This window comes from Williamsia sp. 1138 (assembly GCF_002095435.2).
Classification (GTDB): Bacteria; Actinomycetota; Actinomycetes; order Mycobacteriales; family Mycobacteriaceae; genus Williamsia.
Genome location: NZ_MJEJ02000054.1, coordinates 287,819 through 401,741, shown reverse-complemented (window position 1 = coordinate 401,741; position 113,923 = coordinate 287,819). Strand labels below are relative to the sequence as shown.

The following is a 113,923-nucleotide window of genomic DNA, read 5'->3' as shown; positions in this document are numbered from 1 at the left end:
TTCCGAGGACTGGGCTCGAATGAGTCGCAAGCACGTGAGCGACCTGCGGGCGATAGCGGCAAAACGCGGCGACGACATCGTGGTGGCAGAACTTGTCGGCGCTCTCCAGTCGACGAGCGACGAGTTCGTCGAACTGTGGTCGGAACACCATGTGGCCGCCAGGACCAGTGCACTCAAGCGGTTCATCCACCCTGAGGTCGGCGAGATCGAATTGCTCTGCGAAACCCTGGTCACCCAGAAAGAGGACCAGCATCTGCTCGTCTACTTCCCGCAGCCCGGTACCGAGGCGAGAGAGCGACTCGATCTGCTCGGAGTCATCGGGACCCAGGTCTTGAGCGACCGCACCTGACGCAGATCGTGGCGGAACAATCGGCTGCGGACGGGGCAGCTCGTCGCATTTCTTCAAGCCGCGGCGTCGATGTCTTGCCACACTCAGTCCATGACAACCACAACTGTTGACCTGCTCCGACCGGTACTGGCCGATCTCGCGGTCGTGGTCCGGAACTCCGACGGGCACGAGAGCGCCCCGACCCCGTGCACCGAACTCGATGTCGCCCAGCTGCGTAACCACATCGCCGGCTGGTTGACCACGTTCGCCTCCGGATTCGCTGATCCCGAAGGACGTGCCGAGGCCGCAGGCGCCCAGGTGCCACCCGCGGCGGCAGACGCCGCCGCAGCGATCCGTTCTGCGGCGGATCGCCTAGACACCGCGGTGCGATCCGGCGCCGACCAGCGACTGCTGTACCTCGGTGAGAGTCCGATGCCCGGTCAGATGGCGATGTCGATGATCCTGTGGGAGTACATCGTTCACGGCTGGGATCTGGCGGTGGCAACCGGTCAGCCGTGGGACCCGGCCCCTGAGGCGGCCGCGGTGTCCGTGGAGTTCGCGCCGAACATGCTGACCGACGACTACCAAGGTCCGGGCAAGACCTTTGGCCCGCGGGTGGAGACGTCGGCCGACGCCACCGAACTCGAGAAGCTGCTCGGATTGTCCGGCCGCGATCCGCACTGGAGCGCCCCCGCCTGACGAACCTTCGGCGGTAGAGTCGGCGTGTGACCGAATCCTTCACCGCCCCCGTTGTCGCCGCCGGACTGATCGGCGGATTCGCCGCCGCCAGATACAGCGGCCGACGCGAACTCGGTGGGGTCGTACTCGCCGCCGCGGGCGCCTGGTGCACAACCGAATGGTTCAAGGCCAAGGGACCGGTCGTCGCAGGTTCGCTCCTCGGCGGCTACCTCGTCGCATTCGGCGCTTCGCATCCGCTGGCCAAGAAGATCGGCGCCTGGCCCGCAGTGTTCGCGGTGACCACCGCGGCCGCCGGTGCGGCATACGCGGTCGCCGACCACTGATCCACCACCGCCTGACGTTGACGTGAGCGGCCACTGATGTCCGGGCTCGCGCTCACCGTTGCTCTGCTCGCGGTCCTGCTCGTGGTGGTGGCAGTTCTGGCCCTGCGGGTTCGCACTCGGCCGACCCTGACGACGCCCGCTGAACGGGCGGTCCACGCGACGCTGCACACCGCCTCGATGGCCGCCCGGCCGCTACGGCGTGGACTGGACGCGGACTCCGCGGCCGAGGCCGCCCCCCACCTGCGAGGGCTCACCGCCGCCGATGCACTCGGCCTTGCCGACGCGAACGGCGTCGTCCTCGCATGGACGGGTCCCCACGAGCGCCTGAGTAGGCACTTCGCCGACGCAGCGGTCCGCGCGTCCGAGGAGGGCAGGCGGATACTGATCAAGGCCGACGAACTCGACGAACCCGGCGTGCGGGCGCTGGTCGTGCAACCGCTCCTGCCGGGTGAGTCCGGATCTGTGGGGGTGATGGGGGTCGTCACCCGCACCCAACCGGGGCCAGGGATGCTGTCGGCGATCGCCGAGGTCGCGCGGTATGCGAGCAATCAGATCGAGCTCGCCGAACTGGACGCATCCCGAGCCCGACTCGATCGCGCCGAGGTCCGTGCCCTCCGTGCGCAGATCAGTCCGCATTTCATCTACAACGCACTCGGAACCGTCGCGTCGTTCGTGCGAACCGACCCCGAACAAGCCCGTGAACTGATCCTCGAGTTCGCCGACTTCACCCGGTACTCGTTCCGCGCGGCAGGCGAGTACACGGTGCTCGCCGACGAATTGCGCAACATCGATCGCTACCTGACGCTCGAACGCGCCCGGTTCGGCGGCTCGCTCGAGGTCCGGCTCCAGGTGGCGCCCGAGGTGCTCAACGTGGTGTTGCCGTTCCTGGCCTTGCAGCCTCTGGTCGAAAACGCGGTGAGACACGGTATTTCAAGCAAGCCCGATGGTGGAACCGTGACCATCGTGGCCGCGGACGAGGGTACCGATTGCGTGATCAGCGTCGAAGACGACGGTATCGGGATGGACCCCGACCTGCTGCGGTCCGGCGATCTCGACGCCATCATCTCCGGCGCCACCGGGCACAGCGCCAGCGAGAGCGCTCACGTGGGACTGGCCAACGTCGACGACCGGCTGCGCGCGGCGTTCGGGAACGACTACGGGTTGGTGGTGGAGACGGCGCCCGGGTCCGGCACCAAGGTCAGCATGCGGGTGCCGAAGTTCCGGCCCGGTGTCGCGGTGTGAGCCGCCCCCGGCATGGCACTATGGATGCGTTGTGACGCAGAACTCATCGCCGCCGAACCGGCACGGACCGCTGACGGTGCTGGCTGTCGACGATGAGGCACCCGCTCTCGACGAGTTGGCCTATCTCCTCGGGAGAGAAGAGGCTGTCGGTGAGGTGGTGACTGCTGCGGACGCGACGACGGCACTGCGTGTGATCAAGGATCGGCCCGACACGATCGACGCGGTGTTCCTCGACATCAACATGCCCGGCCTCGACGGTCTTGAACTGGCCGGGGTTCTGGCTGCGTTCGCGAACCCACCCGCGGTGGTGTTCGTGACCGCGCGCGACGATCGCGCGGTGCGGGCGTTCGACCTCGGAGCCGTCGACTATCTTCTCAAACCACTTCGAGCACAACGGCTCTCTGAATCAGTACGAAGGGTGGTCGAACTCCGTGAGCAGCGTGACGTGTCGGCCACCCCGCCAGGTCCGACGGCGGAGGCCGATTCCGATGAAGTGATCGCCGTCGAGATGGGTGGTGCCACCACTCTCGTCCAGCGCTCGGCGGTGTTGTGGGTCGAAGCGGACGGCGACTACTCCAGACTGCACACCGAGGCCGGATCCCACCTTGTCCGCATACCCATCTCGACTCTCGAAAACCGTTGGGAAAAAGCGGGATTCCTCCGCGTCCACCGCTCCTACCTGGTGTTGTTGCGACTGGTCACCGGGATCCGCACCGTCGGATCCGGGACCGTTGTCTGCCTCGGTCCCGGCCAGGACGGGGCACCCGTCGAACTCCCGGTCAGTCGGCGGCATACGCGCGAACTCAAAGACCGTCTGGTCCGAAGCTCGAAGCAGGGTCGTTGACCTCCCCGGCCGGCGGCGCCCCGCGACCCCGCGAGCGTGTGGTGCTGGCCAAGCGGCGCGGGGCTCGGAAAGTCCGCTCGCGGGTTGAGGTGCAAGAGCACACGGAGGTCGGGGATGCCCTGATCCGCGGTCTGATGCGAGCTCAGCTCGGACTGGCCTTGCGGCTGGGTGGCCTGACGCTACTGGTGCTGGGAGCGATTCCCTTGCTGGCGGCCATCTTCCCCGAGCTCTCGGACGTGACTGTGTTCGGTGTCAGACTTCCGTGGCTGGTGCTCGGTGTGGGGGTCTACCCGATGTTGCTGGCCGTGTGCTGGCTCTACAACCGGCTGGCGGACCGCAATGAACACGAGTTCGCCGACCTGGTCGACGACTGACGCCGCCCTGAAGATGCAGACGATATCCGGCCAGTCGGTGCCGTTGCCGACATTGATCGCGCTGATCGCCGCGGCGGTCGCCACGGTCGCGATCGGAACCTACGGGGTTCGGCTGGCGCGCACCACCTCTGATTTCCTGGTCGCGTCACGCAGCGTGGGGTCGAACTGGAATGCCGCAGCGATTTCGGGCGAGTATCTCTCGGCGGCATCATTTCTCGGAGTCGCCGGACTCATCGCGAAGTACGGCGCCGATGCCCTCTGGTATCCGATCGGCTTCACCGCCGGCTACGTCGGACTGTTGTTGTTCGTCGCCGCACCGCTCCGGCGATCCGGCGCCTACACCGTTCCCGACTTCGCGGAGTTCAGGTTGGGCTCCAAGCGACTTCGGAAACTGGCCACCGGGGTGGTGGTGCTGATCTGCATCCTCTATCTCGTCCCCCAGCTACAAGGCGCGGGCCTGACGCTCAACATCTTGTTGGGTGTGCCTGCGTGGGTTGGTGCCGTGGTGGTCGGGGTGATCGTGATCGCGAATGTCATCGGCGGCGGCATGCGATCGATCACCTTCGTCCAGGCTTTCCAATACTGGCTCAAATTGACCGCGATCGCGGTACCCGCGCTGGTGCTTGCGGTCCACTTCTACGGTGGCGATGAGAAATTGGGGTCAGATGCACCCCCGACGGTGACCGAGCAGACCACGGTCGACGTCACCACGGACGTGGTCGTGCGGGTCTCGGCTGACCTGGTGGTGACCGCGATCGGAGAGATCGATGGTGTGGCGGTCGGGGGGACGGTGCGCCTGGACCCCGGCGACCACGAGATCAGCGGGGGGACGTCGCTGGAGCTGGCCGCGGGCTCCACGGTGCCCGTGGTCGCGGGCGCACCCGCCACGCACGACGAATGGGCCGCGCCCGGATGGGGTTTCGGCGGCGACCATCCGATGTACCAGGTGTATTCGCTGATCATCGGGATCTTCCTCGGCACCATGGGGCTGCCCCACGTGCTGGTGCGGTTCTATACGAACCCCGACGGCCGGGCCGCGCGGGCGACATCGCTGGCCGTGGTCGGTCTGCTGGCTGTCTTCTATCTCTTTCCCACCTTGCTGGGGGCCTTTGCCCGGCTGTGGGTTCCACAGCTATTGATCACCGGTGCGTCCGACGCCGCGGTATTGCTCCTGCCGGGGACCGTGGTGTCCGGTATCGGTGGACAGTTGCTGGCAGCACTGGTGGCTGCCGGTGCGATCGCCGCCTTCCTCGCCACGTCGTCGGGTCTGCTCGTCAGTGTCGCCGGGGTCCTGAGCACCGACGTCCTGCGTGGACGTGTCCGCGACTTCAGGATCGCGTCGCTGCTCGCGGGCATCGTGCCGCTGCTGCTGGCGATCGCGGTCACCTCCATCGATCTGTCCCGCACTGTAGGCCTGGTGTTCGCCGTTGCTGCATCCACCCTGTGCCCTCTGCTGGTCCTCGGGATCTGGTGGCGGGGACTGACGGCCGCGGGCGCCGCGGCGGGGCTGATCGTTGGCGGCGTTGTCGCCGGCGGGGCGGCGCTGGCGACGTTGGCGGGCGGCTTCTCCGAAGGGCTCCTTGGCGGGTGGCCGGCGGCCGTCGCGGGCTATCCGGCGGCGGTGAGTGTGCCGCTGGCATTCGCGACAATGCTGGTGGTCAGCAAGTTCACGAGGGCACAGATCCCGTCCGACGTCGGCCGGTTGCTGACCCGTCTTCACGCCCCGGAAGGCCTCGGCCTGGGCAAGGACCGCGAGGCGAACCTGAATCCGGGAGAGCGACCGCACTCGGAGTGAATGCCGCTCGTCGCAGAATTTCGACCGTTCACCGCATAGATCGACAGCTCACCGTGTGAGCGCCACCACACCATTCTGATGTGACCCAGACCTCACTAATGTTCGAACGAGTTCTACATCCCTTCACACCAGGAGTCTCCCGTGACCACATCAGACCTGAGCCCGGAGGCGTCGCCCGAGCGACCAGCTCCGGACGCGCAGGCGTTCATCGACATGCAGGCCAGTCCGGAGTTCCAGGATCTGCGCCGTCGGCTCCGCGTCTTCGTCTTCCCCCTGACGGCCTTCTTTCTTGCTTGGTACATGCTGTATGTCCTCGTCGCGACGTATGCGCACGAGTTCATGGCCACCAAGGTGTGGGGCAACATCAACATCGGCATCATCTTCGGACTCGGCCAATTCGTGTCGACATTCATCATCACCGCCGTCTATGTGCGATTCGCCAACCGTGATCTCGATCCCCGCGCGGCCGCCATTCGTGACGAGCTGGAAGGCCCGCTCAAATGACCACTCTCGCTGCGGACGCCGCCTCGGTAGGCAACCCCGCCCTCAACATCGCGATCTTCGTCGCCTTCGTCGTCATCACGATGACGATCGTGATCCGCGCCAGCAAGACCACCAAGAAGGCCTCGGACTTCTACACCGGAGGCGGACAGTTCTCCGGCCCGCAGAACGGCTTTGCCATCGCGGGTGACTACCTCTCGGCAGCGTCGTTCCTCGGTATCGCCGGCGCCATCGCCGTGTACGGCTACGACGGCTTCCTCTACTCGGTCGGCTTCCTCGTCGCCTGGCTGGTGGCACTGCTGCTGGTCGCCGAATTGCTGCGCAACACAGGTCGATTCACGATGGCCGACGTGCTGAGCTTCCGGCTCAAAGAACGTCCGGTGCGCATGGCCGCCGCGCTGTCGACGCTGACTGTGTCGCTGTTCTACCTGCTGGCCCAGATGGCCGGTGCCGGAGGCCTTGTCGCGCTGCTGCTCAACATCGACGGCAAGTTCGGCCAGGGTGTCGTGGTCGCCGTCGTCGGCGTCCTGATGATCGCCTACGTGCTCATCGGCGGGATGAAGGGTACGACCTACGTCCAGATGGTCAAGGCCGTCCTGCTCATCGCCGGTGCCGGCATCATGTTCGTCCTGGTGCTGTTCGCGGTGAAGGGCAACTTCTCGCAGCTGATCGCCGATGCCCAGGCCACGGTCAGTGGTTCGGCGAGCGAGGCGGTCGCGGGTCGTGACATCGCCGCGCCGGGTGCGAAATATGGCATCAGCGACATGTCGAAGCTCGACTTCATCTCGCTCGGCATCGCTCTCGTCCTGGGGACCGCGGGTCTGCCCCACGTCCTGATGCGCTTCTACACGGTGCCCACCGCCAAGGAAGCCCGTCGCTCGGTCACCTGGGCCATCGCCCTCATCGGCGCGTTCTACCTGTTCACCCTGGTTCTCGGCTACGGCGCCGCGAAGTCGGTCGGCCCGGACAAGATCCTCGCCGCACCCGGCAAGGAGAACTCGGCAGCACCGTTGCTGGCCTTCGAACTCGGCGGGACGATCTTCCTGGCAGTGATATCGGCGGTCGCCTTCGCGACCATCCTCGCCGTCGTCGCAGGCCTGGCGATCACCGCGTCGGCATCGTTCGCCCACGACATCTACGCCAGCGTCATCAAGCGCGGTAACGCCACCGAAGAGCAGCAGGTGCGGGTCTCCCGGATCACCGTCGTGGTCATCGGCGTGGTGTCGATCGTGCTGGGTATCGCGGCCATGGGGCAGAACATCGCCTTCCTGGTGGCACTGGCCTTCGCCGTCGCCGCCTCCGCCAACCTGCCGACGCTGCTGTTCTCGCTGTTCTGGAAGCGGTTCAACACCACCGGCGCGCTGTTCAGCATCTACGGCGGTCTGATCACCTGCATCGGTCTGATCGTGATCTCGCCTGCGGTGTCGGGCAAGCCGACGTCGATGTTCCCGGACGCCAACTTCGACTTCTTCCCGATGTCGAACCCGGGCATCGTCTCGATCCCGGCAGGCTTCATCCTTGCGATCATCGGCACCTACGTCGGTGGCCGCCGCAAGGAGAACGCCGCCAAGCAGGCCGAGATGGAGGTCCGCAGCCTGACGGGAGTGGGCGTGGAGAAGGCGGTAAATCACTGAGCCATTTGCTCGCTCCGCTCGCTTTGTCGGATGTGGCCATCAGGCGGTTGTTCTTCCCTTCTCCTCGCATCGCTGCGCTCGCTCGTCGGCAGTCCAGAACAACCGCGGCCACGTCCTCCGACAAAATCCGGCCTCACCATTCAAAGATGGTGGGGCCGGATTCGGTTGTTCTCAAGCCAGTAGGCGCCACAAGCCGATGATGCCGACGATCACGATCACCGCGCGTAGCGCGGTGGGGGAGAGCTTGCGGCAGTACTTGGCGCCGATCACGCCGCCGAGCAGGGAACCGAGCGCGATGAGACCTGCGGCCGCCCAATTGATCCGGTCGAATGCGACGATCGTGTAGGCCAGAGCGGCGACGACATTCACGAGCAGGGACAGCAGGTTCTTCGCGGCGTTCAGGCGCTGGATCTTGTCGTTGACGATCACCCCCATGGCCCCCATCAGGAGGATCCCCTGGGCGGCGGTGAAGTAGCCGCCGTAGATACCGACCAGGAACGTCGAGCCTGTCAACAGCCCGGTCCGCTTCGGCCCGAGGAAGGTGTCGTTGGGGTCGTCAGGTGACGCGACCATCCGCTTCGCCGTCCATCTCTGAATCCGCGTCTGCAATACGACGAGCAACAGCGCCAGGACGAGCAGCACCGGAACGATCGTCTCGAACGCCTTTTCCGGAAGGTGCAGCAGAAGCCAGCTACCGACGATCGCACCCACCAACGACGCCGGGATCTGCCACTTGAGCCGCGGCCACTGCCCGGCCAGCTCGCGCCGATAACCCCAGGTCCCGGAGACGCCGCCCGCCACCAGCCCGACCGCATTGGTCATGGTGGCGGTCACCGGGGGAAATCCGAAAGCAACGAGAGTGGGGAAGGTGATCAGAGTGCCGCTACCGACGACGGCGTTGATGGCCCCGGCTCCGACCCCGGCGAACAGGATCGCGACCACTTCCCAGATCGACATCGGTATACCGTGCCACGCGCGGTTTGCGGCGCACCAATCGCCCGACTCGGCTTCACTGGTGAACGATGAGTTATGACGTCTTGGCCACCGATGACGACCTGTCGGCTCGGCCGCAGGAATATCCGGGTCGGCCGGTGCCGGGCATCGGAACGCTGCACCACGGCAGGTTCTGGACCGCTGTCGACCACGCCGATCTGAGCGCCGGTCTGCGCCGACACGGGCTTGCCGATCTCGCCGGGCGCACAGCGGTGCTCGCGATCGGGTCCAACGCCTGCGCCGCGGTCGTCTTACGGAAACTCGAGTCGGTGGGCGTGGACTCGGCAGTACCGTTCCTCGCCGGGGTCGCTACCGGGATATCCGTCGGGCACAGTGCGCACCGCAGCGTCTCTGGGTTCATCCCTGCTGCGCCGTTCGCCTCTGCCGGCACCCGCAACAGCTTCATCGTCACCATGTTCTCGGGCGATCAACTCGCGGCCATCGATGTGACAGAGCCCAACTACCGGCGCATCACCGTCGAGTGTGACCTGCCTGGCCGAGAATCGGCCGAGCTCTATGTGTCCCGGTGGGGTGTGATCGCGCCGCCGGGAGAGCAGGTGCTGCCCCTGATGTCGCAAGAAACGCTGTTCGGCCGGCTGAGCGAACAATGCCAGGGATTCCGTCAGGCTCATGCAGACGTCAACACCGGCATGGTCGCTGAGCTCTTCATCGAGCGGGGCTGGGCGCGGGACCCGGGTCTGGGGTGAACTAACCTCGCGGGTGTCGGTATGTGTGGCCCCGATGTACGGGACGAGGAGGTGATCGGTGTGGCCTGGTTGATCGTCGTTGCCGCGGTGGCATTCGCGGTGCTCACCTTGCTCGGCTTCCTCTGGTTCGCCTACGACTCGAACAAACGGGTCCGCAAGTTCGCCAACTCGACCGATCTCGTGCCGGGTAAACCGGGTCGTGCGCCGGCGGAGTGGAAGAAGTCGCCGGAACCGGAGGCCCTGCTCCACCGCCGGATCCGTTATGCGATGGGTCTGGTCTACGAGAATCCGTCCCTGCGCAACGACGACGAATTGCGCGCCGCACGTGAACGCCTGGACGATGCGGTGTTCGTGCTGGACGACGAGTTGATCGCGGCCGCGGCCGCACCCGATCGGGACGATGATGAGTTCCGAAGGATCGGCTGGGCCGTGCGCTGGCTGGAACTCCTGCCGGGTGAGCTGTACTACGCGCAGAAAGCGGAAGCGCTGGTCAAGATCGACGCCGCCATCGCGAATCTGCGCGACCCCGCAGAGCCTCCACCTGTCGAACCCGAGAACCCGGACGATCCGGACGAAGAGGTCTGATCCGCGTCAGTGGGTCAGTTCCGCGTGGCGAGGGCGGCGACGATGTCGGCGATCGCGAGACACGAAGTGAGTCCGGGAGACTCGAACCCGAACAGATTGATCAGGCCGCCGATGCCGTGCTCGGATGGGCCCTGGATCAGGAAGTCGGCATTCGGTTCACCCCGGCCGACCAGTTTGGGTCGGATGCCCGAGTAGGCCGGGCTCAGCGCATCATCGGGCAGCTGTGGCCAGTATTTCCTGATCTCGGCATAGAACCCGTTCGCTCTGTCTGCGTCGACGGTGTAATCGACATCGTCGACCCACTCGACATCTGGCCCGAACCTGGCCTGTCCCGCCAGGTCGAGGGTGAGGTGTACGCCGAGTCCACCGTCGGCGGGTACCGGGTAGACGAGATGCGAAAACGGTGCGCGCCCGTGCGCGAGTGAATAGTAATTGCCCTTGGCGAGAGCGCGTTTCGGTACCTGTTCCATAGGAAAGCCGTCGATCGCCTGCGCAACCCCCCACGCGCCGAGGCCCGCGCAGTTGATCATGGTGCCGCACCGGACCGGCGTTCCGTCGAGGTCGATCTCAGGTCGCCCGTCGACGACTCGGCCGGATGTCACCCGCGTACGAAAGGCAGTGGTGGCCCCGGCATCGCCGGCGTCGCGGTGCAGAGCCGACATCAGCCCGTGGCTGTCGACGATTCCCGTCGAAGGTGACAGAAGTGCCTCCAGCGCAGCAAGTTCCGGCTCGAGGTCAGCGAGTTCGTCTGCGCCGACCCGGCGCAGATCGAGCACACCGTTCGCGGCGGCCAGTGCCTTGATCGCGATGAGCTTCGGCACCTGCTCCGGATCGGTGGCAACGATGAGCTTTCCGGGTCTGCGGTGCTCGATGCCGCGGTCGGCACAGTACTCGTAGAGCATCTCGCGCCCGCGCACGCACAGGCGGGCTTTCATACTCCCGGTGGGATAGTAGATTCCGGCATGGATCACCTCCGAGTTCCGTGAACTCGTCTGCGTTCCGATTGAGTCCTCGGCGTCGACGATGACCACCTCTCGGCCGGAGAGGGCGAGCGCTCTGGCAACGGCCAAGCCGATCACACCGGCACCGATCACCAGACAGTCAACGGTCTCGGTCACTCACCCACCCCATGGTCTCGACGTAGACGATGCCCGCCTCGATTCTCGAGACTAGTCGGGTGGTTCGCCGGCGCCGGCTTCGTCGTCTCTCATGGGTTTGCTATCCCTGTTCGTTCGGAGATTCGATGAGCGGTGAATCGCTCTCTTGGGACGCGTGCGGGTAGTCGTCGTCATCCTCGGTGTCGGTGACGGGCAGAGCCTGTTCGAGCTCGTCCGCGACGTCAGCATGCGGGATCGGCTCTTGCGGAGTGCTCATCTGTTCGGGCTCCTTTCTGCGCCGCGGCGCACGGGTGTGAGACGGCCTGCCGAAGGCCTCGTGCGTCGGCTACCCGCTCGGCCGCCTACTCAATCTGCGTGACCGGCGTCCACTACGCGCTGCCGAGATCGATCGTCCGGAAAACGCTCGCCGGCCGATGTCTCAAACCCTTGCCTTCTGGGTATGCCGAATCCGGTGCCGCGCGTCAGCCGGTGCCAGGCCCCCAAGACCAGGAGGATGTCGCGTATGACCAAGTTGGCAGTCATCTACTACTCGGCCACCGGACACGGCACCGCCATGGCGGAGAAGGTCGCGAAAGCCGGTGAGGCGGCCGGCGCCGAGGTGAGGGTGCGACACATCGCAGAGACCCGTTCGCCCGAGCAATTCGCCGAGAATCCTGCTTGGACTGCCAACTACGAGGCCACCAAAGATCTGCCCGCCGCCACCGGCGATGACATCGTCTGGGCTGATGCGGTCATCTTCGGATCACCGACCAGGTTCGCCGCGACCACAGCGCAGTTCCAGACCTTCATCGATTCGCTCGGTGGGCTGTGGGCGCAGGGCAAATTGGCCGACAAGGTCTACGCGGCATTCACCTCCAGCAATACTGCTCATGGTGGCCAGGAGACGACATTGGTCAATCTCTACACCTCGCTGATGCACTGGGGTGGAATCATCGTGGCGCCCGGTTACACCGACGGCCTGAAGTTCGTCGATGGCAACCCCTACGGAGTCGGCCACGTCTCGGGCGCAGAGAACAAGAACCCGCTGGAAGACAGCACCATCGCTGCACTGGAGCACCTGGCCACGCGAGTTGTCGGTATCGCGGGCAGGTTGGCCGGCTGAGCTGAGACCTCCCCGCGTCGCGGCGACATCGATGTTGTCGCGCCACGCAGTGGCCGAAGGTGTGTGAGACATGGGTAACGAGAAGATGCTGTCGGTCAGCGGTTTTGATCTGTGTGCAGAGTCCTTCGGCGATCGCGGAGACCCGGCGCTGCTGCTCATCGGCGGAGCCGGATGCTCCATGGACTACTGGGACGTCGAGTTCTGCGGCGAACTGGCGGCAGCCGGACGCCGGGTCATCCGGTATGACCTTCGCGACACCGGCCGGTCTGTCGCCTACCCGCCTGGCGCGCCGACCTATACGTCCCGCGACCTGGTCGACGACGTCATCGGCTTGCTCGATGTCCTCGGCGTTGCAGAGGGGCATCTGGTGGGTATGTCGATGGGCGGCGGCCTTGCGCAGCTCGTGGCATCGACCCAACCCGCCCGGGTCAGGTCGCTGACCTTGTTCTCGACCACTGCAATCCGTCCGGTCGACGACGAACTACCCCCACCGAGCGCCGCCCTCATCAGGCACTTGTCGAATCCACCGGCGGAGCCGGACTGGCGGGATGCGGACGCGGTGACCAACTACCTGGTGGCAGATCTCCGTGCATACGCCGGGACGCTTCCTGTCGACGACGCTGCCGTGCGCGCACTCGTGCACAGGATCGTGCTGCGTACCAGGGACATCGAGTCCAGTGTCAAGAACCATTCAGTGCTTCCGGATCACCAGGCTCCGGCCGATCTGCAGATGTCGGCGATCACGGCCCCGACGTTGGTCATGCATGGCACCGCCGATCCGCTGTTCCCCCTCGAACACGGCAGGGCGCTGGCCAGAGCGATACCCGGCGCGAGATTCGTTGCGCTGGAAGGGGTCGGGCACGAACTACCACCGCGGCCGGTGTGGCCCGTGGTGATCGGCGAACTCATTCGGCACACAGAGCCGGCCGAAGTGTGACGTTGCTGTTCAGTGCTGTCAGACCGCCGCTCGCGGAGTCGTCGACGCACGGGCGCGCACATCCCAACGATCGCGGGCGATCGACTTCGCGATCTCACCCGCCCGAACAGCGCTGTTGGACAGCAGCGATGAGGAAATTCCGTGCGTGTGTTCGGTTCCTCCCTGCAGGAACACGCCGCCGGGCAGCGGCGTCTTCGCGACCAGTCGGTAGTCGCGGGCGACCTGGGCGCCCTGGGCGTCGAACGCAATGCTGTCGGTGAGGTCACCGAGTATGACGCGCAGGTTCATCGGGTTGAAGCCGGTCGCGCACACCACGGCATCGCAGGCGATGTCCTCGGTCAGGCCGGACGGTTCGTGGCGCACGGTCACAATCACCTCGTCCACGCTCTCGACGACTGCGACGACCTGCGACGCGCCGTGCACGAACAGACGGCGCTGCCCGCGGACCCGTTCGTCGTACTCGCGCGCGTACAGCTCCTCGATGAGCGGAAGGTCGACCGCCGAGTAATTGGTACCCCGGTGGTACCTCATGAGCTGTTGCCGAAATTCCGGTGTGGCCGAATGGAAGTCATCGACGGCTCCGGGATCGAAAATTCGGTTGGCGTAGGGGCTGTCGTCGGCCGGACTGTATCCGTACTTGGCGAAGACCGCGTGGATCTGTGAGTCCTGATGGTGGGTGTGCAGGTGCTCCACGACCTCGGCGGCGCTCTGACCGGCGCCGATCACGAGAAAACTCTTCGGAGTCGGGTCTGGCAGCTCAGCCAGATGTGACAGCAGTTGGTGATTGTGGAAGACCCGTTTCGATGCCGCCACGCCGTGCGGCATCTTCGCCGCCAGCCCTGCAGCGACCACGATGTTGCGGGCGTGCACCACACCCGCATGTCGTCCCTCCACTGTGACCGCAAAGGTGTCGCCCATGCTGTCGATCGAGACCACCCGACTGCCGTACGAGACAGCGGCATTCACGCCACGGGCCGCCCACTCGAGGTAGTCGTGGAACTCATGGCGCGTCGGGAAGAACGTCTGGAAGTTGACGAATTCCGTGAGCCGGTTCACCTCGGACAGATAGTTCAGGAACGTGTAGCGGCTGCGTACATTGCGTTGGGTCGCGAGGTCTTTGAGAAACGACACCTGCATGGTGGTGCGAGGGAGCAGCATCCCCGGATGCCAACCGAACTGCTCTTTGGTCTCGACGAATCGCGACGTGAGTTGTTGCTCCGGCGGCAATTCGGCGTTGAGCTCTTCCAGCGCTATCGCGAGGGCAAGATTCGACGGGCCGAACCCGACGCCGAGGATGTCGACGACCTCCGTGTTGTGGTCATTCATCATCCGCATCCTTTCCTTGTCCTTGGATGTTCCAAGCGGTCCACAACTGGGCGAAGGGGCCCGGCGTGGCGAGTAGTTCCGATGGTGTTCCCTGCTGGACCAGTACTCCTCGGTCCATGACGACCACGCGGTCGCAGGTGACCGCCTGGCTCAGTCGGTGGGCGACGATCAGCGTCGTGCGTCCCGCGGTGGCGGCGATGGCCGAACGATCAAGATCGCGGGCTCCCAGACTCCCCGCCTCCGCGGTGGCCTCGTCCAGCACCGCAACAGGTGGGTCGATCAACACGAGTCGGGCGAGCGCGAGTTGTTGTGCCTGGGCGTCGGTGAGTTGGTGGCCACCCTCACCGACGATGGTGTCGAGTCCGTGCGGGAGATCTCGGGCCCACTCGAGCGCGCCGACGCCGGCGAGGGCCGCCCGGATGTCGTCGGCGCCGGCCGCCGGTTTCGCCAACTGCAAGTCCTCGGTGATCGTGCCGGCGAACACATGCACGTCTTGGCTGAGCACCACGACGTGTTGGCGCACGGTGCGATAGGGCAGGGCGTGAAGGTCGACTCCGCCGATCGTCGCGGAGCCCGAGGTCGGGGGATAGGTGCCGGCCGCGATGGCCGCGAGCGTGGACTTGCCTGCGCCGCTCGGCCCGACGAGTGCCACCGAGGTCCCCGGTTCGATCCGCAGGCTGACACCACGCAGCACCGGATGTCCCGCGTCGTAACCGAAGTGCACATCGCGCAACTCGAGCGCACTGTCGGCGGGCACGGCGGGAGCCGACGCGTAATCGGTCTCATTCGTGGTGTCGGCGTCGGCCACGCCGACGAGTCTGGTCAGGCCGGCCGCGGCCAACTGGAGATCGGCAAAGCTGTAGAGGATCATCCCTATCGGGTTGAACAGGCGGTGGAAGAGCAGCGCTGCGGCGGTGGTCGCACCCACGGTCACAGCACCGTCCTCGACGAGGATGAAACCGACCACCAGAATTGCTGCGAGACCGATGAACTCCGCCCGATTGACCCGCCCCACCAATCGAGTGAACAGGGTGAAGGCCGAGATGGAGATGTCGCGTGCGGCTGCCGACGCGGCTTCGACCCGGGCGATCTCCCGTTCTTCGATTCCGTAGGCGTGCACGGTACGTGCACCGACGATCCTCTCGACGAGTACCTGGGATCGTTCGGCGACCGCTCGTCGTTCGGCTCTGTAGCGGGGTGTCGAACGTGGCAGGTACCAGTGCAGCGCGAGGCCGTACAGGGGGATCGCGATGGCCCCTGCGAGACCGAGCCGCCAGTCCAGACCGGCCATGGTGATGATGCTGACGGCAGCGAGCACCGCGGAGACCACGACCGTCGGCAGAACGGTCGAGACCGCTTTGCTCACCGCGGCAACATCATTGCTGACCCGGGACAGCAGGTCGCCCCGGCCGGCGTCCTCCATGGTCTCCGCGGGCAGCCGTAAGGCGGTCCGGATGACCGACTCCCGCAGGTCCGCCAACAGGTCGGACCCGAGTGCCGCGATGACGTACATCGAGAACCCGGTGGCCAGTCCGCCCACCAGGGCGGCGGTGGCAGCGATCGCGGCGATCGGAAGCAGGACCGAGAGCCGGCCCTCGTCTGCCACCTCGTCGACCAGGATCCCGAGTACGAGGGCCGGCGCGACCGCAGCGATCCCGGCGAGCAAGGAGGCCAGGGCAATTCGGACGAGAGCGGGTCTGCGTTGCGCCAGTGCGACGGTGAGCCGGCGACGAGTCGCGGCACCCGTTGCGACCGGAAGTGCCGTGTGCCTGGTCGGGTCATGTGCGAGGGTCAACGGAGCACCGCCTCGCGGTAGCGCAGGTCGGCCGAGGCGAGCTCGGCATGGGTACCTTCGCCGCGCACCCTGCCACCGTCGACGAAGATCACGCGATCTGCTGACGCCAGTAGCGCGGGACTGCTCGTGATGACGATCGTGGTGTGGTCGCTTCGGCCCTCGTGACGTCGTCGATAGAGTTCGGCGGCCACGGTCCGTTCGGTGACGGAGTCGATGGAGGTCGTCGGATCATGCAGCACGAGAACCGAACTGTCGGAGGCCAGCGCACGGGCCAGTGCCACCCGTTGGCGTTGACCACCGGACAAGGACTGCCCGCGGTCGGAGATCATCCGGTCGATCCCCTCCGGGTGGGAGTCGATGAGGTCGGCTGCCGCAACGGCCCTGAGTGCGGCAGCGGCGTCCGACGCCGCCGCGGCAGGCGCGCCCGTGGTGACGTTGTGCAGCAGGGAACCGCTGAACAGGTCCGTCAGGTGTGGCTGCACCAGCAGTGCGCGGGGAAGCTCGGTCAGATCGGCCGCGGCCGCCGGGATGTCAGAGACCCACACGTCGCCGCGGTGCGGCGTGGCGCTTCCGGCGAGCAGGTCGATGATGCTCGTGCCGTCGATTTGGTCTGTCACCACCACCCCAAGGCAGTCACCGGGTTTGGCGATCATGCTGAGTCCGTGCAGCGATGCGTACTCGACATTCCGGAATTCCACGCCGTGCGGACCTGGTCCGAGCCGTGAGACCCCGGCAGGTTTGGCGAACTCGGCGTCGGTGATCAGGGCAAGACGCTGCGCCGAGGCCCTCGCGGTTGCGGCCTTGCCCGGTAAGAGGGAGAGCATGGCGAGCGGTTCCAGGAAGAACTGGGCCAACCCCAACACGGTGATCAGCTCACCGATGCTGATGCGGCCCTCGAGCGCGAACCACCCGGCTCCGGTCGCGACCGCCACCGCCAGGATCGCACTGACCCCGATCGCAGCGCCCATGAACGCGCCCTGCCCGGCGGACGTGCGGCGCATGGCCGTCAATGCGTGCCGGCTCGCGGCGGAGTACCGCTGCGCTGCCGCGTCTTCGGCACCGATACCGCGAAGTGGCCGCAGTCCGGCGATCAAATCTGTTGCAGCGCCGGTCGCTCTGGCGATGCGCGTCTGCTGGTCCAGGGTCTGCCGGGTCAGCAGGGGAGCGCTCAGCTGCAGAAGACCGAGCACCAGCGGCACCCCGAACAGCACCGTGAGACCCAGTGGCACGTCGATGATCAGCAGGGCCACCGCGCAGACGGCGAGAGCGGCCAGGGCGCCCAGGGCCTGTGGCAGATAACGCAACAGCGCGGCGGTCTCATCGGCGTCGGTTCCGGTCACGGCCAGCAGTTCGCCGCTGCGAAGGTCGGTCCGCAACCGCCGGGGGCCGAGTATCCGGCGTACCGCGTCCATGCGCAGTCGATGAGCCTGACGCAGTGCTGCGTTCATTCCGAGGCGGGCACCGAGCCGATAGCAGGTCGTCAGTGCCACGAAGACACCGGCGAGCACACCGATCCACAAGGCCAGGGCTCCGAGGTCGCCGCCGTCGACGGCCTGATCGACGATGACGCCGATCAGGATGGGAACCGCGACCTCGCACATCTGATGCAGACACAGCAGTACCGAACCGGCGGTGAGTGGTCCACGCCGGTCGAGCAGGCTCTGCCGGATGATCGACCAGCCGGTGGTCGTGTCTCGTGGTGTCATCCGCCGGCCTCGACGACCTGGGCCGAGCGGGGGCCGCGTTCGAGATGCCCCGCGATGATCGGTCCGGCCGTACGCAGCGCCGCAGGGCTGCACATCTGCCAATGGGTGACCGGTAGCGGATGTATCTGGGCAAGGCCTGTCACATGGGGAGCCCAGGAGTCGAACGCTGCCGTCGAGCCGGGATCATCCGCGTCTGCCGAGAAGAACAGCAGGTCTCCGTCGAACTTTCCCGGAACATGCTTGTGGAGCAACGCTGCATGGTGCTCGGCGGCCGCGATCAGGCGTTGTACCTGGGGTTGGCGCAGGCCGGGCGGCATGTCCTCGATCTCGGCGAGGACATCGGCGACGGACTCCGTGGTCAGGTGACTGAGGTGGTCTGAGCCGACATCGTCGAGACCCAGAGCCCCGAGGACGTCCGCGGCGCGCAGACCGGTGTCATCGGTGGAGACAACGGGAATTGCGCTGCTGTCGAGGATGATCAGCGATCCCACCTCGGCACCCGCTTGCGCGAGTTGCGCTGCCATGGCGTGCGCGATCACGCCGCCCAGCGACCAGCCGAGGAGGTGGTACGGCCCGTCGGGGGCAATCCGCCGGACCTCACGAAGGTAGCGCGCAGCGATCGCATCGATCGAGTCGGCGAGAGGTTCTTCGGAGTGCAACCCGGGCACCTGGAGACCGTAGACCGGTCGGTTGTCGTCGAGGTGGCGGGCGAGACCGGCGTAGCTCCACGACAGGCCGAGAATCGGGTGGATGCAGAACAGCGGTGTCGCTGTGCCGGTCTCGCGGATCGGGAGTACCACGTCGAGCGCAGCATCGGCAGCCATCGGGTCGAAGGTGTCGATGCGTCGGGCCAGCGCGAGCACCGTCGGGTCGGCGAGGAACCACTGCAGGGGAATCGGGCGCTGCAGCTGGTCGCGGATCTGTCCGAGCACCCCGATCGCCGTGAGCGAGTTGCCGCCGATGGAGAAGAAGTCGTCGTGAACGCTGACGGCCGGGATTCCCAGTGAGTCGGCGAACGCGGCTGCCACAACGACCTCCGTGGCGGTGGCGGGTGCGCGATGCGGTACCCCGGACTCGAAATCGGGCTGCGGGAGCGCCCTCTCGTCGAGCTTTCCGGTCGGGGTGAACGGAATGGAGTCGGTTGCCATGATGACGCCGGGCAGCATGTGCCGTGGCAGGAACTCGGCCGCGAAGTCCGAGATCTCATCGGTCCGTGACCCGTCGTGCGCCGGCGCGACGACATAGGAGACGAGTACCACCTGTCCGCCCGGTCCGGGTCGGGCGATCGTCACGGAGCGATCGACGTGGGGGTGTCGCGTGAGAACTGCGTCGATCTCACCCAGTTCGATCCGGTGCCCGCGGATCTTGACCTGGTTGTCGGATCGGCCGTGGTAGCGCAGTTCGCCGGAGGGCATCGTCGTGACGAGGTCGCCGGTTCGGTACATCCGGTCTCCGCCGTCGCCAAAGGGATTGGCGGTGAATCGATCTGCGGTGAGCGCCGGTCTGCCGTGGTAGCCGCGAGCGAGCGCCGGGCCCGCCAGGTACAGCTCGCCGGTCACACCGGCGGGCACCGGGCGAAGGCGTGAGTCGAGAACCAGCAGTTCGAATCCGTGGACCGGTCGTCCGATGGCCACCGGGCGCCCGGCGTGCAGCTCGGAGACCGTGGCGATGTCGGTCGCCTCGGTGGGGCCGTAGCCGTTGCGCATCTGCCGTCCCGGGGCCCAACGATCGACCAGTTCGGCGGAGACCGATTCGCCGCCCACGCCCAGGACCAGCAAGCCGGGCAGGTCGACCGGATCGAGCATGCCGAGCATGGTCGGCGTGATCAGCGCGTGGGTGACCCCGTGTCCGCCGATGAGATCGGAGAGTTCGGCGGGCGTGAGGTCGGGCGGGGAGATGACCAGGGTCGCCGCAGCCGACAGGGCGGAGATCTGTTCTCCCACAGCCATGTCGAAGCTCGGTGACGTGTTGTGCAAGAAGCGTGACGTGCTGGTCATGTGGTACCGCAGGAGTCGCTCTGCGGCGAGGTTGGCCAACCCCTGGTGCGTGACGACGACGCCCTTCGGCGTACCGGTGGAGCCGGACGTGTAGATCATGTAGGCGGGGTGCCGCGGTTCCGACGGGTGGTGCTGCGGAGGCTGCGCGGGATCGGTGAACAGCTCCTGCGGAAGGTTTTCGAGGACAACCCACGTCACCGAGTCCGGCAAGCCGGGCCGTTGGTCGCGAGTGGTGATGCCCAGGGCCGCTCCACAGTCGGAGAGCATGTGCGCGATGCGATCAGCAGGATAGTGCGGATCGATGGGGACAAACGCTGCACCGGTCTTCGCGACCGCCCACACCGCGCGGACCGAATCCAGCGACCGGGGCACGGCGACGGCGACGAAGGTCTCGGGGCGGGCCCCGCGGTCGGCGAGTAGACGGGCGAGAACATCGGTCCACTCATCGACGTCGCGATAGCTGTACCCGCGGTTCCGCCAGAGGACCGCGATCCCTGCTGGATTGGCGTCCACGGCTGATGCGATGAGCTGGGCCAGGGTGGCCTGGGGGACTGCTGCCGGACCCCGCATCGGGACGAGTTCGGCACGTTCGGCGTCGGACAACAAGTGCAGCTGTCCGGTTGGTGAATCCGGTTCCTCGGCGACAGCCCGCAGGACTCGCCGCAGTCTCCCGGACAGTGCCTCGACGGCTCCACGCGTGAACGCGTTCTCGTGAAAGGTCAGGCGCAGCGCCAGCTCCGTTCCGGGATCAGCGGTCAGAGACAACGGATAATGGGTGGCCTCGGAGCCGTCGACACCGGTGATCTGCATGCCGTCGATCGATCCGGCGGCCGCGATCGCGTCTGCGTCGAGCGGATATGACTCGAAGACGGTCAGGGTGTCGAAGAGGGAACCGGGTCCGGCGGCAGCCTGGACATCGACCAAACCGAGGTAGTGATGCTCGAGGAGCCGGGTCTGCTCGGCCTGTTGTCGTTGCAGCAGAGCGGATATCGGTTCGTCGGCGTCGATCACGACCCGGACCGGAACGGTGTTGATACACAGTCCGACCATGGACTCGACGCCGTCCAGATCGGCAGGCCGTCCCGAGACGGTGGCGCCGAAGACGACATCCTGCGAATCGACCTGCTGCGCGATGACGATGGCCCAGGCGATTTGGACGATGGTGTTGAGGGTGACGCCGAACCGGGCTGCCACCGCACTCAGCGCAGCGGTCGCGGCCTCGTCGACGACATCGGTCACTGAGTTGATCTCGCCGGTCGCAGTGTGGTTCTCGACCAGCAGCGTGGGCTGGTCACACCCGGCAAACGCCTCGGCCCATGCTGCCCGCGAGGCGTCGTGGTCCTGCCGGTGTACCCAGAGGAGGAAATCGCGGTACGACGGAGCGGGTGGGAGAACGGTGGAGTCGGCATGTGTCGCGTACAGCACCAACAGGTCTCGGAGCAGTAGCGGCATGGACCAGCCATCGACATTGATGTGATGGAGGGTCACCACGAGCTGCCAGTGGTCGTGCCCGGTTTTGATCAATGCGAACCGCAGCAGGGGCGGCCGTTCGAGTCGGAACCGGGTGCCGAGTTCGCGGCGGCGCACGCCGCCGACGGCACGGCTCGATTCGTCGATGTCCAGATCGCTCACGTCCAGTTGTTGCCAGCCGGGTTCGACGTGGTCGACCACGAGCTGCACTGCCGCGCCGCCGCTGCCGGTCACGAACGCGGTTCGAAGATTCTGGTATCGCCCGACCAGGGCCACTGCCGCAGACCGAAGGCGGGCGCCGTCGACCACACCTTCGAGGTCGAGCACGGTCTGGGAGACATAGACATCGCGCACGGGTGCCAACTGAGCGTGGAAGGCAAGACCCTGTTGCAGCGGAGACAACGGCCAGACGTCGGACATGTCTGGGTAACGGTGCCGCCAGCGGTCGAGGTCGGCCTGGGCGACCTGGAACGGATGGAGATCCGAGGGCGTGAGCTGTCCGCCGTTGGCCCTCACGTCATCGGTGAGCACTTCCAGCGAGCGAGTCCAGTACTCGGTCAATGCGCTCACGTCCGAGTGGGAGAGCACCCCGCTCGCATACCCGAAGACCGCGGAGAGGACGGCGGAGCCGTTCGACTCCGTGACGATCGCGTTGACGTCGAGCGCAGCGGCCGCCGGCATGTCCCGGTCCGCATCGGGTTCGAGGATGCCGTCGGTCGCGGGCATCCAGCCGAGCTGGGCGAGTTCCTCGGGAACCGCCTGTGCCCCGGTGCGTCCGAGGTAGTTGAAGCTGATCGCGGGCGGGTGGGTCGTGGTGAGGGCAGCACTCGACGCCGGGTTCAGGTGCCGCAAGATCCCGAATCCGATCCCCCGCCGCGGGACCGCACGGAGGTGTTCTTTCACCCGCTTGAGCACGGCGACCGCGGTCGGCCCGGCCAGGGTCGCAGGCAGTTCGAGTCCGCTCAGGTCGAATCGGACGGGATAGACGCTGGTGAACCAGCCGACGGTGCGGGACAGATCGGCGCCCGGTACCACGGACTCTTCACGGCCGTGCCCTTCGAGCTGTGCGAGCACGGACACCTGCCTGTCGCCGTGCTCGGCCCGCCAGACGTAGAGGGCGTGCATCAACGCGGCGAGGAGCACGTCTTCGACATTGCTGCGGAAGGCTCTCGGTACCTCGTCGATCACGGCCCGGGTCAGATCCCGATCGAGTTCGACCGTGATCCGCTCGACGCTTGCGACGGTATCGATCCGAGGGTCGAGATGCCGTGGCCCCAGCGGATGGTCCGGTGCTGCGAGCACCGACTGCCACCATGGCAGTTCGGCGGTCGCTTCCGGCGCGAGCGCATGCTCGAGCAGGGCATGCGACCATCGGCGCAACGATGTCCCCACTGGTGCGAGTACCGGAGGCAGGCCTGCGGACAGGGCGGCCCAGGCCGAGATCATGTCGGGTACCAGGATTCGCCAGGAGACGCCGTCGACGATCAGGTGGTGCAGCGCGACGACGAGTCGACCGGAATGGCCGGTATCGATCCAGACGAACTGCATCATGTCGCCGGTGCGAGGATCCAAGCGGCCCAGGGCCTGCCGATATTCGGCTTCCGTCGCGGCGCTGGGATCTGTGCCGGCGGGCACCTCGACATGTCGCAGGAGACGATCGACCGCCACCGAGGCGGCAGGCCGGATCTCGAGTCCGGTATCGGTGAGGACGGCCCGCAGGGCGTCGTGGTGATCGATGACGGCGGACAGGGTCGCCACGATGCCCGCCCGGTCGATGCCCTCCGGGAGCTCGAGCACCAGAGCCTGGGAGAAGCGCCCGAACCCTCCGGGGCGTTCGACCATGTCCCGCATCACCGGGAGCAGGGGTAGCGAGCCGGTGCCACCGCCAGGGAGTTCCGCGAGCCGTACGTCGTCTGCCGGGTCTGTGCCGGCGACCTTGGCCAGCGCGGCGACGGTCTTGTGTTCGAAGACATCACGTGGGGTGAAGTGCACGCCGCGGGCGCGGGCGCGGGATACGAGTTGAATCGATCCGATGCTGTCGCCACCGAGTGAGAAGAACGAGTCGTCGACCCCGATCCGTTCTCGTCCGAGCAGCTCTGCCATCAGCTCGGCGATGGTGGTCTGCACCGCGTCAGCGGGAGCCCGGTAGGGGGTCGTCGCGGTGGTGAAGTCGGGCACCGGAAGGCGATCGTGATCGAGTTTTCCGTTGACGGTCAACGGAAGTCGATCGACCACCACATACGCCTCGGGCACCATGTGCGCGGGTAGCGCAACGGTCAGGGCAGTACGGATCGCGGCGGTGTCGATTGCGACGTCGTGGCGCGGCACCAGGTAGACCACCAGACGGTCGCCGTGGTCGGTGACCCGTTTGAGGACCACCGCCTGCCGGACGCCGGGCAGGCGGTGTGCCGCGGATTCGATCTCGCCGAGTTCGATGCGGTAGCCGCGGATCTTGACCTGGTTGTCGGAGCGACCGTGATAGCGCAGTTCACCCTCGACCCAGGAGACGACGTCGCCGGTCCGGTACATGCGGGCACCCGGGACCGAGAAGGGATTGGCCACGAACCGCTCTGCGGTCATCGCGTGTCTGCGGTGATAGCCGCGGGCCAGTCCCGGTCCCGCGAGATACAGCTCTCCGGTGACACCGACCGGGACAGGCCGCAGCCGGGTGTCGAGGACAAGTAGTTCGAAGCCGTGCACCCCCGTGCCGATCGTGACCGGTTGCCCGGCCTCGAGGCGGGCCACGGTGGCGATGTCGGTTGTCTCGGTGGGACCGTAACCGTTGCGCATCTGCCGCCCGGGTGCCCATCGATCGATGAGGTCGGTGGTGACCGCTTCTCCTCCCACACCGAGGACGATCAGCTCGTCGAGCCCGGTGGGATCGAGCGCGGTGAGCATCGTCGGTGTGATCAACGCATGCGTGATGTGTTCGGAGGCAAGCAGATGCGTCAGTTCCTCCGGCGACAGATCCGGCGGCGAGATGACCAGCGTTGCGGCGGCCGACAGGGCGGCGATCTGCTCGCCGATGGCCATGTCGAAGCTCGGCGAGGTGTTGTGCAGGAATCGTGCGGACGGATGCATCGCGTAGTTCAGGCGGCGTTCCGCCGCGAGGTTGGCCAGCCCGCGATGGGTCACCACAACCCCTTTCGGGGTCCCGGTCGATCCGGAGGTGTAGATCATGTAAGCGGCGTGATCGATGTCGACGGAGACGCCGGCGGCGGCGGAGTCTGCATCCCCCTCTGCATCTGCACACGCGTCCGCGGGCACGAGATCGTCGACGATGATCCAGCGCACGGTGTCGGGGAGGTGGGCACGGTTCGCCGCAGTGGTCAGTCCGAGGCGAGCACCGGAGTCGTTGAGCATGTGTGCGATTCGCTCTGACGGATACGCAGGATCCACCGGGAGGAACGCGGCACCGGTCTTGATCACCGCCCAGGTGGCGCGCACCGAGTCCAGCGATCGGCGAACAGCGATGGCGACGGGGGATTCCGGCGCGGCGCCCTGCGATATCAGTCGCTGCGCGAGCTCGGTGGACCAGTCATCGACCTCTCGGTAGGTGTGTCCGACGCCCTGCCACTGCAGCGCGACGCCGTCTGGGTTCGCCTCGACTGCTGCTGCGATCAAGGAACCGAATGTCTGGGGTGCCACCGATGTGCGGCCGAGGGCGGGGGCCAGGCGCTCGTACTCGTCGGAATCGAGGATGGCCACATCACCGACCGGCGTCTCCGGTCGATCGGTGAGGGCGGTGAGCAGCATCAGGAAGCGCGACACCATCGCCGCCGCGGTGTCCGCATCGAAGATGTCGGTGGCATAACGCAGTTCGCACCGGAGCGTGCCGTCGACCTGTTCATCGATGTTCAGTGCCAGATCGAAGTGCGTGGTCCCGTGTTCGAAGTTCAGGGCCCGGACGGCGAGTTCGGGGAGTTGAAGCGCGGCCGCCCCGTCGCCGGTGGTCACCGTGTTGGTCTGCACGCTGAGGGTCACCTGGAACACCGGCGAGAAGGACTGCGTCCGCGGCACGTCGAGCTCGTCCACCAGGCGTTCGAACGGTACGTCTGCGTTCGCGTAGGCGGCGAGGTCGGTGGCGCGCACCTGATCGACGAGATCGTTGAAGCTGGTCGCGGGATCGACGATCGTCCGGAGCGGCACGGTGTTGACGAACATACCGATCAGGTCGTCGAGCAACGGGTCCGAACGGCCGGAGATCGGCGTCCCGATGACGATGTCGGTGGTGCTGCACAGGCGTGACAGCAGGGTGGCGTACGCGGCATGCAGAGTCATGAACATGGTGGCGTCATGCAGCCCGGCGATGTCGCGCAGGCGACTCGCGAGGTCCCGATCCACCGCGAAATCGATTGCGGCGCCGCGGTGACTGACGACCGGCGGCCGTGGACGGTCGGTCGGTAGTGACAGGACCGCAGGTGCGTCGCGCAAGACCTGCTTCCAGTGGTCGATCTGCTTGGTTCCGGCTGCGTCGGGATCGCCTGGGGCCCCCAGCCACGTGTTCTGCCACACCGCGTAATCCGCGTATTGGGCCGGCAGCGGTTGCCATCCCGGGGCGGCTCCTCGCTTGCGTGCCTCGTAGGCGATGGCGATGTCGCTGGCAAGTGGGGCCAGCGACCCACCGTCGGCGACGATGTGGTGCATGATCACCACGAGCACGTGGCTGTGTGCGTCGAGTCGGAACAGCCGGGTGCGCAGGCTCATCGCCTGGGTGATGTCGAAGGGGACACCCGCGAAAGCGCCTATTGCCGGCACCAGTGCGGCGGGGGTGAGCGGGTGCGGGGTGAGATCGATGCATGCCTGCTCGATCGGCAGCACCCGCTGTACGGGACCTGCAGCGTCTTCGGGGAACACGGTTCGCAGAGACTCGTGCCGTCCGGCGACGTCGAGCATGGCCGCTTCCAACGCCGGGGTGTCCAGATCTCCGTCGAGGCCCACCACCAACGGGAGATGGTAGGCGGTTCCGAGGGGATCGAACCGGTGGAGGAACCACATCCGCGTCTGCGCCGGAGAGAGCGGGATCCGGGCGGGACGCGCACCGGGAACCAGAGTCGCGCGCGGGGGTCCCGATGACGCCGGGCGCCGGGCGATCCCGCTGACCGTCGGATTGTCGAAGATCTCGCGGACGGTGAGGCGGGTGTGCAGGTCTGCGTTCACCCGTGAGATGAGCCGGGTTGCCGCAAGGGAATCGCCACCCAGATCGAAGAAGCTGTCGTCGGCGCCGACCCGGTCGAGGTCGAGCAATTCCGCGAAAATCGTCGCGACGCGGACTTCTGCGGGGGTTGCGGGGAGCCGGAAAGGGGCCGATGCCAGTTCTGGTTCCGGGAGGGCAGTCCGGTCGACCTTGCCTGCGCGGGTGGTCGGCATCTGATCGAGCACCGTGATCACCGCCGGCACCATGTAGCCGGGAAGCGATTGGGCCGCAGCAGCCCGAAGGACAGCCGGTTGCGCCACCGCGCCCGGCGCGGCACAGATGTAGGCGACCAGGATCGTCTGGTCGCGCCGGTCTTTCCGGGCGACGACCACTGCCGTGCCCACGTCGGCACGGCGGTTCAGCAGTGCCTCGATCTCGCCGAGTTCAACCCGTTGGCCGCGGACCTTCACCTGTGAATCGGTACGTCCCAGGTACTCGAGCCGGTGGTCGGCCGTCCAGCGAACCATGTCGCCGGTCCGGTACATGCGCTGGCCTCCGCCGATCGGATCGGCGACGAACCGTCCTGCGGTCAACGCGGGGCGGTCGAGGTATCCGCGGGCCAAACCCGGACCCGCGAGGTAGAGCTCACCGGCGACGCCTTCGGGCATCGGGCGCAACCAGCGATCGAGCACCAGTGCCCGGACCCCTTGCAGGGGCGCGCCGATGGTGATCGCGGCAGGGGTGTCGAGGGCCTCGGACATGCTGACGACGATGGTGGCCTCTGTCGGACCGTAGCTGTTGTAGAACCGCAGCCGGGTGCCGAACCTCGCAACGAGATCGGGTGGGCACACATCGCCGCCGACCACGATTGCCTCGAGCGACTCGAGTCCGGTGGCGTCGAGGGTGCCCAGAACGGCAGGCGCGCTGACGATGTGGGTGACGTTGCCGCGCCGTATCACCTCGCCCAGTTCGTCACCCCCGACCACATCTGCCGGCGCGATCACCAGTGTCGCCCCCGCGCTGAAGGCCAGGACCATCTCGAAGATCGATGCGTCGAAACTCGGTGAACTCACCCGCAGAACCCGGGACGTCGAGGTCACGGCCAATTCGGGACGCGCTTCCGCCGTGAAGGTCGCCAGGCCCCTGTGTGAAACGGCAACGCCCTTGGGCACACCGGTCGAGCCGGAGGTGTAGATGATGTACGCGACGTGGTCGAGACGCAGGCGCAGCCCACGGTCGGCGTCGGTGATGGGCGCATCGGATTCGGCGGCAACGGCGCCGCTGAAAGCGGCATCGTTGATCTCGAACCACGGGATCATCTGCGGCAGAACGGCGGTGGCGTCCGTCAGGCCGATCGTCGCCGCCGAGTCGGCGATCATGTGCTCCAGTCGCTCCGCCGGGAGCAGCGGATCAAGGGGGAGATACGTGGCACCGGTCTTCGCGATCGCCCACAGTGCGACGATACCGTCGACGCCGCGTGGGAAGGCCGACGCGATCACGGACCCGGCAGTGGCGCCCAGTCCGATGAGCCGCCGGGCGAGCCTGTTCGTGGATCGGTCCAGTTCGACGTAGTCGATGGTGAGATCGCCGAGCGCGAGCGCCGACCCGCCCGCGCTCACGCCGCGAGCCAGGATGTCTGCCAGCAGGATCGGGGGGAGCGCGGGTGCGCCGAGCGCCGGTACGAGCGAGCGTCTCTCCGACGCGGTGAGCACATCGAGATCGAACACCCTGGAATCAGATGACGCTGCTGCGAAGGTTCCCAAGAGAGCGACAAACCGGCGGTGATGGTTGCTGAGGTCGGCGTCGGTGTAGGAACGGCGGTTTGCTTCGAAATCGATACGGGTGGTGCCATCGACGCTGGGATACAGATTGACCGAGAGGTCCTGAACCGGACCGGTCGACAGGATCTGGAACCGACCGGACACGGGGCCGAGTTTGACGTCGGAGGGGAAGTTCATGATGTTGATCGCCGGCCCGTAGAAGCCGCGAGGATCCTCGCTGCCGCCCACGTCGCGCCGTAGATCTTCGCTGCGGTACCGCTGATGGCGAAGGGCACCGGTGAGCTCGAGCTGAACCTGCCCGACGAGCTCGGAGACGGTTGTCGTCGGCGATATCGTCACGCGGATCGGGACGACATTGGAGACCATGCCCCCGGAGCGGCGTAGTACCGCGCTGGTGCGGCCGGAGACCGGGAGGCTGAGCACCACGTCGTCGGTGCCGGTCACGTGCGACACGTACGCTGCGAGCGCCGCGATGAGCATCGGGGTCTGGAACGAGTTCGTCTGTTGGGCGGCGACGTCGAGCGCGGCGGTGAGCTGCGGCGAGAGCAGGCCGCCGATGCGTCGCGGACATACGTCCGGCGCTGCGCTCGTCGGTGACAGGCTCACCGGGTCCGGCAGTCCCGCAGCCTTTCCCATCCAGTAGGCACGGTCTTTCGCGAAACGCGTAGACGAGCGGTATGCATCCTCGGCCGTGTTGAGCTCGGTCAGCGGCGGCACCGACGGCGGATTCGGATCGTGGTTGTCGAGCGCCGCGGTGTACAGGTCGCTGGCGCGGTTGATCAGCAGGATTGCGCCGTAGCCGTCGATGACGATGTGGTGGATGCAGGAGTACCAGTAGTAGTGCTCGTCGCCGAGTCGTAATACTGCGCCTTTGATGAGTCGGTCCCGCAACAGGTCGATCGGTGCCGAGTAGTTCGCGACCATCCAGGCCTGCGCGGCAGCTGCGGGGTCGGGCTCGCGGCGCAGGTCGATCCTCTCGAACCTGTCGGTGAGGGTGTTGTCCACGACTTGAAAAGGCGTACCGTCGATTTCGATCAATCGAAGCATTCCGCAGTCGATCTCGTGCATGCTGTCGCGCACCACGTCGTCGAGGAGGTCGACGTCCAGTGGGCCGTTGATCTCCGCGTAGTTGGCGATGACGATCGGGGTGTCGGGCATCAGGTGCTGGGCGAACCAGATCCCCCGCTGAGCCGCGGTCAGCGGGAAAGCCGAGCCGTCGGCTGTGCTGGCCGCTCGGCCGGCGGGGCTGATCTGCGACGGATCTACCGATTCCACGTGACGCTCTTTCGTATCTTCTCTGAGCGCGTAAATCACCTGCCGAGGACACAGTCGTGGGCTCGGATATTAGGGAATGCTTCGCTAAGAATAGTTCGGTAAGGCTAAGTTTGCATGAGGCCGGTTATTCGGTCAAGCTGAACCCGATAAATCGCTGTGGTGCCGTGAGGCACCGGCCCGAACGAATGAAAAGGTCAGTTCATGCGAGTAGCGACCTTCGGCTACCAGACCTGGGGTCACAAGACCCTGGACGCGTTGATCAACTCACACCACGATGTGGTCCTGGCGGTGACACATCCGCCGAGCGAGCACTCCTATGAGAGCATCTGGTCCGATTCGGTCGAGGATCTCGCACGCGCCCACGACATTCCGGTTCACCTCGCGCAACGCCCCGACAACGAGCTGATCGAACGCGTCAAACACGCCGAACCCGACATCATCGTCGCCAACAACTGGCGCACGTGGCTGCCACGGGAGTTGTTCGACCTGCCCCCGCACGGCACCCTGAATCTCCACGACTCGATGCTGCCCAAATTCACCGGGTTTTCGCCGGTCATCTGGGCGCTCATCAGCGGGGCACCGGAAGTCGGTCTGACCGCCCACCGGATGGACGACGAACTCGACACCGGGGATGTTCTGGTGCAGCGGGCCGTGCCCATCGGCCCGACGGATACGGCAACGGATCTGGTCCGGGCGACAATCGACATCATCCCAGCGGTGCTGCTGGAATCCCTCGATCTCATCGAGACCGGGACCGCGGTGTGGAAGCCGCAGAACCTCGCCGACCGCACGTTCTTCCACAAACGCGCCGACCTCGACAGCCAGATCGACTGGTCGTGGCCCGCCGAGGACATCGAGCGCCTGATTCGTGCTCAGTCGGATCCATATCCGAACGCGTACACATACTTTCGTGATCGACGCCTCCGCATCACCAAGGCCACCGTGTCGGAGGGTGTGTACGGCGGTACCCCCGGCCGGGTCTTCATCCACGAAGGTGACGGCATGGTCATCGTCGCCGGTTCCGACGCCTACCGGGGCAGGAACCGGGGTCTGGTCATCGAGCGGTTGCGCACCGATGACGGTGTCGAGCACTCGGGCAAGGATTTCTTTCCACGCGGAGGCGGTTATCTGACCTCGGTCTGAGTTGGCCCCACTGGCTGACGGTCTTACTGAGCTGACGGTCTTGCCTCGGCTGACGGTCTTGCCCGAAGTGTTTGCAGTTCTGCTGCAGCCGGGAAAGGATACGTAGACCGACGAAAGGGGCCGACGGGCGATGACAGCACCAGGACGACCGCATGTGGTGATCGTGGGAGGCGGGTTCGGTGGCCTGCACGCGGCTCGCCGACTCAAGAACGCCGACGTCGAGGTGACGCTGCTTTCTCGGGGAACCAGTCACGTCTTCCAGCCGCTGCTGTACCAGTGCGCGACCGGCTTGCTCTCGGAGGGATCCATTGCGAGCCCTCTGCGACACCTGCTGCGTCGACAGCAGAACGCTCACGTCGCGCTCGGGGAGGCCACGTCGATCGACCCCGCGGCGAAGATTCTCACCGCCAGCAGGGTCAACGGTTCGACATTCGATTTGAAATACGACTATCTCGTCGTCGCCGCGGGTATGCAGCAGGCCTACCACGGACATGACGAATACATCGACTGGGCGCCGGGTATGAAAACTCTCGACGACGCGCTGACGATTCGCCGGAAGTTGGTCAGCGCCTTCGAGATGGCCGAGTCCCTGCCCACCGCCGAAGAGCGCAAGCCGTGGCTCACCTTCGCGGTCGCGGGCGGTGGACCGACCGGGGTCGAGTTGGCCGGGCAGATCCGCGAACTCGCCGTGCACGCCCTCACCCACGAGTTCCGATCGATTGATCCGCGAGAGGCCCGCGTTCTGCTCTTCCACGGCGGTGATCGGGTGCTCGAGAGCTTCGACAAGAACCTCTCGAAGAGAGCCTTGCGCACGCTCGAAAAGGTGGGTGTGGAAACCCATCTCGGGGTCCACGTCACCGACGTGACCCCCCGGGACATCGAGACGACCACCAAGGCCGAGCCGAAGACGAAGACCCGCTACGACACGAGAACAGTCGTCTGGACCGCGGGTGTCGAGGCGGTGCCGTTCGCCAAGGCGCTCGCCACCGCACTCGGGGTCCCGCAGGACCGCAGCGGTCGGATCGCGGTCGAAGCGGACCTGTCGGTGCCGGGCCATCCGAACGTGTGGGTCGTCGGCGACATGTCCTCGCGCGACAACCTGCCAGGTGTGGCAGAGGTGGCGATGCAGGGTGGGCGGCACGTCGGCAAGCTGATCGCCGCAGAGGTGGAATCAGGTTCGGCGCCGCGTCCACCCTTCAAGTATCGAGATCTGGGTAACGCCGCGTATGTCGCTCGTGGCCACGCGCTCATCCAGGCCGGGCCCTTGCACCTGTCGGGAAGCCTCGGCTGGATATCTTGGGGCGTCATCCACATTGCGTTTTTGTCCGGCGCACGCAATCGTGCCGGCACCCTGCTGAACTGGGGTGCGACCATGCTGACCAACTCGCGCCGTGAGCGTGCCGTCACGTTCGGGGACTCGAGGATCGCCCGAAACCAGTACTTCAAGAACGCCGAGAAAAAAGCTAACCGGTAGAAACGCCGTTCTGCGAGGTGAGGAGGGCGGGCGGAAGCGCGCGGCTACGACCCGGATCAGGTGGCAAATCCCAGCGAAGCGAGCATCAGCGCGAACAGAAACCATCCGGCGCCCTGCCAGATCGGCCAGCTGTCCCCGTGTTTGTACGCCTTGTAGGCCCGGATCAGAGCGCCGACGCCGCCGCACAGCAGTATTGCGGTGACGCCGAATGTCCAAGCCAGACCGCCGGATCCGACGGTGAGTGCAACGACGAGCCAGATGCCGGCGACCACCACGACTCCCGCGATGTACAGGCCTGCGCTGCGGAGTGCGGCGGGATCGTTCCACCGTTTCTCCACGTCGTTCGTGGTCATGGCGTCTCTAGAAGGATCAGTGGATGACATGCTCGCCTCGGGTCGGATAGTGCGTGCGGTAGATGGCATGGTCCCGTCGGCTCTTGAGGTACTCGAGGTGATCATCGCTGAGCGCATCGGTTGCGCGGTAGGCGAAGAACGCCCACGCGTTGAGACCGATGGCCGCCAAGCCGCAGAACAACGCGGCCTGCATGTGGCCACCGGCAAGGGTGATCAGCGTCAGAGCCAGGGCAGCGGTACCGGCCATCACCGCGAGCAATCCGGACCAGCCGACCGGCAGCACCAGCCTCGAGCGAAGGCTTCGTCTGACGGTCCTGGGTTTTCCGGTTCGGGTCATCTTCGCTCCTCTCGACTCGGTAGATGAGTTCGGTGTCGGGGTACCCAAGGTGAGTGCTCGAAAACAAACCAGCACCGGTCGGGACCGGAAAAGATATCGCTGATCTGCGCAAAGGGGGCCACCGCGTGGCCCCGGTGATGACCCCGCCCACGTTCGGCGTGGAAGAAGAGCTGCTGCTCGTCGACGCCGCCTCCGGCCTGCCGTTCATGGAGGGCGACGCTGTGCGTCATGTCGCGAACTCCCTCGGCTTGGACCTCGACCTCGAACTCACCCCATGTCAGATCGAGACCGCGACGCCCATCCTGGACACTGCGGCCGAGCTCAGGGAGCATGTGGCGCGCAGTCGGCAGACAGCCGACCTCGCTGCCAGAGAGACCGGTGGCCGCGTGCTGGCCACCGGCGTACCGCCCTCGGTCGGTGATGCCCGGCCGGTGTCTCCGAACGAGCGGTACGGACGCATCGCAGACAACTTCGGGCTGCTTGCGCGCGAACAGGGGGTCTGCGGATGCCACGTGCACGTCGCGGTCCCGGACCGTGCTCGAGCCATCGCCGTCGGCAACGCACTTCGTCCCTGGATTCCGGTGCTGCTGGCACTGACCACGAACTCGGCGATCCACGACGGAGTCGACTCTGGTTACAGCAGTTGGCGAACGGTTCTCTGGTCGCGATGGCCCAGCGCCGGACTTCCGCCACACTTCGATTCGGAGTCCGACTACGACGCTGCGGTGAACCGTATGCTCACGGTTGGTGCAGCACTCGACAAGGGAATGATCTACTGGGACGTACGACCTTCTCGGGACTATCCGACGGTCGAGGTCAGGGTCGCCGACGTGCCGGCCACCGTGTCCGAAACCGTCTTGTACGCAACCATTGTGCGGGCATTGGTGATGACCGAGTTGGCGGCGATCGACCGGGACCGGCCTGCCCGACCGACCATTGATCAGGAGCTCCTGCGTCTCGGTAAGTGGCGCGCCGCCCGTGACGGTATCGCAGGGTCGCTGGTCGATCCCCTCAGTGGAAGCATGGTTGCCGCCAGGACTGCTGTAGATGCTCTGATCGAGCATGTCTCGGACGCCCTCGATGTGCTGGATGAGGGAACGGCTGTTCGGAGCGGCGTGGCGAGTGTGTTCGCGAAGGGTAACGGAGCGGCCCAGCAACGCCGGGTCTTCGCCGAGTCGGGGGTGGGTGCCGTCGTCGAACATGTTGCGCGGCAGACGATCGCCGATACCGGGACTCCGTAGGGCGCCAGCCGGGGCACGTAGTCAGGCAGCGGTGAAGGTGTTCCGATACTCACTGGGTGAGGTGTTCATGATGCGGGTGAAGTGATGGCGGAAGGTCACGACTGAACCGAATCCGACCATTCCTGCGATGCGTTCGACCGGGAGGTCCGAGGTCTCGAGCAGCTCCAGACTGGTGTCGATGCGCCGCGCGATCAGCCATTTGATCGGGGTGGTGCCGGTCGCCTTGGTGAACTGGCGCAGATAACTGCGCCTGGACAACATTGCCCGGTCGGCCAGCTCATCGAGGCTGATCGGCGAATCCAGATGCGCCAGAGCCCAATGCATGCTGTCGGTGATGGCGGTATCACCGTCGAGGGCAGGTATCGGACTCTCGACGTACTGCGCCTGGCCCCCGGACCGATGAGGCGCGGCCACCAGGCTCCGGGCGACATCGTTCGCTATCTGAGGACCGTAGTCGCAGCGGACGAGGTGTAGCGAGAGGTCGAGACCGGCTGAGCAGCCGGCGCTCGTCAACACCGAACCCTCGTCGACGTAGAGCGGTCGCGGGTCGACATCGACTGCAGGGTAGCGCTCTTGGAGCATCGTGGTGTAACGCCAGTGGGTGGTTGCCCGTTTGCCGTCGAGGAGGCCGGCGGCCGCGAGGACGAACGCGCCGGAGCAGAAGGAGACGACTCGGGCGCCGCGGTCAGCAGCCTCCCGGACGGCGTCGACGAGTCGCGCTGAGACGGGAGCGCGCACATCCGCGACACTGGGGATGATGACGGTGTGCGCGGAAGCAAGCTCGCTGAGGCCGTGCGGTGTACGCAGCGTGGCGCCCCCCACGACGCGCACTCTTTCCCGCGTCTCGGTGCACAACCGCAGGTCGTACCAGGGCCGGCCGACACCCGGCCAGAAGAGATCAGACAATTCCGAGAGGCCGAAGATCTCCGCGGCAATCCCCATCTCGAAAGCGGTCATCCCGTCGTACGCGAGGACGGCCACTCGTCGCGGCCCGGCATCGTCGGTTTCACTCATGTCACTATCTTATCGATCAGCGGCGTTGGTGCCACTGTTGGAGGCGCCAGTCGTGCTCGATGATCGAAGCATGGGTACAGAGAACCGCCAAGCGGTACAGAAGTTTTGGAGTGCGATACGAGCGATCGCGGCAGGTGTCAGCGCGGGCAATGCAGTGCGGCACAACGTGGCGCCGGCGGCCAATTCGTCGGCAAGAACCGACCCGGTACCGGATTGTGCAGCAACGCGCCGCGGATGACCGGGTGGGTCAGGACTGCTGCGGTCGCGCGGGGTAGCGCGACATGAGCTCCCGCGCAGAGGCCTTGTCGCCGTTCATCGCCACGATCAGTTCGTCGATCGAGTTGAACTGTTCTTGCTTGCGTACGAGGTGGGTGAGCTCGGTGATCGCGTTCGCGCCGTACAGATCCGCGTCGAAGTCGATGACGTAGGCCTCCACCGTGCGCTTGCGACCGTCGAAGGTCGGATTCTCACCGACCGACACGAGGGTCGGCAGCCAGGTGCCCGGGTGCAGGGAGCCGCGGGGCGGGTCGCCGTCTGCCAGGGTGAACCAGCCGAAGTAGACGCCGTCTTCAGGAATCCGGCTTTCGTCTTCGGCGGCGATGTTCGCGGTGGGAAATCCCATCGGGGCACCGCGGCCCTCGCCACGAACGATCTCACCCGCTGCGTATCCGAGAAGGTTCACTCCTTGAGCGTAGCGGGACCGCGGCCTTCCGGTTCGAGACCATCGTCGTCCACGAATACGAGGTCCCCGTCATCGAGGGCCACTGCCCAACGTCGGGGCTTGGTCTCGTGGCCTCCTCCCAGGTCTACGGCCGAACCTTCGACGGGAGGCCCGAAATCGTCGACGATCTTCCCGGACCTGTTCTGCTCGATCACCACCCTCGAGCCGACAGCAAGCGCGTTTTCGTGATCGCCCGCGCCGGAATGGTCGTTCGGCGCCGGGTTCGGCTCGGAGGTCATGGCACACCCTTTCAAACGTAAGTAGACCTACCTTAAGCACAAGGCATCACCGATTTGCTTCATCGAACCCCCGAATGGGTCACATGGCGTGAGACGGAAGACCAAAACTCTCAGCGACTCAAACCCGTGGCAACCCCGGCCTCGGGGTCGTAATCTCACCCACGGCCGACAGGACCGTCGAATGCCATCGAGCCCTGGGAGTTGTGATGCCGCTGGTTCTGACCAGTTCTGCGACGGAACCCCCGAAGTGGGCGCACCGCGGCCCGCGCTTCGCGGCACACGCGCAGGTCGCCGAGGATATCGTCGAGTTCGTGCTGGGAATACAGAAATGACGTTGGAGCTCTCGGAGCAGCATCGTAAGGCGCTGGCCGAACTGGGGCGGTTTCCACTGATCGACGCGATCATGGGTCGCCGTTCGCGGAGATTCCCGGTCGGTGGCAGTATCCCGGACGGGCCGCTGGCCTACGAATCGACCGAGCCTGCACGCCCGATCACGGAGGTCGAGCGGGCATTGATCGTCAGTGTTCTGGCCGGCGTGACGGGCTGGAATTACGGGATAACGCGCCACCCCGGGTATGCGCCGAACGTGCCCAACTACCCGGGTTCGGCGGGCGGTAGGACGTTCCCGTCGGCGGCGGCCTTCCACACGAGCCAGTTGTTCTTCACCGACGACTCGGGAACCTACTTTTTCGGCTCGCGCGATGCGGCGCCGCACCAGGACCGGGCCGCAGGGCCGGCCGATCTCGAATCCTGGATCTCCTCGACCGCCGACAGCTACCGGCAACTGTCGTCAGAGCGCTTGGTGCTGCCGCGAGAAGAACCGTACATGGAGGGCCACAACACCTGGATCGCGAATTGGCCCGGCAGTCTGTTGGCGTTCCCGGTCGCCGATCTCTCCGAGCATCTGGTGGCCAACCTCAACTTCTTCGCCGCCAACGGATATGTCATCTACGACGACGTGCACGACAACCCCGTACCCGGCATCGAGAAGTTCTCCTCGATGGCGCATTTCGACGATCCGGTGCCGCTGTCTTTTGTCGAGCAGTACACGCTGGCCGAGGCGAGCGCCGAGCTGGCGACCGCCACCAACACCGGGGTACTGCTCCTGCAGGGGCTCGGCCTGGGCGGCTGGACGTTCGACGGCCTCGACCGGCTCAGTGTCCTCGGTGCCGGTGGCGACCCGAAGGCGCCGGGTCTGGGATTCTCCTACGACACCGACGATCGCTGGCCGTTCCCGAATGCGACCGGGCTCGAGGGAGTGTTCGAGACCCTCGTGCCACCCTTTGTCGACTCGGTCACCGCCGGCGTCGAGAAGTACTACCGTCGCAAGTTCGGCCCCGGTGGCCCGGGACATCCGGATACCCCGGGACCGTGGTCGGATTCGCCGAAGGTGCGGTCGGAATATCTTCCGGCACAAGATCTTCAAGAGCTCGTCACCCTGCAGGCCGAGTACATCTACCAGCGGTTCGGGAAGCTGCCCGGGACCGTTCCGACCGTGCATGTACTGATGTACCTGCAAGCGCAGAACCTCGACCGAGGTTTCTACGATCAGAAGTTCGGGCCCGGTGCCTATCTGCCGACCCATATCCACCACGATGAAGTCTGGAGCTGACAACCTGATGTCCGACCCTGTGAAGGTCTCTGTAGTCGTAGGAAATCCGAAGCCGCAGTCGCGGACCCGTACCGTGGCCGAGGCGCTGGTCCCGGCCCTACTCGGTGAAGGGACCTACGAACTCGAGGTCATCGAACTCGCCGATCTTGCCGACGAGTTGTTCCAGTGGGGATCGGAAAAGGTCACAGCTGCGAAGACGTCGGTGGCGGCCAGTCATCTGGTCATCTTCGCCACCCCTACCTACAAGGCGTCATACACCGGCCTGCTGAAGGCGTTTCTCGATCAGTACGGCACCGACGGCCTCAAAGGTGTGGTGGCGATCCCGGTGTTCACCGGCGGCGATCTGACGCACTCTCTGGCTCCGCAGACGACTCTCGCGCCGCTGTTGCTCGAGCTGGGGGCAGCGATACCCGGCCGGGGCCTGTACTTCGTGATCGACGATCTACCGCAGCTCGATGACTTCATCAAGAAGGCAGCTGCGGAGTACGCGGCGGTCTTCGCCTCGCTCGCGAACGTGGCGCGCACAGTCGGCTGATTCGGTTGTCGCGCCCGAACGGTGCGAAAGTGGGACGATCAACGGTGTGACCGATGTGATCGAGCCCCGCGGGGCAAAAGAGAAGCGGGAACTCTCCCCGCACGTCGTCGTGTTGTTCGGGGCGACAGGCGATCTGGCGCGCCGCAAACTCCTGCCTGGGCTGTTCCACCTGTTCATGTCGAAACTCGCCCCGCCGATGCGCATCGTCGGAACGTCGCTCGACGACATGGACAGCGAGGGATTCCGGGAAATCGGGGTCAAGGCGTGCAGTGAGTTCTCCAGTCGGGTTTTCACACCGGAGGCCGCCGCCGAGTTCGGTGCGACCCTGACCTACGTACCGCAGGGTGAGGGCGCCGAGGCGCTGGCCGCAGCGGTGCGGGAGCAACTCGACGTGCTCGGCAGCGAGGCCCGGATGCTGCACTATCTGAGTGTCCCGCCCAAGGCCGCGATGGCGGTTCTGGAGATGCTGCACGAGGCCAACCTCGTGAAGCGATCACGCGTGATCATGGAGAAGCCGTTCGGCACCGATCATGACAGCGCAGTGGCCCTCAACGCCTCCATCCACCAATGGTTCAAAGAAGAACAGATATTCCGCATCGACCACTTCCTCGGGAAGGAGTCGGCGCAGAACATTCTCGCCTTCCGGTTCGCGAACGGCCTGTTCGAGCCGATCTGGAACCGGAACTTCATCGACTACATCCAGATCGATGTGCCGGAAAAGCTGTCGCTGGAGGGTCGGTCACACTTCTACGAGTCGACCGGCGCTTTCCGGGACATGGTGGTGACCCACCTGTTCCAGATTCTCGCGTTCGTCGCCATGGAACCGCCGACCGCGTTGGCCCCTGGACCCATCGGTGAAGAGAAGAACAAGGTCTTCCGCTCGATGCGGCCGCTCGATCCGCACAACGTGGTACGCGGTCAGTACGCCGGTTACCGCGACGAGCCCGGCGTTGCCCCGGAGTCGGAGACAGAGACATTCGTCGCGCTCAAAGCCGAGATCGACAACTGGCGTTGGGCAGGTGTGCCGTTCTATCTGCGTACCGGCAAGAGCCTCGGCGAGGGCCAGCGCATCATCTCCATTGCCTTTCACGAGCCACCGAAGAGCATGTTCCCGGAGGGATCCGGTGTCGGGCAACATGGCCCGGATCACCTGACCTTCGACCTTGCCGACGCGTTCAAGGTGTCGCTGTCGTTCTACGGCAAGAAGCCCGGCCCAGGAATGAAACTCGACAAGCTGAGTCTGCAGTTCGCGATGCAGGACACCGACCAGGTCGGACTCGTCCTCGAGGCCTACGAGCGATTGATCCTCGACGCGATGAAGAACGACCACACCCTCTTCACCACCGCAGAGGGCATCGAAAGGCTATGGGAGGTCTCGGCTCCGCTGCTCGAGAGTCCTCCGCCGGTGCGAAGCTACGACCAGGGCTCGTGGGGCCCGAACGCGATTCACCAACTCATCGCTCCGCACGCGTGGAGGCTTCCCTTCGAACGGATCTGGCGGGGTCGCAAGGAGACCTGAGCGCCGTTGGCTCAGGCCCGTTCCCGGACACCCTCGGCTGCATACTCTTTCATCAGCTCGCGCTCTTTGGCGGCGTTCGGGTAGCAGAACAGAACCACGAGGCCACCGGCCAGGACAACCGCGATCGCGGCGCCGTAGGCCAGGAAGTCGCCGTGTACGAAGGCTTCTCGGGCTGCGGAGAGGATCTCGTCGGCGTGGTCGGGATAGCGTGCGGCCAGATCCTCGGCGCTGGAGAACGACTTGGTCAGCGCTGCCTGCGTCTGATCTGTGATGGTGCTCGCGTCGGGCGACCCCGCGATCTGTTTCGAGAGGTTGTGTGCGTAGCCGGCGGTGAGGATGGCACCCAGGATCGACTGCATGATCGCCCCGCCGAGGTCGCGCTGGAGGTCGGACATGCCCGAGGCCATACCGGCCCGCGACAGAGGTACAGATCCGGTGAGTGAGCGCGACGCCGGAGTGCCTGCGATGCCGACCCCGAGCCCGATGCAGATGTAGACGAAGGCGACCCGCCAGTAGTGCGCCGTCTCGGTCCACAGGACCATGGCCGCAACCATACCGACGGCGATGATCGAGATCCCGACGAGCAGTGTCAGCCGCGATCCGCGGGTCTCCACCAGCCGGGCCGAGAACGGCGCCACTGCCACCATGCTGATCGCTGCCGGCAGGACCGACGAGCCGGCGGCCAGCGTCGAGTAATGCAGCACGTTCTGCAGGTACTGCTGGCCGATGTACATGGCGCCCATCAGGGTTCCGAAGACCACGACACCACCCATGGCCGCGACCCAGAAGGTCGGACGAGCCGCGATCTTGAGGTCGAACAGGGGCGTGCTCGCGTGGCGCTGGCGGATGACGAAGGCGATGCCCGCGCTCACCGACACCGCGCCGAGCACCGCGGCTACCAGACCTGCGCCGGCCATGGGGAGGAAATTGAGGCACAGCACCATTGCGCCGATGAACAAGATCGAGAAGACGCCCCCGAGATTGTCGACCTTCTCGCTGGCGTCCCCGCCGTCCGCCGGCACCAACCTCCACGCGGCAAAAAGGGCGATCACCGCGAGCGGCATGGTCACCAGGAAGACCGAATGCCAGCTGAAGACCTCGAGCAGCCCGCCGGAGAGCACCGGCCCGAGCGCCGAGATCGCGCCACCGAGTGCTGACCATGCGGCAATTGCCTTGGTGCGGCTGGCCCCTTGCCACAGTGCGGTGATGATCGCGAGGGTGGTCGGATAGGCGAGGCCCGCAGCGATACCGCCGAGGAGTCGACCTGCGAAGAGCACCTCGATGCTGGGCGCGAAGCCAGCGATCAGCGATGCCGGGATCGACAGGCTCATGCCGATGACGAGCATCCGCTTGCGTCCGTGCCGGTCGCCGAGCGCGCCGAAGTACAGGACCGAGGCAGCCAGCCCGAGCGAGTAGCCGACGGCGACAAGATTGAGGCCCACGGCACTGGCGTCGAACGCCTCTCCGATGTCGGGCAACGCGACGTTGGCCACCGCGAGGTTGATGTTGGCGACACCGGCCACCAAGATCAGGGTTCCGAGTACCAACTTCGCCTTGGGCGGCGCCTTGTCGACGATCTCGGCCGCCATCGATGACTCCCCTCATCGGCGCTTGACGCGCCAGCTGAAGACCGCACTGGTCTGCACAGGTCGGAACGAGAGTATCGCGAAAGAGTTTGTGGCGAGCGTTGTTCTACCCGGTGTAGCGATTGACCGGCTCGGGCGTTCCGCGGTGCTCGCAGCCAGTGCGGCGACGGCGACGGGACCCGGGTCGGGCGCTGTCAGGCCTTGTCGAGCGCGGCGCGGATGATGTGTGCCAACTCGACTGGGGCATCGCTCTGCACGGAGTGCCCGGATCCCGGAACGGTGACGACGTCGATGTCGGGTCGTCGGCGCCGGTACTCGTCGACGTCGGCATCGGCCACGAACGGGGAAGCTCCGCCGCGTACCAGCGTGTACGGGATCGTGCTCGCAGAGAACGCTTCCCAGAGCGGATCCGCCTCGATGGACACGCGGATCTTGTCGTAGCGCCACTGCCGGCGGCCGTCGGGCAGCTGCCGGGTGTTGTGGACGACCCCGCGGCGGATCGAGGACTTGCTGCGGTTCGGTGCGGCCGCGGAGGTCAGGTCGACCAACTCGTCCAGGTCGTCGAATGTGTCGGGGCCGCTGACCAGTGCGACCGTTCCGCGGGCCTCGTCGGTCAGCTTCTTGACGTTTGCGGGTGATTCAGGGCTGACGTCGACGAGCACAGCCCGCTTGATCAGTCCCGGCGACTGCGCGGCGATGGCTATCGTGGTCAGTCCGCCCAGCGACATGCCGACCACGAGTTCTGCGGCTGGTGCATGCTCTGCAATGAACGGCGCGACCGCCTCGGCGTTCAGTTTCGGGTGATAGTCGTGGTCGTCTCGCCATCCCGAATGGCCGTGGCCGGGAAGGTCGACCGCGAGGGCCGGCACGTCGAGTGCGAGCAGGACGCTGTCCCAGGTGTGTGCGTTCTGGCCGCCGCCATGGAGAAATACGACGCGCGGCGGCTCCGTGGTCCACCGCAGTGCGCTCACAACGCGACCGGCGACCTCGGTGTCGATTCGGGTCACCGCCGGCAGAGGATTCGACGGGAGGCCGACTTCTTCGGCGTTCTCGGACAGTAGATCGAACTCGGTGGCCATCGCGGGTCCTCTCGGCGGTGAGATGTCCTCCGTAGCGTACGGATTCGGGCGCCGTCGTGGATGTCAGCTCCCAAATACCGGACGAAGGGTTGAAAAGGCCCACGCTGCAAGAGTTGTTGGGGTGTTGAGACCCGCTGGCCCTGACAGTCTCTCGTCAGGCGTGCAGTGAACGGATGATCGTGCAGAGGGTGTTCCAGGCGTCCTCCGTGCTCTGGACTTGCGTGTCCGTGGTCGCGATCCACAGTGCAGCTTCGTTCATCGCGCCGGTCAGAAGCGCGTTGGCCGCTGGGACCGACGCAACGTCGAGGAGGCCGGCGGCATCGAGTTCGGTGAGAACCGCCAGCAACAACCGCCCCGAGTTGTCGGCGTCCTGGGCTCGCCAGACATCCCAGCCCAAGACCGAGGGTGCGTCGATCAGCATGATCTGTCGCCGGTCCGCCCGCGCACTTGCCTCGAGGAACGTCTTGCATCCGGTCTCCAGGGCCTCCCAGGGGTCACTGATGCCGGTCGTCGCGTCGTCGACCGCCTGGCCGACGCGGCGCTGCGTCTCGGCGTGCACCGCCTGGAACAGGCCTGACTTGCTGCGGAAGTGGTGGTAGACAGCACCTCTGGTGACCTCCGCGGCCGCGGCCACGTCTTCCAGGCCGACCGCGGCAAACCCACGGGAACCAAAGGCGTCGATCGCGACCTCGAGGATGCGGGCTGCTGTCAGTTCGCTTTGTTCTCTGCTCGCTCTGCCCATCGACTGCACCCTCCGTAGCAATCCACCTGTTGCCAACTATACATACTCCGTGTATGTATAGAAACCACAGATATACATACACAAAGTTTCTAAGGAGATCAGTCGTGACGTTGACCAGCTTCTATCCCGTCTTGATGACCAACGATGTAGGCGCGACGGCGCGCTTCTTCCGCGAACAGTTGGGGTTTGACGTCACCTTCGAGGCGGACTGGTACGTGAGCATGCGACGCGATCAGTTCGAACTCGCGGTGCTCGACGCAACGCATGAGACGATTCCCGACGGCCGCCGCGGCGCAACCTCGGCGGGCGTGCTGCTCAATCTCGAGGTCGATGATGTGGACGCGGAGTATCGGCGGCTGGTGACCGATGGGCCACTCGAGGCGTTGCTGCCGATCCGCTCGGAGGACTTCGGTCAGCGCCATTTCATCGTGGCAGGACCGGAGGGAATCCTCATCGATGTCATCACGCCGATCGAGCCGAGCGAGGACTTCGTGGCGTCGTTCGCCGCGAATGTAGCCGAGGTGCACTGACCGCCGGCTGTACTTGATCCCGACTGTGTGCGATCAGTCGGATCGGTTCTGCAACAGACTCACCCAGTTCTCGGGGACGTGCCCTTTGGGGCCCGGTGCGGTTTCGTCCGCCGGTCGCGACTGCGGGGGCGCCAACGCGGGTCCGTTGTAGTAGTCGTTGGTCTCGTAGTTCCAGAACCAGTCCTCACCGGGTTCGAAGGAACGGATGATCGGGTGACCGCTCTCCGTTGCATGCTTCGACGCATGCCGGGACAGTGAGTCATCGCAGCAACCGATGTGCCCGCAACTGGTGCATCGGCGCAGATGGAACCACCATCCACCGGTGTCTTCGCAGTCGAGGCAGCCAGTGCCGCTCGGCGGGACGGTGGGGTCGATGTCAGGTGCAGTCATGTCGGGCAGACCTCTCGTTCTCGTCTGTCCGAACGCGACATGGGATGCGGCCCGGACAATTCCTTCATACAAGACCGCTGGAGTTCTCGCGCACCAGACGGTTCAGCCGGCCGGCGACCGCATGGTCGATCAGGTCGGCGAGATCGGCCAGATTGGTTCCGAAGGCAGCGACCTGCTGGTCGCCGAATCGCAGTCCGAGCCCGGCGGTGGCCGTCTCGACGATGTCGCGGGCCACGTCATCGCTGTACCCGGTGAGGCCTCGGAGAGGGACGAATGGTCCGATGCCGCGAGTGCCCGGAAACCGCCAATCCAGTGAATTGCGCAGGGCTGCGTATGGTTTGAACGAGCTGAGCAGTTCGATCTCTGAGGTCAGGGCTGTTGCCTGCCCATGCGTGAGCTCATCCCCCATGGCTGATCAACTCACGCCGGGTCACCAATTCCAGTTCCAGTTGGGCGCGGCCGGAATCCGGCTCGAACCCGACGCCGTGGGGCGCCCCGAGCGACGACCGATTCTGGTATGTCGCAATCAATCCGACGACGAAGGCCGGTCCGAAGATCACCAAAAGTTCCATGGCAGTAACTATCCGTTCAAAAACTTCTTGCCAACAGTGGCTGAATTGACAGTATTGGCAAACTTTCTGCCAATACCCACCGAACCGGGATGGTTGTGCAGGTCAGGACAGTGTTGAGCACCCGGCCAGGCGCGGGCAACCGATTTATTCGGTACGTGCCGCGTCAGATGCGGAGTCCGGTGACTCGAAGAGTTCGAGTTCGCCGAGATAGGCCGTGGTGGCGATGAGCGGACGGGCCTGGGCGACGCTGATGCCGTTCTCCTCGGTATCGGCACGCAGAGCGGCAACGGCTTGAGCCGCTATCCTCTCTGCCCCGTCAACCCCCACCGCGCCGATATGGGAGGCATGGGCATCGATCACCGCACACAGTCGGGGGCCGGTGACTCCAGGGTTCGCGGTGGGGACGAGGTCGGCGATCGAATCGGCGACAACGCGCAATCGGTTGGCCCGGCTCACGGCCCGCACGACCGGCGTCCGCTTCTCGACAGCAGTTCCGGTCTCGGAAAGGTATTGGCGCGCAGCGTCGTCGGCTGCCCGGTAAGCCAGCAGGCCTTGTTCCCGCAGGTCTTCGACAGCGGCCTCGCCGGCGGGCGTGGAGCCGGCGGTGATCCTGGCGGTGACCGCAATCAGGTAACGCAGGAACACGTCTTGGGCTGTGTCGATCGCTGCCCGCGCCGTGGTCGCCACACCGCGCGGCCACATCACCGCCGACACGACGACCGCGACCGCGCATCCGATCGCGATGTCCTCGACCCTGACCAATCCGATCCGCCACCCGGTCGGGTCGAGCACGTTGAACAGGGTGATGACCAGAACGGTGAACGCCGCCTGCCCGGCGGCGAACGAGATGACCTTGGGGATGTATGCGGCGCCGAATGCGGCTACCGGCAACGCGATCCACAAGGCGACCTCGTTTGTGCCCAGCGCGGTGACGATGAGAGCGCCCAACACGAACCCGGCGGCGGTGCCGAGCACGGCTCGCGCGACATTCGATCCGGTGGTCAGCGCGCTGGTCCGCAGGACCGACATCGCACCGAGAACAACCCAGAACCCGTGTTGCACCGGCACGACGTGGATGAGGGCGACCGCGGCGGCCAGGCCGAACCCGGTGCGCAGCGCATTGCGGGCGATGACAGAGTTCTTGATCACGGTGGATGACACCGACATCCGTGTTGCGGCGTATTCGGAGAGGACGAGATCGGCCACACCTGTCGGCGGCAATTGGCCACCCAGGATCTTGCTGACCATGGGCCGTGCATCTGCGGCGGAGGCCCACGCGACCGTACGTCCGACGAGTGCGATCGTGCTGCAGACCGTGTGGGCGCTCAGCAATCGCATGCCGGTCGACTCGGCGTCTACCTCACTCTCATCGGCGACGATCAACTCGATGTGGGCCCCGAAGCGGTTCTGCAGCAGCGACGTCAGTGCGGCCACGGCGTCGTTGAGCGCGGCCCTCGACGCCGCTGTGTCGGTGGTGAGCACGTCCACCGAGCGTCGAAGAACGTCGACTGCGTGCTCGCGCATGGCGTCTGGCAGTGGCGGCTGGGGATTGCTCACCTGCGAGGTCAGCCACTCGAGATCGTCGACCACTCGGATCAGTGCCCGACTGCCTGCGGTCAGTCCGGATGGTCGGGTATCGGTGCCGAGATAGATCTGCCGCAGCCGGTCCATCGCGGCGGCGATGTCGTCCGGATGAGCCTCGGCAGATCGCGAGTCGAGGTAGCCGGCGAGGCCGGCGCATACGTCGCGTGCCCGCTCGCGGAGTTCGTCGTGGTGCCGCGGCGGCAGCAAGAACAGCGCTGCGGGAACACTGAATACGAGTGCGAGCGTCCAGCCGAGCAGACGGTCCGACAACGGTCCCGAGGGGGAGGCGACCGGCAACACGAAGAGCAACAATGCCGCCCGCTGGGCCGCCGAGAAACTCGAACTGAGAATCGCCGCGTAGGAGACGACCACGCCCACCACAAGCATCGAGAGCGCACCGAGCCATCCGGGCTTCGCCAAGAACGTGGCCGCTGAGATGAATGCGTAGCCCACCACGGCCAGCACCGTGTAGCTCACTGCCCGGCGTCCCCGGGTGCCCGGGAAGTCGACGAGCACCAGGAGTGCGAATGAGCCGAAGATGGTGAACAGCGGGGTCTGTACGCCGCCCACCTGCAGCGCGATCGCGGCGCCGACCGGAACGACGATCGCTGGGCGTAGTGCGCGCCGGAGTGCGTCGAACCCGGGGTCGCGCCGGCGCATGGCGTCTCCGAACGCCGGCAGGGATCGGTGGACGCGGTTGCCCATGGGCGAATCGTAACTGCAAATAGGACGTCCGTGTGCGGGACGGCCCACCGGCGGGCGGATAGGGCCAAGATCTTGCGAGGTGTTGATACGTGAAAGCCGCCTGGTCCCAGCATCGTTGGCCACCAGCAAACCACCGAGGTCGTGAATATTGACAACAATCATCGGACTGTTCTCTGCGGGCATCCCCGCTGGCAGCGCGGCTGATTCGATCAGCTCTGGTCCGTCGGGGTGCGACGGATGTTGCGTGATCGCCGCCGCGTCCGGATTTGATCAGTAACGTTGGAGTGGGTAAGCGATCGATCACCGGCACAACAGAATCGAGAAGCACATGAGCGACAATGTCTACCGGGTCACCGAAATCGTCGGCACCTCGACGGTCAGCACCGACGACGCCATCAAAGGTGCAGTCACCAGGGCCAACAAGTCCTTGCGCAACGTCGATTGGTTCGAGGTCAAGGAAACCCGCGGCCACGTGGAGAACGGCGAGATCGCGCACTTCCAGGTCACCTTGAAGATCGGGTTCAAACTCGAGGACTGACGTCAGTGGCCGGCGCCCATCCGGCCTGACAATCGTTCGAGCCGCTCCAGGCTCGGCCCTTCGAGGCCGACGATGGTGGCGGTCTTGCCCTGTGCCCGGTACTTGCCGAGCACGGCGTCGAGACTGGCCACCGTCGAGGCATCCCAGACGTCGGCGTTGCTGAGATCGATGATGACGGTGCTCGGGTCGCCCGCGTAGTCGAACTGGTAGACCAGGTCATTGCTGGAGGCGAAAAACAGTTCGCCCCGCACTCGATATCGCCGGACCTCGGCCGGTTCCGTACCGGTGTCGTTGATCTCGGTGGTCGCATCGACAGACGTCAGGTGCGCCACCCGCCGCGCGAACATCACCATCGCGGTGATCACGCCGAGCACGACACCGATCGCCAAGTTCTCGGTCACCACCGTGGCGGCCACGGTCACCACCATGACCGTTGTCTCGGCGATCGGCATGATGCGCAACGTCCGCGGATGGATGCTGTGCCAGTCGAAGGTGCCGACCGACACCATGATCATCACCGCGACCAGAGCTGCCATGGGTATCACCCCGACCACGTCGCCGAGCACCACCACCAGGATCAGCAGGAAGACGCCTGCCAGGAACGTCGACAACCGCGTGCGCGCCCCGGACTGCTTGACGTTGATCATCGTCTGCCCGATCATCGCGCAGCCACCCATGCCGCCAAAGAAGCCGGTGACCACGTTCGCGATGCCCTGACCCCAACCCTCCCGGGTCTTGTTCGAATGCGTATCGGTGATGTCGTCGACCAGCTTCGCGGTCATCAGCGACTCCATCAGTCCGACGAGAGCCATGGCGAGTGCGTACGGAGCGATGACCGACAGGGTGTGCATGGTCCACGGCACGTCGGGCAACATCAGGGATGGAAGCGAATCGGGAAGTGCGCCCTCGTCTTCGACGGTCGGGACGCTCCAGCCGAAGACGGTGACGACGCCGGTGATGAGCAGGATGGCGATCAGCGGAGACGGAACTGCCGACGTGATCCTGGGTAGCAGCACGATGACCGCCAGGCCGGCCGCGACGAGTGGATAGACGAGCCACGGTATGTCGTCGCCGAACAGGTGAGGTAGCTGCGCCGTGAAGATGAGGATGGCGAGAGCGTTCACGAATCCGGTCATCACACTGCGTGGCACGAAGCGCATCAACTTGGCGATGCCGATGAGACTCAAGACGATCTGCAGAAGCCCTGCGAGCAGCACTGTCGCGATCAGGTAGTCGAGACCGTACTTGCTGACCACCGGGGCGACGACCAGCGCGACGGCACCCGTCGCCGCGGAGATCATCGCAGGGCGGCCACCGACGAACGCAATGGTCACCGCCATGGTGAAAGACGCGAAGAGACCGACCCGCGGATCGACCCCGGCGATGATCGAGAACGAGATCGCCTCGGGGATCAGCGCCAGCGCGACAACGAGTCCGGCAAGGATCTCGCGACGCAGCTGAGACGGGGAGCGGAGTAGTGAACGCACCGTCGCCGGGGGCATCTGCGAATGCAGGACGGACTTGGAAGTGGGCACGGGAAAACCTAACCCTTGCGGCGTCGCCGGTGCGAACCGAGCAGTTCCGGTGCCTGCCCCCTGAAAACCGGCAGATATGGGACCCCCGAGGGACATCTTCCCTCGGACGCCTCCTATGTGCCGGTTTTCAGGGCGACGACCTCACATCGCCAGATGGGTGACCCGGCCTGCGACCACCGTCGCCGCGACTCCGATGTTCCTGAGCAGGTGTGCGGTGTCCGCGGTGCTGCCGGTGGATCTCAGCGGATCTTCGTCGACGAGGACGACGTCCCCTCGACTCCCGACACCGATCGTGCCCTGGCCATCGGTGCTGGCCGCGAGGGCTTGTGCGGCGGTCAACGATTCGTCGGGATTCCAGGGAGCGTCGTCGCCGGTCGCGCGGTGGACGGCGGCCGCCATGGCACCCCACGGGTCAAGAGGTGACACCGGTGCGTCGGAACCGAGGGCCAGCTCGACCCCACCGTCGAGCATCGACCGCAGCGCGAAACAGCGGTCGGCACGGTCGGGCCAGCATTGGTTCGTGACGTCGCGGTCGTCGAGGAGGTGACCGGGCTGCACGCTGGCGCGGACACCCAGCGCACGCATCCGGGCGACGTCCTCGAGCCGAATCAGCTGCGCATGCTCGATGGAGCCGCGGGTACCGGTCGACTCGAATGCGGTGAGTGCCTGATCGACGGCCGCATCACCGATGGCGTGCAACGCGATGTCGAAGCCGCCGCGGCGTCCGCGGGTGAGCAGGTTCTCCAGCTCGGCGAGCGAATACACCCGCTGACCGCGTGGAGATTCCAGGGCATGGGCATCGGCATACGGTTCACAGCAGTATGCGGTCCGGGTGTTGAGCGACCCGTCGGAGAAAATCTTCAAAGAGCCCTGCGTCAGCAGCCCGCCACCGGCCGAGAACTCGGTACCGGTGCGCAGGCCTGCGGCGATGGCGTCGTCGAGGTGCTCTGCGTAGGTGACCGGGCGCACCCGCAGTAGGTCGATCCCGGCGTCGAAGCGGCGTGGCCAGTCGAGGTGGTTCGCGGCCATCTCGAAGTCGACCACACCGACCACACCGACGGCTGCGGCGTCGGCGACGGCAGCCCGGAGCATCAGGTCGGCGTCGCCGCCGGCGGCGGTCAGTCGGGCAACGGCGGGTTGCAGATCGAACCACTCGCCCTCGAGCAGCGGACCCGAGCGGGGTGCGACGCCCAACAGTGCCAGTGCTTTGGAGTTCACCCAACCGGTATGGATGTCGGCGCTGCCGAGGATCACCGGATGCGCGCCGCTGACCGCGTCGAGTTCGGCGACAGTGGGAGCGGTGGGCCAGGTCGCAGGACGAAATCCGTACCCGACGATCGCTCCGCCCTGCCACGGCGACGGCAGGGAAGCGACGTGGTCGGCGACGATGCGGGTCACCTCGACGGTGCTCGAGGTCCCAGAGACGTCGAGTTTCGCCCGAGCCTGCGCCCATGCGGTCAGATGGACGTGCGCATCCCACAGGCCGGGAACGGCCCAGCGTCCGGCGGCATCGAGAACGTCGTCATCCGGGCCCGGACGCAGATCGGCACCGACTTCCGTGACGACACCGTCTCTGATCCTGATGTCGACGGGAGAGTCCGGCGCCACCTTCGTCCGTACCGGAACGAGTCGCGCGCGGCGGATGAGAGTCGATGTTGGCACGGTCGACCACTTTTCAGGAGAAAGCGGCGTGGCGCAACGTACGCCGAGGTCGACCAGGACGAAAGTCGCCCGCGATCTGTCGGAGCCTCAGGCCAGGCCCGGTGAATGGCTCCCGCCATTACTAGGAGCTCCTATAAAGTCGGAGCCATGAGTTCATTGATACGGTCCAGCACCGTCGACGGTGTCCTACGGAGATCAGCCGCAAAGTTTCCGGACCGCACTGCGCTCCGGTTCGGCGATCGATCGTGGACGTACTCCGAACTCGACGCAGCGGTGACGCGAGCCGCTGCGCACCTGCTGTCTCTCGGATTCGTCTCCGGTGACCGGATAGCGGCGTACGGTACCAATTCGGATGCGTATGTGCTCGGGTTTCTTGCCTGTGCGCGTGCAGGTTTGATTCACGTCCCCGTCAACTACGCGTTGAAGGAAGGGGAGTTGACCTACCTCATCCAGAACTCCGGCAGTCGCGCGGTGCTGGTCGACCCCGCACTTCGGGCGAACCTGACAGACGTCGCGGCCGAGCTGGGGATCGACCAGGTCATCTCCTTGCGGGACGAGAAGGGGTCACTCCTCGATGCGGTGGCGGCGGGCGAGGTGCCGGTGGTGGCCGTCGACGTGGACGAATCGACTCTGGTGCAGTTGCTCTACACCTCGGGAACCACCTCGAAGCCCAAGGGCGCCATGATGACCCATGGCGGCATGGTGGCGGAGTACGTGTCGTCGGTGATCGCGCTGTCGTTCACCGAGAACGACAATCCGCTCATCGCGATGCCGATGTACCACTCGGCAGGCATGCACGTGTTCATGCTTCCGTATCTGTCGGTGGGGGCGACGGTGAGCTTGATGGAGACCCCGAACATCCCTGAGATACTGCGCCTGATCGAAGAAGAGAAGATCGGCTCCTTGTTCCTGGCGCCGACGGTGTGGGTGCCGCTGGCAGGGCATCCGGATCTCGATTCCAGGGACCTGTCGTCGCTGACGAAGGCTCAGTACGGTGCGTCGATCATGCCCGTGACGGTGCTGAATCGGCTGCGGGAGCGTTACCCGGCGATCCAGTTCTACAATTGCTTCGGCCAATCCGAGATCGGGCCACTGGCAACGGTTCTGCAGCCAGAAGATCACGCCGATCGGCCCGCTTCGTGCGGCAAGGCAGTGTTCTTCGTCGAGACGCGAGTCGTCGACACCGACGGCAATGACGTCCCGGACGGAACCGCGGGAGAGGTGCTCTACCGTTCACCCCAGCTCTGCCAGGGGTACTGGAACAATCCAGATGCCACCGCGGAAGCGTTCCGGGACGGCTGGTTTCACTCCGGAGACCTGGTGACGCGAGATGCCGAGGGGTACATCACCGTGGTCGACAGGATCAAGGACGTGATCAACACCGGTGGCATCCTCGTGGCCTCGCGTGAGGTCGAGGACGTGATCTACACGCATCCGGGCGTCGCAGAGGTTGCGGTGGTCGGGACCCCGGACGACAAGTGGATCGAGGCGATCACCGCGGTGGTCGTGCTGCGAGCAGATGCCGGTGAGGTCGCGGCCGAAGACCTGATCGCCCACGTCAAAGAGCAGATCGCTCCGTTCAAGGTGCCCAAACGCGTTGTGTTCGTGGACGAGCTTCCGAGGAACCAGAGCGGAAAGCTGTTGAAGCGGGAGTTGCGGGCGGAGTTGTAGGAGACGGCTGCGCGCTCCACCCACCCGTTTTCGGGGCGGCCACCGGTAATAACCGGTGGGTGTTGCAAATTCGGGTGGGTCATGGCGTGATCTACGCGTCTGGGATTGGTACTCCACTCGCTGTCCCACCCACCCGTTTTCGGGGCGCCCACCAGCAATAACCGGTGGGTGGTGCAAATTCGGGTGGACGGTGGCCGACACACCGCGGCTAGGGTGGAGGGCATGGCTCGCACAGTTGCAACGAACACCGATGTCGATCTCGCTGCCCTGCTGGATTTCATCCGACCGCGGCACAAGATGCTGCTCAGCACCGTTCGGAAGAATGGTGGGCCGCAGCTCTCGCCGGTGACCGGCGGGGTCGATGACCAGGGGCGCATCGTTATCTCGACGTACCCGGGTCGCGCGAAGGCCACCAACGCGAGCCGGGACGAGAACGTCAGCGTCTGCGTCGTCTCAGACGACTGGAATGGTGCTTGGGTACAGGTCGATGGCACGGCGGAGGTCTTGAACATGCCCGAGGCCGAGGACGCATTGGTCGACTACTTCCGCAGCATTTCCGGCGAGCATCCCGACTGGGACGAGTACCGGGCCGCGATGCGGCTGCAGAACAAGTCGTTGATTCGTATCACCCCGACGCGGTGGGGCCCGCTCGCCACCGGTGGATTTCCCTCGGATATTGCAGCGAAGCTGGACGCGCAGGACGGCTAGCTCGGGGCGAGCGCGCTCAGTGATCGATTGGGCACGTGGATCCAGCCCTCCCTCTGGGCCACGGGTAATTGCGCTGCGTCGGGCAATTCGGTCATCCCGAGGGCCGCGGCGCGAGCGATCAGTGCGGTGATCACCGCATCGAATGCATCGTCGCTCGCGGTGCACAGTGCACGGTGTGGCCCGAAGTCGAGCCAGGGTGCGAGAGCGCACAGTTCGTCGATCAACCGGGCGAGTACCTCACCATTGGTCTTTCCCTTGTACTTGTTGTGACTCAATCCCCAGACCTTCAATGCCGCAGCGGGATATGCCTCGACGGCGGTTCCGTTGACCCGGCCGGCGTCGAATGCTGGGCCATCAACTCGGGCGAGTAGGCGGACTGCTCGCAGTGCGACGTAGGCGATGCGGTCGGCCGACACGCTCAACGGGACCAAACCCGTTCGGGCACGCACCCATTCATCGGTCATTCGGCGGACGAAGCGCGTGACGCCGGGTTCGGTGAACAATGTGTTCTCGCGCGCGCTGTCGTACACGTGATGGGCCGACACCACGTCGACAAAAGCATCGGGCCAGCCGAACGGCCCGTCGATGCCCGCCCGGTCGGCGGTACCCAATGCGTCCACGATCATTACGTCTGTGACCGTGGTGCGTACATCGACGACCTTTGCGCCGGTAGAGGACCACTCGACCGTCGCCATAGCTGTGCGTTCTGGCTGGGAGGCCAGATCGATGCCGAGGGTGCGCACTTGTCAGTCCGCAGGGGTGTTGTCGAAGACGTCTTGCACGATCCGCATGGCCGACATCGCGGCCGGGGCGCCGCAGTATCCACTGGTGTGGATGACTGCTTCGGTGATCTCTGTGCGGGACAAACCGTTTCGAAGCGCACCCCGTACATGTCCGGCGAGTTCTTCATGTGCACGCAGGGCTGTCAGCAAGCCGATGTTGAGCAGGCTGCGATCTCGTCGTTCGAGGCCGGGCCGGGTCCAGACCCCACCCCAGACCAGGTCGGTGATGGCTGTCTGTACTGCCTCGGATTCGGTGCCCCGTGTTCGAGACAGGGCCCTGTCGACGAATTCGTCGCCCATCACCTCACGGCGTACCTGTAGTCCGGGTTCGTAACGTGAGTGGCTGTCGCCGGTGGTGTCATCAGAAGTCATGCTGCCGATCCTTCCACGGTGGGTGGACGGTTCACGGACGCACACCGACGTACACGCCCTCGGGGCGAAAGCGCAGCCGCGGTTCCTGATATTCCTCGAGCGCATGCGCCACCCATCCGGTGATGCGAGCCAGGGCGAAGATGGTCTCGCAGGCATCCGGACCCATGTGGAAGCGCACAGCCAGCGCGGCCAATGCCATATCCGAGTTCATGAAACCAGCACCGGTGCGCGCCAACTGCTGACGCAGGTCGTCGAGGGCGACGGCCACTGCTGGATCGCCACCGGACGTGGCCGCGAGCATCGCGAACAAGGTCTCCGCACGCGGGTCGCGATGCTGGTAGACCACGTGCCCGCAGCCAGGAACCGGCAGACCCGCGGCGGTGTACGAGGCGAGTGCCTCGACAGGATCTCGGAGCGCTGCTGTGAGGAGGCGATAGGCCTGTGCCGCCGCGCCACCGTGCAGCGTCCCGTCCAGGGCGCCGAGTCCGGCGCTGATCACCGAATAGATGCTCCCGCGTGCGCTTGCTGCCACCCGGGCGGCGACGGTGCCCGCCGACAGGTCGTGATCGGCGAGTAGTACCAGCGCGGCGTTGAGTACCCGGACACGTCTGGGGTTGGCTGGGAGCTCCGTGAGCCGCGGCCAGAGGTGTGCAGCGAAGCTGTTGCCCCGGACCGCGCGACCGTGGAGAAGGGGGAGAGCGCTGAGCGCGTTGGCGTAGATGTCGCGGGTCCGGGCGACGACGTCCGCGGGTGCGTTCTGGTGGCGGAACCTGTCCCGGGAACCGAGCACATCCACCACGATGCGGATGACGTCGATGCGCCGGTCCTGTGCGCGCCGCAGGCCATTGATCTGTCGAAAACTACTTTGTGGCAACAACTGTGATTCTCGCCCCGGCCGAAGCCCCCACAGTAGTTCCGAAACCTTCTCGAAGTCGCTTTCGGCAGCGAGGAAGGTCGCATCCTGACCGCGATAGTAGAGATGATCATCGTCGATGAGCGTGATGTGAGTACGGATCCGCTCGACCATGCCGGCCGGCGGTCTGCTCACGGACCGCCGGGTGAGTGCATCCACATCGTCGACGAGGAAGACGCTTCCGCGCACACCCTCGATCCGCCCACTGGTGAGGTGACCACGACTGACATAGGCGTACACCGTCTGTGGTTTGACCCCGAGCATGCGGCACACCTGAGCGGTGGTCAGGTAGTCGCGGCCGTCGTGGCGAAGCGGTGTGGTGGGGCCGCGCCGGCGCGCAGGGGGCCTACCAGGCATCTCTCCTCCTAGAACATTGATTTGATCAATATTGACATACATCGGTCTCCAGGTCGAATGTCTCTGTAGGACAACGTCAGAACATAGAGCGGAGAGAGTGCGATGTCGATGATGGTGGCACCACCAGGATTGAGTAACGTCGTGGTGGCCGATACGAAGGTCGGCGATGTCAACGGAGATGAAGGCTTCTACCAGTATCGCGAGTACTCGGCGATCGAGCTCGCGACCAGCCGGAGTTTCGAAGAGGTGTGGCACCTCTTCGCGTACGGCAGGCTTCCCGACCCCGGCGAGTTGGCCGCCTTCTGCACCGCGACAAAAACGCTCCGCACGATCCCATCCGAGTTGACGTCTCTGCTGCGAACCGTGGCCCTCGCCGGCGGCGAACGCCAGTTGCTCGCCGGATTGCGGACGATCTTGTCGGCTACCGCACTCACGCGCCACAGTCTCCCCATGTGGGACTCGAGCCCAGAGCAGCGGATCGCCGACGCGCTGGCCACCGCCGCGGTCACCCCGACCATTCTCGCCGCACTGCATCGGATCCGACGTGGAGAAGATCCGGTAGCACCCCGCGATGATCTGTCGACCGCGCAGAACTGGCTCTATTGCCTATCCGGGAACGAACCCGAGCCCAAGGCGGCGCGGGCCATCGAGCAGTACATGATCGCGACGATCGACCATGGCTTCAACGCCTCCACATTCACCGGTCGCGTCATCGCTTCGACGGGTGCCGACGTGGTCTCCGCGGTCTGCGGTGCGATCGGGGCATTCTCCGGACCGTTGCACGGTGGCGCTCCGGACCGGGCACTCGATGCGCTCGACGAGATCGCGGAGGTCGGGGATGCCGCCACGTGGGCGAAAGGACAACTCGCGCAACGCAGCCGGATCATGGGCTTCGGTCACGCCGTGTACCGAACCGCCGATCCGCGCTCGGACATGCTGCGCGACATCGCGATCGATCTGGGCGGTCCTTTGGTCGACTTCGCGGTGCAGGTGGAGAAGGACGTGGTCGCAGTCCTTGCCGAGGCATGCCCGGACCGCCGTCTTTACGCCAACGTCGAGTTCTACGCCGGTGTCGTGATGGACCGATGTGGGGTGCCGCGGACGATGTTCACCCCGACCTTTGCGGTCAGCCGAGTCATCGGTTGGTGCGCGAACATCCTCGAACAGGCCGAGGACCGGAAGATCATCCGACCGAGCGCCAGGTACGTCGGGCCGCCCGTGGTGTGAGCGCACGCAGCCTTCAGCTGTGGTGCAGGGGGAGCATCGAACGGACGGTCTCGTTGCGAAGCCAGAGTCCGGCCCACACGATGGCACCGGCGAGAATCGGCATGACGACGCCCGCGGCGAAGGATTCCTCCGAGACCATCAGAGCGGTCACCGCTCCGCCGAAGTAGCCGGTCAGCAATACTGCGCCGAGAATAGCTGTGCGCGGGAACAGATACAGCGCAAGGCATCCCAGGAGCACGAGCCCCATCGCGAGGATGTCGCCATCGGTGAAGCCGAGATCGTAGGACGCATCTTTGACGCCCTGCGGCATCAGGATGTGCGAGACGGCGTCGGCGAGAAGAAGCGCACTGATGATTCCGGTGACGATCCATCCGGCCAGGTGTGCCCGGCGGCTGATCACGGGGGTTGAAGTCGGTGCAGCGGTTGCTTCGTGGTTGGCGGCGGTGGTCATGTTCGCTCCTTTGTCGATGGTGTTGTCAATGGAGACCAGCGACCGCGAAAAAACTCATCGGCGTCGCGACCACCTCGGGACGCTCGACGGGAAAGCTCAACCGGTGAAGGGCAGGGCCAGCTCGCAGGGCACCGCGCGCGGATGCTCGGGGTCGAGGGCGTTGAGCACGAACGTGGCTGCACGTCGCGACCCGGCGACGCCCGCGTGCTCCGAATAGTCCTGCGAGCAGCCGTCCTGCACCACGATGTTGGTGGAGTTCGCGGCCCGCAGGGATCCGCTCGTGTACGGGACGATGAGCTCGTCGAAGCGAGTCATGATGTTGGTGTAGGTGATGTCGGGATCGAGGATGCCGCCTGCCTGCAGCCTCTTCATCATGTCCGAACCCTTGGCCATCTGAAGGCATGCCCCGCAGAGCATTCCGATGGTGTCCTGCTGGAGCTGATCGATACCGAGGGCTTTCGCGTATACGGTCAGTTCGCTTGCCGCGGCCACGTTGGTGCCGTTCCACAGCGGCGCGAGTGAGATGTACTTGTCGACCTTGTCGGCGCCGCCGAGGAACTTGATCCAGTAGGTCGGCATCAGGGTGCCCTGTGAATGGCCGACGATGTCGACCTTCTTCGCGCCGGTGGACTTACGAACCCGGTCGACGAACGCAGACAGCTCTGCGGCGCTCTTCTCTATGGGACCGAACCCGCCGATCGCGCTGATCGGCCAGGGAGCGCCCGGAATGGTTCCGTAGTTGAGGGTGTAGACGCAGTAGCCATTGTTGGCGAGGAGCGGGACGTAGGTGCCCCAGTTGGTCTGGGCGCCGCCGCCGGTACCGTGCACCAACACGACTGGCTCCGGGTGCTCGGGAGACGGCTTGCAGTTCCAGTCGTTGGCCCCGGGCAGCGAACCACCGGGATTCGCCAGCTCGTTCGGGATGCCGGCGAAGAAGTTGTAGGTCACGGGTAGTGGATCTTTGGCGGCCGCCGCCCCCGTGCCGAGGACGGTTCCGACGCACAGGAGTATCGAAGCGATCACCACCCCGACCGCTCGCGCCTGCCGCATCCTGCTCCTGCCGATGAACCCGCAATTGATTTACTACTGCCTGCAAGTTAGTCGGAGCCAGAATCGCCGCGCTACGGAATCGCAGATTCGATTCCAGACCGTGATCGGTCAGCGGCTGTCGTACCGGCTCCGCGAGGCGTAGACGTCGTCCATGTTCGACTGGACGACCTCGATCAACCCGACGAGTCGATCGGCGACCTCGCGCCCGAGTGGGGTGAGGTCGTACTCCACCTTGGGTGGAATGGCCTCGAGAACTGTGCGGGTGATCATGCCGTCGCGCTCGAGATTCTGGAGGGTTTGCGAGAGCATCCGCTCGCTGACCCCGTCCACGCGTCGCCGGAGCGCGCTGAACCGGTAGCTGCCCTCGCCGAGGGCGGCGAGCACGAGAATGCCCCACCGCCCAGTGACACCTTGGAGGGTTTCACGCGAGGAACAGTCTCGGGCGAACACATCCGCCTCGAGTGAACTGCTCGTGTCCTCGGTCATTGATCCACCATAACCCAGTGATGACCTGGATGGTTACCGTGCAGCTTGCACTTACTAATAGTAAGTGCATACTGTTGGGGAAGTTCAGCAAGGAACTCTGTAACCAATCGAATTGGAGCACCGCCATGACCACAGCGATAACCGGAGCCACCGGACAACTCGGCAGTCTCGTCATCACCGATCTCCTCCAGCGGGGTGTGGTTCCCGGTGAGATCGTCGCGATCGTCCGCGACAACGCGAAGGCGGCACCCCTCGCAGACAAAGGTGTGACTGTTCGCGTTGCCGATTACAGCGATCGGGCAGCATTGGAGTCCGCACTCACCGGCGTCGACAAACTGCTGCTCATCTCCGGCTCGGAGGTCGGGCAACGCGTAGCCCAGCACAACAACGTGATCGACGCCGCCGAGGCAGCAGGCGTCTCGCTGATCGCCTACACCAGTTTGCTCAAAGCCGACTCGAGCGGCGTTTCGCTGGCACCCGAGCATCTGGCCACCGAAGAACGACTGGCAGCCTCGCCTATTCCGTCGGTGCTCCTGCGCAACGGCTGGTACTGGGAGAACTACGGATCAGCTCTGCCCCAGGCCATCGAGTCCGGAACGCTCTATGGAGCGGCGGGCAACGGTCGGCTGGCAGCGGCGTCCCGTGCAGACTTCGCCGCGGCGGCAGCTGCTGTCCTGACGCTCGACGACCAGGGTGGCAAGACCTACGAACTCGGTGGCGACGAGCGGTTGACCTACGCGGAGTTCGCGAAGATCGTCGCTGAGGTCTCGGGTGAGGACGTCGCATATGCCGATCTCTCCGAGAGCGACTATGCCGCAGCATTGGTGGGGGCAGGCCTTCCAGAACCAGTGGCGACGATGCTCGCCGGGGCGGATGCAGGTATCTCGCGCGGCGAACTGGACACCGAATCGGGAGATCTGCAGAGCCTGATCGGCCGACCTTCGACCCCCGTGGCCGACGTCATCAAGGCCGCTATCGCGTGATCCGGGCGTAGAGCTCGGCCAGTTCGTCGACCGCCTGCGCCACATCCATCGCCGCTGCACCGGATCGCCGCAACGCCGCCGACAGGGCGGTGGTGTCGAGTTCGGACAGCACATCCAGCGGCGGTGGGTGGGGCAGGCCGGGTAGCTGGCGGCCGTCGCCGTAGAAGTCGACCTCCGAGGGGGCCGGCGCATCAGGTGCCCGCTCGTCAGGGCGGTCGGCGTTGTCTCGCAGATGCGCGAGCAGCAGTGGCAGGTCCGCACCCATGATGGTCAACAGGGTCGCCGGTTCCTTGTCGATCGTCGCGGCCAGCTCATAGCTGACGGCCAGGACGTGAATGCAGCGGTCGTCGTCCACGGGACAGCTGCACTCGGTGCGTATGTCCGTCGAGTCCGCAGGAATCACCAATGACCCCAACGTGTCCGGTTGCTTGCCGCGCGTAACCAACACGAGCTCGTCGGCCTTGCCCCGCTCGCGGAGCATGGACACGACGGTCGCGGGGTCGGCCGGTCCTGCCTCGATCTCCACCTCGAACGGGTCGAGTTGGCTGCCTTGCACCAGACCGGTCACGCGTCCAGATCGCACGACCAGGTCGATGACGTTTCGGTCGCGAAAGTATGTGCGGGCTTTGGTGATCTTGCGCAGTTCCGCAGGGGTTTCGACGGCCAGCAGGAATCCCTTCGACCACGGCGTGAGGCCGTAGCCCCGGGGCGCGGGCTTCTTCTTCGCACTCACTCGCTCACCGCCTCGTCGCCGAGCCGCATCAGTTCGTAGAGCTCATCGTTGTCCGATGCCGCGAGCCAGCTCTCGCCGGTGGTGACGGTGAGTTCGGACAGCTCACGTTTGTCACGGATGAGCTGGTCGATGCGTTCCTCCAGCGTGCCGACGCACACGAACTTTCTCACCTCGACCCGGCGTTGCTGCCCGATCCGGTAGACGCGGTCGGTGGCCTGGTTCTCCACGGCGGGATTCCACCAACGATCCAAGTGGACAACGTGATTGGCCGCAGTCAGGTTCAGGCCGGTGCCGCCGGCCTTGAGCGATGCGAGCATGACCGGTGGGCCGTCGTCCTCACTGAACTCGGTCACCAGGGTGTCGCGCGCGGATCGACTGAGGCTGCCGTGCAGGAACGAGACGCCTGCGCCGATGCGGTCGGCCAGCCATGGCGCCATCATGTCGCCAAAGGCTGTGAACTGGGTGAAGACCAGTGCCCGCTCGCCGTCGGCGACGATGTTCTCGAGCATGTCGGCCAGCAACTCGACCTTGCCCGAGCGGTGCTCGTTCCGGCGCATGATGGGTGAGCCGTCACCGAGGTAGTGCGCCGGGTGGTTGCAGATCTGCTTCAGGCGCGTCAATGCCGCGAAGACCGTTCTGCGCCGCTCACTCCCGCCCTGCGGATCCTCGCCCTTGCCCAGGGCGTTCATCAGGTCGTCGATGACCGCACGGTAGAGCGCAGCCTGTTCGACGGTGAGGTTCGCGCGTACGGTCAGCTCCGTCTTTTCGGGGAGGTCGGAGATGACGGCGGGGTCGGTCTTGACGCGGCGCAGGATGAACGGCGAGGTGACGGCATTGAGCCGGCGCACTGCGCCCTTGTCCCGCTCGCGTTCGATGGGTTCGGCATAGCGCGACTTGAACGTCGACGCGGTGCCGAGCAACCCGGGGTTGACGAGGTCGATGACCGACCGCAGATCCTCCAGCCGGTTCTCGACGGGAGTACCGGTCAGGGCAATGCGGTGTCGTGCGGTGAGAGCGCGCACCGCCTTGGACTGTGCGGTCGCGACGTTCTTGATGTGCTGCGCCTCATCGACCACGAGGCGGTCCCACGTCATGGGGCTCAGCATCTTCCGGTCGCGAGAGGCGATGGCGAAGGTGGTGATGACGACATCCACCCGAGCCGCAGCGGGGCCGAAATGTGGCTGGCGCAGCCGGGCCGGTCCGTGATGGATCAGCACCGAGATGTCGGGTGCGAATCTCGCGATCTCCCGTTCCCAGTTGCCCACCACCGACATCGGACAGATCAGCAGCGTGGTGCCCCGTTCCTCGGCAGGATCGGCGGCTTCCGCTTCGGCCCGCATCAGGGCCAGCACCTGGATGGTCTTGCCCAGACCCATGTCGTCGGCGAGGACCGTCCCGATGCCCAGTGAACTGAGATGGCACAGCCATTCCATACCGCGCTGCTGGTAGGGCCGGAGTTCGGCTTTCAGTGAGGTCGGGGCGGGCAGAGAAGGGGGTGCCATCCTGCCGACGCGTTTGATCTCGTCGAGCCACGACAACCCGTCGACCCGGGCCACCGGTAGTGGCAGCCGGTCGTCACCGTCGGTGACCAGATTGAACAGTTCGCCCATGTCCGCCGGCTGACCTGATTCGGCGAGGGCGCGTTGGGCCTGGATGAAGGATGCCGACCGCGACAGTGCGGAGTTGTCGGCCCGGATCCACTTACCCCGGACCTTGACCAGGTCTCCCTTCTGCCGCGCCAGCGCATCGAGTTCGGAGGCGTCCAGCACGTCCTCGCCGAGGGCCAGTTGCCACTGGAAGTCCCGTATCTCGCCGAGCCCGACCATGACGTTGCGCTGCCGCGAACCGCCTTCCGGTTTTCCCCGTAGCGCGAGCGTGGGGCGTACATGCGCGATCGAGCGGGGAAGGAGGACTTCGAAGCCGGCCTCGGCGAGGGCCGCGACGCCGGTGTCGAGCAGGCTCAGCACGACGTCGGTGGTGAGAAGGAAGTCCAACGAATGATCATCGTGCAGTGCAGACTTCAGATCGGGGAACGCGCGGACCGCGCGGGCGACGTCGGTGGTGATCTGGTCGATCTCGTGGGTGTCGAGACGGCGGAGTTCGACGGGTTCGTCGGGCCGGTCGAGGGTGCGCCTGCACACCTGCAGTCGCCAGCGGGTGTCGTCGTACTCGAACTGGTCCTCGTCCTCGCCTTCTTCTCCACCTGGCTCGTTCAGTCGCAACACCAGCGACGATTCGCCCTGCCGGAGTCCGTCGGCCCACTGCGCCCACGCCGATGCTGCCGACGCGGCCTTGTCCGCCGACATCGCGGGTGCGTCGGTGTCGGGGAGCAGGGCGCGAACGAAGGACGAACGCACGGACGTCGGCCGGACGTCGGTGCAGCTGTTGCGGCACAACTGGTCTGTGATCGCTCCGCAGAAGTCCATGATCGCGGTCGATTCCCCGTTGTCGAGGATCACCGGGGGCGCCGCCGCGACGGCTGTGGACAGCCAATTGCGCCAGCTCGCGGTGGTCAACGGGGCCCAGCGCACCGCCCACTCTCCGGCCACCCAGTTGACCGACGGCGCTACGGCCCCAGAGCGCACGAAGCGTTCGGTGGAATCGACCAGGAATCGGTAATACCGCAATTCGCCGCCGACCTCGTCCGGCGCATCGATCGATTGGAGCAGTTCGACGGTGGCCGCGGGGCCGAGGGTGAGTGAGGCGATGTCGCGACGGAGGGAGCCGGGGCCGGCCACCGCGATCGTGCGGCGCAGCGCCCGTGTGCCGACCGCTGCCGCGATGGGTGCGGGCAGACCGTCGGGAACCTGGCCGGTGCACGGTTCACCGTCGGGGCCGGTGAACCACAATGACAGACCTATGCCCGAGCGCCATAGAGCATGCGCGGCTGGGGTCTCGGTCACTGGTTCATGGTGTCAGGTGCGGGGGCAGCTGACACAGAACAGGTTGCCCTCCGGATCGGCCATCGTCGTCCACTCCACCCAGGGGACCTCGTCGAGGACGTCCCATTCCCGGGTGGCGCCCAGCTCGAGCATCCGCCCGACCTGCTCTTCACGGCGTCCGGGTTCCGTGCTCAGGTCGAGATGGATGGGCCCCGGCGCGGACGGGTTATCGTCGCGGCGGTGAAAGAAGAGCGGGACCCCGCCCGGAGCCGCCGAGACGTAGACGTAGTCGTGTCCGTCGCCACCCACCGCCTCGCCGCCGAGCACGGCGATCCAGAACTCGGAAAGCGCCGCCGGATCGGCCGCCGCGAAATTTATCGCACCGATTGTCATCGTCGAGCTGGGCGCGGATGGTGTGGCGGCATCGGTCATGCGACGACGATAGGTCGAGGTACCGACATCGACGGTCGCTCGACTCCAGCTGCGGCGACCTCTCGTCAGACAGGGCTCAGCTGAATTGCGGGTGTGTACTTTTCCCGGTGAATGCGACGTGGTGACATCCGCCGGCGTTTGAGCGCTTTGACGCCTGCTTCGACCATCGCCGGTGGGCCGCACAGATACGCCGAGAAGCTCTTGCACGAGGGAAGGTCGGCAATGACGGCGTCGCCGACATAGCCGGTGCGGCCGGACCACTGACCGCGACTGAGGCAGGGTGTGTAGTTCACACCCGGATGGTTGGCTGCGAGGGTCTGCCAGTGCTCGACGTCGTAGAGGTCCGACTCGAACCGGACCCCGTGGTAGACGTGGATCTCACGCTCGGGATCGAGTTCCAGCGCCGCGGTGGCGATGGATTTGAGTGGCGCCAGTCCGGTGCCGCCGGCCAGGAGAATCAATCCCAGGTCCGGATCGTCCGGGGTGAAGCAGAAGTCGCCCCACGGCCCGGTCATCGCCACCGGTTCGCCCACGGTCATGCCGTCGAAGATCCAGCCGTCCGTGGCCGCCCCGCCGGGCTGCCGACGGATGTGGAACTCCAGTTCGCCGTCCTGGCCGGGCGGGTTCGCCATCGAGTACGGACGGGTGGTGCCGGTACCCGGAATCGACAACTCGACGTACTGGCCCGCGGTGAACTCGAGTGGCTCATCGAGCATGACCGTGACCGTGAGGGTGTCGTCGGCCACCTGACGAATAGAACCGACAGTCCCGGAGATGTCGCGCAGCACGTGGTGCCGTGCGTTGGAATCGACCGTCACAGAATCGATCTCCAGATTCGAGGTCGGCACCGACTGGCAGGAGAGGACGAATCCTTGTTCCTGCTCGGTATGCGAGAGCACGGTGTCGAGCGGCGGTGGTGTGTCGACCGTACCGGTGCTGATCCGCACCTTGCAGGTTCCACAGGTGCCCTGGTTGCAGGAGTTCGGTATCCACACCCCGGCCCTCAGGAAGGCGTCCAGCATCTTCTGGTCGGGGTCGCACTCGACAGAGGTGTCACCGGCGTCGATCCGAAATGGCCGTTCCGACATCTCACACCTCCCAGGTGGTGTGCAGCGACGTCGGGCCGCGAAAACCCCAGCCCCAGAACTCCACGTCGCTGTCGGTGTCTCGTTCGAGATTGGGGATGGACTCGAACAGCTCCTCCAGACCGATCCGGCACACGTGGTTCGCGAAGTAGATGCCGGCACAGGCGTGGTTGCCTGCCCCGAATGCCAAGTGCGGCAACGGCGGGCGGGTGAGGTCGTAGTCCGAAGGCGCATCGTAGACGGTGGCGTCGTGATTGGCGGATCCGTAGGACATCAAGACCACCGAACCTTCCGGAAGATCGATGCCGGCCACCTCGACGTCGCGCGTGCTGATACGCGCGGTTGCTGACCAGATCGGTGAGGTCCAGCGCATTCCTTCGGCGATGGCCCGTGGGATCAGTCCTGGCTCGTCGACCACCTGCTCGAGTTGATCCGGCCTGGTGAACAAACCGACCAGTGTCGATGACATCGCATGCCCGGGTTCCTGCATCGCGCCGAGGAGGTAGACGTAGAGCGTCGGGTAGATGTAGTCGCGGTCGCGGGTCTGGCCGGCCGGCATCCCGTCGTGGAGCCAGTGAGAGATGGCGCTGTCGTCGGGGCTGTCGATCCAGTTGTCGATCAGCGGGTCGACGATGGACCGGATCTCGCGTTTGGCGTCGTCGGCTTCAGCGAACCCCTCTGGATTGGTGAACTCGCCGTCCTCGTCGACACCGGCGTTGGTGAACGAGTTCGACAGTTTGTGGAACCACTCGCGGAGTTTGTCGGAGCTCACCGTCTGAAGCCCGAGGAGATCACCGAGAGCGCGGACGCTGACCGGCTCGCAATAGTCCGCCACCAGCTCTGCACGGCCGTTGTCCTCGATCCCGGCTAGGTACCGGCGAGCGATGGGTCGGACGAGGTCGTCGATCCAGCGGTCCACCTCCTGCGGCTGCAGGGCCGGATCGACCATCGACCGGAGATCGTCGTGGATCGGGCCGTTCACCCCGATGACCGCGGGATGGCCGAAAGTGCGTCCACCGGCCTTGGTGATGACGGCTTCGAAGTCCGGGCTCGTCGCTATCGACCGGCAGATCTCCGCAGTGGTTGCCACGTACGACCCGAGGACGGGCAGATAGGCCAGTGGCGCCTCACTGCGCAGCCGCTCGTAGACCGGGTACGGATTGCGCTCTAGTTCGGTCATCGTGATGTCGTCTATCCAGGACAAAGTGCTGGTCATCGTTGTCTCCTTGGCTGATGTGGAGGGTGCTCGGTGGAGCTGGTGTGACGAGACGGTAGGGGCCGCACAGCCGCCGGGGCGACACCCGATACGCGAGGTCGGTACAAATTGCGCGACGAATGTGATCTCCATCGCACATCTGCTGGCACGGGCTGTGAATCGCGGGTTCAATCGGAGATGCAGCCGTAGCCCCGGTACGCACGAATGGAACCGAGAGCCCAGATGTCCCGACAGAGCAGCACTCACATCAGTGATTGGGAAGCCGCGCACCTGGCGGTCGAACAGGTGTACTTCCCTCATGAACTGGAGGCGTTGTCATCGCCCGACCTGTTGGCCCTGAACTTGCGGACCGTCGACCTCGGGCCGGTGACGATCGGACGCCTGAACTGGGGCACCGACGTCTCGATCGCGTGCGACTACCCGGGGGCGTACGAGATCAACATCCCCCTCACCGGTCACCTCGACTCGCAGTCAGGATCGGCGAGCACAGTGTCCGAACCGGGACAGGCGACCGTCTTCACCGCCGGGCGGCCGTCGACCATCACCAGGTGGTCGGCGGATTGCCAGGTGGTCGGGGTGAAGTTCGAAGCCGATTACCTCGAGCGTGAAGCCGACCGGGTGCAGGCGACGGCGCTGCGGTCCCGATTGGTGCTCCCCGATCAGCTGGATCTGACCGGACCCGACGAACGCAGTTGGTTTGCGCTTGTCCGCGCGCTCACAGCGCAGCTGCGCGAACCCGCCGACCTGTTGGCGAATCCTCTGGTCGGACCGCAGTTGGCCAGCGCAGTGACGACGGCATTCATCGTGGCGGTCTCCCCCGACACACCAGGAACCGGCCTTCGGCCGCGAATGGTCAAGAGAGTTCTCGATGCGCTTCATGACGATCCGGCCAGGGAATGGACGCTGGCCGACATGGCCGAGTTGGGTGGGTCGAGCGTGCGGCGACTGCAAGAAGGATTCGCCGAACACGTCGGGGCCAGCCCCACCGCGACGCTGCGAGACATCCGGCTCAGCCGGGCACACGCCGACCTCACCATGCGAGGTGGTGCGACAACGGTGGCGGAAGTTTCTGCGCGATGGGGTTTTTCGAGCCCGAGCCGGTTCGCCGCGGCGTATCGTCGGCGGTTCGGCGAACCGCCCTCGCGCATATCCCGTCCCTGAGTCGAGTACAAGAATTCACGGGGCGATGTTCGAAACCATGGAATGTCCGGACCATCCGGCGTAGTTGTGGGAGACATGACTGATCTCTCAAGCAAGGCAAAGACGCTGCTCGAACTCCATCAGCCAGGCAACCCGGTGATCCTGCCGACGGTGTGGGACGCCTGGTCGGCCAACCTCGCCGTCTCCGCGGGTTTCACCGCGCTGACCGTCGGCAGCCATCCCGTGTCCGACTCGATCGGCAAGCCGGACAACGAAGGCATCACCTTCGACGAACTGACGACCCGCATCAAGCAGATCACGGACGCCGTCGACGTACCGATCTCGGTCGACATCGAATCCGGGTACGGCGAAGATCCCAAGCGCCTCATCGAGGGCCTGATCACCGCGGGCGCTGTCGGCCTCAACATCGAGGACACGGTCCACAGCGAAGGCGGTCGGCTGCGCGAGGCCCAGGAGCACGCCGACTTCGTGGGTGCCCTGCGCGCAGCGTCTGACGCGACCGACGTCCACGTGGTCATCAACGCCCGCACCGACCTGTTCGTCAAGCAGGTCGGTGACGAGTCCGACCGCGTCGAGCGAGCCATCGAGCGTCTGAAGTTGGCTGCCGCGGCCGGGGCCGATGTGCTCTACCCGGTCGGCTTCCACACCGACGAGGTCCACAAGCGGCTGACCAGCGAGCTGCCGTTGCCGGTCAACGCCATCGGACATCCGGTGAGCAACGAGAAGTCGGCGCTGGCCGCTCTCGGGATCGCCCGGGTCAGCTTCGGTCCGTTGTTCCAGCTGGTGCTTGCCGAGCGCGCGAACGACGTCTTGGCTGCCTGGAAGTAGCCCCCGATGATGTGCCCCTTTGGCGGACCCCAGCTGCGGTTTTGTTCGCCAAAGGGGCACATTTTCGGTGTGTGGGTCAGCCGAGCTCGACCCGCTTGATCCGGTCATCGCCGTCTTTCGGGTCGCCGCGCCCGTCGGTGTTGTTGGTGAGGAACCACAGCGACCCGTCGGGCGCGACCGCGACATCGCGGAGGCGGCCGAATTCACCTGCGTAGAGGTCGTCGCCGCCGGCCGGATCGCTGACCGGGACGGCGCGGAGGCGTTCGCCCTTGAGGTTCGCGATGTAGATGGTGTCGCCGGCGATCGTCATCCCGCTCGGACTGGCGTCGTCGGGATTCCACTGCTGAACGGGATCGACGAAGACGTTGTCGCCGCTCACATCGCCGTTCATCCCCTCGACCTGCGGCCACCCGTAGTTGCCGCCGCGGGTGATGACGTTGAGCTCGTCCCACGTGTCCTGGCCGTACTCGGACGAGAACATCGTGCCGTCCGCGGCCCAGGCCAGACCCTGCACGTTGCGATGGCCCAGCGACCACACGGGATTGCCAGGGAAGGGGTTGTCCGCAGGAACCGATCCGTCGGCGTTGACCCGCAGGATCTTTCCGGAAAGACTGCCCAGATCTTGCGCGCTCGGTCGGTCCTGGGCGTCGCCGGTGCTGATGTAGAGCATGCCGTCGGGCCCGAACGCGATGCGCCCGCCGTTGTGCGTGCGTCCTCCGGGGATGCCCGCGATCACTTCCTCGGGTGCGCCGAGGCCGAGCGTGCCTGCAGACCCTGTCAAGGGGTAACGCACGACCCGGTTGTCACCGTCTGCGCTGGTGAAGTAGACGTAGAGATCGCTGCCCTGCACCGCCAGACCGAGCAGGCCGCCTTCGCCGGCCGGGGCCACGTCTGCGACGGCCCCGACGACGCGGGTCGAGTTGCCGGTCACCTCGAGGATGTCGCCGGAGTCGCGTTCGCTGATCAGTGGGTTGCCCTCGGCGAAGGTGATCGACCAGGGCGCATCCAGGCCGGTGACGAGGTCGTCGGGAACCGCGTCGCGCTGTACCGCGGGTGGGGCGGAGGACGACGAGTAACCCGGTGGATACGGGGTCCCAGACGTTGTCACCGTGCTGCTTCCGGAATCGCTGCCGCATCCGGCTATGAGCGTTGCTCCGGCTATCGACATGATCAGTCCGGTTCTGTTTCGCATGACCACCTTCGGTGTGTGATGTCCGTTTCCGACCGTCACCGAAAACGGTACGCGAACCGCGCAGGGCACCTCTCACAGCGAATTGATGGTGGGTTCACATCTCACCGGTGGATTCGATGCAGGACGATGGGGAGCGACAGCGGACCGGTCACAGCAATAGAGGAGAGGCGCCAGTGGTGGAGACGATCGCGTGGAGCTGACACTCGTCGGGGTGGTCGCGATCATCGCGATCGTCGCCGTGGCGGTCTTCGCCGGGCGTCTCGGTGTGGCCGCCCCGCTGCTGCTGGTGATCGTCGGCGTCGGCCTCAGTTTCGTGCCCGGGGTCCCGGACCTGGAGGTCCAGCCCGAGTTGATCCTCGCCGGGGTGCTGCCCCCGCTGCTCTATTCGGCGGCGGTCAACATGCCCGCCCAGGACTTCCGCCGCAACTTCAAACCGATCAGCGCGCTCGCGGTGGTGCTTGTCGTGGTCACGACCGTCGGAACCGGCTGGTTCTTTCACGCGCTGATCCCTGACATCGGCTGGCCGGCCGCCTTGGCGTTGGGTGCGGTGATCAGCCCGACCGACGCCGTGGCTGCGACATCGGTGGGCAAGAAGCTCGGCTTGCCCTCACGAGTGGTGGCTGTGCTCGAGGGTGAAGGTCTCGTGAACGACGCCTCGGCGCTGGTCTTGCTCCGCTCGGCGGTCGCCGCGCTGGGCGGCACTGTCACCCTCTGGGGAGTCGCGGGCGACTTCGTCTTCGCGGTGCTGGCTGCCGTGGTCGTCGGTGCAATCGTCGGCTACGTGAATGTGCGGATCCGTGGTCTGCTGAACGATTCGGTGCTCACGACGGCCATCTCGCTGGTTGTGCCGTTCATCGCCTACATACCCGCGGAGGAGGTCGGCGCGTCCGGAGTGCTCTCGGTGGTGGTTGCAGGCCTGATCACCGGGCACCTGGGATCGCGGTATCTGCGGGCGCAGGATCGGCTCGCGGAGACGACCAACTGGCGCACCCTCGCGTTCTTGCTCGAGGGTGCGGTGTTCCTGTTCATGGGGATGGAACTCAAAAAGGCCGTCGAACAGGTGCAGGAGAGTCAGTTCAGCACCTGGACCGCGGTCGCGATCGGTCTGGTCGCTTCGGCCATCGTGATCGCGCTCCGGATCGCCTTCGTCGGCCCGATGGTCGGGTTGCTCCGCCGCGACACCAGGCGCGCATCCGACGCGGTGTCGCGGCTCGACGAGATCCAGGCCCGTCTGGACGCCCGAGAGCCTGATGAACGGTTCACCCAGCGTCGGCTGGACTACATGGAGACGCGCGTGGCGCGGGTGTCCGCCGATCTGGCGTTCCACCTCAACGAGACGCTCGGATGGCGCGGCGGAGTGGTGCTCGGGTGGGCAGGGATGCGGGGTGCGATCACGGTCGCCGCCGCGCAGACCCTGCCCCAGGACACCCCGCACCGACCTCAGCTGATCCTGATCGCGTTTGTCGTCGCCGCGACGACCCTGCTGCTGCAGGGGTTCACGCTCCCGAGCGTGATCCGGATGGCGAAGGTGGCCCCCGACGATCCGGAGCGGCTGCGCGACGAGTACTCACAGCTGGTCACCGAATTGCAGGACGCCGCGTCGCAGGCGCTGGTCGACCCAGCGGTGCTCGGTGGGGTGGGTGAGCCGATACCGGACGTGGTGATCGATCTGGTGCGGGCCGACAGCATCGTCGGCCGCGTCAGATCGAGCCGCGAAGCCGTAGACGAGAACGCTGCCGACGCCAACAAGCGGGGCCGGGCGCAGTACTTCGCGCTGCGGCTGCTGGTGCTGGCCGCCGAACGGGAGGCGCTGCTCAAGGCCAGGAAGCTCGGTGTCTACAGCTCGCAGTCGTTGACCCACGCGCAGAATCTGCTCGACCTCGAAGAAGCCCGACTCGAGCAACTCGACGACGACGAGTCGGAGTGAGCAGTCAGTAGCTGGCGTTCGGGTCCACCCTGGCGAGCATGTCGTCACCGCCGGCCGCGAAGCGACGGAGGTTTTCGCCGACCCACGGTGCCAGCGTCCGCTTGAGGCCCGACGACGGGTTCGCCACGTGGGGGGTGATGATCACGTTCGGCAGCTCCCACAGCGGACTGTCGGTGGCAGGTGGTTCGGGATCGGTGACATCGAGTGCGGCGCCCGCGATCTCCCCATCGACCAGGGCCCGGTGCAGGGCATCCTCATCGACCAGTGGCCCACGGGCGACGTTGATCAACCACGCGTGAGAGCGCATGGCGGCCAGGGACTTCGCGTTGATCAGGTGCCGGGTCTCGTCGGTCGACGGCGCTGCGAGTACGACGTGGTCGACGCGCGACCACACCTCGTCGAGGCGATCGAACGGCAACGTCTCCATCGCACCTTCGACGTCTCGCCCGGAACGGTTGACCGCGATCACCGCGGCACCGCAGGCGGCCAACCTCGGGATCAGTGACCGGGCGATGCCGCCGGCGCCGACGATGGCGACCGTCGATCCGTGCAGTGAGCGCACCGAGGTGTCGACGGCGTCCTTGTCCCAGCGCGTCCGCACCGCGGTGTTGATCTGCCGCAGACCCGTCAGGAGCAGGGCGAGGGCGTGTTCGGCGACGTTCTCGGCGTAGAAGCCGGACGCGTTGGTCCAGATCCGCTTGTCGTCGAGCAGCCCGGCGTTCAGAAACGACTCGATACCGGCCAGGCGCAGCTGGACCCATTCGATGCGATCGGGCAGCGGCTCGGGGAAACCGGCCACGTCGCCCGTCCAGACCAGGACTCGCGCGCTGTCGAGGTCCGTCAGTTCGCCCCCGGCTGTGAGGATTGCCTCGGAGATGTAGGGGTCAGGCTCGGGCAGAAGGGCGACCGGTATCAACCCGCCGGATGTCGGTTCGGCGGCGGTCACACGGGCTCCTTCAGGGTGCGTGCCGCAGAGGTCGCCAGTTCGTCGGCGATCTCGTTGTAGTGGTCGCCCGCGTGCCCTTTGACCCAGCGCCACTCGACGTCGTGCCGCTCGCACTGGGCGATGAGTTCACGCCACAGCTCGCTGTTCTTGACGGGCTTCTTGTCCTTCGTCTGCCAACCGTTGGCCTGCCAGCCCGCGGCCCACTTCATGATGCCGTTCCGGACGTAGGTGCTGTCGGTGTAGAGGATCACCTTCGATCGCTTGGTGACGGCCTCGAGGCCCTTGATGGCGGCGGTGAGTTCCATCCGGTTGTTGGTGGTTGCCGGTTCCGGTCCGGAGATCCGCTTTTCGTGGCTCTTGTACCGCAGGACGGCACCCCAGCCGCCGGGACCGGGGTTGCCGAGGCATGCGCCGTCCGTCGAGATCTCGACCGGAATGGTCACATCGTTGTCGTCCGCCATGGCGAGAAGGCTACCGTCGGCTCAGGACAAGTTGAAGGAGGCGGGTGGTGACCATGTTCGACCTACGCGGGCTCGACGCCCCGATCGTCGGTGCACCCATGGCAGGCGGTCCCAGCACCCCGGCGCTGGCCGCTGCGGTCAGCAACGCCGGCGGGCTCGGCTTCCTGGCAGGCGCCTTGCTGGGAGCTGAAAAACTCGCCGCGGACATCGACACCGCGCGGACCCTGACCACCGGAGCGTTCGGGGTCAATCTCTTTGTGCCGCAGTCTGACACCGGAAAGCCCGTGGAGATCGCGGGGTACGCCGACGAGCTCGCGCAACTGGCCTCGCAATTCGAGGTCGAACTCGGCGAGCCCCGCTACACCGACGACGACTACCCGGCGAAGGTCGAGGTGCTCCTCGATCTCAGACCCGAGGTCGTCTCCTTCACCTTCGGCTGCGCGAGCGCCGACGACATCGCCCGGCTACGGGCCGCGGGGATCACGACCGTGGCAACGGTCACCACGGCGGCCGAAACCGAGATCGCGAAGGCCCGTGGGGTCGAGGCGTTCGTGGCGCAGGGTCCGGGGGCCGGCGGGCACCGCGGCACGTTCGATCCGCTGGCGCAGCCGGCGACGGATTCGCTCGACGTCATCCTCGCGGCAGTTCTCGAGCGCGCCGCCGTGGTGGTTGCGGCAGGTGGGATCGGAACCCCCGAAGAGGTCGAGCGGGTAATGGGTCTCGGGGCAGTCGCGGCACAGGTGGGAACGGCGCTGCTGCTGAGCGACGAGGCCGGCACGAACCCGGTGTCTCGAGCAGCGCTACAGGATGCGCAGTTCACCGAAACCGCTGTCACCAAGGCGTTCTCGGGGCGGTACGCCCGAGGCCTGCGGAATCGGTTCGTGGACGACCACGATCAGACCGCGCCGCTGGCGTACCCTCAGATCCACTATCTCACCGGACCGTTGCGCCGCGCCGCAGTGCAGGCGGGTGACGCCCACGCGACCAACCACTGGGCGGGTACCGGCTTCCGGAACGCCCGGCCGGGTGCCGCCGCGGCCATCGTCGAAGCGCTGAGCAGCCGCGTTCGGCGATGAGCGAGACGGGGGCAAAATCTCAGCCGAAGGGGTTGTCCCCCGGCATCTTCGGAGTGGGATTCGGTCTCGCGGGCCTGTCTGGGACGTGGACGATCACCGCCGCGCACACCGGGCTGCCGGTGGGTGCGGCCGACGGGCTGTGGATCATCACCGCCGTCGTCTTCGTCATCAACGTCGTCCGCTTCTGCGCTCGTGCGGGGAACCCGGTCCACTACGTGGAACACTTCCGGCACCCCGTCACCGGCCCATTTGTCGCGCTGGCACCGGCAACCGCAATGTTGTTGGGAGACCGGTTGTTTGCGGAAGCCCCAGCAGTGGGACGCGGTGTGGTGATCGGCGGATTCGTCGTGGCGGTGGTGTTGGCGCTCGGATTCGTCCACAACGTGCTGCTCGGTATGGGTTCGATAGAAGAGCTGCACTCGGGTCACCTGCTGCCGATCGTCGCGGCCGGATTCGTCGGTGCCCAGTCGCTGGCGACCATCGGTGCACCGAACACCGCCATCGGGGTGTTCGGCGCAGCGGTCTTGGCGTGGTTCCTCGTCGGCGCCGCCCTCGTGGCCAGGCACGCCTTCTTCGCTCCGTTACCGGATGCGTTGGTGCCCACGATGGCGATCTTCGCGGCCCCACCCGTGGTCGGGGGTAACGCGTGGTTTGCGATCACGGCCCCGGACAGCTCCGAGGATCGTGTTCAGATCGCGCTGCTGGGTATTGCAGTACTGCTCATCGGCAGCCAGCTGATGCTGCTGCCGCGGTACCGCAGGGTGCCCTTCTCCCTTGGCTTCTGGTCGTTCACGTTCACGGCTGCTGCCGCTGCAACGTACGGAATCCACTGGTTGGCGCTGACGCATCCGCCGGGTGAGGTCGCTTGGATCTGGCTGCTCTTCGCGGTGGCGACTGCGATCGTCGGCAGTATCGCGCTGCGGTCGTTGGCGCTGCTACGACCGACTCGTCAGGCGTAGCCGCGCACGTAGTCGATGAAAAGCTCGGGGACGAGGTGGTCGTCGTTGCCGTCGGACCGATCGGGAAAGTCGAAGACAGCGAACATCATCTGCATCGGATAGGTCGGTGGATCCGGGCAGCGTCGAACGAGTTCGTCGTCGACGTAGAAGGCTGTGGCATCGGGCGTCCAGTCCACCGCGTAGGTATGGAACTCGGTGACGTCGATGGGTACCGGCATCGCCTCGAAATCGTCGATCAGATTCGGGTCCCGAAAAGGGTGTAGCCCGGTACCGATGGCTGCCGATGGCCGCGCAGTGACGGTGTCGCCGAAGATCTCGGCGACGCAGATCTCGCCGCTACGAGCCGGGATGTCTTCGAGGCCGACCATCCACCAGGCGAACATCGACCGCGGCGAGATGGTGGCACGCATGCGGGTCTCGAGATATCCGCACGACGGTGTCCAGCCGGCGAACGCGGGTTGTTCTTCGCGAACAACGGCACCGGCGTGTGGTGGCTGCTGGCCGAGTGTTCCGCCGACCGGACCTGAGCCGTTGCCGGACTGCACGGCCGACACCCGAAGTGGGCTGTGCTGCTCGGCCGGCCACAGGCCTTGATCGCGGGGGATGCTCAGGTGCAGGCACGAATCAGACAGGGAGTACGTCGCTGCTGTCGCAGCCCGAGAACTCCAGGCAGGCAGATAATGCGGAAGCCAGACATCCAGGTCGATGTCGGGGTCATCGAACTCCTCGGAGAAGATCAGGCTGCGACCGACCGACTGAACCCTCACCGACGGCTACTGCCCGTCGGTGGAACCCTCGGTTCCACCGAGCGCGTGGCCGCGGTTGATCTCATGGCCGTGTTCGCCGGCCTCGTAGACGGCCGACTGCTTGAGCAGTTCCTCGGTTTCGCCGATCGGTTCCGAGTCCTCGAATGGAAATGTCATCACGCCTCACAGTGTGTGTGTTTCTGCACTCCACCGTACGTCGCGGCACCGATACCCGCGCCAGGTTGAGGATCCGGGAACAGTTCGCGGCGGGTCAGACGACGACGACCGGTGTCGGGGTGATCCCATTGAATCCGCTGGCCGTGACCGTCGTGTACGCGCCCATCATCGGACTGACCACCACGTCGCCGACCCGGAGCACCGGCATCGGGTAGTCCCGAGCGATGACGTCCACGCTGTCGCAGGTGGGACCGGCAAGGACGACGGGTTCTGCGACGGTGGCCGACCCCGCGATCTCCGCCAAGGCCAGCAGCGGCGGATGGACATCTTCGGTCAGGACGTTGGAGTAGCTGCCGTACAAGCCGTCGTCGAGGTAATGCCACGTTGCCCCGTTCCTGATCGCAGTCCCCACCACACTGGTCAGCAGGGTGCCGCAGGCGGCCGCAATGAACCGTCCGGGTTCGGCGAGGATGCGCAGTCGGCGAGTCCTCGTCCCCAGGATCTCACGCACCACCGCACCCACCTCGGCGATCGACGGCATCGGATCGCGGTACGTCACCGGGAAACCCCCGCCGATGTCGAGTACCTGAACCCGTACGCCCACAGCAGCTTCGACCTGGTCGATGACGTCCGAGGTTGCCGCGAGCGCGGTCCGGAACGGCTTTATTGAAGCGCTTTGGCTGCCGACGTGAAAGCTGAAGCCGATGAACCGGACTCCGGTGGCGAGGACGTCCTTCACCAGCTGCTCTGCCTCCGAGACGTCGACACCGAACTTCACCGAAAGGTCGGACTTGGCACCGGGGTTGGCGAAGGCGAGTCGTACCAGGGTCTCGATGTCGGGTGGGCGGCCCCGAAACTTGTGGGCCTCGCCGGGATTGTCGACGACGAACCGGCGGATCCCCGCCTGGTAGGCGTGGTCGATGTCTCGCGGCTTCTTCACCGGATGGGTGTAGATGCACCTCGACATCGAAATACCCAGGGACCGAACGTGATCGACTTCGCCGGCGCTGGCGACGTCGAAAGACCCGCCGCAGGCGGCCACCGCATTGATCACGGCAGGGTGAGGCATGGACTTGATCGCGTAATGCAAGTCGACCTCCGGCAGGTGTGCCTGCAGGAGGCGATACTGCGTGGCGGCGCGGGCGGGGTCGAGTATCAGCAGCGGGGTGCCGTGCTGACGTAGCAGGTCGCCCCAGTGGTGTGTCGCGGCCACGTCGCGCAGTTCCTCACGCAACCGTGATCGAATCAATGGATCCATCGTGTGCCTCCTCGGGGACGGTCTGTTTCCTGGCTATGAGCGAACCGAATCGCTCGTAGCTGACGATGGTGCAGAGGTAGAAGATGATGTCGGCGAAAAACTTTGCGGCAATCCAGCCGGCCATGGTGCTGCCCAGCAGCAGTGGACCTACGTAGAAGGCGAACGGTCGGACGGCGAGCGAGTCCACCGCCTCTGCGGGCCCGAACTCGACCAGCAGACTACGCAGGGCGAGCAGCGCCGCGACCACTCCACGGAGCGGACCGCGGCGCCGCGAATCCGCGTGGTGATAGCACCGGGCGGCAGTACCGAAAGCGATGGCGTAGTAGCCGATGGACGCGCCGATCGTCCCGGCCACAGCAGCTGTGGCCAGAGACCCGGTGGTCCAATACACCAGACCGGCGCCACCGAATTCTCCTATCGTTCCGGCAATTTCACAGGGCAGGTACCGGCGGATCCATTCCTTGAGCTTCGCGCCGCGACTGGGCTTCGAGTCCATGTGAGAGACCCTGCCCGGCGCAGGGGTACCGGCACACGCGTAGCGCGCTACCTCAGTCCGGCGCCGCGAGGTCGGCGCGCGCGGGTAGAGCTCGCGTGCTCAGGTGACAAGGCGCGGAACGAGACGGACGTAGACGACCATGCCGATCACCTCGACCAGTGTCTGGGTGACCACGACGACCGCCGCGATCTCGAAACCGGCAGGCAGGGCCAACGCCAGCGGCAACACCACCAGCGAGTTGCGGGTGGCTCCGCTGAAGACGAGCGCTCGCCTGCCCCCGGTGTCGAGGCGGAAGGCAGCCGAAAGTGCGGCCCCGAGAGCCGCCATCACCACCAGAAATGCCACGTAAAAGGGCACGACGGACGCGACATCGGACAGGTTGCCGTCGAGCGCAGGCACCTGGGAGGCAACCACCACGAACAGCACCGCCGCCATCAGCGGGACCATGGTGGTGTTCACCGCCTCGGTGACGCGCGCGCCGGCAGATCTGCGCGTCGTCCACCATTGGGTGGCCCAGGCCAGCGCCAGTGGGATCACGATGAGAACCACGAACGCCACCGCGAAGGGCCGGAACTCGACGACGTCGGTCAGCTCGGATCCGAGGAAGAGCCACAGAAACAGTGGGAGCAGCGCCATCTGGGCAATCAGCAGCAGGGGGGTGGCCGCGATGAGACGGGTACTGCTGCCCCCGGCCAGTCCCGAGAACACGATGACGTAATCGACGCAGGGACAGAGCAATACCAGCAGCACGCCGACCTGCACGGCCTGCTGTGCAGGCAACATCGCGTACATCACCGCCACCACCAGGGGCACGAGGACGAAGTTGATCACCAGCAGGGCGGACAGGAACCTGGTGTCGCGCAGTGCCTCACCCAGGTCGGCGACCGGGACCTGGAGAAATGTGACGTATAACAGCGCTCCCAGAAGCGGATTGATCAGATGCTCGAGAATGGAGCCGAGATCGGTTGCCGCCCAGCCCACTGCACCGCCCGCCGCGATGGCGATCAGATAGATCGCGACCTGGTGTCGCTCGAGGCGGTCGACCACACCGGTCACCTCAGGGGGTCACCAGGACCGAGCACTCCGCGTGGTGGATCAGGCTCTGGCTGACAGAGCCGAGTATGGCTCCGGACAGTTTGCCGTGGCCCTTGCTGCCGACGACCACCAACTGGGCTTCTTTCGACAGCTCCTTGAGGCCCTTGGCCGGTCCGACGTCGGTGTAGACCTTGTGGACGTGCGCGCCGGGGAACTCTTTGCGCAGCGGCGCGACGATCTCGTTGAGCTTCTCTTCCTGCGTCGATTGCAGCAGGTGCAGGAGGTTCCAGTCGACAGGACCTTCGCCGTAACCGAGGCCGACGGCCGCTCCGGTCTCCCACATGTGTGCGACGGTCAGTGGCGCACCGAGAACCTCGGCGGTTGCGAACGCAGCACGAAGGGCGCGCAGCGAGTTGTCGGACTCGTCGACACCGACCACGACGGGTAGGGGCTTACCCGTCCGTGTCGCCGCGGTCTCTCGCCAGACCAGCACCGGGCACGTGGCCTGGTTGACGATCCGGATGACGTGACCGCCGAGGATGAGGTCACTTGCGGCGCTGGACCAGTGAGACCCGATCACGATCAGCCGGGCCGTGTCCGATGCCACCGCGAATGCCTTGGCGGCCGCCTCGTTGACAATTCGTCTGGTGACCCGCAACTCGGGGTGGGAGGCGCGGATCTCGGCTTCGGCAGCGTCGAGTTTCTTGTCGCCGTCGGTGGCGAGTTCATCGGCGAGGGCGTCCGGGCTGAACACCATCGCATTGGCGAAGTACCACTCGAGTCGCGGGATGGCATGCAGCAACTGCAAGGGTGAACCGCTCTTGGCGGCAAAGTCCGCGGCCCAGCGCGCCGCGCCGAGCGCGGCCTCTGATCCGTCGATACCCACGACCACCGCACCTGTGTCGGTACTCATCTCACGTCCTCGTTTCTGGCTGCCGGATCGTCAGTTCCCGGTCGATCGCCGGCGCTCGGTGCTCACCGAACTGGACATGACAGTACCGGTGGAGGGTTCCTGCTCCCGGCTCACATCACGTTAATCCGCAGTTCATCAGCCATTCATCCATTTGATCCCTTTGGTCGGAATACGCAGATCAAGGATGCGAAATTCTCTGGACAGCTGGATAATTGAGGTATGACCATCACAGGCAATGACCTACCGGCCGGGCATCTCGAAATTCTCGACTTCGCCCGGCGCTGGTATCCGTACGGCGGCGGGACCGCCGAAGACATCCTCGTCGAGTTCGGCATCGGCGAACGAGAGTACTTCCGTCGACTGAGCGACATCCTCGATGGCAACGAGGGGGCCGACGTCGATCGCTCGACCCTCGCGGCAATGAAACAGGTTGCCGCCGATCGCCTGGCGACTTGACCCGAAGCACGCGACGGCAGTGGTCGGCGGGATAGACTCCTGCGCCATGACCACGAGTAGGTGGGGCCAGGACTCGAATGAGGCGCAGGCGCAGTACTTTGCCGCGCAACTCGAAGAGTGGGCTACGCAGATCGAAGAAGAGATCACGACTTTCGCAGCTCCTGCAGAGACGCATGCCACGAAGCGAGTCGAGTTGTATGAGGTCCGCAGGCAGATCGATGCACTGCGCCGGCGGTTTCCCGCCGCCTTCTGACGTCGGGTCCTCGGTTCGGGGCGGGCCGCGCCTTCTGCCGGCCAGTACCGTGCACGTAGGGGGAATGTCCGATTCGAATCCTTACGGAAGGCCCCATGAGCAACAAGACAGTTCCCGCGATCGTCGACGTCGCGTGGTTGCAGTCCCATCTCGACGACGCTGATCTGGTGGTCGTGGACGCCACTACCCACCTACCGATCCCGAAGGACGGGCCATACGTCCCCGAGTCCGGGCAGGCGACCTATCAGGCCGAACACATCCCGGGCGCGGTCTTCGCGGAGCTGTTGACCGACTTCGCCGATCCCGGCAGCGAGCAGGCCTGGACAGTGCCGAGCTCGGAGCGATTCGCCGCGGCTGCGGGCGCCTTGGGTATCGGAGCGGGAGCGAAAGTGGTCGTCTACGACCAGTCGGCGGGCTTCTGGGCAACACGCTTCTGGTGGCACCTGCGGCTGGAGGGTTTCGACGACGTCGCCGTTCTCGACGGTGGCATCGCCGCGTGGAAGGCCGCGGGGCACCCTGTCACCGACGAGTCGTCGACCGCGACGCCCCGCGAGTTCGTTCCCGCACGCCGACCGGAACTGCTGCGTTCGACGGAAGAGGTCTTGGCCGCCCTTGACGACGAGTCGACCATACTGGTCAACGTCCTGGACGAGCCGACCTACCGCGGCGAAACCACCACCTACGCGCGTAACGGCCACATCCCGGGCAGCATCAACGTGCCGGTCGCGGGGGTACTCGACGCAGAAAAGGGCGGATTCAAACCCGTGGAGGAGTTGCGCACAGCCTTCGCGGCTGCGGGTCTACTCGACACCGACAAGACCATCGTCACCTACTGCGGTGGTGGGATCGCTGCAACCGGTGTCGCGCAGGCCCTTTCGTTGGTGGGTCGCGACGATGTCGCCATCTACGATGGTTCGATGACCGCGTGGGCTGCCGATCCGGAGCTGCCGCTGGTAACCGGCGATTCGCCGCGCTGATTGTGGCTGCCCCCGTACGTTCATTGCCCGTCGGTGGTGCCTTCTGAGCCACCGACGGCGTGATCACGCTCGTCGCCTGCACCTTCCTGGGCTGCCTCGTAGACGTCTTTCTCCTCGTCTTTTTCGGCAGTCTCGCCGATGGGCTCTTCGTTCTCATGCGGGAAGGTCATGGGTGCAGCGTGCCCCAACCGGGCCGGCACCAAACAGCGCCCCGACCATCAGGTCGGGGCGCTGCTTTGTCTGTCGGATCAGCCGACGCTCACACCGCGGTTGTTCAGCCACACCTGGGGGTCGATCTTGGCGCCGCTCTGGTCCCAGACCTCGTAGTGCAGGTGCGGTCCGGTCGACTGTCCCTCATTACCGACCGTGGCGATCTGCTGGCCGGCCTTGACCTGCTGGCCGGCCGTCACGAAGCTCTGGTCGACGTGCCCGAAGACGCCGATGGTGCCATCGTCTTGTTGCACCCGAACCCACTGCCCGAAGCCGCTCGCGGGCCCGGACTCCAAGACGGTTCCGTCGGTGACCGCGTAGACCGGAGTGCCGATCTCGTTGGCGATGTCCAGGCCGTAGTGGGTGGTGCCCCACCGCGCGCCGTAGCCCGACGTCATGGTGCCGGTGGTCGGGGACACCGCGGTGCGGCCGTCGGGTTGGGCCGACTGCGGGGGAAGCAGGTCCTGCACCAGGTCATCGAGCGGCGCGGGCAGCGTCAGGTCCGACGGGAGGGTCAGCTCCGGGGGCAGGGCCGGCAAGGGGGGAAGAGCAGGCAGCTCTGGCAACGCCGGGAACGCGGCGTTGACCGGTGCGGCCGGGGTGTCTGCGGAAGCCTGAGCGGCTCCACCCACCGACAGTCCGATCACTCCGGCGACCGCGGCCACAGCGCCTGCCTTCGCCGTGGTCGGGACCACGCCGGTACGTGGGGCGCGATGCTGCCCGCCGCCTCGACTTGCGGACGGCGTCTGCACCAGTACTCTGCGTTGAGCATCGCTCGGTTCCGCGATGGACTGCGTCAGGCAGATGCCACGCTCCCACGGAGCCATCTGGGCACGCGTCACACCGGGTCTGACCTGGCGGCTCGAGGACACAGGGGCCGCGGCGGGCGCCTGAAGGTACGGGGCGGGTGCAGTCAGGCGGTGTCGAGCCACAAATAGGTCCTTTGTCTCAGAGGCAACGTTTTGGTATCAGCGAGGACACGGAAAGGTTACTACGTGTCCTGTCGGCGCCGCAGGCGGGCCTGACGGAAACGGGCAAACCGGTCGGCGATCCGTAAACTGGTGAGCGTTGCTGATCGCGAGCGTCGTGGAAGTAGTGAAAGAGGAGCGTGCCCGTGTCCGAACGCCATCGGATCGTAGATGGTCATCTGAGTCGGCGGGGGCTACTCATCGCAGGCGGTGGTGTGCTGGCTGCAGCGCTGGCCGCGTGTACAAGCGGAGGGTCGACGACCCAGAAGTCCTCGACGCCGCCGCCGATACCCGAGGCGCAGCTGACGTTCGAGCCACCGACGGCAACCGTAGGTTTCGATCCGGTGGGCACGGTGCTGGTGAGCGTCGCCGAGGGCGAGCTCGTCGACGTGGTCATGACCAACGACGAGGGTCGAGTGATCCCCGGCGTCATGACCCCGGACAAGCTCGCCTGGAAGCCGGACACGGCCCTGGGTTACTCCAAGACCTACCAACTCGATGCGACCACTCGCGATGCGGCGGGCCGCACCCGCTCTGCGACGAGCACGTTCAGCACGGTGGAGCCCAACAACCTGACCATGCCCTCGTTTGTCACCACCGGCGGGGGAGCGATGACAGACGGTGCCACGTACGGCGTCGGGATGGTCACCGTGGTGCACTTCGACGAGCCCATCACCGACCGGGCAGCTGCGCAGAGAGCACTGTCGGTGGAGACGGAACCCGCCGTAGCAGGTCAGTGGAACTGGGTCGACGACCAGAACGTGCACTGGCGTCCGCAGGAGTACTTCCGGCCGGGGACCAAGGTGACCGCTCGTGCGATGGTGTACGCCATCGACCTCGGTAACGGCCTCTATGGTCAGGACGACGCGATGTGCTCGTTCACCATCGGTGATTCGCACGTCTCCATCGCCGACGACACCACCAAGCAGGTGAGCGTCTACGTCAACGATGAACTGGTGCGCACGATGCCCACGTCGATGGGTCGGGGCGGTACCGAGACGGTCAACGGCAAGACCATTCACTTCTGGACGCAATCGGGTACGTATACCGTTCTCGACAAGGCCAACCCCGTGATCATGGACTCGTCCACCTACGGTCTGCCGGTGAACTCGCGCCTCGGTTACCGCGAGACCATCAACTGGGCCACCCGGATCAGCAATGACGGTATCTACCTGCATCAGCTGGAAGACACCATCCCCCAGCAGGGCAACACCAACATGTCGTCCGGTTGTCTGAACCTGAACCCCGAGAATGCCAAGTGGTTCTACGACTTCGCCGTGACCGGCGACGTCGTCGAGGTCCGCAACACCGGCGGTCCTGCGCTCGAGTTGTGGCAGAACGGCGACTGGGGCGTGCCCTGGGAGACCTGGACCGCAGGCAGCGCACTCTGACGGATGCGCCGGCGACGAAACAGCAGTGCCCCGACCTGAACATGGCCGGGGCACCGCTATTCGTGGCGAGAGTGTGATTACTCCGCCATCACGTCCGAATCATCGTGCTCCACAGATTCTTTGCCCCCGGGGAGGAAGTAGTAGCCGAGGCAGACGATGCCGAAGAACAGGTAACCCAGGGCCACTTCGGGTGCCGCATTCCAGGCGACTTCCGGGGCATGGATGAGGCCGATGAACGAGAGCACCGCTCCGACGGCCGAGGCGATGGCCGCGTAGAGGAACTTTTTGTCGATGATGAAGGTGACCATCGTGCCCAAGACGAGTCCGACCAGGACCGCACCCTCACCGAACACCTTCAAACCCTCATAGACGACGCCCGCGCCGTTGAGCGACTCCATGCCGACATCGTTCGCCGTCGTACCGGCTGCCGAGAGCGCGTTGTCGATGAGTCCGTGGGCCCACTGCGCGAGGTTCGGCAAGATCGCCGCGACGACCGCGATGGCGTGGATCCGCGGCACTGCCTGGAAGGCCTGCGCACCGATGAGGAGACCGATGTACAGCAAGATCGGCACGATGGCCGGTACGGGCAGTATCGAATCGAGGACTCCGAAAAGACCCAGGAAGCACAGTAATCCGATGGCGACACCGCTGGCGAGCGAGTAACTCGCCCGACCGCCCGCGTCCTTCCAGCCCGGATGTCCGATATACACCGCAGGCGGGAACGGGGAGCCGAAGCCGGCACCGATGATCGCGCCGGCACCGTCGGCGAGCAGGACGCTGCGCAGGTTGTAGTTGTCACCGGCGGCCGCTGCGCTCTCCACGTTGCTCATGGCTTCGGTGAAGTTGTAGACGCCGAGGGGGATCGCGGTGCCGAGCAGGGGTGCGAGGTCTTTCAATCCGTCGAACAGCATGTCGAAGCGCTGATCGGGGACGCCGACCGCGATGTCGCCGATCGCATCGCCCACGGCGGGTGCGTCCATGAAACCGCCGGCCCAGCCGATGGCGGTACCGACGAGCAGAGCGGCCAATCCGACCGGGATGTTGCCCGGCAGGCGCACATTGGTGAAGAAGCCGATCAGGATGATGGCGAGTACGGGGAGGCCGATCCACGCGGCCTCGTACATCTGGGCGGCGGGACGCATCGAGATGAACGTGATCGAGATGCCTGCCAAGGTGCCGAGCATCGCTGCGCGCGGGGTGATCTTGCGGATGTACGGTCCGACGAAGGCGCCGATCATGACGATGATGCCGATCATGAACGCCCACGCGAGACCTGCCTGCCAGGCCGCGATCGCGTCATCGGTGTTCAGGTAGACCGGCAGCATCACCACGAACACGACGATGAACATGTGCGGGACGCTGGGGCCGTACGGCAACGCGGTGACGTCGGTGCGATTCTCCTTCTGGCCCAGGCGTCGGGCCAGCCAGGTGTAGTAGAGGTTGCCGAGGATCAGCGCGACGCCGAGCGCGGGTAGCACCGTCCCCAGCACGTCACCCGGCGAGACACTGATGACGCCGATCATCAGCCCGGTGAGGGTGAGGACGTTCACCAGGATGTTGAAACCCAGGCCGAAGAAGGCGTTGGTGTCGCCGCGGGTCCACCAGGGGATCTTCACGGGCTCGGCCGGTGTGGGCAGTGGGACTTTCTCGTTGACTTCGGTACTCATGGACGTGTTCCTGTCAGCTCTGGGAGGTGGGGGCGGAGACTGGCTTGGCGGATAGAGCGGCAATGGCGGGGATGACCGCCGCGGAATCGGCGACCCAGCCGAAGATTCCACCTTGCGCACTGATCATGTGGAGACCGATGCGCTGAAAGTCCGGGAAGTACGAACCGACACAGTCGGATACGACGAGGCACTCGTATCCGCGGTCGTTCGCCTCCCGGGTGGTGGTGTGCACGCACACCTCCGTCGTGACACCGGTGACCAGCAGTTGCGTGATGCCGGCCTCGGTGAGGATCTGTTGCAGGTCGGTGGCGTAGAACGCACCTTTGCCTGGTTTGTCGATCACGATCTCACCGTCGATCGGGGCGAGTTCGTCGATGATGTCGTGGCCGTATTCGCCGCGGATCAGGATGCGGCCGTATTCGCCAGGGTCGCCGATCCGCTTGGACGGTGCACCGCGCTTGAGTTTGGCAGGAGGACAGTCGGATAGGTCGGGTAAATGGCCCTCTCGGGTGTGGATCACCAGCATTCCGGCGGCCCGCGCGGCGGCGAGCAGGTCGGCGAGCGGTGGGACCACCTTGAGGAGCATGTTCACGTCGTTGCCGAGGCTCTCGCCGAAACCCCCGGGCAAGATGAAGTCGCGCTGCATGTCGATCGCGATCAGCGCAGTCTTGTCCGCGATCAGGGAAAACGGTCCCGGTGTCGCTTCGACGGACGTTGCCGCGATAGGGTTTTCGGTCATGAATGCTCCTCGGTGAGAGTTGTGGGTGCTGAATGTTTGTGCTGCGCACCGGCGGGCAGCGTGGAGGTGGTGCGGGGTTCATCGAGAAATCTCGCGGCAAGGGTCAGGACGGTGTCGTCGGAGAGTGCGGGCCCGAGAATCATCACGCTCAGCGGACGGCCGTCGGCAGCGTGGCCGACCGGAACGGCGATCCCGTTGAGGTCCAGGAGATTTCCGAAGTGCGTGTAGTGACCCAGCATCGTGTTGCAGTCGATGGGACGCGCAACGACCTCGTCGACGGTGAAGGTGGTACCGATCGTGGGGACCACCAGGACGTCCATGTGTTCCCAGAGGCGGGCCACCTCGGCTTTGAGGTCTTGGAGCTTCTGCTGTGCGGCAAAGGCATCGACAGCGGTGTACTTCTCGCCGCTGCGGAGGATGTCGCGGACCACAGGGAAGATCGAATCCGGCTTGGCGGCAAGGAAGTCGGCGAACTCGACGAGGCGTTCGGCAACCCACGGTCCCGAGTAGAGCAGGGCACCTGCGGCCAGGAACGGAGCCAACGGGGCATCGACGATGGCCTCGGTGCGGGAGATGCGGTCGCGGAATGCCAGATGCGCGGTCTGCATCTCGGCGTCCCCGAAGAAGTCGAGTTCATCGGGAGCGGGCAACCCCACCCTGATGGACCGGCCGTCGTGGCGGGGACCGCGGTCTCGAGACCAGGAGTCGCGGTCGTCGCGACCGATCACCACCTCGAGTACCCGGTCGGTGTCGTCGATCGAACCGGCCATCACGGTGATGCAGTCGAGGGACTTGCATGCCGGCACGAGGCCGACGGTGCTGATCAGGCCGCGGGATGGCTTGAAACCCACCACGCCGTTCAGTGCGGCCGGCACCCGGCCCGATCCCGCGGTGTCGGTGGCGACCGCGAAGGGCACCTGACCCAGGGCCACGGTCAACGCGGACCCGGAACTCGAACCGCCGGAGATCATGTCGTTGCCGTAGACACTGCGCGGCACCGTGTAGGGGGTGCGGGTCCCATTCAGTCCCGTCGCGAACTGATCGAGGTTGGTCTTACCGACGTAGAGGGCGCCGGCGTCGAGCAGTCGTTGCACCGCCGGTGCGGTGGCCGCGGGGATGTAGGCGTAGTCGGGGCACGACAGCGTGGTCGGCACCCCTGCCACATCGATACTGTCCTTGACCCCGAAGGGGACTCCGTAGAGCGGGAGCGTGCGGGCCCCGGGTCGTTGTTCGATGGCTTCGGCTGCGGCGAGGAGCTTTTCGCGCGGCACTGTCGACAGCCAGGTGCCGTCGTCACCTCTGGCGGCAATTGCGTCGGCCACGCGAGCCGCCGTCTTCGTCGGGGAGCCGCTGCCGCTCGCATGGGACTGGAGGATCTCCGCCACCGAGGGGCCGATCGAGGGCCCGGTTGCCGTTACATCGAAAGTCATAATGTCGATTGTCGACAGAATCGTGCCAACCGCGGAACGGCTGTGTGTCTTTTGTGTTAGCTGTTGCTCTCCAGGCCCAAATAGGCCAGTTGTCCGTGATTCTTCGCCGCAGCAACCGCGATTCGCGAATCGTTGGTTTCCAATGCTTCGAGAATTCGCTGGTGCCGGCGGATTCCGTCGCTCGGGTCATGGACTCGGGCTTCGTTGCGGAGATTGATCGCCATCGGCAGCTGCAGCTTGAGCAGGACGGGTTCCATCGCGATGTCGAGCTGGCGATTTCCGGCAAGTCCGACCACCGCCGCGTGGAAGCGCCGATGAGCGTCGTCCTTCTCGAGGTCGTCATCGCGCTCACTTGCGGCGCGCATGTCACCCAGCGCCTCGCGGACGGGATCGAGCGCGGTCTCCACGTCGGCAAGGGGTAGGGCCGATTCGATGGCGTGCCTTTCGAGGAGGTGCCGCAATTCGAACAGTTGCAGGATGTCCTGCGGAGACCATGCGGTGACGCGGGATCCGCGGCGCGGGAGATGTTCGACGAGACCCTGCTGGCCGAGGAGGCGAAGTGCCTCGCGCAACGGCGCCCTGCTGATACCGAGACTGCCGCAGAGTTGCTCTTCGACGATCTTGTCCCCGGGCTTCAGCGAACCCGAGAGGATGGCGTCACGGACGCGCCGGCCGGCGACATCCACCAGGCTGACCGGCAGTCCCTGCTCGTCGATCGTCCTTCGTGACACGGCCACAGCGAGTCTCGTCCTCTCTGCCGGACGCAACGCACGCCGGTCGGGATTTTGTCGACAATCCTAGACGGCTGCGTTCTCCGTCCGCAGTCCCCGGCCGACCTGCGAAATACTTACCTTCGACGTCATCGCCGCGAGGCGCCTGTGACCAGCACGATTGGTACACACCCAAGCAGAAGGAGATGGCAATGACATCAAGCAGTCACGGCGTAGCGGAGCTCGACCACACCGCGGAGATGCCTCACGAGACAGTGCACGACGACGCCGTGGGGGCGTTGATCGATCAGTACCTCGCCGCATGGAACGAGACGGACCCGCAGGCCCGTCGCGAGGCGATCGGCGCACTGTGGGCTGCCGACGGCGTCTACACCGATCCGCTCGCGTCGGTCAGCGGCGTCGACGGCATCGACCGGGTGATCGCCGGCGCGCAGGAGCAGTTCGCCGGTCTACGGTTCGTTCGTGGCACCGTGCTCGACGCCCACCACAACATCGCCAGGTTCACCTGGGAGTTGGTGACGGAGGCGGGCGCCGAACCGCTGGTGGTCGGGTTCGATGTCGCAGTCGTGAACGACGACGAGAAGATCACCGCCGTCTACGGGTTCATCGACAAGATGCCCACCTGAGATGGCGAAGCGGAACGGCCCGTCGAGCTAGGTGATGCTGACGCCGCCGTCGACGACGATGGTCTGGCCGGTGACGTATCCGGAGGCCGGCGACGCCAGCCAGATTGCGGTGGCAGCCAGTTCTTCCGGGTCGCCGGTCCTGCTCAGCACCAACCGCGGACCCATGGCCTGCAGGTAGCCGTCGGGGTAGGTGTCGGTCATCTCGGACTTGAAAAAGCCCGGGGCGATCGCGTTGACGCGGATACCTTTCCGACTGCCCCACTGCTGGGCCAGATCTCGGGTGAGTCCGGCGATGGCAGCCTTGCTGGCCGAGTAGGCGGCTTGGGGGAGGCCTGCGGTGGTGATGCCGAGGATGCTCGAGATGTTGATGATCGAGCTCCCCGGTTGCATCACCCGGCCGGCGGCCTGTGCGGCCCAGTACGAGCCGTTCAGATTGATGTCGACGACCGCGCGGAACTCGTCCGGGGTCTCTCGGGTCGCCGGCACCGCGGTGCCGACGCCGGCGTTGTTGATCAGCACGTCTACCTGGCCGAACTCTGCCATGGCGGCGTCGACCAGTGCGGTGGCCTGATCGGGATCGGAAATGTCGGTGACCACCGAAAGTGCGGTGCCGCCGACTGATTCGACGAGTTCGGCGGTCTGCCGGAGCCGGTCGGCGCGGCGCGCTGCCAGGACGACACGGGCGCCGGCCTCGGCGAAACCCTTGGCGAAGGCGACGCCCAGCCCGGACGAGGCGCCGGTGACGATCACCACCTTGTCGTCGATCCGAAAACGGTCGAGCACACTCATGTCCAGCTCCTCGGCGTTGATGATCCGGCGTTCGATGGTCCGGGCCCGATCATAGGCTGACCGTGAAGTCGCGGACATGATGTATCTGAGAACGGAAGGGAACGTCTGGATATGACCGACCGACAGCGCTACCTCTTCGGCGATCTGCTGCGGGACTGGCGAACCACCAGGCGTGTGCCGCAGCTCGAATTGGCGTCGGCGGCCGACGTCTCCGCCCGACATCTCAGCTTCCTGGAGACAGGTCGGTCGGCGCCGAGTCGCACGATGGTGCTCAAGCTCGCCGACCACCTCGACGTGCCGCTGCGTGAACGCAATCAGCTACTGCTGGCGGCAGGGTTTGCGCCGAGCTACGGCGAATCGCCACTGGACGGCGAACGGATGACCATGGTGCGCAGCGCGATACGCCAGGTCCTCACGGCGACCGAACCGTTTCCGGCGCTGGCGATCGATCGGCACTGGAATCTGGTGGACGCCAACGCGGCGGTGGCGGCATTCACCCACGATGCTCCCGAGGATCTGCTCGCGGCGCCGTTCAACGTCCTCAAGTTCAGTCTCGATCCGCGTGGACTCGGGGGCCGGATCATCAATCTCGGGCAATGGCGGACGCACCTGTTCGAGCGCCTGGACAGGCAGATCCGGGTGACCGGCGATCCCGCGCTGACATCGCTGCTCGCCGAACTGAAAGCATTCCCGGCGCCGGAAGTAGAGGAAGAAGACGCGGTGATATCCGGCGACGTCGCCGTGTACATGCGACTCCGCGCGGATGATCAGGAGTTGTCGTTCTTCAGCACGGTCACCACCTTCGGGACGCCACTGGATGTGACCGTGGACGAACTCAGCGTCGAGAGCTTCTATCCGGCCGACGACAAGACCGCTGAGTACCTGCGTCGACTGCTGCCGTGAGACCGGGGAATCAGCGCGACCGACGAGTGGTTATGCGAGTGACACGAGAGAGGTGGATCACATGGCAAAGACCCGATTGATTCCCGACGAGACGCATCCGATCACCGTCGAACGCAGCGGAGGTCAGGTGAGGGTGCGGGCCGGTGAGACCGTCGTCGCCGACACCGCGGAGTCGCTCACCCTGCAGGAGTCCTCCTATCCGCCGGTGGCCTATGTGCCCCTGACAGCGATCGATCCCGCACTGCTCCGACCCAGTTCGACGGAGACGTACTGCCCGTACAAGGGCGACGCCTCGTACTTCGACCTGGTGACACCCGATGGTGTGATCACCGACGCGGCGTGGACCTACGCCGAGCCCTATGACGCCGTCTCGGACATCGCCGGGCACCTCGCGTTCTATCCGGACAAGGTGGTCATCACGGTCTCCTGACCGTCCGGCACCGATCAGAAGCCGCCGGCAACCTTGACGACGGCGCGACCGGAGAACGTGCCCGCCCGGACCTTGTCGATGACTCCGACGACGTCCTTCACGTCGACCTCTGTGGTGACGTCTGCAAGATGATGTGGGATCAGCGAGGTGCCGAGCTTCTCCCAGAGCGCCCGCCGCGGCTCGATGGGCATCTGCACCGAGTCCATCCCGAGCAGCGCGACCCCGCGCAGGATGAAGGGCAGGACCGTCGTCGACAGGCCCGGTCCTCCGGTGAGGCCACTGGCCGCGACCGCGCCGCCGTACTTGACCGAGCTCAGGACGTCCGCCAGCGTCGCGCCGCCCACGCAGTCGACGGCTCCGGCCCACCGTGTCTTGCCCAACGGGCGGGGCTTGGCATCCGGGTCCTCCGGCAGCCGCCCGATCACGTCGGTAGCACCGAGGGCGCGGAGCCGATCGGCGGCTTCCGTCTTGCCGCTGGAGGCGACGACCTCGTAGCCCGCACCCGCCAGCAGGTCGACGGCGACAGAACCGACTCCGCCCGACGCCCCGGTCACCAGGACCGGCCCGTCTGCGGGAGAGAGGCCGCGCTCGATCAGGGCCTGCACGCTCATCGCCGCAGTGAATCCGGCGGTGCCGATGGCCGCTCCGTCGTGCGGGGAGATCGGACCGAGCGAGACGACCCATCCGGCCGGAACCCGCGCGTACTCCGCGTATCCGCCGTGCCGTCCGGTGCCGATCTCGTAACCGTGCGCCAGGACCAGGTCGCCGACCGCGAAGTCCGAGGAGTGCGACTCGACCACCTCGCCGGTCAGGTCGATGCCGGGGACGACCGGATAGTCACGCACCACTCCGCCCTTCGGCGTCAGTGCCAGCGCGTCCTTGAAGTTGACGCTCGAATACAGCACCCGGATGGTCACGTCGCCGTCGGGGAGTTGCGCTGCCTCGAGACTCTCGACCGCGGTCACGATCTGATCGTCATCCTGCCGGGCCACCAGGGCTGAGAAGTTGTCCATGTCTCGAAGCTAATCGCAGCCGCGTGTCCCAGCGGACTCGGGGAGGGGCGTCGAAGCACAAAGGCCGCGACCCGACGTGCGTCGGATCGCGGCCTTGGCGTGGGTTGTGCGGGTCTAGACCCCCAGGGCAGGCGCCAGGGTCCCGTACCAGGATTCCTTCAGACGGTCCTGCCAGAACGACCACCAGTGGACGCCTTCAGGTGTGATGTGGGTCTGCGGGTTGATGCCGGCCGCCTGGAGGCTGGCGACGTAGAGCTGACTGCTGATGCCTGCGGCGGCTTCCAGCGGAACCATCTGTGAGAACTTGATCGGATCGAACGACGCGCTGGCCGGGTTGAAAGCCGGGTTGGTACTCGGTGATCCGGCGCCGGACGAGACGTAGACGCGCTTGCCGCGCAGGTTCGCGGTGTGCAGCGACGGGTCGTTCTCGAGCCAGGCACCCGCAGGCCAGATGCCCCACATGTTGACGGGGTTGCCGCCCATCTCGAGGACGGATGCGGCGATGCCCTGGGCGAATCCGGGGGAACTGACGGTCGGGTAGCCGCTGTACGACGCAACACCGGAGTAGAAGTTCGGGTGCTTGGAGGCCAGGTTGAGCGCGGAGGTGCCGCTCATCGACAGGCCTGCGATGGCGTTGCGGCGGTTGTCACTGCCGAAGTTGGCCTGCATGTAGGCGGGCAGCTCGCGGGTCAGGAACGTCTCCCACTTCTGCCGACCCAGGGTGGGGTCGTCCCGCTGCCAGTCGGTGTAGAAGCTGCCGCCGCCGCCGAACGGGATGGCGACGTTGACGTTCTTACCGGCGAAGAAACGCTGTACATCGGTCTCGAGCAACCAGCCGCTGTTGTTGTTCGGGGCGCGCAAGCCGTCGAGCAGGTACAGGGTGGCGTTGTTCGAGCCACCGCCCGCGGCGGGGAGTACCTTCACCGGAATGCTCTTGCCCATCGAGGCCGAGTAGACGCGGACGGTCTGAGGTTCGGCGGAGGCGGTGGCAGGAACGGCAGCGACCGAGAGGGTCACGCCCGCAACCACGGCAGCGGCGCCGGCGACCAATTTCCGCCAGGCAAACTTTGCGCGCATCAGTTTCCTTCGTATGCAGTGTTCAGATGGCCCGAAACGAGCCGGGAAGTCCTCGGGGCCACCTGCGACCCCGAGAAAAGATAACAGCAAAATAACAGCAGAGCCGACCACGTGCACCCCTGGTAGGGCGCCCAGGCCGGTGTCAGGCCGTCTACCTGCAGTTTCTTCGAACTTTTTGCGTTCGCTGATCCGTATCCTTGAACGACTTCGCAGCCGAGGTCAGACGGCGATATGGCGCAGAGGTGCCTCGCGTCGCGCACGGCAGACCCGGTGAGGCCGCTACCGAGCGACAGGAAGGCGGTGCGATGGTCGGAAAGGTCGTCGTCGAAGCCGGCTGATGTCAGGGCACCTCGAACACCAAGAGTGAGGTGGAGGCGGTGGCGACGGTCTTGCCGAGCGAGTCGGTGATCTCCGCTTCGGCGAACGCCACCCGTCTGCCCGCCTTCTTCACCCAGCCCCTGGCGATCAGATCGCCGGAATCGAGTGTGGTCCCACGCATGAAGTTGACCTTGATCTCCACGGAGGTGTAGCCGACGCCCTGAGGAAGTGTTGTGTGGACGGCGCACCCGGCTGCGGAGTCGAGCAACGTGCAGATGATGCCTCCGTGGACGGCGCCGATCGGGTTGAAGTGGGATTCGTTGGGGGTCAGGGTGAACTCGGCTGCGCCCGGTGTCACCGAGGTCAGGCGTGCGTCCATCAGTCCGACGATCGGCGGTGCCGGGATCCGGCCGTCGGCAAGCGCGTGCATGTAGTCGATGCCGGACAGCTTGGTGGCGACCTGGGCGGGTATGGCCGGGTCGTGCCAGGTCACCTCGCGGTGCCGGGCTTTGCCCCAGTCGATGCCCGCGATGGCAGCGTCCACGGCATCGCCCGAAACAGGTTGTGCTTGATCGATACTCATTGTCTGATCCTTCAGTGTGCGGGTCGGCTTCGGACGAACAGTGCGGTGGGAACGGCCACGACGGCGAACACGACGGCTGCGACGACGGCGCAGACGTGGAAGGCCGATTCGAAGGCCTCAGCGGGCGAATCTGTCACTGCGGCGGCCGCGACCTGCGACGTCAGGATGGATCCGAGGACACTCGTCCCGAGCACGCCGCCGAGCTGCCGGAACATGTTGACGGTGCCACTTGCCATGCCGGCTCGGGCGGGCTCGACGCTGCTCATCGCGGCTGCTGTGGCAGGGGCGATCAACGAGCCGAATCCGACGCCAAGGACCACGAGCGCGATCGACATGTTCGTCCACCCCTGCTCCGGGTGGACCCTCAGCAGGAGCAGGGCGCCGGCGGCGATGATCAACAGCCCGGCCGTCATCATCACCTTGAATCCGGTGCGGGGCAACAGTCGTGGTGCGATGCCGCTCACGACGACATAGGTTCCCATCAGCGCCAGCATGTGCAATCCGGTCGTCCAGGCGTCGAGTCGGCCGACCTTCTCGAAGTAGAGAACGGAGATGAACGCCAGGCCGGTGAATCCGAACAACACGGTCGCACTGACCAGCATGACCGTGGAGAACGAGGGCGATCTGAACAGGCGTATGTCGAGCATCGGGGCGCGGGCGGCCCTCTCGACTGCGATGAACATGGCCATGGCGCAGACGAATACGACAATCGCGATGATCGCGCGCGCCGAACCGAACCCGCTGTGGGAGCCGTCGATGACCCAGAACACGAGTGCGGCGATCGCGGTCGTTGCGCTGAGCAGGCCCGGCAGGTCCAGCCTGGCGCCGGGCACCTTGCTGGCCGGGACGACGAACGGAGCGATGAGGGTGACGGCGAGCGCTGCGATCGCGTTGACGCCGAAGACGGCGTTCCAGGAGAACGCCCCGAGTACGGCTCCGGCAGACAGCGGTCCGATCGCCAGGCCCAGGCCCGAGCAGGCCGCCCAGATGCTGATCGCCTCGGTACGTTCTTTCGGGTCGGTGAAGCTGTTGCTGATGATGGACAGGCTGTTCGGGAGCACGAGTGCTGCGCCGACGCCCGTGATGGCCTGGGCGGCCAAGAGCCACCCACTGGTGTGGGACAGGAACGAGGTGAGGCTGCCTGCCGACATGATCGCCGAGCCGAGGAGGAAAGCCGTCCGTCGGCCGATCACGTCGCCCAGCGTTCCGGCCGAGAGTACGAGGCTGGCCACCACCAGGGCGAAGACGCTCGGGATCCAGACCATGGTCGCGCTGTCTGCGGCGAGGTCGGACTGGATCGACGGGACCGAGGAGATGGTGGCGGTGATGTTGAGGAACGTGAGCATCATGCCGAAGCACACCGCGGCGAGGGCGATCCAGCGTGACCGGTCGGTGTGCACGGGCGGCGCGGCGGGCTGACTTGCAATGAGCATAGTCAGAACAGTAGAGCCTGACTATTGGTAATACAAGACAGGGGGCGAAGGAAGCCGAACTCGACCAGACACCTGCAGGCGCACTGCGTAGGCTGCCAGGGTGCCGTTCGCCGATGAACTCCTGGGTGCCCCTGCGGTGAAAGACCTGGCCGGTTGCCTGACCGTTGCCGGGCAGCGCAGCACCGCGACCAAGAAGTCGGCCAGGGTCTTCGATGGGATGGCCCTCAAGGAGCGCTCTGACCTGGTGCGCGACGCCCTGCTCGAGGACCTTCCGGACGACTACGGCGACTTCGTCGCAGCGGTCAACGCTCTGGTGGCGCAACCGAAATGCTCGGGCTGGATGGTGTGGCCGATCACCGAGGCCGTGGCATCGCGGGCATCCACAGCAGGATCTGCCAAGGCGTTCGACACCGGGCTCGGACTCCTCAAAAAGCTGACCCCCAGGCTCACGGCGGAGTTCGCGTTGCGGACGATGCTCGTCGCCGACCTGGACCGCACCCTCGCCGCTGCCCGGCGATGGACCACCGCACGGGACGAACACGTACGGCGACTCGCCAGTGAGGGAACGAGGCACTACCTGCCCTGGGCCAGGAGAGTCCCTGAATTGCTCACCCGACCCGACGCCACGCTGCCGATCATCGACGCGCTCTACCGCGACCCCAGCGATTACGTCCGGCGGTCGGTTGCCAACCATCTCAACGACCTGAGCCGGCAACATCCCGACCTTGTGGTGGACACCGCGGCACGCTGGCTGGCGGAGCCGGACGCCAACACCGACCGGCTGGTCCGGCACGCGTTGCGGACGCTGATCAAACGGGGCGACGCGAATGCGTTGGCGCTGCTGGGATTTGCTGCACCGACCGGCGTCAGCATCGTCGGGTTAAGTGTGGATCCGACCGTCTCCGTCGGCGGCACACTGAGCATCTCGGCGACTCTGATCAATTCCGGGGCCGAGCCGGTCAAGGTGATCGTCGACTACAGCGTGGGGTTCCTCAAGGCGAACGGCAAAGTAGCCCACAAGGTCTTCAAACTGGCTGCGAAGACGGTCGGCCCGGGTGAGCGCGTCGACATCGCGAAGACGCATTCCTTCGCGCCGATCACCACGCGGCGGTACTACCCCGGCGGTCACGAACTCGCGGTGCAGGTCAACGGTCTGCGGATGGGTCTGGTGGGCTTCGAATTGCTGGAGTAGTCCCGCAGTGAAAGTCGTTCCGCACGAATCACATACGTCTACCTTCCGGTAGCGGCGTAATGCATGGGGACGGGTGACTGCTGCAGGAACTGCTCCTGTTCCGCCGCAATGGCGAGCTGCACCGGGTCGAGTTCGGGGGTCGAGTACGCGGAGGCTCCTGGAAACACCACCCGGGTGATCGCCGAGCGCTGGTCGGTGTACTCGATGTAGGTGAAGTCCATGGTGATCGACGACATGTCCGGCCATCGAGAGGTGAACGTCTCCCACACCGCGAGTTCCTCTGGGACGGGGCGGGTGCCGTTGAGCGAGAGCGACAGACTCGGTTGCGGCGTGGCGGGGTCAGCGCCATCAGACGGCGACGTCCCCACGGAAACGGAGCCCGACTTGCTTTCGAAAATCGTGGCATACCGATCCGCCACGTAGTTCATCGTCCTCGCGATGGCGACGCCATCGGACTCGGCGGGGACGGAGATTGCCCAGTCGACTGCTCGAGCGCCGGTCGCTAAGAAGGCGGGGTCGGTCAGCATCGTGAACCAGGTCCTGATGCTTGCAGGGTCGGCGGGGACGTACGAGTAGACATTGGATCGGAGCGTGACCGCCAGAGTCGTCTGGTAGCCATCGAAATCCTGGTGGTCGGTTTCGTCGTGAAACAGCGAGACCGCGTGCTCGACCTCGTTCAACCGGGCGTCGTCGCGGAAGATCAGGTCGACCAGGAAATCGTTGCCGTGGGTGAAGGAGTGCTTGTAGCTGTAGTCCACCGTGGCAACTCCAGGGAGCTCGCGCAACGGTGCCTGCCCTCTGCCATCTCGCTCCCTTCGTGTGCACCGATCGACCATTGGACGCACCGAGGCGACGATCGGTTCAGTCTCGGTCGGTCCGATCCGTTCGCCGACCGGCAGGCCCCACATAGGATGGCCCTTGATCTGGCACGTCGACTGCAGGCCTGACCACCACTGGGGGAACAACAATGAGTAGCAGAGTCGCACTGGTCACCGGTGCCTCATCGGGCATCGGACAATCGGCCGCCATCGCGCTGGCGGCAGCTGGTTTCGTCGTCTACGCCGCCGCACGGCGGGTCGAGAAGATGGAGCCGCTGAAGGCCGACGGCATCCGGGTCATCGGTATGGACGTCACCGACGAGGATTCGATGGCGCACGGCGTCGAAGAGATCCTTGCTGAAGCAGGCCGGATCGACGTCCTGGTCAACAACGCCGGCTACGGGAGCTACGGATCGATCGAGGACGTTCCTCTGGACGAGGCCAGGGGTCAGTTCGAGGTCAACGTGTTCGGTGCCGCTCGGCTGATCCAGTTGGTGTTGCCGGGCATGCGCGAACATCGCACGGGCACGATCATCAACATCACCTCGATGGGTGGCATCATCACGGCGCCCTTCGGAGGCTGGTACCACAGCACGAAGTTCGCACTCGAGGGTCTCAGCGATTGTCTACGCCTGGAATTGCGCCCTTTCGGTATCGACGTCGTCGTGGTGGAGCCCGGCATGATCAAGACCGAGTGGGGCACCATCTCCGCAGACAACCTGGTGAAAACAGCGGGCGACGGGCCTTACGCGGCCGACGCAGCAGCTGTCGCCGACGTGCTCCGGAGCCAGAGCGCATCGCGATTGCCGTCATCGCCGGACGTGGTGGCGAAGACGATCGTCAAGGCAGCGCAGGCGAATCGGCCACGGACGCGTTATACGGTCGGGACGGGCGCCAAACCGATGATCTTCCTGAAACGAGTCCTGCCCGACCGGGCTTGGGACTTCGCGATCACCAAAGGCATGCGCGCGATGTGATCACGGCAAGACCTCGGTGGTCGATTCCAATGGCTCGTCGTGCTCGACCGTTGTCGCCAGGGGCTTTTCGATCACGAAGCACAGCAGGATCGCGCCGAGAAGAGCGAGTGGGCTGACCAACAGGAAGACCGGCATGAGTGCGTCGTTGTACGACTCGATGATGGGCTCCTTCACCGAGTCGGGGAACCCGCGCACCATCTCTGGTGTCAGTGATTTCGCGCCGCTCCCAGAGCTCGCGCTGTCGCCCGGGACCTTGCCGACGAGCAGGTCGGCGAGACGGGAGGCGAAGAGGCTGCCGACCGCCGCGGCACCCAGCGAGGCACCGATCTGGCGGAAGTAGTTGTTCGCCGCCGTCGCCGTGCCCACCAGGCTGTAGGGAAATGTGTTCTGCACGATCAGGATCAGGATCTGAATGGAGATGCCCAGCCCGGCGCCGAGGATCCCGAGGTACACACAGATCAGCCAGGTCATCGTGGTGAGCGAGATCGTCGACATCAGGAACAGGCTCAGGGCGAGCAGGAGTGACCCGACGATCGGCATCGCCTTGTAGTGTCCGGTCCTGGTCACCAGTCGTCCCACCGTGATGGAGCACACGAGCATCGTGCCCATCATCGGCACCATCAGGAGACCGGCGTGGGTGGAGGTGACGCCCAGGGCCATCTGCAGATACGTCGGCATGTACGAGATCGCGCCGAACATACCCACACTCGCCAGCAACCCACCCGCGGTGGTCAGGTTGAAGTTGCGTTGGCGGAACAGTGACATGGGCATCACGGGTTCGGCGGCGCGGCGTTCGACCATGATGAAGACCAGCCAGGCGAGAACGGTGCCCACCACGATCCCGATGATGGTGGGTGAGGTCCAGGCGTAGTGCGAACCGCCCCAACTGGCCACGAGGACGATCCCGGTGGTGGCGATTCCGAGCACGGCCATGCCCAGGATGTCGATCTTGTGCCGGACCCGGATCTTGGTGGGCGGGTGCAGGAATGCGACGGCCGCCACGACTGCCAGCACGCCGAGAGGCAGATTCATCCAGAACACCCAGCGCCACCCGGGTCCTTCGGTCAGCCAACCGCCGAGCAGCGGGCCGGCGACGGAGGAGACGGCGAAGACGGCACCCATGATGCCGGAGTACCGGCCGCGTTCCCTGGCCGGGACGACGTCGGCGATCGTGGCCTGCGAGAGGATGATCAGGCCGCCCGCACCGAGTCCCTGCAGCACCCGGGCGACGATGAGGCACACCATGTTCGGTGACAGAGCGCCGAACACCGATCCGATGGTGAAGATGCAGATTGCGATGATCAGCAGGATCTTTCGGCCGAAGAGGTCGCCGAGCTTTCCGTAGATGGGCATCCCGATGGTCGAGGCGAGAATGTACGACGTGATGACCCAGAACATCTGGTCGTTGCCGTCGAGTTCACCGACGATCGTCGGCAGCGCCGCGCTCATCACGGTCATGTTCAGGGAGGCCAGCAGCATGGCCACCAGCAGGCCGGCGAACAGGAGTAGGACACCGCGACGCGGCGGCGTGGTCGGTGCCTCGATCGCACGGGTGTCGGTCGCCAAGTCAGGCCTCTTCCAGGACGGTGGTGAACGACTGTGCAGCGCGATGTACGAGCTCGTCCAGTGGTCGGGCGCCCTCGGGCTCGGCGAGCATCCAGTCGACGGCGATGCGGACGACCGATTGTCCTGCGGCGACGAGGATCTGAGCCGTCGAGCGGATGTCGACGGCGTGGGTGCGGTCCCGCCATCGATCCGTGTCGGCGAGGCGGGCCTCGATCAGTGCCCTGGCGAGATGATGAAGTTTCTCTGTGTGGGCCAGGCGGATCCGCGCCAGTTCGGGATGGCGGTGCATCAGTGTCATCCGGAGTTCGCGTGACCCGGGCCCGCCCGCGGTCTTGTCGAATACCTCGAACAGCAGCAACGCGACCTTCTCGATCAGGTTGTCGTCGCCTCGGATCACGAAACCGGCAGCGGTGTCGTCGTCGATGGAGGGTTGGCGCAGGCCGAGTATCGCGTCTTCTTTCGAGGAGAAGTAGTTGAAGAAGGTGCGCGGCGAGATGTCGGCTGTTTCCGCGACGTCCTCGATCGTGACCTTGGACAGATCATCGTGGTGGAGCGCCGCAGCAGCCGCGGCGTCATGGATCGCCGTCCACGTTGCCGCCCGCTTTCGTTCGCGCAGGTTCATCCACTGACAGTAGCAAAACTTGCAGTGATGCAAAATTGCACCCCTGCAAACCCGGAGATGGTGGGTTCCGGCGAGCGCGACCTGCGGTTATGCTCGCCGGAACCCACCAAGATCGGTCAGCCGAGTTGCGCCTTCAGGGCGTCGAGAACGGCGACATCCTCGATGGTTGACGGCACGGTGTAGTCCTCGCGGTCGGCGATCTGCCGCATCGTCTTACGCAGGATCTTTCCCGACCGGGTCTTCGGCAGGCCGTTGACGACGGTGACGTCGCGGAAGGTCGCGACCGCGCCGATCTCGTCGCGCACCATGGTCACGAGTTCGGACCGAAGAACATCAGGGTCGATGTCGATGCCCTCCTTCAGGACCACGTATCCACTCGGCCGTTGTCCTTTGAGCTCGTCGTGGATCCCGATGACGGCACATTCGGCGACGGCGGGGTGGGCTGCGACCACGGCTTCGATGCTTCCGGTCGAAAGTCGATGTCCGGCAACGTTGATGACGTCGTCCGAGCGCCCGAGCACGAAGACGTAGCCGTCGGAATCGAGGTAACCGGAGTCGCCGGTGAGGTAGTAGCCGGGGAATGCCTTGAGGTACGAACTGTGAAAGCGCTCTTCGTCATTCCACAAGCCGGTCAAGGTGCCGGGCGGCAACGGCAGTTTGATGACGATGTTGCCCTCGTCGCCTGCCGCGACCTCCTTGCCCTCGGCGTCGACGATCTGCACCCGGAAGCCGGGCACCGGGACCGTCGCGGAACCGGGTTTGAGCGGCATCGGTTCGAGTCCGAGGAGATTGGCGGCGATCGCCCAGCCGGTCTCGGTCTGCCACCAGTGGTCGACGACGGGGACGCCGAGGACCTTCGTCGCCCACGTGTAGGTGTCGGGGTCGAGTCGCTCACCGGCCGCGAACAGGGTCTGCAGCGAGGAGATGTCGTGGTCGGCGAGAAGCGTGGCCTCGGGGTCCTTCTTGCGGATCGCCCGAATTGCGGTGGGGGCGGTGAACAATGCCCGGACGCCGTGTTCGGCGATCACCCGCCAGAAGGCACCGGCGTCCGGAGTGCCGACCGGCTTGCCTTCGTACAACACCGAGGTGGCGCCTGCGAGGAGCGGTCCATAGACGATGTACGAGTGTCCGACCACCCATCCGACGTCGGACGCCGTCCACCAGACGTCGCCCGCAGAGATGTTGTACAGATTGCGCATCGACCACGTCAGCGCAACCGCGTGGCCACCGTTGTCGCGAACGACACCCTTGGGTTTACCGGTGGTCCCGGACGTGTACAGGATGTAGAGCGGATCCGTGGCGGCGACCGGAACCGGATCTGCCGCAACGACATCGGTGGACAGTTCGTCCCAGTCGAACCAGCCTTCGTGGTCTGCGGCACTGCCTTCGACTTCGGCGCGGTTCTTCACGATGATCGTCGTCGGCGGGTGGGCGGAGAGTTGCAGCGCCTTCGCGACCATCGGCAGGTACTCGACGGTGCGGCCGGGTTCCAGGCCGCCCGACGCCGTCACGAGGGCGACAGGCTGGGCGTCGTCGATACGGGTGGCCAGTTCACGCCCGGCGAATCCGCCGAACACCACCGAGTGCACGGCACCGATGCGGGCGCAGGCCAACATCGCGATCGCCGCTTCCGGGATCATCGGCATGTAGACGATGACCCGATCCCCGGCCGCGACCCCGCGATCGCGCAGCACGCCGGCGAATCGGGCGACCTCGTCGAGCAGTTCGGAGTAGGTATAGGTCCGCGTGGTTTTGACCATCGCCGAATCCCAGATCAGTGCGGGGCGATCACCGTGTCCCGCTGCTACGTGCCGGTCGAGGGCGTTGTGGCTGGTGTTGAGCTGGGCCCCGGGAAACCACTGATAGCCACCGTCGCCGATACCCAGCGCGATCGTGGGGGGCACGTACCAATCGACGGCGTCTGCCGCCTCCATCCAGAACGCGTCCGGATCCTCGACGCTGTGGTTGAAAGCTTCCGTGTACGACACCATCGTCTGTCACCTCTCGCTGCGTCAGGGCGCAGCGAGGGCCGTGGAGCGTCGTCGCTGTGCCCGGTTGACCGCTTTGATCAACACACCCTGGCGCGGCGCGAACAAGTAGATGACCGCGAAGGCCAGGCCCTGGGCGAGCACCACCATCGCGCCGGGCGCAACGTCCAGGTAGTACGCATAGTAGATGCCCAGGACGGCGCAGGAACAGGCCAGGATCGGTGCGATGATCAGCATCCGGTTGAAACGGTCGGTGAGCAGGTACGCAGAGGCGCCCGGGATGATCAGCATCGCGACCACCAGCACGACGCCGACAATCTGCAGTGCCACAACGCAAGTCAGTGCGAGTAGTCCGAGCAGAAGGGCGCCGAGGCGGCGTGGCGAGAGGCCGATCGCATGGGCGTGCGTGGGATCGAAGGCGAAGAGCGTGAGGTCGCGACGTTTGAGGGTCAGTACGACAACTGCCACCACGGCCAGGATGATGATCTGCCACAGATCGGCTTTCGAGACACCGAGAACGTTGCCGAACAGGATGTGGTTGAGGTCCGTCTGACTGGGGGTGATGGAGATCAGCACCAGCCCGAAAGCGAACAAGGTGCTGAAGACGATGCCGATCGCGGCGTCTTCCTTCACTCGGCTGGTGTCGCGGACGACCCCGATCAGCAGCACCGCGCCGAGCCCGAAGATCAACGCTCCCACCGCGAACGGGGCACCGAAGATGTAGGCGAGAACGACTCCGGGCAGCACCGCGTGCGAGACCGCATCGCCCATCAGCGACCAGCCGATCAGCACTATCCAGCAGCTGATCATCGCGCAGACGGCTGCCGCGATGGTCGTCGCCAGGAGCATGTTGACCATGAAGTCCTCGGCGAGGGGGTCGAGCCACCAGTCGAGAATCATGAGACGCCCTGTCGGTCGAGAATCATGGGACCACCTGCCCGTCGAGGACGTCCATCCCGAACGCCCGGGCAAGGACCCGGGGCCGCAGTACTTCCCCGGGAACGTCGTGCATGAGAACCGTTCGCATCAGCAGGACCGCCTCGTCGCAGAAGGTCCCCAGGGAACCGAGATCATGGGTCGAGATCAGGATCGTCTTGCCTTCTGCCGCGAGGGACACGAGCAACCGGATGATCGTCGCCTCGGATTTCTTGTCCACGCCGGCGAACGGCTCGTCGAGCAGCAGTACGTCGGCGTTCTGGGCGATACCCCTGGCCACGAAGGCCCGCTTGCGCTGTCCACCGGAGAGCCTGCCGATCTGCCGGTCCGCCAAATCGGTCAGCTCGACCTGTTCAAGGGCATGCGCCACAGCTTCTTTGTCGGCTTTACGGGCTCGGCGCATGAAGTTCTGGTGGCCGTACCGGCCGGTCATCGCGACCTCACGAACCGAGATCGGGAACGTCCAATCCACGTCCTCGGACTGGGGGACATACGAGATGAGGCCATTGCTCCGGGCCTGCGCCGGGGTGCCTCCCGAGATGGAGACCGACCCGGCATCCGGCTTCACCAGCCCCATGATCGATTTGAACAGCGTCGACTTGCCGGAGCCGTTCATCCCGATGAGACCGCAGATCCGACCGGGCGCGATGTCGATGTCGACGTGTTCGAGGGCGTGCACGTCGCCGTAGTAGACGCTCACGTCTTTGACCGAGATGGCAGGTGGGGCGGGCGACGACGAGGCATTCGACAGAGGGGTCATCGGTTACCACCTTCGGTGAGCGCGTTTACGATCGTGTCCGAGTCATACCGGATGAGATCGAGATAGGTCGGAACGGGGCCGTCGGCTTCGGAGAGCGAGTCGACGTACAGCGTGCCACCGAAGACGGCGTCGGTCGCGCGCTCGACCTGCCGCATCACGGCGTCACTGACCGTCGACTCGCAGAACACAGCGCGGATGTTGTTCTCGCGCACGAAATCGAGGGTCGATTGCAATTGCTTCGAGGTGCCCTGCTGCTCGGCGTTCACCGGCCAGACGAACTTCTCGCGCATCCCGGTGTCGCGGGTGAGGTAGGAGAACGCACCTTCGCAGCTGACCAGCGCCCGGCGCTGCTCAGGGATCGCGGCGAGCTCGGCGACCATCCGGTCGTGCACCTGCTGGAGTTCGGCTTTGTAGTCGTCGGCGTTCTCGCGGTACTCGAGGGCGTGTTCGGGATCGAGGTCGCTCAGGGCTCTGGCGATGTTGTCGACGTAGATCTGCACGTTCAGCGGCGACATCCAGGCGTGGGGATTCGGTTTGCCTGCGCCCGCGTCGCCCGAGATCGGGATCGGGACGACGCCGTCGCTGGCGACGATGTGCTCGGCGTCGAGACGATCGACGAATTGCTTGAACCAGGCCTCGAGGTTGAGCCCGTTGTCGACGATGAGGTCGGCGTCGGCAGCCCGCCGCAGGTCGCCCGGGGTGGGTTCGTACCCGTGGATCTCTGCGCCGGCCTTGGTCACGGACTCGACCCGGACCTTGTCGCCCGCGACGTTGGCGACGATGTCCTGCAAGACCGTGAAGGTGGTCAGAACCGTCAGCCGGGCGTCGTCGCGGTCACGCTTGCCGACACAGGCGCTCAACGTCAGTACGCAGGCAGCGACCAGGAGGATGGCGCCGCTGCGTACAGCTGCTGTTCGCATCCGCTCATCTTAGAGTTCGGGTGTCCGAACTTTCAAGTTCAACCGGTGCGATCAATCTCGCAAGAACTCGGCGACGACCCCGGGCCAGCGGAGTACTTGTCCGGGGGTGTCGGCTGTCATGAGCCGGGCACCCGGAACGGTCTCTGCAAGCGAGCGGGCGCTCGACAACGGATGGCCGTCGTCGCCGGACCACGCGAGCACCAACACCGGGACGTCGATACCGGCAAGGGCAGTGGCAGGGGGCAGGTCCGACAGGGCTGCGCCCCGCAACACCGACGGCAGCAGAGACCCGGGGACCGACGGCGGGGAAGGGCTCTGGACGATTCCGGTCAACACCGGAGGCAGCGGTCCTGCCGCGGCCTGGAAGGCAGCCATTCCCTCGCGCTCGATGAGTGCAGCTCCGTCCCGGTATCCGGCGACATGCCGGGCGCGGGTCTGTCCCGCCGTCGGCGGCGTCGCGAGAACCAGCCGGCGGAACCGGCCCGGTCGGGCGACCGCGGCGTAGAGCAGGGTCGCGGTGCCCATGGAGGCGCCGATACCCGAGACCTGGTCGGTGCCTGCGGTTTCGTCGAGCAGGGCGAGTAGGTCGAGGGCCAGTTCGGGCCACGTGTACTGCTCGGGTGTCGCCTCTCCGGTCGAGTTGCCATGTGCCCGAGCGTCATAACGGATGAGGCGCTGCTCGGCTTCGAGTCGGGACCAGTCGAACGGTCCGGGAGGCTGGGCTCCGGTTGCACTCGCGGTCAGGCCGTGCGCCCAGACCACAGGCGGGCCCGACCCGGACTCGGTCCACGCGAGCCGGGCGCCGCGAACCGTGGAGTAGTGCGGTGCGCCGGTCATCGCTGCGGCCCGTCCTGGGTGGCGAGTTGCACCAGATCTCCTGCAGGGCCGCGTAACCCGCCGTTGCGGTTCCATACCGCCCGCAGCGTGCGGGGCATCCGGACGCCGGTCACCGAGATCTGCACGAGTCGGCCGTCTGCAAGTTCGGGGGTCACGGACAGGCTGGACAGCACTGCGGGAGCATCGGAGCTGAGCACCGCAGCCTTCACCGCGGCGACGGAGGTCAGTTCGAGCAGGGGATCGGCGACCTCGCCGAAGGCGTCTTCAAAGGTGACGCGTGTGCCCGACCCCGGCTCCCGCTGGACCAATGGTGTTCGTGCCAGTTCCTCGGTGGTGATCGCGCGTGCGCCGGCGGCCCAGGGATGTTCGGGTCGGGTGATCACCACCAGCTCGTCATGGCCGACAGTCAGGTTGTCGAGCCGCGAGTCCACGTCGGGGCCCTCGACGAATCCCAGGTCGACGGTGCCGCTCAGTACCTCCCGCGCCACATCCGCTGAGTTCATGGGCCGTACCCTGATGCGGGCCTCTGGATACAGTCGGCGCAGACCCAGCGCCCACGAGGGGATGAGGTATTCGGCGATCGTCATCGATGCCGCGACGGTCAGCGAAGCCCGTTTGGTACCGAGCAGCGATTCGACACCGGCAGAGAACTTCTCGGCTGCATCGAGCAGGCCTGCCGCCCATTCCAGCACGGCTACACCCTCGGTGGTCAGTTCGGTACCCGACGGTGAGCGTCGGAAGAGCACCACGCCGAGTTCGCGCTCCACCGCGTGAACGCGGGAACTGATCGCCTGCTGGCTCAGGTTTTGTTCTCGAGCCGCGGCGCTCATGCTTCCGCTCCGGGCCACCGAGACCACCACGTCCAGTGCGGACAGGTCGGGAACGCGTGCGGGCAACACCATCAGCGCAGGGTACAAGCTGAACTTGTGACATGACAAGGACGAGCCTTCTACCGGCAACAACGCCGGAGCCACACGATTGATGCATGACGCCGAACTGGTTTGCCGCAATCATGGGCACGGGAATCGTGGCCACCTCAGGGGTGGCCCTGCACTCTGACTTCCCGGGTCTGTCCACGGTTACCACCGGCTTCTGGCTGCTCGCGTCGGTGGGGCTCGTGATCGCGACCATCCTGTTCCTGCGGGGACGCCCGGCAGAGCACGCCGACGATCCGAGCATGGCCCATTTCTACGGAGCGCCCGCCATGGCGCTGCTGACCGTCGGAGCCGGAACCATCGAGCTCGGTCCGCAGTTCCTCGGCAACCATGTCGCGGTGTGGGTCGGTGGGCTGCTCTGGCTGGCCGGCACCACGGCCGGACTCTTCACCGCGGTGTGGATCCCGTTTCGGATGATCACCGGGACGCAGAGTGCGCAGTCGGGTGCGATGCCGAGCTGGCTCATGCCGGTCGTCCCGCCGATGGTCTCGGCGGCCACCGGATCGCTGCTGATCCAGCACATCCCGGCGGGCCAACTGCGGCTCGGCGTCCTGGCCGCCTGCTACGGCATGTTCGGCCTGAGTCTGATCGTCGGGCTCCTGACCATCGCAATGGTGTACTCGCGCCTGGTCCATCGGGGTCTGCCCTCGATCGACGTGGCCCCGACGGTCTGGATCATGCTCGGTATGATCGGCCAATCGATCGCCGCCGCAGTGCTTTTGGGTAACGTCTCGGCACTGGTGTTCCAATCCGAGCACGCGTCGATAGCAGCCGGACTCCACATCCTCGGGATCGGCTACGGACTGGTGATGTCCGGTTTCGGACTCTTCATCTTCGTATTGGCGGTGTCCATCACGGTGCACAACGTGCGCCGCGGGATGAGCTTCACCCCTGCCTGGTGGAGCTTCACCTTCCCGATCGGCACCTGCGTCACCGGTTCTGCAGCTCTCGCGTTCGCCACCGACTCCGCGTTGTTGCTCATCGTCGCGGGGGCGCTGTATGTACTGCTGATCCTCGCCTGGCTGATCGTCGCCGCTCGGAGTGCCAAGATGGTTCTCGGACAGACGCTGAAGATGACGGTGCCGGTCGTCCGATTGCGTACCGGCACTGCAACACCCGCGCTCGAACGGAAGACCGGCACCGACGCGCACGCAGTGTCTGTCTAGGCGCCCGGCTCATCTGTACGGTGATGACAACCCCGGGATCGCTTGCGCGCCAACGCCGCATTCACCACGAGCATTGCTGTGACGGTGAGTGCGGCGTCCTCGTGGTCGGTGGCGGTGACCGGTGTACGCCGGGGCGCTGACTGCAGTTGCTCGGCCAAGGTGCTGAGCCCGGCGTGGTCACGGCTGAGCGCAGCCCGGTCGGACATCTGATTCTGCAGTTCACCACGCGGTGCGATGGGGTGTTCGGCGGCTGTCGTGGGTGCATCGCGCGGTCCGGCCTGCCGGCCGGTCCGTCCGATCGCGGCGCCGGCCACGCGTCGTCCCATGACCAAGCCTTCGAGTAAACTGTTGGACGCCAGACGGTTTGCGCCGTGCAGTCCGGTACGGGCCACCTCGCCCGCGGCGTACAGTCCGGGAACCGAGGTGGCTCCCGAGGTGTCTGTGACGATTCCGCCGCACAGGTAGTGGGCGCCGGGTACCACGGGTATGAGGTCGGTGGCCGGATCGATGCCGATCACCTCGACCCCTGCGGTCACGGTGGGGAAACGGCGGGCAAAGTCGCTGATGTGGCGCGCGTCGAGGTAGACGTGTTCGGCACCCGTCCTGGCCATCGCTGCGGTCACCGCGTTCGCGACCACGTCACGCGGTGCGAGGTCGCCGAGAGGATGGACGCCTTCGGTCACCGAATTACCTTCGACGTCAACGAGGTTCGCCCCTTCTCCGCGGAGGGCTTCGGTGATCAGGGTGCGACGGCCTCGGACGCCGGGGCGATAGAGCATCGTGGGGTGGAACTGGATGAATTCCATGTCGGCCACTGCTGCCCCGGCCGCGTGCGCCAGAGCGATGCCGTCCCCGGTCGAACCGAGAGGATTGGTGGTGGCGCGGTACATGTGGCCGGCGCCGCCGGTGGCGAGAACGACGGTGGGAGCGAACACTTCGGCGGTATGACCGTCGCCCGACCCGATACGCAGGCCCACTGCGTCACCGCCTGTGGACAGCACCACCTGCTGGGCATGCGACTCATCGATGACCCGGATCTGCGAATGGGAGAGGGCGCGGGTGGCGAGTGAGCGTTGCACCTGCGCTCCGGTGGCATCTCCTCCTGCGTGGATGACGCGCCGGACGCTGTGTCCGCCTTCCCTGGTGCGCAGGAACCGGCCGTCGGGGCCCCGGTCGAACTGTGCCCCCCAGTCGACGAGGGCCGAGACCGCTGCGAAACCGTCGCCGAGGATCGACGCGGTGGCGACCTCGTCGGTCAATCCGGCGCCGGCGACCACGGTGTCGCGGGCGTGCAGCGCCACCGAGTCCTCGTCGTTGTAGGGCTCGACGACGGCGATACCGCCTTGGGCGAAGTACGTCGCTGTCCCGGGGTCGAGGTCATCGGGGCGCCAGCCGCGCCCTTTGTTGAGGACGATCACGGACAGGCCTGCCTCAGCGGCTGTGACCGCAGCGGTGAGACCGGCGACGCCGGCACCGACCACCACGAGATCAGCACGCAACGCAGCGTCGGCAACCATGGGTGGAAAGTCTATCGGTCAGCGTTTGACCAGTGATATCCGTAGCTCGTCGAGCGGCACCTCGACGCCGTCCGGGGTGGACACCGTCACGTGCACCGGTGCGCCGGTCTTGTCGGAGACCATCTCGAGTGGCTTGCCCTTGGGCTGGCAGTACTTGTCGCCCCACTGCATCAACCCGAACAGGACCGGAACGAGGTCGGCGCCCTTCTCGGTGAGCCGGTACTCGAAACGGGTCCGCTGGCCGGGTTCCTGGTAGGGCGCCTTCTCCAGCAGACCCTCGGCGACGAGGGCTTTGAGCCTCGCGGCGGCGACCGCGTCGCTGACCCCCACCCGCCGCGCGAAGCCGTCGAAGCGGGTGGTGCCGTACATCGATTCGCGCATGATCAGCATCGCGGTCTTGGTGCCGACGACGTCGAGGGCGCGCACGATGGAGCACCGATTCCCAGGAACCCAGCGGTCCAGATCAGCCAGCTTGTCGTCGAGTACTGCAGCCATGACGTCGATGGTACCCGCCCTGGCTAGGGGTGACAGCAGTCAGAAGAACAGTCAGTTCAGCACCAGGCAGAAAGGATGGCCGACCGGATCGAGATAGACGCGGAAGCCCTCGTGCTCCTGACCGTCGACCTTGGTCGCACCGAGTTCGAGAACCTGGGGTTCGGCGGTCTCGAAGTCGGAGACCTGGATGTCGAGATGGAACTGCTGGCTACCGTTCGGGTCGGGGAACTCCGGCGGCACGTAACTGGTGGAGGGTTGGAATGTCAGTTTCGCCTTGCCCAGACCGCAGTCGAGTTCGACCCAGTCGGAATCGCTGGTGTCGAGTTCTCCGCCGAGCAGGTGCTGGTAGAACCGGGCCAACTCCACCGGATTCGGACCGTCAAGTGCAATTGCATTCACGAAACCGATCATCAGTACTCCTCACTCGTGTGTCGACTCGCCACTGGAGCCACTTGAGGACAAGATGTACCCGTGGTGGGCGAATTCGATGCGTGTTGGTCAACGGTAATTGCTGCCGCCGACACGCATGCAGCCTTCGGCGACGCCCCCGACAACGGGTGGGTTCAGCGGTGCCGGTTGGAATCAGGTCACCCCGGGCTCCACGGAAGTGACGCCGGCGCCACGCCGGTGACCGGTCGCAGGCTGTGGCTGCAGTGGGTCGACGAGGTCTCGGGCCACCGGTTGATCGAGCTGTCCCCGTGTCCCGGTACGGACGGTGCCGACTCCGGATGTGCCCTCTTCGCCGACCACGGCGGACCCCACAGGTTCGTTCCCACGTCGTCGACCCTCACGTTCGGTACCCACTACGAACCGGAGACCGTCGTCGGTCGCAACGGCTCTAGCCGGGGCAGTTCAGTGGTGACCGCTCGCGAGCCCGAAGCACCCGCGCCGCCCCGGCGACGCGCCACTGCACAATCCCGGCCGTCCGTTCCCGAGGCTGCTTCCGAGTCCGCGGATGAACAGGTGGGCACCGGACGTCGATCGAGGCACCTCGACGACTCGCAGCAATCATCCGACGATGAGACGCCGCAGAGTCCCCCGCCGGGTGCGTCCGGGAGGGCGCGGACGCGCCGGGCCGCAAACAAGACTCCTGATGCCGTACCCACCGTCGACGAGGCGCTACTTGCCGTCGCGGAAGCCCTGGCCGAGCTGGCCAGGGCAATCCGTCACCGCGACGAGAACATCTAGCCCCGGATCGCCCCCGGATCCATCCCCGTGGCAGCCCGTCGAGGGCATTGTGCCCTCGGCGGGTCCTGTCGCGTCCGGATGTGGAACTCACGATCGCCGGTGGCATCTAATACCCTAGGGGGGTATGGTAGCTGTCAGGCGCCGAACGAGGAGTGATCATGGCCGACGAACAGCAGGAACACGAGCAGCACCACCACGGCTATATCCACCGCAAGGAGGACTACCTCAAGCGGTTGCGCCGGATCGAGGGGCAGGCCCGAGGGCTCCAGAAGATGGTCGAAGAAGAGAAATATTGCATCGACATCCTGACCCAGGTGTCCGCGATGACGAAGGCGCTCCAAGCTGTCAGTCTGGGGCTCCTCGAGGAGCACATGTCCCACTGCGTGATCGACGCGGCCCGCGAGAGTGACGAGGCCGGTCAGGCGAAGGTCAAAGAGGCCACCGAGGCGATAGCCCGGTTGGTCCGTTCATAGAAGGGGAGAACGCGAGATGAGTGCAGTCACGTACACGGTGGTGGGGATGACCTGCCAACACTGCGTCGCGTCGGTCACCGAAGAGGTCGGCGAGGTGCCCGGGGTCGATCGGGTCGATGTCGACCTGGAATCCGGTGGTCTGAGCGTTCAGGCCACCGAACCCGTTGCACGCGAACAGATCGAGGCCGCGGTCATCGAGGCCGGATACCGGTTGGCGTGAGGGTGATGGCCACTGCGGCGCCACAGGCGCACATAGATCTCGAGATCGGTGGCATGACGTGCGCGTCCTGCGCCAACCGAATCGAACGCAAACTGAACAAACTCGACGGGGTCGATGCAACGGTCAACTACGCGACCGAGAAGGCCAGCGTCCGTTACGCCGACCCGATCGACACCGCCGCGCTCATCGCCACGGTCGAGGCCGCCGGCTATTCGGCGACGCCTCCGGCGAGAGCCGCTGACGAAGATTCGCCCGATGAGACCACGAAAGACGTTGAACTGCGGTCCCTTCGGCACCGCACCGTGGTGAGCGCCGCGCTGTCTCTGCCGGTCATCGCGATGGCGATGATCCCGGCGCTGCAATTCGACAACTGGCAATGGCTGTCGCTGACCCTTGCCGCGCCGGTGGTGGTGTGGGGCGGCTGGCAGTTTCATCGTGCTGCCGCCATCAATGCCCGGCACGGCGCCGCGACCATGGACACCCTGGTCTCGGTCGGTACCTTTGCCGCACTCGGCTGGTCGCTCTACGCTCTCTTCTTCGGATCCGCCGGGGATCCGCAGATCGCCCATGGCGCAATGGATATGGGCGGCACCGACGGAACCGCGAACATCTATCTGGAAGCGGCGGCGGGTGTCACCACGTTCATTCTCGCCGGCCGCTACTTCGAGATGCGTTCGAAGCGGCGGGCAGGTGCGGCGTTGCGCACCTTGCTCGGACTCGGCGCCAAGGATGTGACGCTCCTGACCAGCGGTGCCGAAAGGCTGGTGCCCATCGAGCAACTCGCGGTCGGGGATCTGTTCGTCGTGCGGCCGGGTGAGCGCATCGCCACCGACGGCGTGATCGAAAGCGGGAGCTCTGCGGTCGACGCCTCGATGCTGACCGGTGAGGCAATCCCGGTCGAGGTCAACCCGGGCGACAACGTGGTCGGGGCGACCGTCAATGCCGGTGGACGGGTTGTCGTGCGGGCGAGCCGAATCGGCGCCGACACCCAGCTCGCCCAGATGGCCCAATTGGTGGAGCAGGCGCAGACGGGTAAGGCGCGCGTACAGCGACTCGCCGACCGGATCTCGGGCGTGTTCGTGCCGATCGTCATCGCGCTTGCCCTCGGCACTCTGGCGGTCTGGCTCCTGCTCGGATACGGGGCAACCGACGCTTTCACCGCCGCGGTCGCCGTCCTGATCATCGCCTGCCCGTGTGCGCTGGGTCTGGCCACGCCGACCGCGCTGATGGTCGGCACCGGTCGCGGCGCGACGATGGGTGTGCTCATCAAGGGGCCTGAGGTGCTCGAGTCGACCCGGCAGGTGGACACCATCGTGCTCGACAAGACCGGAACGGTCACCACCGGGCAGATGGTCTTGACGGACGTGACCGTGGCCGACGGCGAGGAACACGACCATGTCGTCGCGATGGCCGGAGCTGTCGAGGACGCGTCAGAGCATCCGATCGCGCGGGCCGTCGCCGACGGGGCTCGGCAGCGCGTTGGCGCTCTGCACCCGGTGACCGACTTCTCGAACACTGCGGGTCTCGGGGTGCGCGGTACGGTCAGCGGTGTCGAGGTGCTGGTAGGACGGCCGAAGCTGCTGACGGACAGCGGTTTCGAGCTGCCGGCCGAGCTCGAGGCCGCACTCGGACAAGCCGGTGCGGCGGGATACACAGCAGTGGTCATCGGTTGGGACAAGCGGATTCGCGGAGTGCTGGTGGTGGCCGATGAGGTGAAGTCGACGTCGAAGCAGGCGGTGGCCGAACTCAAGGGACTCGGCCTGACGCCGGTGCTCCTGACCGGCGATCACGAGACGGTGGCGACAACTGTTGCGGTGCGGGTCGGTATCGAGACCGTGATCGCGGAGGTGCTGCCTGCCGACAAGGTCGACGTGGTCAAACGACTGCAGGCAGAGGGCAGAACAGTCGCGATGGTCGGCGACGGGGTCAATGACGCTGCGGCACTGGCCCAGGCCGATCTCGGACTCGCGATGGGCACCGGGACCGATGCGGCCATCGAGGCAAGTGACATCACCC

The 113,923-nt window shown here is 65.7% G+C and carries 108 protein-coding genes (2 of these 108 cut by a window edge); 44 read left to right on the top strand and 64 right to left on the bottom strand.

Features of this window, described 5'->3' with window-relative positions; translation table 11 throughout:
• From BH683_RS28135 to BH683_RS28095, 9 genes are all read left to right on the top strand, one after another.
• Positions 1 to 349, top strand: partial view of a helix-turn-helix transcriptional regulator gene (locus BH683_RS28135; RefSeq protein WP_084839566.1) — the final stretch only. 497 nt of this gene lie to the left of the window's left edge; 349 of the gene's 846 nt are visible here — the last part of the coding sequence; its start codon lies off the left edge, out of view; it ends in the stop codon at positions 347 to 349.
• A gap of 90 nt (positions 350 to 439) precedes the next feature.
• A complete protein-coding gene (locus BH683_RS28130; protein WP_084839565.1) occupies positions 440 to 1,027 on the top strand; it encodes a TIGR03086 family metal-binding protein in 588 nt (195 codons plus the stop codon).
• Between the two features lie 26 nt (positions 1,028 to 1,053).
• Complete coding sequence (locus BH683_RS28125) at positions 1,054 to 1,350, top strand: hypothetical protein (RefSeq protein WP_084839564.1); 297 nt, start codon at positions 1,054 to 1,056, stop codon at positions 1,348 to 1,350.
• 36 nt (positions 1,351 to 1,386) lie between these two features.
• A complete protein-coding gene (locus BH683_RS28120) occupies positions 1,387 to 2,592 on the top strand; it encodes a histidine kinase (protein WP_084839563.1) in 1,206 nt (401 codons plus the stop codon).
• Positions 2,593 to 2,623: 31 nt separating this feature from the next.
• On the top strand, positions 2,624 to 3,436 hold the full coding sequence (locus BH683_RS28115) for a LytTR family DNA-binding domain-containing protein (RefSeq protein WP_084839562.1): 813 nt from the start codon (positions 2,624 to 2,626) through the stop codon (positions 3,434 to 3,436).
• A complete protein-coding gene (locus BH683_RS28110; protein ID WP_084839561.1) occupies positions 3,433 to 3,810 on the top strand; it encodes a hypothetical protein in 378 nt (125 codons plus the stop codon). The genes BH683_RS28115 and BH683_RS28110 overlap by 4 nt, the downstream gene beginning before the upstream one ends.
• 13 nt (positions 3,811 to 3,823) lie before the next feature.
• Positions 3,824 to 5,605, top strand: a complete 1,782-nt coding sequence (locus BH683_RS28105; protein ID WP_084839560.1) for a cation acetate symporter — start codon at positions 3,824 to 3,826, stop codon at positions 5,603 to 5,605.
• A gap of 141 nt (positions 5,606 to 5,746) precedes the next feature.
• Positions 5,747 to 6,109, top strand: a complete 363-nt coding sequence (locus tag BH683_RS28100; protein ID WP_084839559.1) for a DUF485 domain-containing protein — start codon at positions 5,747 to 5,749, stop codon at positions 6,107 to 6,109.
• Positions 6,106 to 7,740, top strand: coding sequence for a cation acetate symporter (locus tag BH683_RS28095; protein ID WP_084839558.1), 1,635 nt, complete (start codon positions 6,106 to 6,108; stop codon positions 7,738 to 7,740). Before BH683_RS28100 ends, BH683_RS28095 begins: the two co-directional genes overlap by 4 nt.
• 171 nt (positions 7,741 to 7,911) lie before the next feature.
• On the opposite strand, the gene BH683_RS28090 is transcribed toward BH683_RS28095, so the two are convergent.
• Entirely contained in the window at positions 7,912 to 8,697 is a 786-nt protein-coding gene (locus BH683_RS28090; protein WP_084839557.1) for a sulfite exporter TauE/SafE family protein, read from the bottom strand.
• A gap of 65 nt (positions 8,698 to 8,762) precedes the next feature.
• Here BH683_RS28090 and BH683_RS28085 point away from each other — a divergent pair, with 65 nt between their 5' ends.
• Both BH683_RS28085 and BH683_RS28080 read left to right on the top strand, forming a co-directional pair.
• Entirely contained in the window at positions 8,763 to 9,440 is a 678-nt protein-coding gene (locus tag BH683_RS28085; RefSeq protein ID WP_084839556.1) for a hypothetical protein, read from the top strand.
• A gap of 21 nt (positions 9,441 to 9,461) precedes the next feature.
• Entirely contained in the window at positions 9,462 to 10,025 is a 564-nt protein-coding gene (locus tag BH683_RS28080) for a hypothetical protein (RefSeq protein ID WP_084839555.1), read from the top strand.
• Between the two features lie 14 nt (positions 10,026 to 10,039).
• Here the strand turns inward: BH683_RS28080 and BH683_RS28075 are convergent, their stop codons facing one another.
• Positions 10,040 to 11,143 carry an NAD(P)/FAD-dependent oxidoreductase gene (locus tag BH683_RS28075; RefSeq protein ID WP_084839554.1) on the bottom strand — a complete coding sequence of 368 codons (1,104 nt, stop codon included), beginning with the start codon at positions 11,141 to 11,143 and terminating at the stop codon, positions 10,040 to 10,042.
• Positions 11,144 to 11,243: 100 nt separating this feature from the next.
• On the bottom strand, positions 11,244 to 11,399 hold the full coding sequence (locus BH683_RS28795; RefSeq protein ID WP_168187146.1) for a hypothetical protein: 156 nt from the start codon (positions 11,397 to 11,399) through the stop codon (positions 11,244 to 11,246).
• Positions 11,400 to 11,645: 246 nt separating this feature from the next.
• Here BH683_RS28795 and wrbA point away from each other — a divergent pair, with 246 nt between their 5' ends.
• The gene (wrbA, locus tag BH683_RS28070) at positions 11,646 to 12,245 is read left to right on the top strand and encodes an NAD(P)H:quinone oxidoreductase (protein ID WP_084839553.1); all 600 of its coding nucleotides are present in this window, start codon (positions 11,646 to 11,648) and stop codon (positions 12,243 to 12,245) included.
• Between the two features lie 70 nt (positions 12,246 to 12,315).
• Complete coding sequence (locus BH683_RS28065) at positions 12,316 to 13,182, top strand: alpha/beta fold hydrolase (protein ID WP_084839552.1); 867 nt, start codon at positions 12,316 to 12,318, stop codon at positions 13,180 to 13,182.
• Between the two features lie 18 nt (positions 13,183 to 13,200).
• Here BH683_RS28065 and BH683_RS28060 read toward each other — a convergent pair whose 3' ends face one another.
• From BH683_RS28060 to BH683_RS28045, 4 genes are read right to left on the bottom strand one after another with little or no spacing between them, the layout of a single operon-like run.
• Positions 13,201 to 14,508 carry a SidA/IucD/PvdA family monooxygenase gene (locus BH683_RS28060; protein WP_246833640.1) on the bottom strand — a complete coding sequence of 436 codons (1,308 nt, stop codon included), beginning with the start codon at positions 14,506 to 14,508 and terminating at the stop codon, positions 13,201 to 13,203.
• The gene (locus BH683_RS28055; protein ID WP_084839550.1) at positions 14,501 to 16,303 is read right to left on the bottom strand and encodes an ABC transporter ATP-binding protein; all 1,803 of its coding nucleotides are present in this window, start codon (positions 16,301 to 16,303) and stop codon (positions 14,501 to 14,503) included. Before BH683_RS28055 ends, BH683_RS28060 begins: the two co-directional genes overlap by 8 nt.
• Complete coding sequence (locus tag BH683_RS28050) at positions 16,300 to 18,009, bottom strand: ABC transporter ATP-binding protein (RefSeq protein ID WP_084839549.1); 1,710 nt, start codon at positions 18,007 to 18,009, stop codon at positions 16,300 to 16,302. The genes BH683_RS28055 and BH683_RS28050 overlap by 4 nt, the downstream gene beginning before the upstream one ends.
• A complete protein-coding gene (locus BH683_RS28045) occupies positions 18,006 to 29,669 on the bottom strand; it encodes a non-ribosomal peptide synthetase (RefSeq protein WP_143696150.1) in 11,664 nt (3,887 codons plus the stop codon). Before BH683_RS28045 ends, BH683_RS28050 begins: the two co-directional genes overlap by 4 nt.
• 201 nt (positions 29,670 to 29,870) lie before the next feature.
• On the opposite strand from BH683_RS28045, the gene BH683_RS28040 reads away from it, so the two are divergent.
• Both BH683_RS28040 and BH683_RS28035 read left to right on the top strand, forming a co-directional pair.
• Positions 29,871 to 30,812 (top strand): methionyl-tRNA formyltransferase, encoded by a 942-nt coding sequence (locus tag BH683_RS28040; protein ID WP_084839547.1) that lies wholly within the window; start codon positions 29,871 to 29,873, stop codon positions 30,810 to 30,812.
• A 130-nt stretch (positions 30,813 to 30,942) separates the two neighbouring features.
• Positions 30,943 to 32,286, top strand: coding sequence for an NAD(P)/FAD-dependent oxidoreductase (locus BH683_RS28035; RefSeq protein WP_084839546.1), 1,344 nt, complete (start codon positions 30,943 to 30,945; stop codon positions 32,284 to 32,286).
• A gap of 56 nt (positions 32,287 to 32,342) precedes the next feature.
• Here BH683_RS28035 and BH683_RS28030 read toward each other — a convergent pair whose 3' ends face one another.
• Positions 32,343 to 32,639 (bottom strand): hypothetical protein, encoded by a 297-nt coding sequence (locus tag BH683_RS28030; RefSeq protein ID WP_084839545.1) that lies wholly within the window; start codon positions 32,637 to 32,639, stop codon positions 32,343 to 32,345.
• A 16-nt stretch (positions 32,640 to 32,655) separates the two neighbouring features.
• Positions 32,656 to 32,976 (bottom strand): hypothetical protein, encoded by a 321-nt coding sequence (locus tag BH683_RS28025; RefSeq protein WP_143696149.1) that lies wholly within the window; start codon positions 32,974 to 32,976, stop codon positions 32,656 to 32,658.
• 134 nt (positions 32,977 to 33,110) lie between these two features.
• On the opposite strand from BH683_RS28025, the gene BH683_RS28020 reads away from it, so the two are divergent.
• Positions 33,111 to 34,217: a glutamate--cysteine ligase gene (locus BH683_RS28020; RefSeq protein ID WP_094647823.1), complete on the top strand. Its 1,107-nt coding sequence runs from the start codon at positions 33,111 to 33,113 to the stop codon at positions 34,215 to 34,217.
• Positions 34,218 to 34,238: 21 nt separating this feature from the next.
• Here BH683_RS28020 and BH683_RS28015 read toward each other — a convergent pair whose 3' ends face one another.
• From BH683_RS28015 to BH683_RS28005, 3 genes are all read right to left on the bottom strand, one after another.
• A complete protein-coding gene (locus BH683_RS28015; RefSeq protein WP_084839543.1) occupies positions 34,239 to 35,231 on the bottom strand; it encodes a helix-turn-helix domain-containing protein in 993 nt (330 codons plus the stop codon).
• Positions 35,232 to 35,478: 247 nt separating this feature from the next.
• Entirely contained in the window at positions 35,479 to 35,913 is a 435-nt protein-coding gene (locus BH683_RS28010; protein ID WP_084839542.1) for a riboflavin kinase, read from the bottom strand.
• The gene (locus BH683_RS28005) at positions 35,910 to 36,191 is read right to left on the bottom strand and encodes a hypothetical protein (protein WP_084839541.1); all 282 of its coding nucleotides are present in this window, start codon (positions 36,189 to 36,191) and stop codon (positions 35,910 to 35,912) included. Before BH683_RS28005 ends, BH683_RS28010 begins: the two co-directional genes overlap by 4 nt.
• A 328-nt stretch (positions 36,192 to 36,519) precedes the next feature.
• Here BH683_RS28005 and BH683_RS28000 point away from each other — a divergent pair, with 328 nt between their 5' ends.
• From BH683_RS28000 to zwf, 3 genes are read left to right on the top strand one after another with little or no spacing between them, the layout of a single operon-like run.
• Positions 36,520 to 37,803, top strand: a complete 1,284-nt coding sequence (locus tag BH683_RS28000; RefSeq protein ID WP_084839540.1) for a hypothetical protein — start codon at positions 36,520 to 36,522, stop codon at positions 37,801 to 37,803.
• A gap of 7 nt (positions 37,804 to 37,810) precedes the next feature.
• A complete protein-coding gene (locus BH683_RS27995) occupies positions 37,811 to 38,338 on the top strand; it encodes an NAD(P)H-dependent oxidoreductase (RefSeq protein WP_246833639.1) in 528 nt (175 codons plus the stop codon).
• Between the two features lie 46 nt (positions 38,339 to 38,384).
• Positions 38,385 to 39,857, top strand: a complete 1,473-nt coding sequence (zwf, locus tag BH683_RS27990) for a glucose-6-phosphate dehydrogenase (protein WP_246833638.1) — start codon at positions 38,385 to 38,387, stop codon at positions 39,855 to 39,857.
• 11 nt (positions 39,858 to 39,868) lie between these two features.
• Here the strand turns inward: zwf and BH683_RS27985 are convergent, their stop codons facing one another.
• The 3 genes from BH683_RS27985 to BH683_RS27975 all read right to left on the bottom strand — a co-directional run bounded on the left by BH683_RS27985 (position 39,869) and on the right by BH683_RS27975 (position 43,264).
• Positions 39,869 to 41,446 carry an MFS transporter gene (locus tag BH683_RS27985; RefSeq protein WP_084839538.1) on the bottom strand — a complete coding sequence of 526 codons (1,578 nt, stop codon included), beginning with the start codon at positions 41,444 to 41,446 and terminating at the stop codon, positions 39,869 to 39,871.
• Between the two features lie 191 nt (positions 41,447 to 41,637).
• Positions 41,638 to 42,522 (bottom strand): alpha/beta hydrolase, encoded by an 885-nt coding sequence (locus BH683_RS27980; RefSeq protein WP_084839537.1) that lies wholly within the window; start codon positions 42,520 to 42,522, stop codon positions 41,638 to 41,640.
• A gap of 154 nt (positions 42,523 to 42,676) precedes the next feature.
• The gene (locus BH683_RS27975) at positions 42,677 to 43,264 is read right to left on the bottom strand and encodes a TetR family transcriptional regulator (protein WP_084839536.1); all 588 of its coding nucleotides are present in this window, start codon (positions 43,262 to 43,264) and stop codon (positions 42,677 to 42,679) included.
• A 104-nt stretch (positions 43,265 to 43,368) separates the two neighbouring features.
• Between BH683_RS27975 and BH683_RS27970 the strand changes: the two genes are divergently transcribed.
• Positions 43,369 to 43,794 (top strand): VOC family protein, encoded by a 426-nt coding sequence (locus BH683_RS27970; protein ID WP_084839535.1) that lies wholly within the window; start codon positions 43,369 to 43,371, stop codon positions 43,792 to 43,794.
• A 33-nt stretch (positions 43,795 to 43,827) separates the two neighbouring features.
• Here the strand turns inward: BH683_RS27970 and BH683_RS27965 are convergent, their stop codons facing one another.
• From BH683_RS27965 to BH683_RS27955, 4 genes are all read right to left on the bottom strand, one after another.
• A complete protein-coding gene (locus BH683_RS27965) occupies positions 43,828 to 44,184 on the bottom strand; it encodes a UBP-type zinc finger domain-containing protein (RefSeq protein WP_084839534.1) in 357 nt (118 codons plus the stop codon).
• A gap of 64 nt (positions 44,185 to 44,248) precedes the next feature.
• The gene (locus tag BH683_RS27960; protein WP_084839533.1) at positions 44,249 to 44,593 is read right to left on the bottom strand and encodes a hypothetical protein; all 345 of its coding nucleotides are present in this window, start codon (positions 44,591 to 44,593) and stop codon (positions 44,249 to 44,251) included.
• The gene (locus BH683_RS28790; RefSeq protein ID WP_168187145.1) at positions 44,583 to 44,756 is read right to left on the bottom strand and encodes a hypothetical protein; all 174 of its coding nucleotides are present in this window, start codon (positions 44,754 to 44,756) and stop codon (positions 44,583 to 44,585) included. Before BH683_RS28790 ends, BH683_RS27960 begins: the two co-directional genes overlap by 11 nt.
• A gap of 144 nt (positions 44,757 to 44,900) precedes the next feature.
• Entirely contained in the window at positions 44,901 to 47,045 is a 2,145-nt protein-coding gene (locus BH683_RS27955; RefSeq protein WP_143696148.1) for an FUSC family protein, read from the bottom strand.
• Positions 47,046 to 47,373: 328 nt separating this feature from the next.
• Here BH683_RS27955 and BH683_RS27950 point away from each other — a divergent pair, with 328 nt between their 5' ends.
• A complete protein-coding gene (locus BH683_RS27950; protein ID WP_084839531.1) occupies positions 47,374 to 47,583 on the top strand; it encodes a dodecin in 210 nt (69 codons plus the stop codon).
• 2 nt (positions 47,584 to 47,585) lie between these two features.
• Here BH683_RS27950 and BH683_RS27945 read toward each other — a convergent pair whose 3' ends face one another.
• Positions 47,586 to 49,085 (bottom strand): SulP family inorganic anion transporter, encoded by a 1,500-nt coding sequence (locus BH683_RS27945; protein WP_084839650.1) that lies wholly within the window; start codon positions 49,083 to 49,085, stop codon positions 47,586 to 47,588.
• A gap of 174 nt (positions 49,086 to 49,259) precedes the next feature.
• Entirely contained in the window at positions 49,260 to 50,780 is a 1,521-nt protein-coding gene (locus tag BH683_RS27940) for an amidohydrolase family protein (RefSeq protein ID WP_084839530.1), read from the bottom strand.
• A gap of 147 nt (positions 50,781 to 50,927) precedes the next feature.
• Here BH683_RS27940 and BH683_RS27935 point away from each other — a divergent pair, with 147 nt between their 5' ends.
• Entirely contained in the window at positions 50,928 to 52,451 is a 1,524-nt protein-coding gene (locus BH683_RS27935; RefSeq protein WP_084839529.1) for an acyl-CoA synthetase, read from the top strand.
• A gap of 222 nt (positions 52,452 to 52,673) precedes the next feature.
• Complete coding sequence (locus BH683_RS27930; RefSeq protein ID WP_084839528.1) at positions 52,674 to 53,159, top strand: PPOX class F420-dependent oxidoreductase; 486 nt, start codon at positions 52,674 to 52,676, stop codon at positions 53,157 to 53,159.
• Here the strand turns inward: BH683_RS27930 and BH683_RS27925 are convergent.
• From BH683_RS27925 to BH683_RS27915, 3 genes are read right to left on the bottom strand one after another with little or no spacing between them, the layout of a single operon-like run.
• On the bottom strand, positions 53,156 to 53,902 hold the full coding sequence (locus BH683_RS27925; RefSeq protein ID WP_084839527.1) for a DUF429 domain-containing protein: 747 nt from the start codon (positions 53,900 to 53,902) through the stop codon (positions 53,156 to 53,158). The genes BH683_RS27930 and BH683_RS27925 overlap by 4 nt on opposite strands.
• Positions 53,903 to 53,905: 3 nt before the next feature.
• Positions 53,906 to 54,313 carry a carboxymuconolactone decarboxylase family protein gene (locus tag BH683_RS27920; RefSeq protein ID WP_084839526.1) on the bottom strand — a complete coding sequence of 136 codons (408 nt, stop codon included), beginning with the start codon at positions 54,311 to 54,313 and terminating at the stop codon, positions 53,906 to 53,908.
• A 31-nt stretch (positions 54,314 to 54,344) separates the two neighbouring features.
• Positions 54,345 to 55,583, bottom strand: coding sequence for a citrate synthase (locus BH683_RS27915; RefSeq protein WP_084839525.1), 1,239 nt, complete (start codon positions 55,581 to 55,583; stop codon positions 54,345 to 54,347).
• 102 nt (positions 55,584 to 55,685) lie between these two features.
• Between BH683_RS27915 and BH683_RS27910 the strand changes: the two genes are divergently transcribed.
• Positions 55,686 to 56,810, top strand: a complete 1,125-nt coding sequence (locus tag BH683_RS27910) for a citrate/2-methylcitrate synthase (RefSeq protein ID WP_084839524.1) — start codon at positions 55,686 to 55,688, stop codon at positions 56,808 to 56,810.
• Between the two features lie 13 nt (positions 56,811 to 56,823).
• On the opposite strand, the gene BH683_RS27905 is transcribed toward BH683_RS27910, so the two are convergent.
• The 3 genes from BH683_RS27905 to BH683_RS27895 form a co-directional block, all read right to left on the bottom strand.
• Positions 56,824 to 57,261: a DoxX family protein gene (locus tag BH683_RS27905; RefSeq protein ID WP_084839523.1), complete on the bottom strand. Its 438-nt coding sequence runs from the start codon at positions 57,259 to 57,261 to the stop codon at positions 56,824 to 56,826.
• 96 nt (positions 57,262 to 57,357) lie between these two features.
• On the bottom strand, positions 57,358 to 58,311 hold the full coding sequence (locus tag BH683_RS27900) for an alpha/beta fold hydrolase (RefSeq protein WP_084839522.1): 954 nt from the start codon (positions 58,309 to 58,311) through the stop codon (positions 57,358 to 57,360).
• A gap of 108 nt (positions 58,312 to 58,419) precedes the next feature.
• Positions 58,420 to 58,797 carry a helix-turn-helix domain-containing protein gene (locus BH683_RS27895; protein WP_084839521.1) on the bottom strand — a complete coding sequence of 126 codons (378 nt, stop codon included), beginning with the start codon at positions 58,795 to 58,797 and terminating at the stop codon, positions 58,420 to 58,422.
• A gap of 125 nt (positions 58,798 to 58,922) precedes the next feature.
• Here BH683_RS27895 and BH683_RS27890 point away from each other — a divergent pair, with 125 nt between their 5' ends.
• Complete coding sequence (locus BH683_RS27890) at positions 58,923 to 59,780, top strand: SDR family oxidoreductase (RefSeq protein ID WP_084839520.1); 858 nt, start codon at positions 58,923 to 58,925, stop codon at positions 59,778 to 59,780.
• On the opposite strand, the gene BH683_RS27885 is transcribed toward BH683_RS27890, so the two are convergent.
• From BH683_RS27885 to BH683_RS27865, 5 genes are all read right to left on the bottom strand, one after another.
• Positions 59,770 to 60,513: an SWIM zinc finger family protein gene (locus BH683_RS27885; protein ID WP_084839519.1), complete on the bottom strand. Its 744-nt coding sequence runs from the start codon at positions 60,511 to 60,513 to the stop codon at positions 59,770 to 59,772. The genes BH683_RS27890 and BH683_RS27885 overlap by 11 nt on opposite strands.
• The gene (locus BH683_RS27880; protein WP_084839518.1) at positions 60,510 to 63,416 is read right to left on the bottom strand and encodes a DEAD/DEAH box helicase; all 2,907 of its coding nucleotides are present in this window, start codon (positions 63,414 to 63,416) and stop codon (positions 60,510 to 60,512) included. The genes BH683_RS27885 and BH683_RS27880 overlap by 4 nt, the downstream gene beginning before the upstream one ends.
• Positions 63,417 to 63,428: 12 nt before the next feature.
• Complete coding sequence (locus tag BH683_RS27875; RefSeq protein ID WP_084839517.1) at positions 63,429 to 63,827, bottom strand: VOC family protein; 399 nt, start codon at positions 63,825 to 63,827, stop codon at positions 63,429 to 63,431.
• Between the two features lie 65 nt (positions 63,828 to 63,892).
• On the bottom strand, positions 63,893 to 64,915 hold the full coding sequence (locus BH683_RS27870; protein WP_084839516.1) for a 2Fe-2S iron-sulfur cluster-binding protein: 1,023 nt from the start codon (positions 64,913 to 64,915) through the stop codon (positions 63,893 to 63,895).
• Position 64,916: 1 nt separating this feature from the next.
• Positions 64,917 to 66,128: a cytochrome P450 gene (locus BH683_RS27865; protein WP_084839649.1), complete on the bottom strand. Its 1,212-nt coding sequence runs from the start codon at positions 66,126 to 66,128 to the stop codon at positions 64,917 to 64,919.
• A gap of 222 nt (positions 66,129 to 66,350) precedes the next feature.
• Here BH683_RS27865 and BH683_RS27860 point away from each other — a divergent pair, with 222 nt between their 5' ends.
• Positions 66,351 to 67,289, top strand: a complete 939-nt coding sequence (locus BH683_RS27860) for an AraC family transcriptional regulator (RefSeq protein WP_084839648.1) — start codon at positions 66,351 to 66,353, stop codon at positions 67,287 to 67,289.
• A 75-nt stretch (positions 67,290 to 67,364) separates the two neighbouring features.
• Positions 67,365 to 68,117, top strand: coding sequence for an isocitrate lyase/phosphoenolpyruvate mutase family protein (locus BH683_RS27855; RefSeq protein ID WP_084839647.1), 753 nt, complete (start codon positions 67,365 to 67,367; stop codon positions 68,115 to 68,117).
• 76 nt (positions 68,118 to 68,193) lie between these two features.
• Here the strand turns inward: BH683_RS27855 and BH683_RS27850 are convergent, their stop codons facing one another.
• On the bottom strand, positions 68,194 to 69,309 hold the full coding sequence (locus BH683_RS27850; protein ID WP_084839646.1) for a PQQ-dependent sugar dehydrogenase: 1,116 nt from the start codon (positions 69,307 to 69,309) through the stop codon (positions 68,194 to 68,196).
• Positions 69,310 to 69,499: 190 nt separating this feature from the next.
• On the opposite strand from BH683_RS27850, the gene BH683_RS27845 reads away from it, so the two are divergent.
• Positions 69,500 to 71,236, top strand: coding sequence for a sodium:proton antiporter (locus BH683_RS27845; RefSeq protein ID WP_084839515.1), 1,737 nt, complete (start codon positions 69,500 to 69,502; stop codon positions 71,234 to 71,236).
• Positions 71,237 to 71,240: 4 nt separating this feature from the next.
• Here BH683_RS27845 and BH683_RS27840 read toward each other — a convergent pair whose 3' ends face one another.
• Both BH683_RS27840 and rnhA read right to left on the bottom strand, forming a co-directional pair.
• Positions 71,241 to 72,152 (bottom strand): D-isomer specific 2-hydroxyacid dehydrogenase family protein, encoded by a 912-nt coding sequence (locus tag BH683_RS27840; RefSeq protein WP_084839645.1) that lies wholly within the window; start codon positions 72,150 to 72,152, stop codon positions 71,241 to 71,243.
• Between the two features lie 26 nt (positions 72,153 to 72,178).
• Positions 72,179 to 72,643 (bottom strand): ribonuclease HI, encoded by a 465-nt coding sequence (rnhA, locus tag BH683_RS27835; RefSeq protein ID WP_084839514.1) that lies wholly within the window; start codon positions 72,641 to 72,643, stop codon positions 72,179 to 72,181.
• A 47-nt stretch (positions 72,644 to 72,690) separates the two neighbouring features.
• On the opposite strand from rnhA, the gene BH683_RS27830 reads away from it, so the two are divergent.
• Entirely contained in the window at positions 72,691 to 73,719 is a 1,029-nt protein-coding gene (locus BH683_RS27830) for a nitronate monooxygenase (protein WP_094647821.1), read from the top strand.
• The gene (locus tag BH683_RS27825; protein ID WP_084839513.1) at positions 73,716 to 74,678 is read left to right on the top strand and encodes a hypothetical protein; all 963 of its coding nucleotides are present in this window, start codon (positions 73,716 to 73,718) and stop codon (positions 74,676 to 74,678) included. Before BH683_RS27830 ends, BH683_RS27825 begins: the two co-directional genes overlap by 4 nt.
• Here BH683_RS27825 and BH683_RS27820 read toward each other — a convergent pair.
• The 6 genes from BH683_RS27820 to BH683_RS27800 all read right to left on the bottom strand — a co-directional run bounded on the left by BH683_RS27820 (position 74,669) and on the right by BH683_RS27800 (position 79,303).
• Entirely contained in the window at positions 74,669 to 75,445 is a 777-nt protein-coding gene (locus BH683_RS27820; RefSeq protein WP_210405286.1) for a glycoside hydrolase family 16 protein, read from the bottom strand. The two genes, BH683_RS27825 and BH683_RS27820, sit on opposite strands and share 10 nt — an antisense overlap.
• 6 nt (positions 75,446 to 75,451) lie before the next feature.
• Positions 75,452 to 75,604: a hypothetical protein gene (locus BH683_RS28785; protein ID WP_168187134.1), complete on the bottom strand. Its 153-nt coding sequence runs from the start codon at positions 75,602 to 75,604 to the stop codon at positions 75,452 to 75,454.
• A 91-nt stretch (positions 75,605 to 75,695) separates the two neighbouring features.
• Positions 75,696 to 76,859, bottom strand: a complete 1,164-nt coding sequence (locus tag BH683_RS27815) for a type III PLP-dependent enzyme (RefSeq protein ID WP_084839512.1) — start codon at positions 76,857 to 76,859, stop codon at positions 75,696 to 75,698.
• Positions 76,828 to 77,355 carry a hypothetical protein gene (locus tag BH683_RS27810; RefSeq protein ID WP_084839511.1) on the bottom strand — a complete coding sequence of 176 codons (528 nt, stop codon included), beginning with the start codon at positions 77,353 to 77,355 and terminating at the stop codon, positions 76,828 to 76,830. The genes BH683_RS27815 and BH683_RS27810 overlap by 32 nt, the downstream gene beginning before the upstream one ends.
• 99 nt (positions 77,356 to 77,454) lie before the next feature.
• The gene (locus BH683_RS27805; RefSeq protein WP_246833637.1) at positions 77,455 to 78,402 is read right to left on the bottom strand and encodes a bile acid:sodium symporter; all 948 of its coding nucleotides are present in this window, start codon (positions 78,400 to 78,402) and stop codon (positions 77,455 to 77,457) included.
• Between the two features lie 10 nt (positions 78,403 to 78,412).
• Entirely contained in the window at positions 78,413 to 79,303 is an 891-nt protein-coding gene (locus BH683_RS27800; protein ID WP_084839509.1) for a universal stress protein, read from the bottom strand.
• Positions 79,304 to 79,522: 219 nt separating this feature from the next.
• Here BH683_RS27800 and BH683_RS27795 point away from each other — a divergent pair, with 219 nt between their 5' ends.
• The 3 genes from BH683_RS27795 to BH683_RS27785 all read left to right on the top strand — a co-directional run bounded on the left by BH683_RS27795 (position 79,523) and on the right by BH683_RS27785 (position 80,989).
• Positions 79,523 to 79,759, top strand: a complete 237-nt coding sequence (locus BH683_RS27795; RefSeq protein ID WP_084839508.1) for a DUF3263 domain-containing protein — start codon at positions 79,523 to 79,525, stop codon at positions 79,757 to 79,759.
• A gap of 46 nt (positions 79,760 to 79,805) precedes the next feature.
• Entirely contained in the window at positions 79,806 to 80,012 is a 207-nt protein-coding gene (locus BH683_RS27790; RefSeq protein WP_143696147.1) for a hypothetical protein, read from the top strand.
• A gap of 95 nt (positions 80,013 to 80,107) precedes the next feature.
• Positions 80,108 to 80,989, top strand: a complete 882-nt coding sequence (locus BH683_RS27785) for a sulfurtransferase (RefSeq protein ID WP_084839506.1) — start codon at positions 80,108 to 80,110, stop codon at positions 80,987 to 80,989.
• Positions 80,990 to 81,009: 20 nt separating this feature from the next.
• Here the strand turns inward: BH683_RS27785 and BH683_RS28780 are convergent, their stop codons facing one another.
• On the bottom strand, positions 81,010 to 81,159 hold the full coding sequence (locus BH683_RS28780; protein ID WP_168187144.1) for a hypothetical protein: 150 nt from the start codon (positions 81,157 to 81,159) through the stop codon (positions 81,010 to 81,012).
• A 78-nt stretch (positions 81,160 to 81,237) separates the two neighbouring features.
• A complete protein-coding gene (locus BH683_RS27780; RefSeq protein ID WP_348639239.1) occupies positions 81,238 to 82,041 on the bottom strand; it encodes a M23 family metallopeptidase in 804 nt (267 codons plus the stop codon).
• Between the two features lie 272 nt (positions 82,042 to 82,313).
• Here BH683_RS27780 and BH683_RS27775 point away from each other — a divergent pair, with 272 nt between their 5' ends.
• Positions 82,314 to 83,558 (top strand): Ig-like domain-containing protein, encoded by a 1,245-nt coding sequence (locus tag BH683_RS27775; RefSeq protein ID WP_246833636.1) that lies wholly within the window; start codon positions 82,314 to 82,316, stop codon positions 83,556 to 83,558.
• Positions 83,559 to 83,635: 77 nt separating this feature from the next.
• Here BH683_RS27775 and BH683_RS27770 read toward each other — a convergent pair whose 3' ends face one another.
• From BH683_RS27770 to BH683_RS27755, 4 genes are read right to left on the bottom strand one after another with little or no spacing between them, the layout of a single operon-like run.
• Positions 83,636 to 85,225 carry a regulator gene (locus BH683_RS27770; RefSeq protein ID WP_084839504.1) on the bottom strand — a complete coding sequence of 530 codons (1,590 nt, stop codon included), beginning with the start codon at positions 85,223 to 85,225 and terminating at the stop codon, positions 83,636 to 83,638.
• 13 nt (positions 85,226 to 85,238) lie between these two features.
• Positions 85,239 to 85,964: a cysteine hydrolase gene (locus tag BH683_RS27765; RefSeq protein ID WP_084839503.1), complete on the bottom strand. Its 726-nt coding sequence runs from the start codon at positions 85,962 to 85,964 to the stop codon at positions 85,239 to 85,241.
• Positions 85,961 to 87,394, bottom strand: a complete 1,434-nt coding sequence (locus BH683_RS27760; RefSeq protein ID WP_084839502.1) for an allophanate hydrolase — start codon at positions 87,392 to 87,394, stop codon at positions 85,961 to 85,963. The genes BH683_RS27765 and BH683_RS27760 overlap by 4 nt, the downstream gene beginning before the upstream one ends.
• 56 nt (positions 87,395 to 87,450) lie before the next feature.
• Positions 87,451 to 88,131 (bottom strand): GntR family transcriptional regulator, encoded by a 681-nt coding sequence (locus BH683_RS27755; protein WP_084839501.1) that lies wholly within the window; start codon positions 88,129 to 88,131, stop codon positions 87,451 to 87,453.
• A gap of 185 nt (positions 88,132 to 88,316) precedes the next feature.
• Between BH683_RS27755 and BH683_RS27750 the strand changes: the two genes are divergently transcribed.
• Complete coding sequence (locus BH683_RS27750) at positions 88,317 to 88,751, top strand: nuclear transport factor 2 family protein (protein ID WP_246833635.1); 435 nt, start codon at positions 88,317 to 88,319, stop codon at positions 88,749 to 88,751.
• A 27-nt stretch (positions 88,752 to 88,778) separates the two neighbouring features.
• Here the strand turns inward: BH683_RS27750 and BH683_RS27745 are convergent, their stop codons facing one another.
• On the bottom strand, positions 88,779 to 89,540 hold the full coding sequence (locus tag BH683_RS27745; protein ID WP_084839641.1) for an SDR family oxidoreductase: 762 nt from the start codon (positions 89,538 to 89,540) through the stop codon (positions 88,779 to 88,781).
• Between the two features lie 111 nt (positions 89,541 to 89,651).
• Here BH683_RS27745 and BH683_RS27740 point away from each other — a divergent pair, with 111 nt between their 5' ends.
• Entirely contained in the window at positions 89,652 to 90,443 is a 792-nt protein-coding gene (locus BH683_RS27740; protein WP_084839499.1) for a helix-turn-helix transcriptional regulator, read from the top strand.
• 61 nt (positions 90,444 to 90,504) lie between these two features.
• Positions 90,505 to 90,873, top strand: coding sequence for a DUF427 domain-containing protein (locus tag BH683_RS27735; RefSeq protein ID WP_084839640.1), 369 nt, complete (start codon positions 90,505 to 90,507; stop codon positions 90,871 to 90,873).
• Between the two features lie 14 nt (positions 90,874 to 90,887).
• On the opposite strand, the gene BH683_RS27730 is transcribed toward BH683_RS27735, so the two are convergent.
• The 4 genes from BH683_RS27730 to BH683_RS27715 all read right to left on the bottom strand — a co-directional run bounded on the left by BH683_RS27730 (position 90,888) and on the right by BH683_RS27715 (position 95,297).
• A complete protein-coding gene (locus BH683_RS27730) occupies positions 90,888 to 91,886 on the bottom strand; it encodes an acryloyl-CoA reductase (RefSeq protein WP_084839498.1) in 999 nt (332 codons plus the stop codon).
• Positions 91,887 to 92,000: 114 nt separating this feature from the next.
• On the bottom strand, positions 92,001 to 92,963 hold the full coding sequence (locus BH683_RS27725) for an alpha/beta hydrolase family protein (RefSeq protein ID WP_084839497.1): 963 nt from the start codon (positions 92,961 to 92,963) through the stop codon (positions 92,001 to 92,003).
• 340 nt (positions 92,964 to 93,303) lie between these two features.
• Positions 93,304 to 93,864, bottom strand: coding sequence for a PaaI family thioesterase (locus BH683_RS27720; RefSeq protein WP_084839496.1), 561 nt, complete (start codon positions 93,862 to 93,864; stop codon positions 93,304 to 93,306).
• An 11-nt stretch (positions 93,865 to 93,875) separates the two neighbouring features.
• Complete coding sequence (locus BH683_RS27715) at positions 93,876 to 95,297, bottom strand: MFS transporter (protein WP_084839495.1); 1,422 nt, start codon at positions 95,295 to 95,297, stop codon at positions 93,876 to 93,878.
• Positions 95,298 to 95,397: 100 nt separating this feature from the next.
• On the opposite strand from BH683_RS27715, the gene BH683_RS27710 reads away from it, so the two are divergent.
• Complete coding sequence (locus BH683_RS27710; protein ID WP_084839494.1) at positions 95,398 to 96,489, top strand: DNA alkylation repair protein; 1,092 nt, start codon at positions 95,398 to 95,400, stop codon at positions 96,487 to 96,489.
• A 38-nt stretch (positions 96,490 to 96,527) separates the two neighbouring features.
• Here the strand turns inward: BH683_RS27710 and BH683_RS27705 are convergent, their stop codons facing one another.
• Entirely contained in the window at positions 96,528 to 97,247 is a 720-nt protein-coding gene (locus BH683_RS27705) for a hypothetical protein (protein WP_143696146.1), read from the bottom strand.
• A gap of 209 nt (positions 97,248 to 97,456) precedes the next feature.
• Here BH683_RS27705 and BH683_RS27700 point away from each other — a divergent pair, with 209 nt between their 5' ends.
• On the top strand, positions 97,457 to 98,284 hold the full coding sequence (locus BH683_RS27700) for an oxidoreductase (RefSeq protein WP_084839492.1): 828 nt from the start codon (positions 97,457 to 97,459) through the stop codon (positions 98,282 to 98,284).
• Here BH683_RS27700 and BH683_RS27695 read toward each other — a convergent pair whose 3' ends face one another.
• The 8 genes from BH683_RS27695 to BH683_RS27660 all read right to left on the bottom strand — a co-directional run bounded on the left by BH683_RS27695 (position 98,285) and on the right by BH683_RS27660 (position 106,815).
• A complete protein-coding gene (locus tag BH683_RS27695) occupies positions 98,285 to 99,850 on the bottom strand; it encodes an MDR family MFS transporter (RefSeq protein WP_246833634.1) in 1,566 nt (521 codons plus the stop codon). It lies immediately after the preceding gene.
• A 1-nt stretch (position 99,851) separates the two neighbouring features.
• Positions 99,852 to 100,472 carry a TetR family transcriptional regulator gene (locus BH683_RS27690; protein ID WP_084839490.1) on the bottom strand — a complete coding sequence of 207 codons (621 nt, stop codon included), beginning with the start codon at positions 100,470 to 100,472 and terminating at the stop codon, positions 99,852 to 99,854.
• A 116-nt stretch (positions 100,473 to 100,588) separates the two neighbouring features.
• The gene (locus tag BH683_RS27685) at positions 100,589 to 102,463 is read right to left on the bottom strand and encodes a propionyl-CoA synthetase (protein WP_084839489.1); all 1,875 of its coding nucleotides are present in this window, start codon (positions 102,461 to 102,463) and stop codon (positions 100,589 to 100,591) included.
• Positions 102,464 to 102,484: 21 nt separating this feature from the next.
• Positions 102,485 to 103,360 carry a metal ABC transporter permease gene (locus BH683_RS27680; protein WP_084839488.1) on the bottom strand — a complete coding sequence of 292 codons (876 nt, stop codon included), beginning with the start codon at positions 103,358 to 103,360 and terminating at the stop codon, positions 102,485 to 102,487.
• Positions 103,361 to 103,382: 22 nt separating this feature from the next.
• The gene (locus tag BH683_RS27675; protein WP_084839487.1) at positions 103,383 to 104,156 is read right to left on the bottom strand and encodes a metal ABC transporter ATP-binding protein; all 774 of its coding nucleotides are present in this window, start codon (positions 104,154 to 104,156) and stop codon (positions 103,383 to 103,385) included.
• Entirely contained in the window at positions 104,153 to 105,076 is a 924-nt protein-coding gene (locus BH683_RS27670) for a metal ABC transporter substrate-binding protein (protein WP_084839486.1), read from the bottom strand. Before BH683_RS27670 ends, BH683_RS27675 begins: the two co-directional genes overlap by 4 nt.
• Positions 105,077 to 105,127: 51 nt before the next feature.
• Complete coding sequence (locus BH683_RS27665) at positions 105,128 to 105,913, bottom strand: alpha/beta hydrolase (protein WP_084839485.1); 786 nt, start codon at positions 105,911 to 105,913, stop codon at positions 105,128 to 105,130.
• Positions 105,910 to 106,815 carry a LysR family transcriptional regulator gene (locus BH683_RS27660; protein ID WP_084839484.1) on the bottom strand — a complete coding sequence of 302 codons (906 nt, stop codon included), beginning with the start codon at positions 106,813 to 106,815 and terminating at the stop codon, positions 105,910 to 105,912. The genes BH683_RS27665 and BH683_RS27660 overlap by 4 nt, the downstream gene beginning before the upstream one ends.
• An 83-nt stretch (positions 106,816 to 106,898) precedes the next feature.
• On the opposite strand from BH683_RS27660, the gene BH683_RS27655 reads away from it, so the two are divergent.
• The gene (locus BH683_RS27655) at positions 106,899 to 108,014 is read left to right on the top strand and encodes a TDT family transporter (RefSeq protein ID WP_084839483.1); all 1,116 of its coding nucleotides are present in this window, start codon (positions 106,899 to 106,901) and stop codon (positions 108,012 to 108,014) included.
• Here the strand turns inward: BH683_RS27655 and nadB are convergent.
• The 3 genes from nadB to BH683_RS27640 are packed head-to-tail and all read right to left on the bottom strand — an operon-like array spanning position 108,011 to position 110,437.
• Positions 108,011 to 109,531, bottom strand: coding sequence for an L-aspartate oxidase (gene nadB, locus BH683_RS27650; RefSeq protein ID WP_084839482.1), 1,521 nt, complete (start codon positions 109,529 to 109,531; stop codon positions 108,011 to 108,013). The two genes, BH683_RS27655 and nadB, sit on opposite strands and share 4 nt — an antisense overlap.
• Before the next feature lie 18 nt (positions 109,532 to 109,549).
• Positions 109,550 to 110,026, bottom strand: a complete 477-nt coding sequence (locus tag BH683_RS27645) for a helix-turn-helix domain-containing protein (RefSeq protein WP_084839481.1) — start codon at positions 110,024 to 110,026, stop codon at positions 109,550 to 109,552.
• Between the two features lie 51 nt (positions 110,027 to 110,077).
• Positions 110,078 to 110,437, bottom strand: a complete 360-nt coding sequence (locus tag BH683_RS27640) for a VOC family protein (protein ID WP_084839480.1) — start codon at positions 110,435 to 110,437, stop codon at positions 110,078 to 110,080.
• Between the two features lie 63 nt (positions 110,438 to 110,500).
• On the opposite strand from BH683_RS27640, the gene BH683_RS27635 reads away from it, so the two are divergent.
• From BH683_RS27635 to BH683_RS27620, 4 genes are all read left to right on the top strand, one after another.
• A complete protein-coding gene (locus BH683_RS27635) occupies positions 110,501 to 111,214 on the top strand; it encodes a hypothetical protein (protein ID WP_143696145.1) in 714 nt (237 codons plus the stop codon).
• A gap of 158 nt (positions 111,215 to 111,372) precedes the next feature.
• The gene (locus BH683_RS27630) at positions 111,373 to 111,687 is read left to right on the top strand and encodes a metal-sensitive transcriptional regulator (protein WP_084839639.1); all 315 of its coding nucleotides are present in this window, start codon (positions 111,373 to 111,375) and stop codon (positions 111,685 to 111,687) included.
• Positions 111,688 to 111,703: 16 nt separating this feature from the next.
• Entirely contained in the window at positions 111,704 to 111,907 is a 204-nt protein-coding gene (locus BH683_RS27625) for a heavy-metal-associated domain-containing protein (protein WP_084839478.1), read from the top strand.
• Positions 111,908 to 111,912: 5 nt separating this feature from the next.
• Positions 111,913 to 113,923 carry the 5' portion of a heavy metal translocating P-type ATPase gene (locus BH683_RS27620; protein ID WP_084839638.1) on the top strand. Its footprint extends 221 nt past the window's final position, so 2,011 of the gene's 2,232 nt are visible here — the first part of the coding sequence; its start codon is at positions 111,913 to 111,915; its stop codon lies beyond the right edge, outside the window.

What these genes read in the sequence shown, in the direction of transcription:
- BH683_RS27725 (WP_084839497.1), bottom strand. Translation starts at nt 92,963, where the DNA reads ATGCGCGCAAAGTTTGCCTGGCGGAAATTGGTCGCCGGCGCCGCTGCC.
- BH683_RS27860 (WP_084839648.1), top strand. Translation starts at nt 66,351, where the DNA reads ATGTCCCGACAGAGCAGCACTCACATCAGTGATTGGGAAGCCGCGCAC.
- BH683_RS27790 (WP_143696147.1), top strand. Translation starts at nt 79,806, where the DNA reads ATGACCACGAGTAGGTGGGGCCAGGACTCGAATGAGGCGCAGGCGCAG.
- BH683_RS28040 (WP_084839547.1), top strand. Translation starts at nt 29,871, where the DNA reads ATGCGAGTAGCGACCTTCGGCTACCAGACCTGGGGTCACAAGACCCTG.
- BH683_RS27930 (WP_084839528.1), top strand. Translation starts at nt 52,674, where the DNA reads ATGGCTCGCACAGTTGCAACGAACACCGATGTCGATCTCGCTGCCCTG.
- BH683_RS28105 (WP_084839560.1), top strand. Translation starts at nt 3,824, where the DNA reads ATGCAGACGATATCCGGCCAGTCGGTGCCGTTGCCGACATTGATCGCG.
- BH683_RS28130 (WP_084839565.1), top strand. Translation starts at nt 440, where the DNA reads ATGACAACCACAACTGTTGACCTGCTCCGACCGGTACTGGCCGATCTC.
- BH683_RS27645 (WP_084839481.1), bottom strand. Translation starts at nt 110,026, where the DNA reads ATGGCTGCAGTACTCGACGACAAGCTGGCTGATCTGGACCGCTGGGTT.
- BH683_RS28015 (WP_084839543.1), bottom strand. Translation starts at nt 35,231, where the DNA reads ATGAGTGAAACCGACGATGCCGGGCCGCGACGAGTGGCCGTCCTCGCG.
- BH683_RS27785 (WP_084839506.1), top strand. Translation starts at nt 80,108, where the DNA reads ATGAGCAACAAGACAGTTCCCGCGATCGTCGACGTCGCGTGGTTGCAG.
- BH683_RS28090 (WP_084839557.1), bottom strand. Translation starts at nt 8,697, where the DNA reads ATGTCGATCTGGGAAGTGGTCGCGATCCTGTTCGCCGGGGTCGGAGCC.
- BH683_RS28050 (WP_084839549.1), bottom strand. Translation starts at nt 18,009, where the DNA reads ATGACACCACGAGACACGACCACCGGCTGGTCGATCATCCGGCAGAGC.
- BH683_RS27770 (WP_084839504.1), bottom strand. Translation starts at nt 85,225, where the DNA reads ATGAGTACCGAAGTCAACGAGAAAGTCCCACTGCCCACACCGGCCGAG.
- BH683_RS28120 (WP_084839563.1), top strand. Translation starts at nt 1,387, where the DNA reads ATGTCCGGGCTCGCGCTCACCGTTGCTCTGCTCGCGGTCCTGCTCGTG.
- BH683_RS27915 (WP_084839525.1), bottom strand. Translation starts at nt 55,583, where the DNA reads ATGCCTGGTAGGCCCCCTGCGCGCCGGCGCGGCCCCACCACACCGCTT.
- BH683_RS27855 (WP_084839647.1), top strand. Translation starts at nt 67,365, where the DNA reads ATGACTGATCTCTCAAGCAAGGCAAAGACGCTGCTCGAACTCCATCAG.
- BH683_RS28060 (WP_246833640.1), bottom strand. Translation starts at nt 14,508, where the DNA reads ATGAATGACCACAACACGGAGGTCGTCGACATCCTCGGCGTCGGGTTC.
- BH683_RS27680 (WP_084839488.1), bottom strand. Translation starts at nt 103,360, where the DNA reads ATGATTCTCGACTGGTGGCTCGACCCCCTCGCCGAGGACTTCATGGTC.
- BH683_RS27810 (WP_084839511.1), bottom strand. Translation starts at nt 77,355, where the DNA reads ATGGACTCGAAGCCCAGTCGCGGCGCGAAGCTCAAGGAATGGATCCGC.
- BH683_RS27960 (WP_084839533.1), bottom strand. Translation starts at nt 44,593, where the DNA reads ATGGGGGATGAGCTCACGCATGGGCAGGCAACAGCCCTGACCTCAGAG.
- BH683_RS28780 (WP_168187144.1), bottom strand. Translation starts at nt 81,159, where the DNA reads ATGACCTTCCCGCATGAGAACGAAGAGCCCATCGGCGAGACTGCCGAA.
- BH683_RS27895 (WP_084839521.1), bottom strand. Translation starts at nt 58,797, where the DNA reads ATGACCGAGGACACGAGCAGTTCACTCGAGGCGGATGTGTTCGCCCGA.
- BH683_RS27660 (WP_084839484.1), bottom strand. Translation starts at nt 106,815, where the DNA reads ATGGTGTTGCCCGCACGCGTTCCCGACCTGTCCGCACTGGACGTGGTG.
- BH683_RS27965 (WP_084839534.1), bottom strand. Translation starts at nt 44,184, where the DNA reads ATGACTGCACCTGACATCGACCCCACCGTCCCGCCGAGCGGCACTGGC.
- BH683_RS27700 (WP_084839492.1), top strand. Translation starts at nt 97,457, where the DNA reads ATGAGTAGCAGAGTCGCACTGGTCACCGGTGCCTCATCGGGCATCGGA.
- BH683_RS27875 (WP_084839517.1), bottom strand. Translation starts at nt 63,827, where the DNA reads ATGACCGATGCCGCCACACCATCCGCGCCCAGCTCGACGATGACAATC.
- BH683_RS27910 (WP_084839524.1), top strand. Translation starts at nt 55,686, where the DNA reads ATGTCGATGATGGTGGCACCACCAGGATTGAGTAACGTCGTGGTGGCC.
- BH683_RS27745 (WP_084839641.1), bottom strand. Translation starts at nt 89,540, where the DNA reads ATGAGTGTGCTCGACCGTTTTCGGATCGACGACAAGGTGGTGATCGTC.
- BH683_RS27715 (WP_084839495.1), bottom strand. Translation starts at nt 95,297, where the DNA reads ATGCTCATTGCAAGTCAGCCCGCCGCGCCGCCCGTGCACACCGACCGG.
- BH683_RS27670 (WP_084839486.1), bottom strand. Translation starts at nt 105,076, where the DNA reads ATGCGAACAGCAGCTGTACGCAGCGGCGCCATCCTCCTGGTCGCTGCC.
- BH683_RS27980 (WP_084839537.1), bottom strand. Translation starts at nt 42,522, where the DNA reads ATGGCCACCGAGTTCGATCTACTGTCCGAGAACGCCGAAGAAGTCGGC.
- BH683_RS27630 (WP_084839639.1), top strand. Translation starts at nt 111,373, where the DNA reads ATGGCCGACGAACAGCAGGAACACGAGCAGCACCACCACGGCTATATC.
- BH683_RS27625 (WP_084839478.1), top strand. Translation starts at nt 111,704, where the DNA reads ATGAGTGCAGTCACGTACACGGTGGTGGGGATGACCTGCCAACACTGC.
- BH683_RS28065 (WP_084839552.1), top strand. Translation starts at nt 12,316, where the DNA reads ATGGGTAACGAGAAGATGCTGTCGGTCAGCGGTTTTGATCTGTGTGCA.
- BH683_RS27760 (WP_084839502.1), bottom strand. Translation starts at nt 87,394, where the DNA reads ATGACTTTCGATGTAACGGCAACCGGGCCCTCGATCGGCCCCTCGGTG.
- BH683_RS27945 (WP_084839650.1), bottom strand. Translation starts at nt 49,085, where the DNA reads ATGCCCCCGGCGACGGTGCGTTCACTACTCCGCTCCCCGTCTCAGCTG.
- BH683_RS28000 (WP_084839540.1), top strand. Translation starts at nt 36,520, where the DNA reads ATGACGTTGGAGCTCTCGGAGCAGCATCGTAAGGCGCTGGCCGAACTG.
- BH683_RS28080 (WP_084839555.1), top strand. Translation starts at nt 9,462, where the DNA reads ATGTGTGGCCCCGATGTACGGGACGAGGAGGTGATCGGTGTGGCCTGG.
- BH683_RS27815 (WP_084839512.1), bottom strand. Translation starts at nt 76,859, where the DNA reads ATGGATCCATTGATTCGATCACGGTTGCGTGAGGAACTGCGCGACGTG.
- BH683_RS27825 (WP_084839513.1), top strand. Translation starts at nt 73,716, where the DNA reads ATGAGCGAGACGGGGGCAAAATCTCAGCCGAAGGGGTTGTCCCCCGGC.
- BH683_RS28025 (WP_143696149.1), bottom strand. Translation starts at nt 32,976, where the DNA reads ATGACCCGAACCGGAAAACCCAGGACCGTCAGACGAAGCCTTCGCTCG.
- BH683_RS27685 (WP_084839489.1), bottom strand. Translation starts at nt 102,463, where the DNA reads ATGGTGTCGTACACGGAAGCTTTCAACCACAGCGTCGAGGATCCGGAC.
- wrbA (WP_084839553.1), top strand. Translation starts at nt 11,646, where the DNA reads ATGACCAAGTTGGCAGTCATCTACTACTCGGCCACCGGACACGGCACC.
- BH683_RS27865 (WP_084839649.1), bottom strand. Translation starts at nt 66,128, where the DNA reads ATGACCAGCACTTTGTCCTGGATAGACGACATCACGATGACCGAACTA.
- BH683_RS27795 (WP_084839508.1), top strand. Translation starts at nt 79,523, where the DNA reads ATGACCATCACAGGCAATGACCTACCGGCCGGGCATCTCGAAATTCTC.
- BH683_RS28790 (WP_168187145.1), bottom strand. Translation starts at nt 44,756, where the DNA reads ATGGAACTTTTGGTGATCTTCGGACCGGCCTTCGTCGTCGGATTGATT.
- BH683_RS28005 (WP_084839541.1), bottom strand. Translation starts at nt 36,191, where the DNA reads ATGACCTCCGAGCCGAACCCGGCGCCGAACGACCATTCCGGCGCGGGC.
- BH683_RS28035 (WP_084839546.1), top strand. Translation starts at nt 30,943, where the DNA reads ATGACAGCACCAGGACGACCGCATGTGGTGATCGTGGGAGGCGGGTTC.
- BH683_RS27690 (WP_084839490.1), bottom strand. Translation starts at nt 100,472, where the DNA reads ATGAACCTGCGCGAACGAAAGCGGGCGGCAACGTGGACGGCGATCCAT.
- BH683_RS27985 (WP_084839538.1), bottom strand. Translation starts at nt 41,446, where the DNA reads ATGGCGGCCGAGATCGTCGACAAGGCGCCGCCCAAGGCGAAGTTGGTA.
- BH683_RS27975 (WP_084839536.1), bottom strand. Translation starts at nt 43,264, where the DNA reads ATGGGCAGAGCGAGCAGAGAACAAAGCGAACTGACAGCAGCCCGCATC.
- BH683_RS27870 (WP_084839516.1), bottom strand. Translation starts at nt 64,915, where the DNA reads ATGTCGGAACGGCCATTTCGGATCGACGCCGGTGACACCTCTGTCGAG.
- BH683_RS27640 (WP_084839480.1), bottom strand. Translation starts at nt 110,437, where the DNA reads ATGATCGGTTTCGTGAATGCAATTGCACTTGACGGTCCGAATCCGGTG.
- BH683_RS27935 (WP_084839529.1), top strand. Translation starts at nt 50,928, where the DNA reads ATGAGTTCATTGATACGGTCCAGCACCGTCGACGGTGTCCTACGGAGA.
- BH683_RS27765 (WP_084839503.1), bottom strand. Translation starts at nt 85,964, where the DNA reads ATGACCGAAAACCCTATCGCGGCAACGTCCGTCGAAGCGACACCGGGA.
- BH683_RS28095 (WP_084839558.1), top strand. Translation starts at nt 6,106, where the DNA reads ATGACCACTCTCGCTGCGGACGCCGCCTCGGTAGGCAACCCCGCCCTC.
- BH683_RS27675 (WP_084839487.1), bottom strand. Translation starts at nt 104,156, where the DNA reads ATGACCCCTCTGTCGAATGCCTCGTCGTCGCCCGCCCCACCTGCCATC.
- BH683_RS28030 (WP_084839545.1), bottom strand. Translation starts at nt 32,639, where the DNA reads ATGACCACGAACGACGTGGAGAAACGGTGGAACGATCCCGCCGCACTC.
- BH683_RS27665 (WP_084839485.1), bottom strand. Translation starts at nt 105,913, where the DNA reads ATGACCGGCGCACCGCACTACTCCACGGTTCGCGGCGCCCGGCTCGCG.
- BH683_RS27740 (WP_084839499.1), top strand. Translation starts at nt 89,652, where the DNA reads ATGACCGACCGACAGCGCTACCTCTTCGGCGATCTGCTGCGGGACTGG.
- BH683_RS28085 (WP_084839556.1), top strand. Translation starts at nt 8,763, where the DNA reads ATGAGTTATGACGTCTTGGCCACCGATGACGACCTGTCGGCTCGGCCG.
- BH683_RS27950 (WP_084839531.1), top strand. Translation starts at nt 47,374, where the DNA reads ATGAGCGACAATGTCTACCGGGTCACCGAAATCGTCGGCACCTCGACG.
- BH683_RS27900 (WP_084839522.1), bottom strand. Translation starts at nt 58,311, where the DNA reads ATGCGGCAGGCGCGAGCGGTCGGGGTGGTGATCGCTTCGATACTCCTG.
- BH683_RS27955 (WP_143696148.1), bottom strand. Translation starts at nt 47,045, where the DNA reads ATGGGCAACCGCGTCCACCGATCCCTGCCGGCGTTCGGAGACGCCATG.
- BH683_RS27735 (WP_084839640.1), top strand. Translation starts at nt 90,505, where the DNA reads ATGGCAAAGACCCGATTGATTCCCGACGAGACGCATCCGATCACCGTC.
- nadB (WP_084839482.1), bottom strand. Translation starts at nt 109,531, where the DNA reads ATGGTTGCCGACGCTGCGTTGCGTGCTGATCTCGTGGTGGTCGGTGCC.
- BH683_RS27850 (WP_084839646.1), bottom strand. Translation starts at nt 69,309, where the DNA reads ATGCGAAACAGAACCGGACTGATCATGTCGATAGCCGGAGCAACGCTC.
- BH683_RS27920 (WP_084839526.1), bottom strand. Translation starts at nt 54,313, where the DNA reads ATGACTTCTGATGACACCACCGGCGACAGCCACTCACGTTACGAACCC.
- BH683_RS27730 (WP_084839498.1), bottom strand. Translation starts at nt 91,886, where the DNA reads ATGGACAACTTCTCAGCCCTGGTGGCCCGGCAGGATGACGATCAGATC.
- BH683_RS27995 (WP_246833639.1), top strand. Translation starts at nt 37,811, where the DNA reads ATGTCCGACCCTGTGAAGGTCTCTGTAGTCGTAGGAAATCCGAAGCCG.
- BH683_RS27890 (WP_084839520.1), top strand. Translation starts at nt 58,923, where the DNA reads ATGACCACAGCGATAACCGGAGCCACCGGACAACTCGGCAGTCTCGTC.
- rnhA (WP_084839514.1), bottom strand. Translation starts at nt 72,643, where the DNA reads ATGGCGGACGACAACGATGTGACCATTCCGGTCGAGATCTCGACGGAC.
- BH683_RS27655 (WP_084839483.1), top strand. Translation starts at nt 106,899, where the DNA reads ATGACGCCGAACTGGTTTGCCGCAATCATGGGCACGGGAATCGTGGCC.
- BH683_RS27800 (WP_084839509.1), bottom strand. Translation starts at nt 79,303, where the DNA reads ATGAGTACCGACACAGGTGCGGTGGTCGTGGGTATCGACGGATCAGAG.
- BH683_RS28795 (WP_168187146.1), bottom strand. Translation starts at nt 11,399, where the DNA reads ATGAGCACTCCGCAAGAGCCGATCCCGCATGCTGACGTCGCGGACGAG.
- BH683_RS27905 (WP_084839523.1), bottom strand. Translation starts at nt 57,261, where the DNA reads ATGACCACCGCCGCCAACCACGAAGCAACCGCTGCACCGACTTCAACC.
- BH683_RS27750 (WP_246833635.1), top strand. Translation starts at nt 88,317, where the DNA reads ATGACATCAAGCAGTCACGGCGTAGCGGAGCTCGACCACACCGCGGAG.
- BH683_RS27720 (WP_084839496.1), bottom strand. Translation starts at nt 93,864, where the DNA reads ATGAGTATCGATCAAGCACAACCTGTTTCGGGCGATGCCGTGGACGCT.